103 protein-coding genes, 1 tRNA gene and 1 pseudogene (2 of these 105 only partly in view) are annotated in these 114038 nt (G+C 63.6%); 63 read left to right on the top strand and 42 right to left on the bottom strand.

The genetic code is table 11. The features are described 5' to 3' along the window. Positions 1-2594: the 3' portion of a two-component regulator propeller domain-containing protein gene (locus HBF26_RS05170; protein WP_167123767.1), read on the top strand. The gene continues 460 nt to the left of window position 1, outside the view; 2594 of the gene's 3054 nt are visible here — the last part of the coding sequence; its start codon lies beyond the left edge, outside the window; the stop codon is at positions 2592-2594. On the opposite strand, the gene HBF26_RS05165 is transcribed toward HBF26_RS05170, so the two are convergent. Beyond that, positions 2585-4387 carry a glycoside hydrolase family 97 protein gene (locus HBF26_RS05165; protein WP_167123765.1) on the bottom strand — a complete coding sequence of 601 codons (1803 nt, stop codon included), beginning with the start codon at positions 4385-4387 and terminating at the stop codon, positions 2585-2587. The two genes, HBF26_RS05170 and HBF26_RS05165, sit on opposite strands and share 10 nt — an antisense overlap. A gap of 46 nt (positions 4388-4433) precedes the next feature. Here HBF26_RS05165 and HBF26_RS05160 point away from each other — a divergent pair, with 46 nt between their 5' ends. Next, on the top strand, positions 4434-5276 hold the full coding sequence (locus HBF26_RS05160) for a class I SAM-dependent methyltransferase (RefSeq protein WP_167123763.1): 843 nt from the start codon (positions 4434-4436) through the stop codon (positions 5274-5276). On the opposite strand, the gene HBF26_RS05155 is transcribed toward HBF26_RS05160, so the two are convergent. The 3 genes from HBF26_RS05155 to HBF26_RS05145 form a co-directional block, all read right to left on the bottom strand. After that, positions 5202-6167, bottom strand: coding sequence for a hypothetical protein (locus HBF26_RS05155; RefSeq protein WP_167123761.1), 966 nt, complete (start codon positions 6165-6167; stop codon positions 5202-5204). The genes HBF26_RS05160 and HBF26_RS05155 overlap by 75 nt on opposite strands. Positions 6168-6271: 104 nt before the next feature. Then, positions 6272-6766, bottom strand: a complete 495-nt coding sequence (locus tag HBF26_RS05150; RefSeq protein ID WP_167123758.1) for a hypothetical protein — start codon at positions 6764-6766, stop codon at positions 6272-6274. Between the two features lie 109 nt (positions 6767-6875). Further along, positions 6876-7703, bottom strand: a complete 828-nt coding sequence (locus HBF26_RS05145) for a ParB N-terminal domain-containing protein (RefSeq protein ID WP_167123756.1) — start codon at positions 7701-7703, stop codon at positions 6876-6878. Positions 7704-7881: 178 nt separating this feature from the next. On the opposite strand from HBF26_RS05145, the gene HBF26_RS05140 reads away from it, so the two are divergent. Beyond that, positions 7882-9156 (top strand): Rid family hydrolase, encoded by a 1275-nt coding sequence (locus HBF26_RS05140; RefSeq protein WP_338039630.1) that lies wholly within the window; start codon positions 7882-7884, stop codon positions 9154-9156. Between the two features lie 75 nt (positions 9157-9231). Here HBF26_RS05140 and HBF26_RS05135 read toward each other — a convergent pair whose 3' ends face one another. After that, a complete protein-coding gene (locus HBF26_RS05135; RefSeq protein ID WP_167123752.1) occupies positions 9232-10224 on the bottom strand; it encodes a YVTN family beta-propeller repeat protein in 993 nt (330 codons plus the stop codon). Between the two features lie 199 nt (positions 10225-10423). On the opposite strand from HBF26_RS05135, the gene HBF26_RS05130 reads away from it, so the two are divergent. Next, positions 10424-10813 (top strand): DUF1801 domain-containing protein, encoded by a 390-nt coding sequence (locus HBF26_RS05130; RefSeq protein WP_167123750.1) that lies wholly within the window; start codon positions 10424-10426, stop codon positions 10811-10813. Between the two features lie 45 nt (positions 10814-10858). Here the strand turns inward: HBF26_RS05130 and HBF26_RS05125 are convergent, their stop codons facing one another. After that, positions 10859-11368 carry a lipocalin-like domain-containing protein gene (locus HBF26_RS05125; protein ID WP_167123748.1) on the bottom strand — a complete coding sequence of 170 codons (510 nt, stop codon included), beginning with the start codon at positions 11366-11368 and terminating at the stop codon, positions 10859-10861. Positions 11369-11461: 93 nt separating this feature from the next. Between HBF26_RS05125 and HBF26_RS05120 the strand changes: the two genes are divergently transcribed. The 10 genes from HBF26_RS05120 to HBF26_RS05075 all read left to right on the top strand — a co-directional run bounded on the left by HBF26_RS05120 (position 11462) and on the right by HBF26_RS05075 (position 20746). Further along, complete coding sequence (locus HBF26_RS05120; RefSeq protein WP_167123746.1) at positions 11462-12346, top strand: LysR substrate-binding domain-containing protein; 885 nt, start codon at positions 11462-11464, stop codon at positions 12344-12346. 94 nt (positions 12347-12440) lie between these two features. Next, positions 12441-13205: a hypothetical protein gene (locus tag HBF26_RS05115; protein WP_240151216.1), complete on the top strand. Its 765-nt coding sequence runs from the start codon at positions 12441-12443 to the stop codon at positions 13203-13205. A 239-nt stretch (positions 13206-13444) separates the two neighbouring features. Further along, positions 13445-14734: an EAL domain-containing protein gene (locus HBF26_RS05110; RefSeq protein WP_205287592.1), complete on the top strand. Its 1290-nt coding sequence runs from the start codon at positions 13445-13447 to the stop codon at positions 14732-14734. A gap of 71 nt (positions 14735-14805) precedes the next feature. Next, a complete protein-coding gene (gene relB, locus HBF26_RS05105) occupies positions 14806-15231 on the top strand; it encodes a type II toxin-antitoxin system RelB family anti-toxin (RefSeq protein ID WP_167123741.1) in 426 nt (141 codons plus the stop codon). Further along, on the top strand, positions 15228-16484 hold the full coding sequence (locus tag HBF26_RS19855; RefSeq protein WP_167123739.1) for a HipA domain-containing protein: 1257 nt from the start codon (positions 15228-15230) through the stop codon (positions 16482-16484). The genes relB and HBF26_RS19855 overlap by 4 nt, the downstream gene beginning before the upstream one ends. 155 nt (positions 16485-16639) lie before the next feature. Continuing rightward, a complete protein-coding gene (dusA, locus tag HBF26_RS05095; protein ID WP_167123737.1) occupies positions 16640-17620 on the top strand; it encodes a tRNA dihydrouridine(20/20a) synthase DusA in 981 nt (326 codons plus the stop codon). A 29-nt stretch (positions 17621-17649) separates the two neighbouring features. Continuing rightward, entirely contained in the window at positions 17650-18156 is a 507-nt protein-coding gene (locus HBF26_RS05090; protein WP_167123734.1) for a GNAT family N-acetyltransferase, read from the top strand. Positions 18157-18285: 129 nt separating this feature from the next. Beyond that, positions 18286-18615 carry a PepSY domain-containing protein gene (locus tag HBF26_RS05085; RefSeq protein WP_167123732.1) on the top strand — a complete coding sequence of 110 codons (330 nt, stop codon included), beginning with the start codon at positions 18286-18288 and terminating at the stop codon, positions 18613-18615. Then, positions 18615-19307: a response regulator transcription factor gene (locus tag HBF26_RS05080; RefSeq protein ID WP_167031704.1), complete on the top strand. Its 693-nt coding sequence runs from the start codon at positions 18615-18617 to the stop codon at positions 19305-19307. The genes HBF26_RS05085 and HBF26_RS05080 overlap by 1 nt, the downstream gene beginning before the upstream one ends. A 53-nt stretch (positions 19308-19360) precedes the next feature. Next, positions 19361-20746, top strand: a complete 1386-nt coding sequence (locus HBF26_RS05075; protein ID WP_167123730.1) for an ATP-binding protein — start codon at positions 19361-19363, stop codon at positions 20744-20746. 10 nt (positions 20747-20756) lie between these two features. Here the strand turns inward: HBF26_RS05075 and HBF26_RS05070 are convergent, their stop codons facing one another. Together HBF26_RS05070 and HBF26_RS05065 are read right to left on the bottom strand one after the other, a co-directional pair. Beyond that, complete coding sequence (locus HBF26_RS05070; RefSeq protein WP_167123728.1) at positions 20757-21527, bottom strand: zinc-dependent peptidase; 771 nt, start codon at positions 21525-21527, stop codon at positions 20757-20759. 20 nt (positions 21528-21547) lie between these two features. Then, positions 21548-21880 (bottom strand): hypothetical protein, encoded by a 333-nt coding sequence (locus tag HBF26_RS05065; RefSeq protein ID WP_167123726.1) that lies wholly within the window; start codon positions 21878-21880, stop codon positions 21548-21550. Positions 21881-22082: 202 nt separating this feature from the next. Between HBF26_RS05065 and HBF26_RS05060 the strand changes: the two genes are divergently transcribed. The 10 genes from HBF26_RS05060 (at position 22083) to HBF26_RS05015 (ending at position 30764) form a co-directional block, all read left to right on the top strand. Continuing rightward, positions 22083-23063 carry a biotin--[acetyl-CoA-carboxylase] ligase gene (locus tag HBF26_RS05060; protein WP_167123724.1) on the top strand — a complete coding sequence of 327 codons (981 nt, stop codon included), beginning with the start codon at positions 22083-22085 and terminating at the stop codon, positions 23061-23063. Beyond that, entirely contained in the window at positions 23060-23818 is a 759-nt protein-coding gene (locus HBF26_RS05055) for a type III pantothenate kinase (protein WP_167123722.1), read from the top strand. The genes HBF26_RS05060 and HBF26_RS05055 overlap by 4 nt, the downstream gene beginning before the upstream one ends. A 66-nt stretch (positions 23819-23884) precedes the next feature. Continuing rightward, on the top strand, positions 23885-24694 hold the full coding sequence (locus HBF26_RS05050) for an SPOR domain-containing protein (RefSeq protein WP_167123720.1): 810 nt from the start codon (positions 23885-23887) through the stop codon (positions 24692-24694). Between the two features lie 16 nt (positions 24695-24710). Continuing rightward, positions 24711-24786, top strand: a tRNA-Thr gene (locus tag HBF26_RS05045). Positions 24787-24959: 173 nt separating this feature from the next. Continuing rightward, positions 24960-25448, top strand: a complete 489-nt coding sequence (locus HBF26_RS05040; RefSeq protein ID WP_167123718.1) for a hypothetical protein — start codon at positions 24960-24962, stop codon at positions 25446-25448. Continuing rightward, complete coding sequence (locus HBF26_RS05035) at positions 25445-26137, top strand: hypothetical protein (protein ID WP_167123716.1); 693 nt, start codon at positions 25445-25447, stop codon at positions 26135-26137. The genes HBF26_RS05040 and HBF26_RS05035 overlap by 4 nt, the downstream gene beginning before the upstream one ends. Positions 26138-26512: 375 nt before the next feature. Continuing rightward, complete coding sequence (locus HBF26_RS05030) at positions 26513-26716, top strand: hypothetical protein (RefSeq protein ID WP_167123714.1); 204 nt, start codon at positions 26513-26515, stop codon at positions 26714-26716. Further along, complete coding sequence (locus HBF26_RS05025; RefSeq protein ID WP_167123711.1) at positions 26706-27530, top strand: hypothetical protein; 825 nt, start codon at positions 26706-26708, stop codon at positions 27528-27530. The genes HBF26_RS05030 and HBF26_RS05025 overlap by 11 nt, the downstream gene beginning before the upstream one ends. A 655-nt stretch (positions 27531-28185) precedes the next feature. Continuing rightward, complete coding sequence (locus HBF26_RS05020) at positions 28186-28839, top strand: hypothetical protein (protein ID WP_167123709.1); 654 nt, start codon at positions 28186-28188, stop codon at positions 28837-28839. 281 nt (positions 28840-29120) lie between these two features. Next, positions 29121-30764 (top strand): glucan 1,4-alpha-maltotetraohydrolase domain-containing protein, encoded by a 1644-nt coding sequence (locus HBF26_RS05015; protein ID WP_205287591.1) that lies wholly within the window; start codon positions 29121-29123, stop codon positions 30762-30764. A gap of 6 nt (positions 30765-30770) precedes the next feature. Here HBF26_RS05015 and HBF26_RS05010 read toward each other — a convergent pair whose 3' ends face one another. After that, positions 30771-31667: a LysR family transcriptional regulator gene (locus tag HBF26_RS05010; protein WP_167123707.1), complete on the bottom strand. Its 897-nt coding sequence runs from the start codon at positions 31665-31667 to the stop codon at positions 30771-30773. A gap of 137 nt (positions 31668-31804) precedes the next feature. On the opposite strand from HBF26_RS05010, the gene HBF26_RS05005 reads away from it, so the two are divergent. The 4 genes from HBF26_RS05005 to HBF26_RS04990 all read left to right on the top strand — a co-directional run bounded on the left by HBF26_RS05005 (position 31805) and on the right by HBF26_RS04990 (position 35073). After that, a complete protein-coding gene (locus HBF26_RS05005; RefSeq protein WP_167123705.1) occupies positions 31805-32197 on the top strand; it encodes a rhodanese-like domain-containing protein in 393 nt (130 codons plus the stop codon). 12 nt (positions 32198-32209) lie between these two features. Further along, a complete protein-coding gene (gene rocF, locus HBF26_RS05000; protein WP_167123703.1) occupies positions 32210-33130 on the top strand; it encodes an arginase in 921 nt (306 codons plus the stop codon). 199 nt (positions 33131-33329) lie between these two features. Next, entirely contained in the window at positions 33330-34745 is a 1416-nt protein-coding gene (locus HBF26_RS04995) for a tryptophan--tRNA ligase (RefSeq protein ID WP_167123700.1), read from the top strand. A 1-nt stretch (position 34746) separates the two neighbouring features. After that, positions 34747-35073, top strand: coding sequence for a hypothetical protein (locus HBF26_RS04990; protein ID WP_167123698.1), 327 nt, complete (start codon positions 34747-34749; stop codon positions 35071-35073). A gap of 113 nt (positions 35074-35186) precedes the next feature. On the opposite strand, the gene HBF26_RS04985 is transcribed toward HBF26_RS04990, so the two are convergent. The 5 genes from HBF26_RS04985 to pdhA all read right to left on the bottom strand — a co-directional run bounded on the left by HBF26_RS04985 (position 35187) and on the right by pdhA (position 39943). Further along, the gene (locus tag HBF26_RS04985; RefSeq protein WP_167123696.1) at positions 35187-35567 is read right to left on the bottom strand and encodes a VOC family protein; all 381 of its coding nucleotides are present in this window, start codon (positions 35565-35567) and stop codon (positions 35187-35189) included. 309 nt (positions 35568-35876) lie between these two features. Continuing rightward, positions 35877-36341: a YehS family protein gene (locus HBF26_RS04980; RefSeq protein ID WP_167124366.1), complete on the bottom strand. Its 465-nt coding sequence runs from the start codon at positions 36339-36341 to the stop codon at positions 35877-35879. A 135-nt stretch (positions 36342-36476) separates the two neighbouring features. Continuing rightward, positions 36477-37859, bottom strand: coding sequence for a dihydrolipoamide acetyltransferase family protein (locus HBF26_RS04975; protein WP_167123694.1), 1383 nt, complete (start codon positions 37857-37859; stop codon positions 36477-36479). 14 nt (positions 37860-37873) lie between these two features. Beyond that, on the bottom strand, positions 37874-38854 hold the full coding sequence (locus HBF26_RS04970) for an alpha-ketoacid dehydrogenase subunit beta (RefSeq protein ID WP_167031742.1): 981 nt from the start codon (positions 38852-38854) through the stop codon (positions 37874-37876). A gap of 12 nt (positions 38855-38866) precedes the next feature. After that, on the bottom strand, positions 38867-39943 hold the full coding sequence (gene pdhA / locus HBF26_RS04965; protein WP_167123692.1) for a pyruvate dehydrogenase (acetyl-transferring) E1 component subunit alpha: 1077 nt from the start codon (positions 39941-39943) through the stop codon (positions 38867-38869). A gap of 230 nt (positions 39944-40173) precedes the next feature. On the opposite strand from pdhA, the gene HBF26_RS04960 reads away from it, so the two are divergent. Then, positions 40174-41022, top strand: coding sequence for a tryptophan 2,3-dioxygenase (locus tag HBF26_RS04960; protein ID WP_167123690.1), 849 nt, complete (start codon positions 40174-40176; stop codon positions 41020-41022). Between the two features lie 152 nt (positions 41023-41174). Further along, positions 41175-42680 (top strand): peptide MFS transporter, encoded by a 1506-nt coding sequence (locus HBF26_RS04955; RefSeq protein ID WP_167123688.1) that lies wholly within the window; start codon positions 41175-41177, stop codon positions 42678-42680. A 127-nt stretch (positions 42681-42807) separates the two neighbouring features. Here HBF26_RS04955 and HBF26_RS04950 read toward each other — a convergent pair whose 3' ends face one another. Beyond that, positions 42808-43257: a MarR family winged helix-turn-helix transcriptional regulator gene (locus HBF26_RS04950; RefSeq protein WP_167123686.1), complete on the bottom strand. Its 450-nt coding sequence runs from the start codon at positions 43255-43257 to the stop codon at positions 42808-42810. A gap of 90 nt (positions 43258-43347) precedes the next feature. On the opposite strand from HBF26_RS04950, the gene hppD reads away from it, so the two are divergent. The 3 genes from hppD to HBF26_RS04935 are packed head-to-tail and all read left to right on the top strand — an operon-like array spanning position 43348 to position 46759. Further along, a complete protein-coding gene (gene hppD / locus HBF26_RS04945) occupies positions 43348-44436 on the top strand; it encodes a 4-hydroxyphenylpyruvate dioxygenase (RefSeq protein WP_167123684.1) in 1089 nt (362 codons plus the stop codon). Positions 44437-44451: 15 nt separating this feature from the next. Continuing rightward, positions 44452-45762 (top strand): homogentisate 1,2-dioxygenase, encoded by a 1311-nt coding sequence (gene hmgA / locus HBF26_RS04940; RefSeq protein WP_167123682.1) that lies wholly within the window; start codon positions 44452-44454, stop codon positions 45760-45762. Between the two features lie 16 nt (positions 45763-45778). After that, on the top strand, positions 45779-46759 hold the full coding sequence (locus HBF26_RS04935; protein ID WP_167123680.1) for a fumarylacetoacetate hydrolase family protein: 981 nt from the start codon (positions 45779-45781) through the stop codon (positions 46757-46759). A 16-nt stretch (positions 46760-46775) separates the two neighbouring features. Here HBF26_RS04935 and HBF26_RS04930 read toward each other — a convergent pair whose 3' ends face one another. Both HBF26_RS04930 and gap read right to left on the bottom strand, forming a co-directional pair. Beyond that, positions 46776-47321 carry an SEL1-like repeat protein gene (locus HBF26_RS04930; protein WP_167123678.1) on the bottom strand — a complete coding sequence of 182 codons (546 nt, stop codon included), beginning with the start codon at positions 47319-47321 and terminating at the stop codon, positions 46776-46778. Between the two features lie 82 nt (positions 47322-47403). Next, positions 47404-48420, bottom strand: a complete 1017-nt coding sequence (gene gap / locus HBF26_RS04925) for a type I glyceraldehyde-3-phosphate dehydrogenase (RefSeq protein WP_167123676.1) — start codon at positions 48418-48420, stop codon at positions 47404-47406. Between the two features lie 172 nt (positions 48421-48592). On the opposite strand from gap, the gene HBF26_RS04920 reads away from it, so the two are divergent. The 4 genes from HBF26_RS04920 (at position 48593) to HBF26_RS04905 (ending at position 52666) form a co-directional block, all read left to right on the top strand. Beyond that, positions 48593-49417, top strand: a complete 825-nt coding sequence (locus tag HBF26_RS04920; protein WP_167123674.1) for a S1/P1 nuclease — start codon at positions 48593-48595, stop codon at positions 49415-49417. 32 nt (positions 49418-49449) lie between these two features. After that, a complete protein-coding gene (gene pyk / locus HBF26_RS04915) occupies positions 49450-50919 on the top strand; it encodes a pyruvate kinase (RefSeq protein ID WP_167123672.1) in 1470 nt (489 codons plus the stop codon). Between the two features lie 150 nt (positions 50920-51069). Then, positions 51070-51537, top strand: coding sequence for an energy transducer TonB (locus HBF26_RS04910; RefSeq protein WP_240151215.1), 468 nt, complete (start codon positions 51070-51072; stop codon positions 51535-51537). Positions 51538-51643: 106 nt separating this feature from the next. Next, a complete protein-coding gene (locus HBF26_RS04905; protein ID WP_167123670.1) occupies positions 51644-52666 on the top strand; it encodes a class I fructose-bisphosphate aldolase in 1023 nt (340 codons plus the stop codon). 49 nt (positions 52667-52715) lie between these two features. Here the strand turns inward: HBF26_RS04905 and HBF26_RS04900 are convergent, their stop codons facing one another. Together HBF26_RS04900 and HBF26_RS04895 are read right to left on the bottom strand one after the other, a co-directional pair. Beyond that, a complete protein-coding gene (locus HBF26_RS04900) occupies positions 52716-53300 on the bottom strand; it encodes a porin family protein (protein ID WP_167123668.1) in 585 nt (194 codons plus the stop codon). A gap of 204 nt (positions 53301-53504) precedes the next feature. After that, positions 53505-54236 carry an outer membrane protein gene (locus HBF26_RS04895; RefSeq protein ID WP_167123666.1) on the bottom strand — a complete coding sequence of 244 codons (732 nt, stop codon included), beginning with the start codon at positions 54234-54236 and terminating at the stop codon, positions 53505-53507. Between the two features lie 226 nt (positions 54237-54462). Here HBF26_RS04895 and tkt point away from each other — a divergent pair, with 226 nt between their 5' ends. After that, positions 54463-56475 (top strand): transketolase, encoded by a 2013-nt coding sequence (gene tkt / locus HBF26_RS04890; RefSeq protein WP_167123664.1) that lies wholly within the window; start codon positions 54463-54465, stop codon positions 56473-56475. A 76-nt stretch (positions 56476-56551) separates the two neighbouring features. Here tkt and HBF26_RS04885 read toward each other — a convergent pair whose 3' ends face one another. From HBF26_RS04885 to HBF26_RS04875, 3 genes are all read right to left on the bottom strand, one after another. Further along, the gene (locus HBF26_RS04885) at positions 56552-57358 is read right to left on the bottom strand and encodes a hypothetical protein (RefSeq protein WP_167123662.1); all 807 of its coding nucleotides are present in this window, start codon (positions 57356-57358) and stop codon (positions 56552-56554) included. 712 nt (positions 57359-58070) lie between these two features. Beyond that, a complete protein-coding gene (locus HBF26_RS04880; protein WP_167123660.1) occupies positions 58071-58721 on the bottom strand; it encodes an HAD hydrolase-like protein in 651 nt (216 codons plus the stop codon). Next, complete coding sequence (locus HBF26_RS04875) at positions 58721-59902, bottom strand: phosphoglycerate kinase (RefSeq protein ID WP_167123658.1); 1182 nt, start codon at positions 59900-59902, stop codon at positions 58721-58723. The genes HBF26_RS04880 and HBF26_RS04875 overlap by 1 nt, the downstream gene beginning before the upstream one ends. A gap of 143 nt (positions 59903-60045) precedes the next feature. Here HBF26_RS04875 and maiA point away from each other — a divergent pair, with 143 nt between their 5' ends. Continuing rightward, the gene (gene maiA / locus HBF26_RS04870) at positions 60046-60693 is read left to right on the top strand and encodes a maleylacetoacetate isomerase (RefSeq protein ID WP_167123656.1); all 648 of its coding nucleotides are present in this window, start codon (positions 60046-60048) and stop codon (positions 60691-60693) included. 137 nt (positions 60694-60830) lie between these two features. Here maiA and HBF26_RS04865 read toward each other — a convergent pair whose 3' ends face one another. Then, the gene (locus tag HBF26_RS04865; protein ID WP_167031804.1) at positions 60831-61940 is read right to left on the bottom strand and encodes a PilT/PilU family type 4a pilus ATPase; all 1110 of its coding nucleotides are present in this window, start codon (positions 61938-61940) and stop codon (positions 60831-60833) included. A 93-nt stretch (positions 61941-62033) separates the two neighbouring features. On the opposite strand from HBF26_RS04865, the gene HBF26_RS04860 reads away from it, so the two are divergent. From HBF26_RS04860 to HBF26_RS19730, 6 genes and pseudogenes are all read left to right on the top strand, one after another. Further along, positions 62034-62558 (top strand): DUF4398 domain-containing protein, encoded by a 525-nt coding sequence (locus HBF26_RS04860; protein WP_167123654.1) that lies wholly within the window; start codon positions 62034-62036, stop codon positions 62556-62558. Continuing rightward, entirely contained in the window at positions 62558-63220 is a 663-nt protein-coding gene (locus HBF26_RS04855) for a DUF4398 domain-containing protein (RefSeq protein WP_167123652.1), read from the top strand. The genes HBF26_RS04860 and HBF26_RS04855 overlap by 1 nt, the downstream gene beginning before the upstream one ends. A 347-nt stretch (positions 63221-63567) precedes the next feature. Next, positions 63568-63852 (top strand): HP1242/YdcH family protein, encoded by a 285-nt coding sequence (locus HBF26_RS04850; RefSeq protein ID WP_338039629.1) that lies wholly within the window; start codon positions 63568-63570, stop codon positions 63850-63852. Positions 63853-64079: 227 nt separating this feature from the next. Then, positions 64080-65450, top strand: coding sequence for a pyridoxal-phosphate dependent enzyme (locus HBF26_RS04845; RefSeq protein WP_167031816.1), 1371 nt, complete (start codon positions 64080-64082; stop codon positions 65448-65450). 16 nt (positions 65451-65466) lie between these two features. Further along, positions 65467-67296 carry a glutamine--fructose-6-phosphate transaminase (isomerizing) gene (glmS, locus tag HBF26_RS04840; RefSeq protein ID WP_167123650.1) on the top strand — a complete coding sequence of 610 codons (1830 nt, stop codon included), beginning with the start codon at positions 65467-65469 and terminating at the stop codon, positions 67294-67296. Then, positions 67293-67754: pseudogene (locus HBF26_RS19730) on the top strand (acyltransferase); the annotation flags it as partial. The gene glmS and the pseudogene HBF26_RS19730, both read left to right, overlap by 4 nt. On the opposite strand, the gene rfbD reads toward HBF26_RS19730, so the two are convergent. From rfbD to rfbB, 4 genes are read right to left on the bottom strand one after another with little or no spacing between them, the layout of a single operon-like run. Then, complete coding sequence (rfbD, locus tag HBF26_RS04830) at positions 67751-68671, bottom strand: dTDP-4-dehydrorhamnose reductase (protein ID WP_167123646.1); 921 nt, start codon at positions 68669-68671, stop codon at positions 67751-67753. The pseudogene HBF26_RS19730 and the gene rfbD overlap by 4 nt on opposite strands. Next, a complete protein-coding gene (gene rfbC, locus HBF26_RS04825; protein WP_167123643.1) occupies positions 68668-69225 on the bottom strand; it encodes a dTDP-4-dehydrorhamnose 3,5-epimerase in 558 nt (185 codons plus the stop codon). The genes rfbD and rfbC overlap by 4 nt, the downstream gene beginning before the upstream one ends. Next, positions 69222-70109: a glucose-1-phosphate thymidylyltransferase RfbA gene (gene rfbA / locus HBF26_RS04820; protein ID WP_167123641.1), complete on the bottom strand. Its 888-nt coding sequence runs from the start codon at positions 70107-70109 to the stop codon at positions 69222-69224. Before rfbA ends, rfbC begins: the two co-directional genes overlap by 4 nt. Then, the gene (gene rfbB, locus HBF26_RS04815; protein WP_167123639.1) at positions 70106-71149 is read right to left on the bottom strand and encodes a dTDP-glucose 4,6-dehydratase; all 1044 of its coding nucleotides are present in this window, start codon (positions 71147-71149) and stop codon (positions 70106-70108) included. Before rfbB ends, rfbA begins: the two co-directional genes overlap by 4 nt. A gap of 200 nt (positions 71150-71349) precedes the next feature. Between rfbB and HBF26_RS04810 the strand changes: the two genes are divergently transcribed. The 8 genes from HBF26_RS04810 (at position 71350) to HBF26_RS04775 (ending at position 82750) form a co-directional block, all read left to right on the top strand. After that, entirely contained in the window at positions 71350-72519 is a 1170-nt protein-coding gene (locus HBF26_RS04810; protein ID WP_167124361.1) for a trans-sulfuration enzyme family protein, read from the top strand. 54 nt (positions 72520-72573) lie between these two features. Next, on the top strand, positions 72574-73368 hold the full coding sequence (locus HBF26_RS04805; protein ID WP_167123637.1) for an ABC transporter permease: 795 nt from the start codon (positions 72574-72576) through the stop codon (positions 73366-73368). Then, a complete protein-coding gene (locus HBF26_RS04800; RefSeq protein WP_167123635.1) occupies positions 73368-74594 on the top strand; it encodes an ABC transporter ATP-binding protein in 1227 nt (408 codons plus the stop codon). The genes HBF26_RS04805 and HBF26_RS04800 overlap by 1 nt, the downstream gene beginning before the upstream one ends. Next, a complete protein-coding gene (locus tag HBF26_RS04795; RefSeq protein WP_167123633.1) occupies positions 74591-75940 on the top strand; it encodes an FkbM family methyltransferase in 1350 nt (449 codons plus the stop codon). The genes HBF26_RS04800 and HBF26_RS04795 overlap by 4 nt, the downstream gene beginning before the upstream one ends. 31 nt (positions 75941-75971) lie before the next feature. Next, entirely contained in the window at positions 75972-79343 is a 3372-nt protein-coding gene (locus tag HBF26_RS04790; protein WP_167123631.1) for a glycosyltransferase family 4 protein, read from the top strand. 98 nt (positions 79344-79441) lie between these two features. After that, entirely contained in the window at positions 79442-80476 is a 1035-nt protein-coding gene (gmd, locus tag HBF26_RS04785) for a GDP-mannose 4,6-dehydratase (protein WP_167123629.1), read from the top strand. After that, the gene (locus tag HBF26_RS04780; RefSeq protein WP_167123626.1) at positions 80460-81377 is read left to right on the top strand and encodes an NAD-dependent epimerase/dehydratase family protein; all 918 of its coding nucleotides are present in this window, start codon (positions 80460-80462) and stop codon (positions 81375-81377) included. The genes gmd and HBF26_RS04780 overlap by 17 nt, the downstream gene beginning before the upstream one ends. 20 nt (positions 81378-81397) lie before the next feature. Beyond that, positions 81398-82750 (top strand): phosphohexomutase domain-containing protein, encoded by a 1353-nt coding sequence (locus HBF26_RS04775; protein WP_193569778.1) that lies wholly within the window; start codon positions 81398-81400, stop codon positions 82748-82750. 49 nt (positions 82751-82799) lie between these two features. Here the strand turns inward: HBF26_RS04775 and HBF26_RS04770 are convergent, their stop codons facing one another. Further along, the gene (locus HBF26_RS04770; RefSeq protein ID WP_167123624.1) at positions 82800-84212 is read right to left on the bottom strand and encodes a mannose-1-phosphate guanylyltransferase/mannose-6-phosphate isomerase; all 1413 of its coding nucleotides are present in this window, start codon (positions 84210-84212) and stop codon (positions 82800-82802) included. A gap of 79 nt (positions 84213-84291) precedes the next feature. Next, complete coding sequence (locus tag HBF26_RS04765; protein ID WP_167123622.1) at positions 84292-85176, bottom strand: class I SAM-dependent methyltransferase; 885 nt, start codon at positions 85174-85176, stop codon at positions 84292-84294. Positions 85177-85443: 267 nt separating this feature from the next. Between HBF26_RS04765 and HBF26_RS04760 the strand changes: the two genes are divergently transcribed. From HBF26_RS04760 to HBF26_RS04730, 7 genes are all read left to right on the top strand, one after another. Continuing rightward, a complete protein-coding gene (locus tag HBF26_RS04760) occupies positions 85444-86394 on the top strand; it encodes a UDP-glucuronic acid decarboxylase family protein (protein WP_167123620.1) in 951 nt (316 codons plus the stop codon). Beyond that, complete coding sequence (locus tag HBF26_RS04755; protein WP_167123618.1) at positions 86391-87344, top strand: glycosyltransferase; 954 nt, start codon at positions 86391-86393, stop codon at positions 87342-87344. Before HBF26_RS04760 ends, HBF26_RS04755 begins: the two co-directional genes overlap by 4 nt. Next, positions 87328-87726, top strand: coding sequence for a GtrA family protein (locus tag HBF26_RS04750; RefSeq protein WP_167123616.1), 399 nt, complete (start codon positions 87328-87330; stop codon positions 87724-87726). The genes HBF26_RS04755 and HBF26_RS04750 overlap by 17 nt, the downstream gene beginning before the upstream one ends. Beyond that, on the top strand, positions 87723-88322 hold the full coding sequence (locus HBF26_RS04745; RefSeq protein WP_167123614.1) for a hypothetical protein: 600 nt from the start codon (positions 87723-87725) through the stop codon (positions 88320-88322). The genes HBF26_RS04750 and HBF26_RS04745 overlap by 4 nt, the downstream gene beginning before the upstream one ends. A gap of 95 nt (positions 88323-88417) precedes the next feature. Continuing rightward, positions 88418-90394, top strand: a complete 1977-nt coding sequence (locus HBF26_RS04740; RefSeq protein ID WP_167123612.1) for a hypothetical protein — start codon at positions 88418-88420, stop codon at positions 90392-90394. A gap of 31 nt (positions 90395-90425) precedes the next feature. Further along, the gene (locus HBF26_RS04735) at positions 90426-91751 is read left to right on the top strand and encodes a hypothetical protein (protein WP_167123610.1); all 1326 of its coding nucleotides are present in this window, start codon (positions 90426-90428) and stop codon (positions 91749-91751) included. Positions 91752-91916: 165 nt separating this feature from the next. Next, positions 91917-93083 carry a nucleotide sugar dehydrogenase gene (locus HBF26_RS04730; RefSeq protein WP_167123608.1) on the top strand — a complete coding sequence of 389 codons (1167 nt, stop codon included), beginning with the start codon at positions 91917-91919 and terminating at the stop codon, positions 93081-93083. Between the two features lie 130 nt (positions 93084-93213). Here the strand turns inward: HBF26_RS04730 and HBF26_RS04725 are convergent, their stop codons facing one another. The 10 genes from HBF26_RS04725 to HBF26_RS04680 all read right to left on the bottom strand — a co-directional run bounded on the left by HBF26_RS04725 (position 93214) and on the right by HBF26_RS04680 (position 104306). After that, positions 93214-95172, bottom strand: a complete 1959-nt coding sequence (locus tag HBF26_RS04725; protein WP_167123606.1) for a hypothetical protein — start codon at positions 95170-95172, stop codon at positions 93214-93216. A gap of 2 nt (positions 95173-95174) precedes the next feature. Continuing rightward, entirely contained in the window at positions 95175-96509 is a 1335-nt protein-coding gene (locus tag HBF26_RS04720) for an NAD(P)/FAD-dependent oxidoreductase (protein ID WP_167123604.1), read from the bottom strand. After that, positions 96506-97567 (bottom strand): lysylphosphatidylglycerol synthase transmembrane domain-containing protein, encoded by a 1062-nt coding sequence (locus HBF26_RS04715; protein WP_167123602.1) that lies wholly within the window; start codon positions 97565-97567, stop codon positions 96506-96508. Before HBF26_RS04715 ends, HBF26_RS04720 begins: the two co-directional genes overlap by 4 nt. After that, positions 97564-98331 (bottom strand): glucose-1-phosphate cytidylyltransferase, encoded by a 768-nt coding sequence (gene rfbF / locus HBF26_RS04710; RefSeq protein ID WP_167123600.1) that lies wholly within the window; start codon positions 98329-98331, stop codon positions 97564-97566. The genes HBF26_RS04715 and rfbF overlap by 4 nt, the downstream gene beginning before the upstream one ends. Positions 98332-98342: 11 nt before the next feature. Then, positions 98343-99302: a glycosyltransferase family 2 protein gene (locus HBF26_RS04705; protein WP_167123598.1), complete on the bottom strand. Its 960-nt coding sequence runs from the start codon at positions 99300-99302 to the stop codon at positions 98343-98345. Continuing rightward, positions 99299-100240, bottom strand: a complete 942-nt coding sequence (locus tag HBF26_RS04700) for an NAD-dependent epimerase/dehydratase family protein (RefSeq protein WP_167123595.1) — start codon at positions 100238-100240, stop codon at positions 99299-99301. The genes HBF26_RS04705 and HBF26_RS04700 overlap by 4 nt, the downstream gene beginning before the upstream one ends. Then, positions 100237-101337 carry a CDP-glucose 4,6-dehydratase gene (gene rfbG / locus HBF26_RS04695; RefSeq protein WP_167123593.1) on the bottom strand — a complete coding sequence of 367 codons (1101 nt, stop codon included), beginning with the start codon at positions 101335-101337 and terminating at the stop codon, positions 100237-100239. The genes HBF26_RS04700 and rfbG overlap by 4 nt, the downstream gene beginning before the upstream one ends. Positions 101338-101472: 135 nt before the next feature. Beyond that, positions 101473-102420, bottom strand: coding sequence for an electron transfer flavoprotein subunit alpha/FixB family protein (locus HBF26_RS04690; RefSeq protein ID WP_167123591.1), 948 nt, complete (start codon positions 102418-102420; stop codon positions 101473-101475). Between the two features lie 22 nt (positions 102421-102442). Then, positions 102443-103189, bottom strand: coding sequence for an electron transfer flavoprotein subunit beta/FixA family protein (locus tag HBF26_RS04685; RefSeq protein WP_167123589.1), 747 nt, complete (start codon positions 103187-103189; stop codon positions 102443-102445). A gap of 109 nt (positions 103190-103298) precedes the next feature. Continuing rightward, positions 103299-104306: a glycosyltransferase gene (locus HBF26_RS04680; protein ID WP_167123587.1), complete on the bottom strand. Its 1008-nt coding sequence runs from the start codon at positions 104304-104306 to the stop codon at positions 103299-103301. A gap of 120 nt (positions 104307-104426) precedes the next feature. Between HBF26_RS04680 and HBF26_RS04675 the strand changes: the two genes are divergently transcribed. From HBF26_RS04675 to HBF26_RS04665, 3 genes are read left to right on the top strand one after another with little or no spacing between them, the layout of a single operon-like run. After that, positions 104427-105503: a glycosyltransferase family 4 protein gene (locus HBF26_RS04675; protein WP_167123585.1), complete on the top strand. Its 1077-nt coding sequence runs from the start codon at positions 104427-104429 to the stop codon at positions 105501-105503. After that, positions 105500-106477 carry a lysylphosphatidylglycerol synthase domain-containing protein gene (locus HBF26_RS04670; protein ID WP_167123583.1) on the top strand — a complete coding sequence of 326 codons (978 nt, stop codon included), beginning with the start codon at positions 105500-105502 and terminating at the stop codon, positions 106475-106477. The genes HBF26_RS04675 and HBF26_RS04670 overlap by 4 nt, the downstream gene beginning before the upstream one ends. Next, positions 106470-108773, top strand: a complete 2304-nt coding sequence (locus HBF26_RS04665) for a hypothetical protein (protein ID WP_167123580.1) — start codon at positions 106470-106472, stop codon at positions 108771-108773. The genes HBF26_RS04670 and HBF26_RS04665 overlap by 8 nt, the downstream gene beginning before the upstream one ends. Before the next feature lie 10 nt (positions 108774-108783). Here the strand turns inward: HBF26_RS04665 and HBF26_RS04660 are convergent, their stop codons facing one another. The 3 genes from HBF26_RS04660 to HBF26_RS04650 form a co-directional block, all read right to left on the bottom strand. Further along, positions 108784-111825 (bottom strand): glycosyltransferase family 4 protein, encoded by a 3042-nt coding sequence (locus HBF26_RS04660; RefSeq protein WP_167123578.1) that lies wholly within the window; start codon positions 111823-111825, stop codon positions 108784-108786. Beyond that, on the bottom strand, positions 111812-112870 hold the full coding sequence (locus tag HBF26_RS04655; RefSeq protein ID WP_167123576.1) for a glycosyltransferase: 1059 nt from the start codon (positions 112868-112870) through the stop codon (positions 111812-111814). The genes HBF26_RS04660 and HBF26_RS04655 overlap by 14 nt, the downstream gene beginning before the upstream one ends. 197 nt (positions 112871-113067) lie before the next feature. Continuing rightward, positions 113068-114038 carry the 3' portion of an electron transfer flavoprotein-ubiquinone oxidoreductase gene (locus HBF26_RS04650; RefSeq protein ID WP_167123574.1) on the bottom strand. 637 nt of this gene lie beyond the right edge of the window, so 971 of the gene's 1608 nt are visible here — the last part of the coding sequence; the start codon falls outside the window, past its right edge; its stop codon occupies positions 113068-113070.

Raw genomic sequence — 114038 nt, 5'->3', positions numbered from 1 at the left:
CCACCTTCAACGGGCTGGTGCAGTTCGAGCACGGAAGCTGGCGTCTCGTGCAACAGCCGATGGGCTTGCCGGGCACTCGCGCGCGCAATCTTTCCGTGGATCGCGAAGGCCGGCTGTGGGTCGCCACCGAAGACGCGCTCGCATGGCTGCCGCCGCAAGGAAAGCGCTTCGAGGTTGTCACCCGATCCGTCGGCAGGGTGAACCGCATCGCCGAGGCGCCGGACGGGTCGATCTGGGTGGCCGAAGCGGACGGCGGCGTTCGTCCGGCATGGACGGGGAAAGGAGACCCCGGAGCGGCCGGCCCGGTGTTGCGTCTCTCCTCCGCCGGGCTCTTGTTCGACCGGGACGGTGCACTGTGGATGCCGACCCTCGGCGACGGTATCCGGCGCGTGCCACGCGTGGACCGCTTCGCAGGCAGGGAGATTGGCGCGGAAGGCCACGAGGCCGAGCGCTTCCTGGAACGCGACGGGCTGAGTTCCGACTACGTCAGCGCCGTGATCCAGGACCGCGAAGGCAACATCTGGGTCGGCGGGAGCAGGGGACTCGACCGCTTCCGCGTGAGCCGCCTCCTGCCCGCGCTCACATTGCCGGGCGCCACCGATTTCGCGATGGTGGCGGCACGCGGCCACGGCGTCTGGGTGGGAACGAAGAACCGGCCGCTCACGCGGCTGGAGGCCACCGGCGAGACACTGGCGAGTCTGCGTCAACCGATCACCGCGGCAAGTCGCGACGGTGGCGGCACGTGGCTGGGCGGGCCGAACGGGTTGTGGCGCTTGCACGACGGGGTTCCCGAGCCGTTCGCGACGCTGCCGTACGCCGACTACTCCGGCGTGCAGGCGGTCGTCGGCGATGGCACCGGTGGCGTATGGGTTTCCATCAACCGGCCCGGGCTGTTCCATTTCACCGAGGGCGGCTGGGAGCACGATCCGCTCCCTGCGTTCCCCAACGATCCGTCGCCGCTGGTGCTTGCCCGAGATCGGCGCGGGCGCTTGTGGATGGGCTTCGCACGCAACGCCATCCTGATTCGCCAGGGCGATGTGGACACTCGCCTCGATGCCGCCCAGGGCTTGGCCGTGGGCAATGTCACGGCACTGCTCGAGGATGGAGAAAGGATGTGGGTGGGCGGCGAGTTGGGCCTCGGCGTGGTCAAGGGGGCACGGGTGCAGATGATCGGCACCCTTGGCGAACCGCTGCGTGGCGTGTCGGGACTCGTCCGCGACCGGCGTGGCGATGTCTGGGCAAATGCCGCCCAGGGCATCGCACACCTTCGCGCGAAGGACGTGGCCCGCGCGCTGGAAGACGCCTCGTATCGGCCGCCGGTGGAATGGTTCGACTCGCTCGACGGCCTGCCCGGCACACCGGCGCAGTTCCGGCCGCTGCCCACGGCCGTTCTAGCGGACGACGGCCGTCTCTGGTTCGCCACCACCAGTGGCATCGTGTCGCTCGATCCCGCGGACGTGCCGCGCAATCCGCTGCCGCCGCACGTCGCCATCCGCACGGTATCCACCGACATGGGAACCTGGCCCGCCGCCCCGACGATGCATCTGCCCGCAGGCACCGAACGCCTGCGCATCGCGTTCACGTCCACCAGTCTGACGATGCCCGAGCGCGTGCGCTTCCGTTACCGCATGGAGGGCCTGGACACGCGATGGCGCGATGCCGGCGAGGATCGTGAGGCGACCTACACGGATCCGCCGCCGGGTCGCTACGTATTCCACGTGACCGCGACGAACGAGGATGGTGTCGCCAACGATGTCGGCGCGTCGATCACGGTGGTCGTGGCGCGCGCTTTCTACCAGATGCCGTGGTTCTTCCTGGTGTGCCTCGCGCTTGTGGCCGTGCTGATCTGGGTCGCCTTCCTTCTCCGCCTGCGCAGGATCGCGTTGCAGATGCGCGCGCGCCTTCAGGAGCGCCACGCCGAGCGCGAGCGCATCGCCAGGGAGTTGCACGACACCTTGCTGCAAAGCATCCAGGGCCTGTCGATGCGCTTCCAGGCGATCGCCAACAAGGTGCCGCCGGGCGATCCTCTGCGCGATGCCATGGAGCGCGCGCTCGATCGCGCGGACGACGCACTGGTCGAAGCGCGCGATCGCGTACGCGATCTGCGCACACACGTGGGCGAATCCGCCCGCCTGGATACGGCGTTACGAGCCCTTGCCGCCGCGTTTGTGGCGGAGCACGCCGTGCCGGTGGTGGTGAATGTGGACATCGACGTGCGCGACCTCGATGCGCTGGTGCGCGACGAACTGTTCGGGATCGCGCGAGAGGCCGTGCACAATGCCATGGCCCATGCCGATGCCACGCGCATCGACATCGATCTCCGCATGGATCGCTGCGAGCTGGTGCTGGCCGTTCGCGACGACGGCCGAGGTATCGACGACGCCTCGTTGCGCGACGGCCGCGACGGCCATTGGGGCCTGCGCGGCATGCGCGAACGGGCGGCGGCGATGGGCGGTCATGTCACCATCGCCGCGCGCAGCGCGGGCGGCACCGAGGTGATGGCGCGCCTGCCCGTCGAGCGCGCGTTTCCGGGCCGCCACACGCACATCGGGCGCTGGTGGCGCCGGATCGTCGACGCCTTTCGTCAGCGGTAACACCCGTTGGCGAACTGCCCCTTTGCCAGCGGGCAAAGGATGGCCGCGAATCCGCCGTTCACCGGCACGTCGAAGGAAAGGGTCCCATCGGCGGTCACGTTCTGCGCCGAGCGCAGCACGTCGCCGCGGCCCGTGCCATCGCGCACGATGTCGGCATGCCACGGGCCCACGCCCAGCGAGGCGAGCGGAACGGTGAGGCGGCGCGCAGGCCCCGCGGCGATGGCGCCGATGAACCAGCGGTCGCCGCTGCGCCGGGCGAACACGGCTTCCTGGCCTGGCGTGCCTGCGATCAACTTCGTCTCGTCCCACACCGTGGGCACCTGGTCGATGAAGGCGAGCGCCTGCGGTCGCTTCTCGTACGCTTCCGGGCGGTCGGCAAGGTGGGTCCATCCGGATTCGAACACGATGGGCAGGGCCACTTCGTGCGCGATGGACGCCTCCTTGCGGCCGGCATCGAAGGCCACCGGCGTGTAGTCCATCGAGCCGACCACGTTTCGCGTGAAGGGCTGGATGGTGTTGCCGACCGCGGGCGGGTCGTTCTCGGCGCCACGCACGCCTTCCATGGTCATGAGGTGCGGCCACGTACGGGCCAGACCGTGCGGAATGGTGGCGCCGTGGAAATTCACCATGAGGTGCAGCAGCGCCGTGTCCGCGAGGGTGGCGTCGTACCAGCGGTACCGGGCTTGCGAATCCGATTCCATGAAATCGATCTTCACGCCTTTCACGCCCCAGCCCTTCACCTTCGTGAGTTCGGCCATGCGCTTGGCCGGTGTGTCGAGCTTCGACCAGTGGAACCAGAGCAGGATGTCGACGTGCTTCGCATTGGCGTAGCGCACGAGGTCGGGCACCCAGCTGTCGCTCCAGCCTTCGTCCACGAGCACATAAGGGATGCGGTTGCGCGACGCGAAATCGATGTACGCCTTCTGCCGTTCCGCGTTGGATGGACTCTGGTGTTCGCTCAGCCACGACCAGGCCACCTTGCCGGGCCGTACCCAGGATGTGTCCGCGAACCTGGCCGGATCGGCCAGGTCGTCGACTAGCGTGGACTCGGTGACCGTGGCCAGGTCGCCCGCGATCACCGTGCGCCAGGGTGTCACGCCCGTGCTCTCCACACGCGAGTCGGCGAGCGTGAGCGTGTAGGTGCCACTGTTCGCGGCATGCGTGAGCCGGCTGCCGTCGTAGCGGCCGTCGGCATTGGCTTCGGTCACGAGCACGTAGTTGTCGCCGACGCGAAACAGCGACGGGTAGCCAAAGTCGCCCGCCGCGGCGGCTCCCGCGGTGGTTTCGATACGCTCCTTCTCGTACTGCGGGTTGTAGGGAAGCAGCCACGCCTTCGCTGCGGCCGGCACGGTGAAGCTGGTGGCCTCACCGGTGACGGTGGCGCTCGACACGCCGGGCAATTCGTAGCGGAAGGCGACGCCGTCGTTGGCCACGCGCACCACGATGTCGAGTTTCTGGCCCTTGGCGTTCTGTAGCGCGTAGCGCGTTTCGGAAAGATTGGCGTTGCGGTCGAGCCGCTTGCCTACCGTCATGCGATAGCGCTCGGTGAGCTGGCGCTGGCTGGTGGCGACCAGCTTCAGGCCCTTGGTGAGATCGGCGTCGGTCGTGCGCAGCCCGAGCGTTTCATCCACGAGGGCAAGCCCGTGAGGGTCGGTGATGCTGAGCACGGGGCGCCCGCCGTCGCGGAACACCAGGGTGGCAAGGGGCGGCGTGGCGAGGGCGGGGACGCTCACGAACATCGCCACGGCGGCGGCGAGGCGGCAAGGAGCATGCGGAAGGCGTGCGGGTTTCATCCGGGGTTCCTGTCGACGGTGTTCCGACACGGTACCATCCGCGCCCATGGAATCGCTCGCCTCGATCGTGTCCTTCCTCGAGCAGGAGGAGGGCTGGCGCCAACCTTCCGCGTTCCTCTGGCGCGCGGACGCAGCCGATCGCCTCGACCTTCTCTTGCTCGGCGAGCATGACGCGGCGTTGCACGCGCGAGCCACCGACCTGCTCGACGCGATGGACGCACTCGATCGCGACGGCTTCGCTGCGATCCGTGACGCCGTCCGACGCGGTGAAGGCCGCGAGGCGCTCGCACCGTGGCTGGACGTGGGCGTCCCCACGGGGCAGCACTACGACGTGCTGGATCACCTGCTGGCGGGTGTTCTCGATCTGCGCGAACCGCATGTCGAGCGCCCGGTGCCGCCGCCCGAGATGGTCTTCTACCAGCCGACGCCTACGCGGCATATCGTGGACGGCGTGCGGCGTGCCCGCATATCGGCGGATGACGTGGTGCTCGATCTCGGCGCCGGCCTGGGCCACGTTCCCATTCTCGTGAACGTGCTCAGCGGTGCCCGAGCCATCGGCGTGGAGCGAGAGCCTGCCTACGTCGACAGCGCGATGGACGCCGTGCGTGCACTGGAGCTCGACGACGTGTCGATCGTTCAGGGCGACGCGCGCGATGCCGACCTGTCGATGGTCACGGTGTACTACCTGTTCACGCCCTTCGTCGGCACGATCCTGCGCGACGTAGCGGCAAAGATCGAGCAGGAAGCACGGCGGCGTGCCGTGCGCGTCGTCAGCCTGGGGCCGTGTTCGCGCACCTTCGCGCGGATGGACTGGTTACGCAGTGATGACCCCCTGCCCACGGCGGCCGATCGCATCGTCGTTTTCCGCTCCACGTTTGCCGGGCGGTAGTTTCGCGAGCAGCACGGTGCGGAAGATCACGGCCAACTCGTGAAAGCCCGCTTCGGTCGGATGCATCTCGTCGTGCCATTGCGCATCGGCGGTGAGGTTGCCGCGCAGGTCCACATAATCGAACATGCCGCCGAATCGCGCGTCCTCTTTCAGCGGGTGCAGCACGCGCTCGACGAATCCGTCGATGAGCAGGCGCGCGAATGCGCGCCATGCCTCGATACCACCGTCGATCACGTGCTCGATGTTCGGTCCGATCCAAGGCCCCATCGATTTTTTCAGCAAGGCGGCCACGCCGAGATTGCCGAGGCCCAACGCGGCCTCTGTGCCGATCAGGCGGGGGTAGTCGTAGGTATGCGCCAGGATCGGCACGCCTGGCCGCGCCTTGTGGAAGGCGCCCACGAAATAGGCATAGGCCTCGCGCACCTCGTCGTAGCGGCCAGTGGCCACGATCGCGTCGAAAGCCTGGCGTGCGTTCAGGTCTGTCCGGCCGGCCAGCGCGCGATGCAGCCATGTGTCCACGAAGTCGTTACCCCCGGCACTGAGCAGCACCGCGTCGAACGCGTAGCGTGTGAACCAGCCCAGCAGGTCGTCTACATTATTCTTCGTGAACATCGAGCGCCCGGGGCGCTCCGTCTGCGGCGCGGCCTGGTCGCCGCTGCGTTCCACGCGGAAAAACAGGCCGCCATTGCCGAACTGCGGGACCCCGCGCTCCTCGTCCTCCGGGGCGGGCGACACGATCCAGTCGAGCAGATTCATCGCCAGCGGTGTGGAAAACCACGAGTCGCCTTCGCACAGGATGACGGGCGTGCTCTCGAGCCGGTGTTGAGCCTTCAGCCCCATGTACATCTGGCGGAACTGGCCCCTTTGGGAAAGCGCGGAGGACTGCGGCATGAGGGATGCCTCGAGCGGGACGGCAGCCCGATGCTAACTCCCGCCTTTCCTTCTTACCGAGACTTCGTCGAGCATTCCCGGCTTCACAAACATGCGTGCCGGCGTTACCAGCGCCCGCGACCGAAGTGCCCCTGGGTGCCGCCGACCGAAATGCTGACGCCACCCGTGGGGTGCTCGCAGCTGCCGAAGGCCTGGCTCAGGCTGACCGCGCCGCCCTGGTAACTGCCGCTGCCGCCGTGGCTTGCGCTGACGACGCCGGTGGTCAGGCTGCCGTGCACCTGCGGCTTGTTATAGGTGGCGTCGTCGCACCGGGGCGTGTCGTCGGCCACCTCCACGTTTTCCATGCGGCCGCTGGTATCGCCGTAATAGGTGCCGGGCGGGTCTTTCGGGCGGGCAGGTGTGATGGCGACGCTTTCGCCGCTCTTGGTGACTACCGGCGCGGCTTGCTGCGTCGAGGCCCCGGCGGCGGGGGCGGGTGCCGCCGTGCTGGCCGGGGCGGGCACGTAGTTCGGCGGCAGGTTCAGGTTGAGGGGTTTTTCCTGCGCGACGGCGGCCGTGGCGACGAGGGAGGTGGCGACGAGGGCGAGCAAAGTCTTCATGGGGCGCTCCGGGTTCTGGCCTTCGAACGCTCGAGGGCGCGTCCGGTGTACCGGCCTTGGATCGCCGGAGGCCCTTCCGAGTTCCCGGCTGCTCAAAGCGCCCATTACCTTACTCCGCCAGGGCCTCGTCCGCGTCGTCCGGCGTAGCTTCGCCCAGGCGGGCGCGTAGGGCGTCGATCTCGCGGCGGAGATTGCGGTTCTCGGCCTCCAGTTCGGCCACCTGCTCGCGCAGGGCCTTCACTTCGTCCGTGGGCTTTTCGCGGGGCTTCCGCTTCGACTCGCGGACCCGCTTCGCCGCTTCCTTCAGCTCCGCGTCGCCGGCGCTGGCCGCGGCCTTCTGTTCCTCTTCCGGCAGGCTGGCGACCGCGGCGGCGGCGCTGATGGACAGGGTGCCGGACTTCACGGCGGCCACGACCTCGGGGGCGGCTTCCTTCCGGATCTTCTCGATCATGCCGACCTGGTTGCTGCTGATCCGGGCCTCGCGAGCGATTTCCTTGCGGGATTCCGTCGCGGCCGGACGCGCGGGCTTCGACGCCGCGGGCTGGGCGCCCGTGGTGTCGAACGGCACGTCCGGCGCTGCCTCGCCGCCTTCGGTCGCTGCCGCACGGGCGCGGCGCTCCGCGAGGATCTCGCGCTTGCGCAGCGCGAGCACCCCGCGCTGGAAGTCGGAGACGCTGCGCCGGCCCAGATGCTGCTCGATCATCCACAGGTGCACGTCGTCGAGCGACTGGAAGCGTTCGTTCTGCACCGTCTGGAAGGGGATGTCGTGCTTGCGGCAGATGCCGTAACGGTTGTGGCCGTCCACCAGCGTGTCGCCCCAGAGCACCAGGGCATCGCGACATCCTTCGGCGAGCAGGCTGCGCTCCAGCGCTTCGTATTCGTCCGGTGTGAGCGGATCGATGTAGGCCTTCAGTTCTTCGTTGACGACGATGTGCATTGCGGGGTGCCCTGGGGGCGTGACGGCGGCGGGGCGGGCATTCTAGTGCCTGCGCGCTGGCCGTGCAGGGCTTCCGGTATAGGCGGCCCCAGGCATCCCGTGCGAGGCTTGGGTGAGCGGCCGCGGTGGCCGCGAGCGGGGAGGGATAAATATGGTCCGCAAAAGGGGAGGGAGCACGGTGCGCTCCGTCGCGCTCGCTGTCGTTGTCCTGGCGCTGTCGCCGACCGCCTTTGGGCAACGAACGACGTTCATCGATCCTCCGGGTCTGGCGCGGCCCGCCGGTTACTCGCACGTGGTCGTGGCCCCGCCCGGTAACACGATCTATCTCTCGGGGCAGGTGGCGCTAGACAAGGACGGCAGACTCGTCGGCAAGGACGATTTCGCCGCGCAGGCGGCCCAGGTATTCGCCAACATCGACACGGCGCTCAAGGCGGCGCATGCGTCATTCCGCGACGTCGTCAAACTGACCTTCTACGTAAAGGACGCTGCCGAGGTGCCCGCGCTGCGGATCGTGCGCGACAGGTATGTGGACACCGCCCACCCGCCGGCCAGCACGTTGGTGGAGGTGCGGCGGTTGGTGCGCGACGAGTTCCTCCTCGAGGTGGACGCGGTCGCTGTGACGCCTGCAGCTCCTGCGGCGGTGAGCGGCGTAGTCGAGCCCTGGCGCCCGACGGGAATCTCCAGCGATCTGTTCGAATCGCATGCGGCGTTCGACCCAGACGGCGCCGACGTGTATTTCGTGCGCAGCGACCGAAGTTTTGCAGGGTGGCGCCTCCTCACGTCGCATTGCGAGGGTACTCACTGGTCGACCCCTCGCGTCCCTCCCTTTGCGGGCAAGGGACTGGAAGCGGATCCCTGGTTCACGCCGGATGGCGCTCACCTGTACTACATCTCGTCGCGAGCCACGGGTGGCATGGACAGCAAAGACCTGGACATCTGGCGCGTCGATCGGGATGCCAGCGGGCATTGGGCAGAACCCGTGCGGCTACCGGCGCCGGTCAACTCGGACGAGGCCGAGTGGTTTCCGCGTCTGGCTGCCGACGGATGGCTTTACTTTGGTTCCCATCGCGCAGGGGGGCTGGGGAAGAACGACATCTGGCGGGCGCGACAGGAGGCGTCGGGACAATGGACGGTCGAGAACGCCGGGGCCGCCTTGAACACGGCCGGAAACGAATACGAAGCGCTGCCGTCGCCCGATGGCTCGGTCATGGTGCTCGCGACCGATCGCGGCTACTTCGAGTCGCGCCGTACGGGTAGCGGCTGGTCGCCCCGCGTAAGGCTCGGGCCCGACGTCAATGTCAACGGTTCGGAAATAGGTGCCTTGTTTTCACCGTCGGGAAAGTCGGTGCTTTTCTCGCGTGACACCGGCGAACCGCTTTCGGGCGAGTTCTTCGTATGGCATCGCGACGGCAAGGAAGACTGGCCGCCGCGATGCGGCAGTGGCGCCCCGTGAGGGCAGTGCCTCCGTGGGCGCTATGGCGAATCGGGGGCGCTGGACGAAGCGGCCTCCGATTCGGGTGCAGCGACGTTATTCCGGCTGCGTTGCGATGGCGGTCGGGAAGTTGCCTACGTTGACCGTGGCGATCACCTTGTTGTTGAGCGGGTTGATCACGGAAACGGAGTTCGATCCGGAATTGGCCACGTAAACTCGGCCGAGCGTGAGGCTCACGTTCACGGCATCGGGCGCGATACCCACCGGCACCGTCGCGAGCACATTCTTGCGGATGGCATCGATGACCGACACCGTTCCATCGGCGAGGTTCGTCACATAGGCGCGCGAGCCCAGCAGGCTCGCCGCCACGGCATCGGAGCTGTTGCCGGTGGCGATCGTGTCGGTAACCTGGTTCGTGGATGCATCGATAACCGAGACGTTGCTCGAACCCTGGTTGGCCGCGTACACGCGGGCGCCAAACGGGCCGGCATCCACGCTCGTCGGCTGCACGCCCACGGGCACCGTGGCCACCGTCAGACCGGTACGGGTGTTGATCACCGAAACCGAGTTTTCGCCGAAGTTGGCGGTGTACAGGAACTTGCCGGTGGGGCTGGTCGTTACGGCAAAAGGCAGGCTGCCCGAAGGAAGCGAACCGGTGACGGTGTTGCTGTTCGTGTCGATCACCGAGATGGTGGAGTCGTTCGCATTGGCAACGTAAGCCGAAAGGCCGTCCGGAGCGACGACCACCGATGTGGGGAAACCACCGACCGGAATCGATGCGATCACCGAATTCGTGGCGCTCTTGATCACGGAGACCGTGTTATCGGCGGTATTGGTCACGTAGACCTTGCTGCCATCGCGGCTGACGGCCACGCCTTGCGGCGCATTGCCGACGGCGATGGTCGCGGTAACAGCGTTACGGAGCGTGTCGATGACCGAAACGGTATTGTCGAACTGGTTCACCACATAGGCATTCTTGTTGAACGCCGCGGCGGGCAGCGCCACGCCAGCCAGCATGAGGGGCAGGGCGCAGCGCACAGCCGATGCGAGCCAGCCGCGGGGTTTGGGCATCATGTGCTTGTTCGTCATGGCAAGACCTCAACGTGTGGAGTGTGGGCGGCAGTCGCCCGGCATGTGGAGGTCACCATAGGCTGGCGACATGACCGGCAGTTTCACCAGCGATTACGGCAGTTGTTGCACCCGGATGGCAGGTGTGGGTGCCTGCGCCTGGGGGTTGCTAAGATCGACGGAGGCGGGGTGTATTGACGATAGCAGGGGGGAAGAGGACATGAGCAGGTTGATCGAGATCGATCAGCGCATCGCCGGACTCGGCGACTGGCGCGGCGACACCCTCGCCAGGGTGCGCGAACTCATCCACGATGCCGTTCCGGACGTGGTCGAGGAACTGAAGTGGCGAGGCACCCCTGTGTGGACGCACGGCGGCATCATCTGCACCGGCGAAACGTACAAGGACAAGGTGAAACTCACCTTCGCGAAGGGCGCCTCGTTGAAGGACCCCGCGATGCTGTTCAATGCCAGCCTGGACGGCAACGTACGCCGCGCCATCGATATCGGCAAAGGGGAAGCCATCGACGCCAAGGCGTTCAAGGCGCTGGTTCGGGCGGCGGCGGACCTCAATGCGGCGCCGCGCAAGGCCTCCGTGAAGCGGGCGAAATAGAAGGTCGGGGCGACGGTCAAACGGAACGTCGGCGGCTATGCAGCATCATTGAACCGGCAGGCGCCGCCAGACGGAAACAGGCACGTCGCCGTTGGGACGGGGTGCCACCTTGTAGCTCAGCATGTCGCCCGTGAGTTCGTACGCGCGCTTCTGCACGGTGCCGTCCTGGTTCGGGAAAGAGGCGGCATCGATGCGGAAGGTGAGCGTGTGGTCGGTGGGGTCGATGCTCACCGTGCCAATATGGGTGCTCGTGCCGAGCACAGCGGCCGCATATTCCTCCGGCGTTCCCTTCGCACGGTCGCTCGAAGCGAAATGCTGCCTGTCGGTGCGGAAGATCTGCAACGAGTAGCGGCCCTGTGCGTCGATCATGAGCAGCCCCTTCGGCGCGGCACCGTAATCGGACTCCTTCCGGCCGTCGGCGTGTATCACGTCCGCGGCCTGGAGCGTCCAGGTGCCCGCCAGCGAGGCGAGTTCATGGCCCAGTGCCGGCGCGTTTCCAGCGATCGCCGCGTGGCAGGCAAGCGTACCGGCTATCAGTGCCCATAGTGATTTCATGAGGTTCTCCCAGTGGTCCCCCGCCTTTTTACGGCGTGAATCTACATAAGAAAATGTGGTAATTCTCACGAAACACTTTTGTGAAACTGAATCATGGCGCTTCCAAGCCTGGATCTGGACGTTCTGAGAACGCTCGTGGCGGCGCAGCGCCTGGGCGGTTTCGCCCGCGCGGCGGACTTCGTCGGCCGCTCGCAATCGGCGGTCAGCCTGCAGATTCGTCGGATCGAGGCACAGCTGGGCGTGCCGCTTTTCCGGAAGCAGGGCCGGGGACTGGTGCCTACCGAGGCGGGCGAGGTTCTGCTCGCTTACGGGACCCGCCTGCTGAGCCTCAACGAGGAAGCCGTGGCAGCCGTGCGAGGGTGCGCCATAGAAGGAAGCGTGCGCTTCGGTCTTCCCGGCGATTTCGCGGACGGCTGGCTGCCGTGGGCGCTCGGACAGTTCAAGCGGGCGCACCCCGGCGTTCGCATCGAGGTGGCCGTGGATCGAAATGGCCGTCTCCTCGAGCGGCTCGACGAGCAGGCGTTCGACCTGGTGCTGGCACTCGGCGCGGAGACGCGTGCCGACGCCCGCGTGCTGGCGCAGCTTCAGGATGTGTGGATCGGCGCCAGCGACGGCAGTTGGACTTGGGCGGAGGACGAGCCCGTTCCTCTCGCAGTGCTCGAGGCGCCTTGCATGTTCCGGCAGAGCGCCATTGCCGCGCTCGATCGTGCGGGCTTGCGCTGGCGCATCGCATTCGTTTCGCCAAGCCTCCATGGCCTGTGGGCTGCGGTGGAGGCGGGCCTGGGCGTCACGCTGCGCACCGCGGCCGGCCTGCCTCGCGGTTTGGGTGTGCTGGGTGTCGAGTCCGGCTTGCCAGCGCTACCCGACGCGCCTCGCCGTCTGTGTCTGCACGATGGCGGCCACCCGCCCGCACCTGCCGTGGCGCGGCTGGCGGCGATCATTGCCGAGACAGTTCCGCAGACGTTCCCTGGGACTTAGGAGCGCGAACGTGTCGAAAACGGTCCCGCTCGTTCGACGTCTGGTCAAGGCGGGCACTGCGCCCGCCCGACAACCCCTTTCAGGAGACGCCCCGATGGAACACTCGGCCCGCTCGACCATGATCGCCGTGCTCGCGCTGTTCGCGTTCGCTGTGCTGCTACACCCAGCCGCGGCGCAGGATGCGCCGAAGCCCGACGCCGCTTCGGCGTACCCGAAGATGGCCCCCGCCGAGCAATATTTGATGAAGAGCCGCGACGCAGAAATCGCCCTGGCGCGAAGTGCGGCACCGGCCTCCGTCTCGGGCGACGCCACCGTCCTCGTGCTGGGGCGCAAGGGGTATGAAACGGCGGTTGAGGGCAAGAATGGATTCGTCTGCGTCGTGGGCAGGAGCTGGACCGGACCTTTCGACTGGCCGGAATTCTGGAACCCCAAGATCCTGGCCGCGGACTGCATGAATCCACAGGCCGCCCGCGCCATCGTTCCGATCTTCCAGCTGCGCGCACGGCTGGCGATGGCCGGGCGCTCGAAGGAAGACATGCTGGCAGCCGTGAGGGAGGCTTACGCAAGGAAGCAATTGCCGCAGCCGGAGCCCGGCGCCATGGATTACATGATGTCGAAGTCGTCGTACCTGACCGACGAGGGCGAGCACAACATGCCTCACCTCATGTTCGACACTCTGGCCAGGAACCCCGGCGAATGGGGCGCCAACCTCGAGGGTTCCCCGGTGATGGCGAGCCCATACTGGTTCATGTTTGCCAAGGACCCCTCGCAGATGCGCGGCCTGCCGCCCATCCTCGTGTTCCTCGTGGGCACCTCGACATGGGCGGACGGTACGCCGGCGCAAGGGCACCAGCATTGATCCTGACCTGCCCCGGCTTCGCCGGGGCACGCTGCGTCCCTAACCGCTTCGGGGCACGGAGGCGCACAATGCACACGTTTGGATAATGGCTTTACGTTCGTGCAAGGCACGACCGATCCGATTCGTGGCAGGGGGCGCTTCAACGAATGATGAGACGGACAGGGGGTGCCGCGACGGCAGACTCGCATCCGCTTCGGATGCGATCGCAGAGTGGACGGCGAAGAGAGAAGGTGTCGGTCATGCTGAAGCTGACTGGCGTGGCCTGCATAGGGCTGGGGCTAGCGTGGACGCTCTGCTACATCTACTTCGGGCGCTACGAACTGTCGGTGGTCTTCGTCGGGCTGACGGCTGTTGGCGTGCTCGCCCTTCATCGCAGCAAGCGAAGCAACGGCTCATCGCTCCTTCTCGTTGCGCACGGCATTCTCGCCGTCATCTGTTCCATCGCGTGGATCGACGCACCCATCGCCTGGGTGCCACGATCGGTCCATCTGTTTCTGCTGCCGCTCGCCGCGGGTGCGGCTTTCACGTTCGAGCCGCGCGAGCGCTATGGCTCGTTGATCTTTCCGCTGGTTTGCCTTGGTGCTTTTACCGCCTTCGCGGTGGGCGCGCTGGATCCGTTTGCTCCCCACGCCTCGCCGCCGCTCGAGGTGCGCGCCTGGGGCGTGAGGTTGAATGCGGCGACGTCGATGCTTCTCCTGGCTGGGATATTCGCTATTTACCGCATCGATAGCGGAAAGCGCCTGCGGATGGAACGCGAATTGGGTCGGGCCGTTCGCAACGGGGAGATCGAGGTCCACTACCAGCCACAGGTACGCTACAGCGGCATCGTCAGTGGTGCGGAAGCGCTCATTCGCTGGCGGCGTCCGTCCGGCGAATTGTTGACCCCCGATGCCTTCATCGACCTGGCGGAGGAAAGCACCCTGATCAGCGAGATCGGCTTGGAGGTTCTTCGCCAAGCCTGTCAGACCCTGAAGCACTGGTCGTCCGACCCGCGGACACAGGCACTGCGCCTGGCGGTGAACATCAGTCCGGTGCAGCTGTTGGATGATTCGTTGGTCTCTTCGGTGTCTTCGATCATCCGTGAGGCAGGCATCGATCCGACCTTGCTCGAGTTCGAGCTCACGGAGTCCGCGCTGGCTGCCGGTACCGCGATGGTGATCGAGCGGATGGAAGCACTGGAATCCACCGGCGTTTCCTGGGCGCTCGACGACTTCGGAACGGGTTACTCCTCCCTGGCGACGCTGCGCACGCTTCCGGTTCGCAAGCTGAAGATCGATCGGCACTTCCTGATCGAGGCGACAAGGCAAGAGAGCGCGCAGCGGCTTCTCGGCAAGATCATCGAGATATCGCAGGTGATGGGCTTGAGCGCCCTGGCCGAAGGCGTGGAGACGCCCGACCAGCGCGAACTGCTGATCGGCCTCGGCTGCGACCACTTCCAGGGCTATCTGTTCGCGCAGCCAATGCCGCGCAGGGAACTGCATGCGTGGTTGGATATGCAGCCGCTGCCGCCGGCAGCGCCCACACGATAACCTGAACCGGAAAAGCCATAGAATCAAAAATTAACTTGCATTTCCGGCCAGAAAATGTAACTTAATTTTGTATGGCGAAACGGACTCCTCCGACCCACCCCCGCGTACAGCGCCAGATCGAGGCGCTGGGTCAGCGGCTGCGCGTTGCCCGGATGCGTCGCTCGATGACCCAGGAGGTGATGGCGGAGCGCGTGGGAGTCAGTGTCCCGACCATCGCCAAGCTTGAGAAAGGCGATCCGTCGACCAGTCTGGCAACCGTTCTGCGAGCGCTGACTGTGCTCGGCCTGGCCGGCGACATCGACCTGATAGCCGCGCAGGACACCCTCGGTCGCGAGCTGCAGGACAATGCACTCCGGCGCACCAATGCCTCGCCCCGCACGCGGACCACTTCCACGCCGCTGCCGCCGCCCGTCGCCCAGACGCCGCCGGTGGTCCCCTTGCTCCCCACGCCGTCGGTGCCGCCGAGGCCGCCACGACCGCGGAAGCCCAAGCCGTGAACCGTCTTGCAGTCTGGATCGACGATGAGTCTCTCGGCGGCTCTGCCTTTGTTGGGCACCTGTCAAAGACGGCAAGCAGGACGGGGGAGACGATCAGCTTCGAGTACGACCCCAAATGGCTGGCCGGTGCCGGGTCGGTGGCGGGGTTCCCTTTGGATCACGAACTCTACTTTGGCGCAGGTCCGCAGTATGCGCGGACTGGCGCCAGCGAACTGTCGGGTGCTTTTCAGGACTGCTCCCCTGATCGCTGGGGCAAGCGCCTGATGGATCGTCGCGAGGCAATCGAAGCACGTGAAGAGAGGCGCAAAGCACGCAACCTGCGTGCGTGGGACTACCTGGTGGGAGTCAATGACGAGTCTCGCATGGGAGCGCTGCGTCTGGTGGATCCGGAGTCCGCGCGTTACGTGGACGACCGCACACTCAGCGCCCCGCCGATCACCGAACTGCGCCAGCTCGAAGGTATCGCCGCGGAAGTGGAGCGCGGCGATGCCGACCTGTCCGACGAGATGGTCCGCTGGATAAAGCAGATCGTGGCGCCCGGCGCTTCACTCGGCGGCGCCCGGCCAAAAGCCAGTTTCCGCGACAAAGCTGGACAGCTGTGGCTCGCCAAGTTCCCGTCGAACGATGACCGCGTCGACGTGGGATTGTGGGAGTTTCTCACCTACCAGCTCTCACTCGACGCGGGCATCGACATGCCCGAGGCACGGCTGATGCGGCTCTCGGACCGAGGTCACACCTACGCAGTGCAGCGCTTCGATCGCACCCCGAACTCGCGCCGCATGTTCTCGTCGGCCATGACCCAACTGGACGCCACCGAGAGCGAGGGCCACAGCTACCTGGAGCTCGTGCAGATCATCGAGACGTGCGGCACCTCCACGCAGATTGCACGCGACCTTGAGCAGCTGTTCCGCCGAGTCCTTTTCAACATCTTGATAGGCAACCGCGACGATCACCTGCGTAATCACGGCTTCATGCGGGCGGGCGATGGCTGGCAACTGTCGCCGGCATTCGATGTGAACCCGAACTCCGACAAAGATCATCACGTGCTCGCGATCGACGACCGGGATCCTTCACCAGATTCGAGCCTGCTGCTGGCCACGGCCGACTACTACCGTCTCCCCAAGAAGGCCGTAGGCGCGGTGGCCGATCAGGTGCGCGCGGCGGTGCGCGGCTGGGAGAAACGCGCGCGGGCGCTGGGTGCACCTCTGAGCGAGACTATGTTGATGACGGCTGTCATCGACCCTGACCGGTGAGTCTGGATTAATAATGCCTGCGCATGCTGGTCGTAACGACTCGGCAGCTCCATCACTGTGCCCGGCGTCATGTGGCTTAACTTTTGGCGCCGGAGTATCGGTTGAAAGTCCTGATGCAGCGGGCGCAGCCTGGGTCGGATTGCTAAAATGCCCCTATGCAATCCATTGACCCCTCAGCCTTCCGCCTCACCGTCGCCCCCATGATGGACTGGACGGACCGTCACTGCCGGTATTTCCACCGGCTGCTGTCGCCCCATGCCCGGCTCTACACCGAAATGGTGACCAGCGCGGCGCTGGTGCGCGGCAGCCAGTTGCGGCTGCTGGAACATAGCCACGAGGAGCATCCCGTGGCCCTCCAGCTCGGGGGCAGCGATCCCGTCGAACTGTCGAAGGCGGCCGTGCTGGGGGCGCAGGCCGGTTACGACGAGATCAACCTCAATGTGGGCTGCCCCTCGGATCGGGTCCAGTCGGGCAAGTTCGGTGCGTGCCTCATGCGCGAGCCGGATCTGGTGGGCGAGTGCGTCCGCGCCATGGCGGATGCCGTCGAGGTGCCGGTGACCGTGAAATGCCGCATCGGCGTGGACGACCAGGACGAATACGCCGACCTGCAGCGATTCACCACCACGATGCTGGAAGCCGGTGTGCGTATCCTCGTGGTCCACGCGCGAAAGGCGTGGCTCGAGGGCTTGAGCCCGAAGGAAAACCGTGAGATCCCGCCGCTCGATTACCAGCGCGTGTACCGGCTGAAGCGCGAATTTCCCGAACTGACCGTCGTCATCAATGGCGGCATCACCACGGTCGACGCCGTGAGCGAACACCTCGCCCAGGTGGACGGGGTGATGCTGGGCAGGGCGGCGTATCACGATCCCTACGTGTTGGCGCGCATCGAAGCCGACCTCTACGGCACTCCGCTACCCGAGCGCGCCGACGTGCTCGAACGGATGCGTATCTACATCGACGCGGAACTGGCCCGCGGCACGCAGCTGAAGCACATCACCCGGCATATCCTCGGCCTTTACCAGGGCGAGCCCGGAGCGCGCGGCTTCCGCCGCCATCTCTCGGAAGGCGCCCATCTGCCGGGCGCGGACTGGCGCCTGATCGAGAGCGCATTGTCCGCCTTCCGCCACGCTGCCTGACCATCCCGTTCCAAGGAGCCAAGCACCGCATGATCGTGACCGAGCGCCTGATCCTCACCCCGAGCGCCATCTCGGACTTCGAAGATTGCCAGGCGATGAGAAGCGACCCGAAGGTCATGCACTTCATCGGTGGCGTCGCTTCGGAGGAAGACACCTGGATCCGGCTGCTGCGCAACGTGGGCCATTGGACGTCGTTCGGCTATGGGCTTTTCACGGTGCGGGAAAAGGAAGGCGGGCGCTTCGTGGGTGAAGGCGGGCTGGCGCAATTCCGCCGTGGGCTCGGTGCGCGCTTCGACGACTACCCGGAGGGTGCCTGGGCGCTGGCGAGCACGGCGCACGGCAAGGGCTACGGCACGGAGGCCTTGTCGGCCGCGCACGAATGGTTTTTCGGGCAGCGGGGCACGGGGCGGACCGTCTGCCTCATCGATCCCGAGAACGTCCCCTCGGTGCGCCTGGGTGAGCGGCTCGGCTATCGCCCGTTCGAACAGGTGACCTATCGGGACAAGCCGATGACGCTTTTCGAGCGAATGCCCTGATCGATCGGCCCCGATATGCCGGGGCGGAGCGCGTCCTGGCCTCCTGGCGAGGGTATTCGAGGCCCGGGCATCGGGCCCGACGGGCTCCGACCCGGGTTTCGTTCAGCTTCGGGCGGGGCGCCGCTGGGCATGATCGGCCGAATCGCTCGCCCCGGCTTCTCCGCGCCCCACATGAAAATCACGTTTCGTCCGCTATTTTTCGCCGCGCTCTGTCTCGCCCTGCCTGCGGCGGCTTCGGCCTATCAGTCGATGTCGCTCGAGCAGGCGGTGAGCAAGGTCCAGAAGGATACCGGGGGGAAAGTGCTGTCGGCGGACACGCGGCTCGTCGAGCGCGGCCGCATCACCGAATACCGGGTCAAGGTCCTCACCCTGGACGGTCACGTCAAGGTGGTGCCCATCCGAACCGAAACCGCCAAGCCCCTGGACGCCAGTGCCGGGGACAACAAGGAGAAACATTGATGCGAATCCTGCTCGTAGAGGACGAGGCCCCGCTGCGCGAGACCCTCGCCGCGCGCCTGAAGCGCGACGGTTTCGCCGTCGATGCCGCCCAGGATGGCGAAGAAGGCCTCTACCTGGGGCGCGAGGTGCCGTTCGACCTCGCGATCATCGACCTGGGCCTGCCCAAGCTGTCCGGCATGGACCTGGTGAAGGCGCTGCGCGAACACGGCCAGCGTTATCCCATCCTGATCCTGACCGCGCGCGGCAGCTGGCAGGACAAGGTCGAGGGCCTGAAATACGGCGCCGACGACTACCTGGTGAAGCCCTTCCACGTCGAAGAACTGCTGGCGCGCATCAACGCGCTGGTGCGTCGTGCCAGCGGCTGGTCGAAGCCGGTGCTGGCGTGCGGCCCCATCAAGCTCGACACCACGGCGCAGACGGTCACCGTGGAAGGCCGCCAGGTCGACCTCACCAGCTACGAGTACAAGGTGCTGGAATACTTGATGCTGCATGCGGGCGAGCTGGTCTCGAAGGCCGACCTCACCGAGCACATCTACCAGCAGGACTTCGACCGCGATTCGAATGTGCTGGAGGTCTTCATCGGGCGCCTGCGCCGCAAGCTCGATCCGGAAAGCACCTTGAAGCCCATCGAAACCGTGCGCGGCCGCGGCTATCGTTTCGCCATCCCGCGCAACGAAGCAGACGAAGACTGATTCCCGCGGGCGGCGTCGCCTTTGGGCGCGCCGTCCCGAGGTAAGCTCGAAGCATGGACAACGCTTCATCGATCCGACGCCGGCCCCTCTCGCTGGCCGCGCGTGCGGCCCTCGCGACGGGCTTCGCGCTGGCCGCTTTCCTCGGCCTGACCGGCCTCGCGCAGAACAAGGCGAACTACGCATCCGAGCTGTCGGCGATGCACGACCGGCTGCATAACTACGCCATCGCCTACATCACCGGTACCGACATCACGCGTGCCGGCAAGGTCACCACGCCGGACAGCCAGCCGAATCCCGATTTCTCGCGACCGGGTTCCGGCCTGTACGCCATCATCGTCGGCAACGACGGTTTTCGCTGGGAATCCTCTTCGGCACTGGGTCGCGACTTCGATTTCGTACGCATGCTGTCGCCGGGCGAAACGGCGTTCGAGCCGGTGGAGACACGTAGCGGCAAGCTGTATGTCTTCAGTTACGGCGTGTCGCTCGACAGCACGGAGAAGCGCAGCGTGCCGCTGACCTTCGCGGTGGCGCAAACCGAAGACCAGTTCGAGCGGCAGGTGGCCACCTACCGGCGCACGCAGTTCCTGTGGCTGGCGATGCTCGGCATGATGCTCATGCTGCTGCAGCTATTCCTGCTGCGTTGGAGTCTGCTGCCGCTACGCCGCGTGTCCAGCGACCTCGCACACATCGAGCGCGGCACGCGCGACCACCTCGACGGACCTTACCCGGTCGAGTTGACGGTGCTGACACGGCGGCTCAACGCCTTCATCGACAGCGAGCGCGAGCAGCGCACGCGCTACCGCGACACACTGGCCGATCTTGCGCACAGCCTGAAAACGCCACTGGCCGTAGTCCGCTCGCAGCTGGAGTCGGGGGGCGACGCCGAAAAACTGCGCGGCGACATCCTCGACCAGGTGCGCCGGATGGACGAGATCGTGGCCTACCAGCTCTCACGCGCTGCGACGTCGGGGCGCCGCACCATCGCTTCGGTGGAACCGATTGCCGGCCACGCGGAAGACTTGGTGCAGAGCCTGGAGAAGGTCTACGCGGCAAAGAACGTGCTGTGCGAATTCGAGATCGAGGACGGCGTCACCTTCCCCGGCGAGCAGGGCGACCTGCTCGAACTCATGGGTAACCTGGTGGAGAACGCCTTCAAGTGGGCGTCGCACCGCGTGTTGCTCTCCGCGCGCTCGCTCGGAAAGATGCGCGGCCGCAGTGGCCTGGAACTCGTGGTGGAAGACGATGGCCCCGGCATTCCCGACGACAAGATCGAGAAGATCCTTCAGCGCGGCGTGCGCGGCGACGAGCGCGTGCAAGGGCACGGCATCGGCCTCTCCATCGTCCAGGACATCATCAAGGCGTACCAGGGCGAACTGCATGTGGACCGCTCCGAGGAGCTTGGCGGCGCACGCTTCAGCGTGAAGCTGCCGCCACCCTGAGGCCGCGCTCCTACGAGTGGGACGCCGGCGAGGGCCCGTAAAACGCTTCCAGCAACGCCGCCACGTCCGGCTCCGCTTCGCGCAATAGCGCGGGCTGCGAAAAATGCAGTTCGCTCGTCACCGCGAAATACTCCTCCGGCGCTTCGCTGGCGTAAGGATCGATGGCCGTGCGACGGCCGCGATCGACGGCCTTCGACAGTCTGTCGAACCCGCGTTGCATGGTGTCGATCCACTGCCTGCGGTTCATCGACGGCGGGAGGGGCGGCACGCCGTTCGCCGGCCCTGACAGCATGTCGAGCTTGTGCGCCATCTCGTGCACGACCACGTTGAATCCGTCCCATGGCGCTTCGAGGTCGAGCGCCACATCGGCCAGGGAAAGGACCATGGGCCCGCGGTCCCAGGCCTCGCCGATCAGCGTGTCGTCGCTGTCGGTGACGACGCCGGTCGGGGCGTCATAGTGGCTGCGGCGCACATTGAACTCACCGGGATAGACGAGCACGTTCGTCCATCCCTTGAACGCCCTCGGTCCGCGCGGCAAGGCGGGAAGGCTGGCCTGCATCGCGATGGCGAGACGCCAGAAATCGTCGAGTTCGGTGCCACCCAGTGCCTGGAAGCGCTTCGTATGCAGAAACGTGGCGGCCAGCTGGCGCAGATAGTGCGCCCGCGGCGCGTCGAGCGCGCGCACCAGCGGCACGCGGGCGACGGCCTGTCGCCACAGCGTGTCGTCGATGGGAGGGACAGGAGCGCGGAAGCGCGCGATCAGCGACTGGAAGACACCCACGAAGTACGGCCGCGAGCGCTTTAGAGCATCGAGCCGGGAAGAAGCGACTGCCAGCTTGGCGCACCCGAGCGCAACGGCAGGGAATCGCCGCGCGTGCCGTCGTCGACATCGACCGGCGATGTGACCGGCGGAGGGGGCGTGCCCCGGCGCGTACTTTCACGCCGCGAAGGCAGGGTGTCGCCGCCAAGGTTGTCACGGCCGCCCTGGGACGACCGCGCGCTGCCTTCGAACGACGACGTACCGGCGGCGCTCGGAGCGAGCAGGCCAGTGGACGGGTCGATGTCGTAAGCGGCGGCGGTGCCGGCGGCACCGACGAGGCACAGACATCCGAAGATGTACGGTCTGGCGTTCATCGGTAAACCCTGGGCCCCTTCGGGACGTAAAGGGGGACAGCCGATCCTCGCAGAAATTTCACGGGCCTGCCAGTGCTGGACGTCCCCGGGGGCTGCCGCCGTGGCCGGAACGGGCGAAAACCCGGCCACTGCCCTAGAATCGCCGGATGTCCCCGGCTCTTCCCCACCTCGACAACGGCCGCCTGACGGCCGGACGGTAGCCATGCTCGCACGCGATCTTCTCGAAGCCCTTGCCGGCGGCGATGCCGTGTCCGGCGCGGCCCTGGCCCGCCGGGCCGGGGTCACGCGCGCGGCCGTCTGGAAGCAGATCGAGGCCCTGCGCCTCAAGGGCGTACCGGTGGAAGCCCGGGTCGGCGGTGGCTATCGCCTGCCGTGGCGCACCGAGCTGCTCGACGCCCAGGCCATCAAGGCGGGGCTGGCGCCAGGCACCGCGGCGCGCATCGGCATGCTCGAAGTGCATTGGGACATCGATTCCACGTCGAGCGAGCTGGCGCGACGCATCCCGGTGCTCGACGATCTCTCCTTCGTGCTCGCAGAGGCGCAATCGGCCGGTCGCGGCCGCCGGGGCCGTACCTGGCTCTCGCCGCCCGGCATGAACCTCTATCTGTCCGTGCTGAAGCGATTCGACGGCGGCTTCGCGTCCCTCTCGGGGCTTTCACTGGCGGTGGGCGTGATGCTGTTGCGCGCGCTGGCCGAACTGGGCATCCGCACCCCGGGCCTGAAATGGCCGAACGACGTGCTGGCCGGCAATGCGAAGCTTGCCGGCGTCCTCGTGGAGCTGTCGGGCGAGTACTCGGGGCCCTGCGCGGCGGTGATCGGGGTGGGCCTCAACATCCGCTTGCCGGACACCCTGCACGAGCGGGCGGGTCAGCCGATCACCGACCTTGCCTCCCTCATGGGCGGCGACCCGCCGAACCGCAATCGCATCGCTGCCGCGGTGATCACGGAACTCGCCGAAGGACTCGTGGCGTTCGAGCGTCACGGCTTCGCCGCGTTCGCGGACGACTACGCAGCGAACGACCTGCTTCGCGGCGAATCGCTGCGCATCATCGATCCGCGCGGCGAGTACGATGCCACGGGCGAGGGTGTGGACGAACGCGGCGCCCTTCGCGTGCGCCGGGCGAATGGCGAGGTGTCCATCGTCGACAGCGCGGAAGTCTCCGTTCGCAAGGCGGCACCATGATCCTCCTGCTCGACCTCGGCAACACCCGGCTCAAGTTCGCGCTGCTCGACGGCGACACGTTCGTTCGTCGCGGCGCGTTCGGTTGGGATGCCGACATCGCCCACGAACTCGCCACGCTATGGTGCGGCTGGCCCGCGCCGCAGCGAGTCGTCGGGGCATCGGTGGTGGATGCCGCGCGTGAAACGGCGGTGGCCGTGGCCGTAGGCAGTGCCTTCGATCTGGATACGACGTGGGTGCGCACGCCGGCCCAGGCCTGCGGCGTCACGAATGCCTATGCCGAACCGCATCGCCTGGGCGTGGACCGCTTCCTCGCCATGGTGGACGCGTTCGCCGCCGGCCGGGCGCCGTCCGTGCTGGCCAGTGTGGGCACCGCGCTCACGCTCGACGCGCTGGACGCCGAGGGCCGGCACCTCGGCGGCTGGATCGCCCCCGGGCCGCTGCTGATGCAGCAGTCGGTCCTCGGCGCGACGGCGCAGGTTCGCCCGGAGCGCCCGGGCGCGGTGCGCGACCTGGCCGACAACACCGCCGATGGACTCGCCTCGGGGTGCTGGCAGGCGTGTGCCGCGCTGGTGGACCGCTTTGTGGATCGGGTGGCGCTTCAGCTGGGGGGGGCGCCCACTGTCACGCTGGGTGGCGGCGATGCCGACATTCTCGCTCCCTTGCTTGTGCGCACGGTGGAGCTGGTTCCCGACGCGGTGCTGCGCGGGCTGGCGGTATGGGCCAGGACGCATGCTCCTGCGAGCGATATCGCCTAGAATCCGGGTGCTGCCGGTTCTTACAGGGGAACGCGAGCAAGCCCTACCGGATGACCCAAGGCCGTCATGCTTCTGCGTTTGCTCTTCGTTCTCTTGATCGCCCTGAACATCGCCGTGGCCGCCTGGCTGCTGCTGGGCGATTCGGGCACGCGCGCGGCGGATCCGAACGACGGCAACGTGCCCAAGCTGAAATTGCTCACAGAGCTGCCGGAGCCGCCGGCCGCCGGTGCATCGGCCCCAGCGTCCCCGGCAACGCCCGAGGCAAGCGCTTCGGCACCGCTGCCGCCCCCGGCCATGACGACGCCTGCCGCGCCCGCCACGGCGGCACCCTTGCCCAAGCCCGCTATTGCGCAGCCGAAGGTTCAGGCGGAGGCGCCCCCCGTATCGACGGCCACTGCCCCGACCAGTCCGCGCCGCAGCTATCGCTGCCTCGCGCTGGGACCGTTCCCGAACCAGGTGGACCTGCGCGCCGCCCGTACCGCGATCGCATCGCGCACCGTGCGCAGCAGGCAGCGCCAGGAGCAGACCAGCGAGTCGCGCGGATGGCGCGTCTTCCTGCCGGCCCAGGCCACGCGCGAACTGGCGCTGGCCCAGGCGAAGCGCCTGGAAGCGAAGGGCATCAAGGATTACTTCGTCGTCACCGCCGCAGGCGAACTGCAAAACTCGGTGGCGCTGGGCCTGTTCCACGACCCGGCGAACGCCCGCAAGCGCCGCGACGAAGTGGTCGCCGCCGGCTTCCCGGCCCGCATGAGCGAGCGCACGGAAACCACGCCGGTCTGGTGGCTCGACGTGGTGGTTCCGGATGAGGCCGGCGCCGACATTCGCCGAAGCATTCGCACCCCCGGGATAACGGCGCGAAGCACGGGCTGCTTCTGATAAACTCCCCGCTTTCGCCGGCATAGCTCAGTTGGTAGAGCAACCGCCTTGTAAGCGGTAGGTCCCCAGTTCGAATCCGGGTGCCGGCACCAAGAAAATCAAGGACCTGCCTTCGGGCAGGTTTTTTATTGAGTGGATGAGTTGACGCTCAGGCAACGATGACCTGAACGCTTTTACATCGTTCGAGATATAGACGTGCCCCCTGGAAGCATGCAATAACCACTTGTAATTCAAGCGAGTAACGCCAACTTCCGGGGGGTGGTGGGTGAATCAAGCCAAGGGACGGCGGGTGGCCGTTGAGTCGGAGCCTCCGACGCGGGATCAGCTACTCGCCGATAACGGCAGGCTTCGCGGGCAACTCGACGCTCTCAAAAACAGCCGACGCGATGCAGGTGTAACGTCGGTTATCAAGACCTTCTTGCGATGCGCGTGCGTGTTCGGTTCTGTCACGGCCATGTCCTACTACTTGGCTGGGCGGACGACGAACCTCACCGCGTACGTTGATGCGAAAGTATCGAGTTCGTCTCTTAAGGAAATTGCCGAGGCAATAACTCCTCCTTGGTGGATCCTGTTGGCACTTTTTATTGCGTTGGTGGTCTCAATTGGTGTGGCGATGAGGCTGTTCAGGACCACTAGGTCTCAGGCGACCCGAATCGGTGAACTGACGCAGCGTTACGAAACCCTCATTGATCCGGGTCGATCATCAAGCGGTATAGCAAAATCCGGCGCGACTCACGAAAAGGATAAAATATGAGCATGCTCGTTTTTATCGCACTCTTGTTTGTGCCAATGGCCCTCGTCTTCAGAGTGGTTTTTGTTGACCTGCCACGCTCGGCGGTACTCCAAGCGAGGAACAACCTTTTTGCCCTTCGAGCGGAGCTGTTCGAGTTGGCTCGGAGCGGCCACATAGGGTTCGACAGCCGCGCTTATCAAATGCGTCGCTCTCTTCTGAACGGGCTGATCCGCTACGCGGATGACATTAGCTTCACGCACTTTTATGTCACGCGGTTCTCTCAGACCAAACAGAGTGCGTCGGCTGCCCAGCGGTTACGTCGAACGCTTGACCGCTCCCTCAAGAACGTCAATCCAAATGTGGCGAATAAGCTCGAGAGCATCGAGAAGCGGGCCCATACAGAAATGTTGCTCCTGATGGCCGGGCGTTCTCTATTAGCTACGATGTTGTTCAGAGCAGTATGGGCGATAGCGGTGACGCGAAAGCTCCTTAGGTCGGCTGTTCGCTTGTGTGAAGCCCAGTGGACTGAGCGCCAGCAGAATCTTCGTAGACCGGCACTATCTGCAGGCGTGACGCGAATCTCGAAGCCTGGTGGGCTGAAATCCACAGAGACATTCAACATTCTCAGAAAGAAAATGAGCAGTCAGATTGACGGTAGCGCATGGAAGTACGTTACCGAGGAGCGCGACATCGAAGCGCTAGCTGCTTAGTATCGCGAAACACGAACGGAGACTGGTTCCGGGATTATCTGGCCCTGAAGTCTACCGCCATTCACTGCGATCTCGCCTTCGACGGCCATTGGCGCCACCGTCTCTACCGGGATGCATCGCGCTTCCCGTTGACGACCTCGACGCGCGGCCAGCGCGTTGGGTTGGGCGGCTACCCGCCGCCGAGATGAAGACCGCGCACATCGTGCCGCTTTTTCGCGAAACGGTCGCCGTGCTGGCCGAGCTCAGCCAGATCATCGCTTTTCCGACATGCGGCCTGGGCAATACCGCTTCCCGAGCATCCGGGGCGCGTCCGCGTTCATAAGCGAGAACACGGTCAATTCGGCACCGCGCAATCTCGGCCACGCGAAAGACGAAATGACCGACCACGGATTCCGCGCGCTGACGAGCACCGGGCTCAACGAGTTCGGCTGGGGGCCTGACGTCATCGAGCGTCAACTGTCGCATGTCGAGCGCAGTCGCGTGCGCACCGCCTACAATCGCGCATCGTACTTGACCGATCGACGGAAGACGATGCAGGCATGGGCAGACTACTTGGAGAAGCTGCGGCATGAAACGTAGAAACGCGACATGGACGCCATCGTCGAAGTTCGGCGGGAGAAGGCCATCGCTTTGGGGTGCTACAAAACCTTGGCTCGAAGGTCTCTCCTATGTTGCACAGCTCGCAGCGGTAGTTCTCGCTTGGTACGGCTATGTGCATACCGTTCTACCGGTCTTCCAGAAAGAGAGGCTCGAAGAAGAGATGGCGCGTCTGCAGTTGGATCAGGAGAAAGCCACCTCGGAACTTCTGGAGCTAAGGGGCTTGCAGGAGACCGCGGATGCTCGACTTCGATCAAGTTTGGATGCAGCCAAAGAGGCGCAAACGAGGGCCAATCAAGCAATCATCGACCGCGGGCGCGAAGCAACGAAGGCGGCACGCCTACGCGAGCAGAACGAGCGCTACGGAAAGGTCATTGCCAGCGCCAAAGAGAACATTCTCCGTCTCCAATGGCAGCAGTTCATCCAGCAGGTCGGAATGTCTATAGCCTTTTCATCCGAAAATGCATTCACCTATTACTGGATGATGCCTTATCTTCGTGATGCTCCGGCCGATCCCCCCGAGTGGCCTGACTCATTCGCACGATCCATGGCTTCAATCGACCGAATCGCCGCGGACTATCCGGAGGAAAATCGCTCCATCTTGTCAGCCAAGGCCAAGGCCTATGTTCGCCAGCACGCGGGTGAAATTGAGTGTCCGGCCCCACCGGGATTCGTTAAGCATGTCGTGAAGGAACGCGACGAAATGCTCTCGGCCGCAGCCAAGGTGTGCGAGACGAAATTGTCCGGTTTCGGTACAGGGCTAATGGGACTTAAGTTCGAATCGGCAGAGCCTTGATCGAATATCACTAGGTACCACGGCTAGGCCGGCCAGCGAGGGCGAGACACCTTGGTCCGTCGCCGTGGTTTCCTCGAAGGACGCAACGAAGGTGCGTGGATTAAGGTAAACAGTCCTGAATAACCAACGAGCCCGAGCATCGGCACCAGGATATCGATACGATGGAGTCCATGTTGGTGGCACATGAGGCCGGCGACATCGACACCATCGATCGCATATGGCGATCCGAGCTCTTCGATACGGCTCTTATGCACTGTTTTGTCGCTCGCACGAAGTAAGGGATGCCCGTCGAGGAATGGGTGGCGAAGGCCCTTGCAGAACGATTCGCGAGCCGACGATGTTGCCCGTTCCTAGACCGAACGTTTCCATAAATGCGCGCATCCACAATTGGCGGGACGAATCTGCGCGACCGGCCATCGCCGAGGGGCGGGCCACGTACCCAGGGGTTTGCGCGCAGATGCTCTATGGGGGGTGGCTGGCGGAAAAGTCTGCGCGCGTCGTGCACGGAAACCGACCGTTCCCGCACGCGTAGAAAATTTCCCCTGTTTGATTAACCCTGCCCGTTGATCTAAAACCCTTGGGAGAGAAGCTTCGTAGGCCGTAATTTAGAAATGGCCCGGGTTAGAAGTTAATTAGCTAAATCAAAGGGGAATCGATGGAAGTGTGGATCTGTCGCGTTGACTGGCCTGGCGCGATCTCGGTATTCAAGGATGTTGTCGTGGCGATCGCCGCAGGTGTGACAGCCGTGGTTGCCGCAAGGGGATTTTCCAGGTGGAGAGCCGAGGACCAAGGGAAGGCCGACTTTGACCTCGCTCGTCGCGCCCTAAAAGCCCTGTTTACCTACAAACTCGAGTTTGCGCGCGCTCGATCGCCCGTGTTGTGGGTAGCGGAGCTTATAGTGAGCCCAGGCGACGACGACCATGAAACCAAGGCAAAGGCTTTGGCTCGCGCCTACGGTCGCAGGCTCGAACCCCTGCGCGCTGCTGCGGTGAACCTAGAGACTATTCAAACGGAGGTGGAGGGCCTTTGGGGCGCAGAAGCTGGAAAAGCTGTGCAGCGCGTCCTGAGAACCTATGTCGTGCTGACTTCCTCCATCGATGCAGTGATCGCGAATGCCCGCAGTGGTGGGGAGGACTTCAGAGCGGACCGCGACTTCGGCAGGGAGATGCGGGAAAATGTGTCCGCGTCGGGCACTCCTGAACCTCGAAATCCGTCATCGGGAAGGCACAACAGCTCGCTGAGCCAAGAGATCGAAGATGCAGTTCACGGTTGCGCCATCGTGCTGAGGTCAAAGCTGCCACGACCATAGACTCGTAATGGTGGGTACGGATGTGGATACGCTCGACTATATCGAGGGCACTCATTGTGTGCCAGCGTGTTGGGGCATCAGACGGTGCCGAGTGTCGGCACCACTCATCTCGCTCCCTCCTCGCATCGGCACCATTCCACGCCATTTCAGGGCTTTCGGAATCGCGTGCCGGTTTCGCGTGGCATTTTCATGAGCAGCCTGTAGCCGCGCCCCCCGAATCGGCCCACGATGCCATCGTCGCGTCCGGCGCGGGCGCTCCTCTCCATGGAACGGAGGCGGTCATGAAGATCAGACATAGGGTACTCATCGTCGTCGCCATGCTGGCGGGCGCGGCTGCCGCACACGCCGACGATGCCGTGAAGACGGCCGGTGGTGTTCGCTACCACGGTGGCGACGAGATCCTCCTGCAAGGCTTCCATTGGAACTCGACGCGTGTGAAGCCCGGTGGGTGGTATGCGGAATTGAAGAGCCGCGCGGCGCAGATCGCCGCCGATGGGTTCACCTCGGTGTGGATGCCTCCGCCGTGGCGCGACACGTCGAGCTGGAAGGACGACGCGAAAGGCACCAGCGGTGGTGGTGAGGGTTACTTCTGGAAGGACTTCGACAAGAACAGCGGGTATGGCACCGACGCGGACCTCCGCGCGGCGGTGGCGGCGCTCAACGGTGCGCACGTGAAACCCGTGTTCGACATCGTGCTGAACCATCGCGACGCAAAGGCTGAAGGTTCGACGTTGAGTATTCCCGCGGGAAAGGGACGCTTGCGCACCGATAACTGCGACGGTCGTCCGTGCGACGACGGCGATCCTTTCATGGATGGGTCTTCCGATCTCAATCTTGCCAACGCCGAGAACGAAGCGATGTTTGCGGCGGAACTGAAATCGCTGCACGACACTTACGGCGCGGGCGGCTTCCGCTTCGACTTCGTTCGGGGTTACGCCGCACGCCATGTCGACGACCTGATGAAGAGCAGTGACGATGGTGGGTTCTGCGTGGGCGAATTCTGGAAGGGTCCAAGCGAATTTCCCGAGGGCGATCCCAACCGGTCGAAGTCGTGGCAGGACCTGCTCATGGCGTGGTCCGACGAGGCGAAATGCACGGTGTTCGATTTCGCGCTGAAGGAACGGATGCAGAACGGGTCGGTGCCCGACTGGCGATATGGGCTGAATGGGAATCCGCAACGAAGCTGGCGAGAGGTGGCGACCACGTTCGTGGACAATCACGACACGGGGTATTCGCCGGGTCCCTATGGCGGTCAGCACCACTGGGCGTTGCGTCCGGATCGCCTTCGCATGGCTTATGCCTTCATCCTCACCACGCCCGGTACGCCGACGGTCTACTGGCCGGACATGTACGAGGGCGCGACGCCGACGCCGCTGCACGATTATCTGCGCCGTCTGATAACGATCCGGCGCGATGCCGGCGTGCGCGCCGGTTCTGACGTGTCCTTCAACACCGACCAAGGCGGGCTCGTGGCCCGGGTGACCGGTACACGTCAGACGATTGTCGTGGCTCTCGACTCGCGGCTTACCGAGCCTCGGGTCATCAGCGACCAATCGTTCGTGCCTGCGCTGGAAGACGACGGCGGAAAGGTGCGGGTATGGGAAAGCGGCACGGTGACGCCGGTGGATGTGAATTTTCGCTGCGACAAGGGCGAAACGACCAAGGGCCGAAGTGTCTATGTCGTCGGTGGCAGCAAGGAGCTGGGTCTTTGGAAACTGGAGGACGCCGTAAAACTCGAACCCGCGACTTATCCCACGTGGAAGGGCACCATCTCCATGGCGCCTGCCTTCGCGACCGCATGGAAATGCGTGATTCGCGACGAAACGGGCACGCCGGATGCCCTGAAGGCGACGGCGGCCTGGGAGCCTGGCGACAACAATGAAGTGACGCCGGCCGCGGGGGCAAACACTGAGGGTTCGTTCTGAAGACGGCTATGCGACGACGCGGGCGAACCCTTCCCGCAGGAAGTCCCTGAGCCGTTGTACGGCAGGCGTCAATTGCGAGCGATGCGCGGTCACCAGATTGAGCGGGGCATGCTCGCCAAGGCTTGGCAGGAGGTCGATCAAACGCCCCGAGCGCAGATCGGCCTCGATGTCGGCTCGCGACTTGTAGATGATGCCGTGGCCGGCAAGGCCCCAGCGATGCGTCACCTCGCCGTCGTCACTGATGCGGTTGCCGGAAACCTTCACCGTGTGCAGCCCGCGCGGAAGGTCGAACAGCCAGCGGTCGTGCACCTGATCGCCCCAGACGAAGCAAAGGCAGTTGTGTTCCCGCAGTTCGTCCGGATGGGCAGGAGCACCGTGCCTGGCCACGTAGTCGGGGGAAGCGCAGACCACGCGGCGGTTGTCGGGCAGCAACGGCTGCGCCACCAGGGTGGAGTCGCGCAGCACACCGTAGCGCACGGCGGCGTCGATCGGATGGCGATGGAGATCGGTGGTGCGATCGCTGATCCGCAGCTGCAATGTCACGTCGGGATGCTCTGCCTGGAACGCATCGAGCCACGGCAGGAGCACATTCCGTCCGAGGTCGGACGGCACCGCGAGGCGCAGGGGGCCGGAGATCTCCCCACGGCCTTCCGCCAGCACGCGCGATCCGCTGGCCAGGGAGTCCAGCATGGCGCGAGCGTGCGGCAGGTAGCGCTCGCCATCGTCGGACAGGCGCATGCTCCGGGTGGAGCGTACGAACAGCCGTACGCCGAGTTCGCGTTCCAGGCGCTGGACGGCGTTGCTCACCATGGCCGGGGTACCGCCGGCCAGGCGGGCCGCCGCGGAGAAGCTGCCGGCGTCAACCGTTTGTACGAAGGCGGCTACGTCGTCCAGTCGGATCATCGAACGGTGCTTGCTGTCGGGGCAGCCATAGTGCCTGCTGGAGACGGGTGGCGGGAAGCCGGACCCGGTGCTTGCGCCGACGGCCAGGCTGCTGCACTGCAACCAGCCCGTTGCATGCCCCGGTGTAGACTTCGGGAATGACTGGCTTTCGCGCACCTCTTCTCTTCGCCACCCTGCTGCTTTGTCCTGCCGCGTGGGCGCAGGACGTTTCCCGGGAGGCGCTGGCCCGCCTCATGGCGTCGCACGCCGCTCCGTTGCTCCTCGACGTGCGCACACCGAAGGAATACGGCGATGGCCACCTCGCGGGCGCCCTGAACATTCCCGTGGACGACGTGGCGGCGCGCCATGGCGTGCTTGGCATTCCGCACGATCGGGAAGTCGTGGTCTATTGCAAGTCGGGCAAGCGCGCGTCGCGCGCCCGCGACACGTTGCAGTCGCTGGGATACAGCAACGTACGGCTGCTCGAGGGCAGTGCCGACGCTTGGCGTGCCGAAGCCCGCCCGCTGGTCCAGGAACATCCATCTCTCTGAGTCGTCCCGTTTATGAGTCCTATCACCCGTTCGGTCGCCCTCGTCGGCGTCCCCACTGATATCGGTGCCGGCCACCGCGGCAGTTCCATGGGGCCCGAAGCCCTTCGCGTGGCCCGCCTGGCGGAACGCCTGGCGAAGCGCGGCATGCATGTCGTGGATCGCGGCAACCTCTCCGGACCGCTGAACCCGTGGCAGCCGCCGACGGACGGCTATCGCCACCTGGACGCCGTCGTGGCATGGAACACCGCCGTGCACGAGGCGATCCACGCCGCGCTGGCGGAGGGCCACCTGCCGGTGATGCTGGGTGGCGACCATTGCCTCGCCATCGGGTCCATTTCCGCCGTGGCCCGCCATTGCCGGGAAACGGGGAAGAAGCTCCGCGTGCTCTGGCTCGACGCCCATGCGGACTTCAACACCAGCCAGATCACGCCGTCGGGCAACATCCACGGCATGCCCGTGGCCTGTCTTTGCGGCTACGGGCCCGATGCACTCACGCATATCGGCGGCACGGTGCCCGCCACCACCCCCGACGTGTTCCGCCAGATAGGCATTCGCTCCGTGGACGAGGGCGAAAAGCGCTTCGTGCACGAGGTGGGGCTCGATATCTACGACATGCGCTACATCGACGAGATCGGCATGAAAGCCGCGATGGAAGAGGCACTCGCCGGGGTCGATGAAGACACCCACCTGCACATCAGCTTCGATGTCGATTTCCTCGATCCGTCGATCGCCCCTGGCGTGGGTACCACCGTGCGCGGCGGTCCCAGCTATCGCGAAGCCCAGCTTTGCATGGAAATGATCGCGGACACCGGCCGCGTAGGCTCGCTGGACATCGTGGAGTTGAACCCCGCCTTCGACAAGCGCAACCAGACGGCGAAGCTGGCGGTGGATCTCGTGGAATCGCTGTTCGGCAAGTCCACCCTGATGCGCTGAGGCCTTGTGGGAGCCGGCTATGCCGGCGATCCCGCGGCAGCGGGCATCCTTGCGGCGAGCGCCCATCGCCGCTGAAGCAGCTCCCACAAAGACGCCTGCCTGCGGGGCGCGGCAACCTGCCACGCGGCAGGGTCGCCGCCCGGCGGCCACGCGGGCTACACTCGACCGGTTTCCGCCCGTTCGAGTATCAGGCTTCCCTATGCACACCCGCGTCCTCACCGGCATCACCACCACCGGCACGCCGCACCTCGGCAACTACGTCGGCGCCATCCGGCCGGCCATCCAGGCCAGCCGGGACCCGAACGTCGACGCGTTCTACTTCATGGCCGACTACCACGCCCTGATCAAGAGCGACGATGCCGACCGCGTGGAAGCCTCCCGCCTCATGATCACGGCCAGCTGGCTCGCCGCGGGGCTCGATCCGGAACGCACCACCTTCTACCGTCAGTCCGACGTGCCGGAAGTGCCCGAGCTGATGTGGCTGCTCACCTGTGTCACGTCGAAGGGCCTGCTGAATCGCGCCCATGCCTACAAGGCGGCCGTGGATCGCAACATCGAGAACCAGGAAGACGCCGATGCGGGTGTCACCGCCGGCCTCTACATGTATCCCGTGCTGATGGCGGCCGACATTCTCGCGTTCAACGCGAACAAGGTGCCGGTGGGGCGCGACCAGATCCAGCACATCGAGATGGCGCGCGACATCGCGCAGCGATTCAACCATACCTACGGCCGCGAGTTCTTCGTGATGCCCGAGGCGCTGATCGAGGAACAGGTGGCCACCCTGCCTGGTCTCGACGGGCGCAAGATGTCCAAGAGCTACGACAACACCATCCCGCTGTTCGAAGGTGGTCCGAAGGCGCTGCGCGAGGCGATCATGAAGATCGTCACCGACTCGCGCGCCCCCGGCGAGCCGAAAGACACCGAGGATTCCGCGCTGTTCACCATCTACAAGGCCTTCGCGTCGCCAGCGGAAACCGCGGCGTTCGCCGAGGCGCTGCATGGTGGCCTGGGCTGGGGCGAAGCCAAGCAGGTGCTTTTCGAGCGTGTGGACGCCGAGGTGGCACCGATGCGCGAGCGCTACGACGCGCTGATGGCCAGCCCCGGGCAGATGGAAGACATCCTGCTCGCCGGTGCCGCCAAGGCGCGTGCCATCGCCGGGCCGCTGGTGGAAACGCTTCGCGAGGCCGTGGGGCTGCGCAGCGCGCGTCACAAGCCGGTCGCGCATCAGGCAAGCGCCACGCCGGAGGCGCCGAAGGCGAAGCCGCCGCGCCTCGCCAGCTTCCGCGACAGCGACGGCACCTTCCGCTTCCGCCTGTTCGGCGCGGATGGCGAGGAGCTGCTGCTGTCGGTGCCGTTCACCGATCCGAAGGCCGCCGGTGCCTTGCGCCAGACGTTGTCGACGCTGGGTGGTGCGCAGGCGAACATCGCATCGGAAGGCGACCGCCTCGCATGGCTGGTGGATGGGAAAGTGGTGGCCACCGGTGACTCGTACCCGGACGCTGCCGCTCGCACCGGGGCTTCGGAGCGCCTGCGTGCGGCGCTCGACGCGCTCGCTTCCGCCACCGCCGAGGAGGCTGCCGCGAAGGCCGCGCAGGCCTCGGGGCAGAGGCCCTGACATGCGCTATCTCGCGATCCTGCTGCTCGCCCCCTGGCTGATCGTATTGGGCTGGGCGTATTGGGCTTATCCGAAGTCGCTGCCGAAGAACGCGACGCGTCGTGGTTTCGACGTGCTTGCCCTGCTCGCGGCGACCGTCGCCGCGTTCCAGGCAGCCTTGCTGGCGTACGATGGCGTCGAACTGCCGGCCGCCGACCAGTTCGGCCCCAAGAGCGGCGCGATCTGGCAACAGGTGGTGCCGGCGCTTTACGGCTACGGGGCGTTTGTCGCCGTGCTCGTGCTGGCGCTCATCGTTCGCCAGATGGTCTGGAAAAAGCGCGCACTGTAAATCGTTGCGAACCCATTGTGGGAGCCGCTTCAGCGGCGATCCCGCGGCAGCGGGCAAGCCGGACGGCGAACGCCCATCGCCGCATAAGCGGCTCCCACACAAGCCCGCAGGCATCAATCCCACCGGTTGAGGTGCGGCCCGAACTCCTCCGCCTGCTTGCGCACGATGCAGAAGCGATGGCCGGTCGGTGCCTCCATGACCCACCATCGTTTGACGAAGCCGATGCGCTTCGCCCCGAGCTTCTCGAGCCGGTCGGCCTCGGCGTCCTGATCGTCGGCCTCGATGTCCAGGTGCACCCGGCTTGGGTGGTCCACGCGTTGAAGGAGGATCTGCAGTTCGTCCTGCGCGGTCTCCAGCGTGGCGTACTTGCCGTCGCCTTCCTCGTCCGTGCTCTTGATGGGCTTGCCCAGCGCCTGGCTCCAGAACTCGGCGGCGCTGGCAAGGTCGCCGTCCTGGCAGTCGAGAACGAGTGCGCACAGTCTGCTGTGATGCATGGCGGGGCCTCCCTTGAAGGTCGGCGCATGCTAGCTCCGACCGCGGGGCGCCCGCGTGAGGGCTCCGTGCAGGTCGGTTAGGTACTTCCGTCTTTTCGCACCGCTCGTCATTCCCGCGAAAGCGGGAATCTAGCGCCTCACGGCACGATCGGGCGTAGCGTCCCTGGGTCCCTGCTTTCGCAGGGACGACGATCTTCCTCTCATTATTCCCACACCGCTCGTCATTCCCGCGAAAGCGGGAATCCAGCGCCTTGCGGCACGATCGGGCGTGGAGTCACTGGGCCCCTGCCTTCGCAGGGGCGACGGAGTTCACGCCCCGCGCAGCCGCTGCGTGAGCCCCTTCAGGAAGTTGCGCAGGAACTGGTCGCCGCACAGGCGGAAGTTACTGTGCTTGGGTTGGCGAAAGAGCGCGTTTATCTCGCCGCGGGACACGCGGAAGCCGGCCTCGGCCATGATGGCCAGGATGTCGTCTTCCTTGAGTTCGAAGGCTACGCGGAGCTTCTTCAGCACCACGTTGTTGTTGACGCGGGTTTCCACGGGGCGGGGCGGCTGGCTTTCGTCGCGGCCGCGACGATGCACGATGAGGCCGTCGAGGAAGTGCGCCATGGCGGCGTCTGGCATCTCGACGAAGCCCGGCTCGTCTTCCTTGCGAAGCCACGGTTCCACCTGTTCGCGCGTGGCGGGAAAGCCGGCGAGCTTCATGATCTCGACGACGTGGACCTCGCCGAGGTCGAGCATGTAGCGGATGCTGCGGAGGGTGTCGTTGTTGAGCATGGCGGGAAGGATACCGCGAGTTTCGCGGGAGTCGGGCGCCGTGGCAGGCGACACGCGAGCACCCATCGCCGCTGAAGCGGCTCCCACACAAAGCGAGTGGCGCTCTGTGTGGGAGCCGATTTATCGGCGATGCTTTTAGTTCGGCAGACCCAGGTCGTCGATCATCGCCTTCAGGAAGCGCGCGGCTTCCCCGCCCGTGGCGGCGCGGTGGTCGAAGGTGAGCGACAGCGGCATGCGGCGGTGCACCTCGATGCCGCCCATCACCGCCACGACGTCGTGGCTGAGCTTGCCGGCGCCAATGATGGCGACGGTCGGCGGAACGACCACCGGGGTGGCGTAGCGGCCGGCGAACATGCCGAAGTTCGACAGGCTGATGGTGTAGCCGGAGAGTTCCGATGCCGGAATGCTGCGGTCTTCCACCGAGCTGCGCAGGCGCTTGATCGCGGCGCGGATGCCGGCGCCGTCGAGTACGTCGGCGTTGCGCAGGGCCGGCACGAACAGGCCGTCTTCGGTGTCCACGGCAATGCCGATGTCCACGTGCGGATGCAGCGTGCGGCTCAGGTTCTTGCCGTCGAACCAGGCATTGAGCGCGGGCACGGCCTTGCAGGCCACGACGATGGCGCGGATCAGGCGGGCCGTGATGTCCTGCTTGCCGATCCATGCATGCAGGTCGGCGTCGTCGACGATGGTGGTCGGCACGACATTGGCGTGTGCCTCGGCCATCACGCGGGCCATGTTGCGACGGACGCCCTTGAGCTGCTCCGGCTGACCCATCGCGTCCTTGCCCGGGGGCGCGGTGCGAACGGCCTTGCCGGCCTGCGACACGGCGGTGCGCTGCGGTGCCGGACCCGGTTCGGGCAGGGTGGGGGCGAGGTGCTGGGCCGAGGCCGGGCGGGACGGAGCGGCGCCGAGGGCGGCGCTGCCGTTCGCGGCGGCGTTCTTCACGTCGGCCATGGTGATCACGCCGCCGGCACCGGTGGGCTGCACACGGGTGAGGTCGACCTTCAGCTTCTTGGCGGCCGCGCGCACGGCCGGCACGGCCTTCACACCACCGGCGCTGCTCACCTGTTCGGTGTGCACCGCGTTGCCGCTGATCATGGCGCCGACCACGGTGCCTTCGTCTTCGCGATCGCCGCCATTGCCGGACTCGATCTCGCCGCCGTCGTCCGAGGCGATGACCTTGCTGGCATCGTCGGGCGCCTGGCTGCCCACGCCCTTCTTCGGGCCATGGTGATGGCCGGTGGATTCGGCCTCGGCACGCTGGCGTGCGTTCGGGTCGATCTCGAAGTCGGCCAGCGCGGCGCCGGTTTCGATGATGTCGCCGGTGGCGCCGTGCAGCTTCTTCACGGTGCCGGAGTAGGGCGACGGCACATCGACGACGGCCTTCGCGGTTTCCATCGACACCAGCGGGGCGTCGAGCTTGATGGTGTCGCCTTCCTTCACGTGCCACTCGACGACGGTCGCGTCGGGCAGGCCCTCGCCGAGGTCCGGCAGGTAAAAGGTCTTGATGTCGGCCATGTCTTAAGGTTTCCTCAGGAGGCGGCGAGCGTGCGCTCGGCGGCTTCGACGATGCGTTCGACGCTGGGGAGGTACTTCATTTCCAGGCGGAACAGCGGAATGTGCGTATCGAAACCGGTGACGCGTTCCACCGGCGCGAGCAGGCTGTAGAGGCACTCCTCGGACAGGCGGGCGGCGATCTCGGCACCGAAGCCGGCGGTTTTCGGGGCTTCGTGCACGATGACGCAGCGACCGGTCTTGGTCACCGACTCGGCGATGGTGTCGAAGTCGAGCGGCGTGAGCGTGGCCACGTCGATCACTTCGGCGCTGATGCCCTTCTCGGCCAGTTCGTCGGCGGCCTCGAGGCATTCCTTCACCTGTGCGCCCCAGGTCACCAGGGTCACGTCGGTGCCGTCGCGCAGAACGAAACAGACGTCGAGCGGCAGGGCCTCACCGTCGTCGGGCACTTCTTCCTTGTACTGGCGGTAGATGCGCTTCGGCTCGAAGAAGATCACCGGATCCGGATCGCGGATGGCGGCGAGCAGCAGGCCGTAGGCACGGGCGGGCGACGACGGCATCACCACGCGCAGGCCGGGGATGTTGGTGAACAGGTGCTCGTTCGCTTCCGAGTGGTGCTCGGGAGCACGGATGCCGCCGCCCCACGGGGCGCGCCACACGGCCGGCACGGTGATGCGGCCGCGGGTGCGGTTGCGCATGCGCGCGGCGTGGCAGGCGATGTGCTCCATCATCGGATAGATGAAGCCTTCGAACTGCGCTTCCGCGACGGGCTTCATGCCCTGCGCGGCGAGGCCGACGGTGAGGCCGGCGATGGTGCCTTCGTCCAGCGGCGTGTCGATGACGCGCATTTCGCCGAACTGTTCCTGCAAGCCCTGCGTGGCGCGGAACACGCCGCCGTTCACGCCGACATCTTCGCCGAGCACCACGACGCTGTCGTCGTTGCGCATCTCGTAGGCGAGGGCCTGGGTCACCGCTTCGATGAGAGTGATTTGTGCCATGGGAAGGAATCCTTACTTGCGATCGAGGGAAGCAACGAGTTCACGCTGCTTTTCGAGGTCGGCGGGGAGTTCGGCGTACAGGTAATCGAACATGGCCGTCGCCGGCTGGTTCTTCGTTTCCAGGTACGCGTTGACCTCGTTGTCCATCCAGTCGTCGCATTCGGCCTTCCAGGCCTCTTCCTTCGCGTCGTCCCACTTGCCCTTGGCTTCGAGCCACTTGCGCAGGCGCGGCACCGGGTCGCGCTCCCAGGCATCTTTCACTTCCTGCTCACCGCGGTAGCGGCGGGCATCGTCGGCGGTGGTGTGGTCGCCGAGGCGGTAGGTGACGGCCTCGATCACGCTGCCGCCGTTGCCGGAGCGGGCGCGCTCCAGCGCGTCTTCCATCGCCTTGCGCACGGCGATGATGTCGTTGCCGTCCACCTGGATGCAGTACAGGCCGGCGGCGATGCCCTTCTGGGCCAGCGTGCCGGAACCGCTCTGGATGCGGCGCGGCACCGAAATGGCCCACTGGTTGTTCACGATCACGGCCACCAGCGGCAGCTGCTGCGCACCGGCCACGTTGATGGCGCCGTAGAAGTCGCCCTTGGACGAACCGCCGTCGCCGATCGTGCAGACCGCCACGCGCGGCTCGTTGCGGATCTTGAACGCGAGCGCCGAACCGGCGGCGTGCAGGCACTGCGTGCCGATGGGCACGCACCAGGCGAAGTCGTGCGCGGGCGCGTCGGCGAAGTCGTTGCCGCGCTCGTCGCCGCCCCAGTAGGTGTACACCTCGCGCGGCTTCACGCCGCGATACAGCTGCGCGCCGTATTCGCGATAGGAGACGGCCAGGGAGTCCTCGCGGCGCATGGCGCTGCCGATGCCGACGTGCGCGGCTTCGTGGCCCAGGCAGGAGGCGTAGGTGCCCAGCTTGCCGGTGCGCTGCAGCGCGATCGACTTGGCGTCGAACACGCGGGTGGACACCATGAGCTTGTAGAGCTCGACCATGTGGTCGAGGTCCTTGGCGAATTCGGGGAGTTCCTTACCGGTTTCCTTGCCGTCCTGGTCAAGGTATTGCAGGTATTCGATTTCGAACTTGGCGGCGATGGACACGACTCGCTCCCAGGGGATGGTTAGAAACGACACGCACGACGGGGGAAGCGGCCAGGCCCATCCAGCGGGGCGCGACACGGCTTTGTGTTCTTGCGAGCCGGACTAGATATCAGGGGTATTATCACCCGGCAAGGTACGGCGCAGCATGATTGCGGCCTCCATTGCCGCGCCAACGGCTCTGCGGCGCGGTTTTCCGGCCTTGTCAACCCCTCTCAATGTGAAAGCGTCCCATGGCCAATCCGCAGCGCGACCTCGAATCCGGCATCCGCACCGACCTCGACGGGCGCCTCACCTATGGGGAGTACCTGAAGCTCGACCAGGTGCTCTCGGCGCAACATCCGCGCAGCGAACCCGCGCACCACGACGAGATGCTGTTCATCATCCAGCACCAGACCTCCGAGCTGTGGCTGAAGCTGATGATCCACGAGCTGGAGGCCGCGCTGGTCCGCCTGCGGGCCGACGACGTGAACGGCACGCTGAAGATCCTTGCCCGCGTCAAGCAAGTGCAGCGCCAGCTTTACGAACAGTGGGGCGTGCTGGAAACGCTGACGCCGGCCGAGTACCTGCAATTCCGCGACGTGCTGGGGCCATCGTCGGGATTCCAGTCGCTGCAATACCGGATGGTGGAGTTCATCCTCGGCAACAAGCACGCCGACATGCTCCGCGTGTTCGAGCACGACCCCGTGGCCCACGATCGCCTGCGGGCCACGTTCGAGGCGCCGGGGCTGTACGACGAATTCCTGCGTTACCTGGCCCGGCGCGGCCATCCCGTGCCGGCGGACCTGATGGAGCGGGACGTGACGCAGCCCTGGGTCAGCCAGGCCGCCTTGCTGCCTGTGTTCAAGCGGATCTACGAAGACACCACGCAATACTGGCCGGAATACCACCTGAGCGAGGAACTCGTGGATATCGAGGAAGCCTTCCAGCTCTGGCGCTTTCGTCACATGAAGACGGTGGAGCGCATCATCGGCTTCCGCCAGGGCACCGGCGGATCGTCCGGCGTGGCCTTCCTGCGCAAGGCGCTGGAGCAGAGTTTCTTTCCCGAGTTGATCGAAGTGCGGACGATCTTGGGGACGTGACGTATCCCTGTGGGAGCCGGCTTTGCCGGCGATCCCGCGGCAGCGGGCAGCCTTGCCGCAAGCTCCCCATCGCCGCTGAAGCGGCTCCCACAATTTGACGCATCGGCTCGGTCCGGCTAAACAACCTGCACGAACCGTTCCCAAGGGAAGCCATGACACCGACCGCCCCAGCCGCCGCCCGGCCCGTGCCCGACTACCCGCAAACCATGGGTCACCCGCGTCCGCTCTGGATGCTGTTCATGACCGAATTCTGGGAGCGCTTTGCCTTTTACGGCATGCGCTGGGCCCTCACGCTGTACATCGTCGCCGAGTTCTTCCAGGGCGACGCATCGGGCCAGGGTTACGCCAGCCGTACCTACGGCGCCTATCTCGCGCTGGTCTATGCCTCGGCGATCTTCGGCGGCTGGGTGGCCGACCGCATCCTCGGTTACCAGCGTTCCATCCTGCTCGGCGCGCTGGTCATGGGCAGCGGGTTGTTCATGGTGATGGTGCCCAACCAGCAGGTGTTCCTCGCCGGCCTCGCCACTGTCATCGTGGGCAACGGTCTCTTCAAGCCGAACATCTCGTCCCTGGTGGGACAGATCTACCCCGTGGGTGACGACCGCCGCGACCGCGGTTTCACCATCTTCTACATGGGCATCAATCTGGGCGGATTCCTCGCGCCGCTGGTGACCGGCTGGCTTGCCTCGGTGATCACCGATACGCCGCTGCAGCAGAACTACAAGGTGGTTTTCGCCGCGACCGGCATCGGCATGGCCATCTGCTTCATCTGGTTCCTGCTGGGCAAGAAGCAGTTGCTCGGCGTGGGCGTGCCGCCGCCGGAGCGACACGAGGGCAAGAACCTCATCGCGGTGATCGTCGGTGTCCTCGTGGCCATTCCACTCGTGTACCTGCTGATGGCGCAGGCCGGCGCGGTATTCATCGCATGGCTGCTGGGTGTGCTGTTCATCGGCGTGGCGGTGATGCTGGTCGTCGAAGCCGTGCGGCACGACCGCATCCAGATCCATCGCGTTATCGCCATGCTGGTGCTTTTCGCGTTCAATGTGCTGTTCTGGATGTTCTTCGAACAGGCCGGCAGTTCGTTCAACTTCCTGGCGCAGAACATCGTCGATCGGCAGATGTTCGGTTGGGAATTCCCCACCGGCTGGTTCCAGTCGGTGAACTCGGCGGCGATCCTCGTCTTCGCGCCGGTGGTGGCGCTCGCATGGGGCTGGTCCGCGAAATTCCGCAAGGAACCCTCGATTCCGCGCAAGTTCGGTCTCGGCCTCATCTTCAACGCGCTGGGCTTCCTCGTGCTGATGTATGCGCTGAAGAGCCTCGTGGACGGGCAGGGGCTGATTCCGTTCTGGCCGCTGGCGGCGTGCTACGTGCTGCAGACCATCGGCGAGCTGTGCCTGTCGCCCATCGGCCTGTCGATGGTTACCAAGCTGGCGCCCATCCGCGTGGTGGGCCTGGCCATGGGCGGCTGGTTCCTTTCCACCGCCATCGGCAACAACCTGTCGGGTCTGCTTGCAGGCCACATCAGCGGCGAGACCGGCATGACGGTTGGCTCGGCGCTTTCTGGATTCACCTTCAGCTTCGAACTGCTGGTGGGTGCGGGCATCCTGCTGTTCCTGATCGCTCCGCTGATCAACCGGCTGATGCACGGGGTGAAGTAGGACCTTCAGTCCAGACGCCGGCCTTGTGTGGGAGCCGCTTCAGCGGCGATGGGTGCTCGCGGCAAGGTTGCCCGCTGCCGCGGGATCGCCGCTGAAGCGGCTCCCACAGTGGCTCTCCGCAGCGGTTTTAAGGGGCCAGCAGCTTATCCAGAATACGGTTCAGCTGCTCCCGCTCTGCCACGTCCAGGCGTGCCAGAAGTTCGCGCTCGTGTTCGCGGGCCAACGGCGCCACTTCGTCGTGGATGGCCCAGCCGGCCTCGGACAGCTTGAGCACCGACCGGCGCTTGTCGCCGTCGTGGATGCTGCGGTCCACCCGACCTGCCTCCACCAGCCGGGCAAGGGCCCGGCTCACCGCTACCTTGTCCATGCGGGTACGCTCGGCCACTTCGCGGGCCGAAAGATCGGCGAAACGGGCCAGCACCGCCATGACACGCCATTCCGTCATGCTGAGCTCGAAGCGGCCGGTGTATTCCTCCGCGATCGACTGGCTTACCGTATTCGACAGGATCGAGAGCCGGTAGGGCAGGAAGTTTTCCAGCTCCAGGGGGGCATGGGCGGGGACGGCGTCGGAGGTCATGCTGCACTGGTCCTTGCAAATGGTTACAGGTGAAACTATAAATCGGGACTATACGGCGTGAAGCCGCCCCCGTCGCCAGGAGTATCGCCCATGAGCGCCCAGCCCAATATCGGTATGCAGGTCACCACCTTCGAAAATCCCCAGGGAGTCGACGGTTTCGAGTTCGTGGAGTTCGCCGCGCCCGATCCGGCGATGCTCCACACGCTGTTTCCGAAGTTGGGCTTCACGGCGGTGGCGAAGCACAAAACGAAGAAGATCACGCTCTACCGCCAGGGCGACTGCAATTTCCTTGTGAACGAGGAGCCGGATTCGTTCGCGGCCGACTTCGTCGCCAAGCACGGCCCGTGCGCCTGCGGCTTTGCCATCCGCTTCAACCGTCCGGCTGCCGAGGTGCAGGCCACCGCGCTGTCGAATGGTGCGCAGAAGGTCGCCTTCCGGCCCGAGACGCTCGCGCTCGACGTTCCGACCATCGAAGGTATCGGTGGCGCGGCGCTTTACCTGATCGACACCTACGGCGCCAAGGGCGACGTCTACGATGCCGAGTTCGAATGGCTGCCGGGCGTCAATCGCCATCCGAAGGGTTTCGGCCTCACCTTCATCGACCACCTGACCCATAACCTGCACTTCGGCAACATGGAGAAGTGGTCGGATTACTACGAGCGCCTGTTCAACTTCCGAGAGATCCGCTACTTCGACATCAAGGGCGCGAAGACGGGTCTGGTGTCCAAAGCCATGACCGCGCCGGACGGCCTGGTGCGCATTCCGCTCAACGAGTCGTCCGACGAGAAATCGCAGATCAACGAATACCTGCGCGAGTACAACGGCGAGGGCATCCAGCACATCGCGCTGTTCACCGACAACATCTACGAATCGGTGGAAGCCATGCGTGCGCGGGACGTCGCCTTCCTCGACACGCCGGACACCTATTACGAAGTGATCGACGCGCGCGTGCCCGACCATGGGGAAGACGTGCCGCGCCTGCAGGCCAGCAAGATCCTCATCGACGCCGACGACGAAACCAAGAAGAAGCTGCTGTTGCAGATCTTCACGCAGAACAACATCGGCCCGATCTTCTTCGAGATCATCCAGCGCAAGGGCAACGAGGGCTTCGGCAACGGCAACTTCAAGGCGTTGTTCGAGTCGATCGAGCGCGACCAGATGCGCCGCGGCGTCCTCTGATAGCGGGCCGCCACGATGAGCCACACCGACGATACCCGCGGGTACCAGACCGGCTTCGGCAACGAGTTCGCTACCGAAGCCGTGGAAGGCGTGCTGCCCGTCGGGCAGAACTCGCCGCAGCGCGTGGCGAGGGGTCTTTATGCCGAGCAACTGTCGGGCAGCGCGTTCACCGCGCCGCGCCATCGCAACCGGCGCAGCTGGCTGTACCGCATTCGCCCGGCCGCGCAGCATTCGCCCTTCGCGGCCATGGACCATGCCACGTTCCATAACCGCTTCGACGAGGCGCCGGCCACGCCGAACCAGCTTCGCTGGAATCCGCTGCCCATACCCTCCGAACCGTGCGACTTCCTCGACGGACTGCTCACCATGGGTGGTAACGGCGGCGCGGCCGAGCAGGCCGGCGTAGGCATCCACCTGTATGTGGCGAACCGTTCGATGGAGGGGCGCTACTTCTACGACGCCGACGGCGAACTGCTGATCGTTCCGCAGCAGGGCCGGTTGCGCATCCGCACCGAACTGGGCGTGCTGGACGTGGCTCCGCTGGAAATCGCGGTGGTGCCGCGGGGCATTCGCTTCCTGGTGGAACTGCCCGATGGCGAGGCACGCGGTTACGTCGCCGAGAACTTCGGCGCGCCGCTGCACCTGCCGGATCTTGGTCCGATCGGTGCGAACGGGCTGGCGCATCCCCGCGACTTCCTCACGCCGGTGGCGGCCTATGAGGATGTCGATGGCGACTTCGCCCTCGTGGCCAAGTTCCAGGGCGCGCTCTGGAGCGCGCGCACCGATCACTCGCCGCTCGACGTCGTGGCCTGGCACGGCAACTACGCGCCGTACAAGTACGACCTGCGCCGATTCAACACCATCGGTTCGATCGCGGTCGATCACCCCGATCCGTCGATCTTCACCGTGCTCACCTCGGCCAGCGACACGCCGGGGGTGGCGAACATGGACTTCGTGATCTTCCCGCCGCGCTGGCTGGTGGCCGAACATACGTTCCGGCCGCCTTATTTTCATCGCAACGTGGCCAGCGAATTCATGGGGCTGATCGACGGGGCCTACGATGCCAAGGAGGGCGGGTTCGTGCCGGGCGGTTCCAGCTTGCACAATTGCATGAGCGGCCACGGGCCCGATGCGGCCAGCTTCGAGAAGGCGTCGGGCGCCGACACCTCGCGTCCGGACCATATTGTCGGCACCATGGCCTTCATGTTCGAAACCCGCAAGGTCATCCGGCCCAGCCGGCAGGCCCTCGAGTCGAAGGCGCTGCAAGGCGACTACTACGAATGCTGGCGCGGATTGAAAAAGCACTTCGATCCGTCGGCCCACTGAAAGACCAAGGAACCGCATGAAACTCGCGTCACTCAAGGAAGGCGGCCGCGACGGCACGCTCGTCGTCGTCAGCCGCGATCTCGCCCGCGCCGTGAAGGCAACCGGCATCGCTCCGACGCTGCAGGCCGCGCTCGACGACTGGCATGCGGTGGCGCCGCGCCTCAATGCATTGTCGGAAGCGTTGAACGGCGGCAGCGCGGACAACGCGTTCGATCTCGACGTGGCGAAGCTCGCGGCGCCGCTGCCGCGCGCCTACGAGTTCGTCGACGGCAGCGCCTACCTTCCCCATGTGGAGCGGGTGCGCCGGGCGCGTGGAGCCGAAGTGCCGGCGTCGTTCTACACCGACCCGCTGATGTACCAGGCCACCAGCGCCGGCTTCCTCGGGCCGCGCGATCCCGTGGTGGTGCCCAGCGAGGAATTCGGCATCGATCTCGAGGCCGAGGTGCTGGTGGTGACCGACGACGTGCCGATGGGTGTCACGCCCACACAGGCGGCCGGCCACATTCAGCTCGTGGGTCTGGTCAACGACGTTTCCCTGCGTGGCCTGATCCCGGCCGAGCTGGCCAAGGGGTTTGGCTTCCTCCAGTCCAAGCCCCGTTCCGCCTTGTCGCCGGTGTTTGTCACCCCCGACGAACTGGGCGATGCATGGCGCGACGAGAAACTGCACCTGCCCATGCGCACATGGATCAACGGGGCTTGGTTCGGCGAAGCGGAGTGCGGGGTCGACATGCAGTTCGACTTCGCGCAGCTGGTGGCCCATGTGGCGAAGACCCGTCCGCTTACGGCCGGCACCCTGGTGGGTTCCGGCACCATCGCCAACGAAGACACGGGGAAGGGCGCCTCGTGCCTGGCCGAGCAGCGCACGGTGGAAACGCTGCGCGACGGTAAGCCGTCCACGCCGTTCCTGTCGTTCGGCGACATCGTGCGCATCGACGTCACCGATGCGCACGGCCGATCGATCTTCGGCGCCATCGAACAGACGATCGCGAAGGCCTGATCGATTCGCCGGGCACTCAGTGCCCGGCCGGCGAGTCCGGGCCCAACCGCGCGCAAATGGCTTGAACCTTGAGGTTCACTTCCGCCTCGAACTGCATGTCCCGGCCGGTCATGCCAGTGCCTGGATGCGCGTCCGACGAGGCCACCCGGACACCCCCGAACAAGTCCTCCTCCACTCGGGACCAGAGGGCGGCCTCCCGCGCGTGCCCGTCCGCCAGTTCCAACGCCGCCAGCGCACGCATGGCCTGGCGCCGTCCGCTGTCCGCAGCCGCCGTCAGGAGGCGCCGCGCCCGGGGAATGTCGCGCGGCAGCACATTGCCCTGGCGCGAGCGCCCCTGCGAGTAAAGCGTGCCGGCGAGTTCCTGGCTCGCCGCGTGTCCCGCGAGCGCCGTGCAGAGCAGCGTGTCGGCAAGCCTCTGCCGCTGTTCGATAGGTACGGATGGATTCAGCAGTCCCTGCTGGACGAGATCGCCCTGCGTCACGCCGGATGTCGTGCAATGGGCCGCCGCCGAGATGGCCACCGGCCAGACCGTGCAGGCGACGAGGATGGTTCGACGAAGCATGTGCCTCCTCCAGGAAGCAAAAAGGGGGCCCGCATCGCTGCGGGCCCCCCGGTGGCCGTGCCTATTCGGTTGTCGCGACGGCTTACTTCGCCGTCATGAGCGCCTTGGCCATGTCGAGCATGCGGTTGGAGAAGCCCCATTCGTTGTCGTACCAGGACAGCACCTTCACCAGCGTGCCTTCCATGACGCGCGTCTGCGTGGCGTCGTAGATGGACGAATGCGGGTTGTGGTTGAAGTCGATGGACACCAGCGGCTGCGTGTTGACCGACAGGATGCCCTTGAGCGCGCCGTTCGCGGCTTCGTTGATGGCGGCGTCGATCTCTTCCTTCGTGGTGGCGCGCGCCGCCGTGAAGGTGAGGTCGACCACGGACACGTTGATCGTCGGCACGCGCATGGCGAAGCCGTCGAGCTTGCCGTTGAGTTCCGGCAGCACGAGGCCCACAGCGGCGGCGGCACCCGTCTTCGTCGGAATCTGGCTGTGCGTGGCGCTACGGGCGCGGCGCAGGTCCGAGTGGTAGACGTCGGTGAGCACCTGGTCGTTGGTGTAGGCGTGGATGGTGGTCATCAGGCCGTGCACGATGCCGATCTTTTCGTGCAGCACCTTGGCGAGCGGCGCGAGGCAGTTCGTGGTGCACGAGGCGTTCGAGATCACCTGGTGCGACGAGGTCAGCTTGTCGTGGTTCACGCCCATGACGAAGGTGCCGTCCACGTCCTTGTCGCCCGGGGCCGAGATGATGACCTTCTTGGCGCCGCCGGCGATGTGCGCACTGGCCTTCGCCTTCGAGGTGAAGAAGCCGGTGGATTCCATCACCACGTCCACGCCGTGGTCGCCCCAGGGGAGCTTCGACGGATCGCGCTCGGCGAACACCTTGATGCGGTCGCCGTTGACGATCAGGTCGCCGCCGTCAACCGACACTTCGCCCGGGAACCGGCCATGAGCGGTGTCGTACTGGGTGAGGTGGGCATTCGTCTCGGCGTTGCCGAGGTCGTTCACCGCGACGATCTGGATGTCCTGCCCGTTCTTCTTCGCTTCGTAGAGCGAGCGCAGGATGTTGCGACCGATACGACCGTAACCGTTGATGGCGACCTTGATGGTCATGGAAAGCCTCCGGAAGGGATGTGCTGACGAAATGGGGACGGGTGTCTCAAACGTCCATGGTAGCCGAAGCTCCCGGGGCCCGGCTTGCTGCGCCGCGGCGACGTGTCATCCGTGTCTCAGCCCGGCTGTGGCACACTTGAGCGTTCCACCGCCCGGAAACGTTTACTGTCCCATGAAATCCGTTTTGAAGCGCCGCAGCATCGCGGCCCTGCTGGCCCTGGCCATTCCCGCACTCGCCAGCACCGTCCAGGCTTGGGGCGATATCGGCCACCGGATCGTGGCCGATCTGGCCTGGCGGCAACTCGATCCGGCGGCGAAGGCCGAGGTGACGCGATTGCTTCGGGTAGACGGTTCCGACTCCCTTCCCGACATCGCGAGCTGGCCCGACCGCCTGCGCGACATGCCGGGCAAGGAGGCCCTGGGCAAGGCCACCGGGCCGCTGCATTACGTCAATATCCGCGATGACAAATGCCACTACGTGCCGCCGCGTGACTGCGCTGATGGCCGCTGCGTCGTCGGTGGCCTGGAGAAATACGTGGCCATCCTCCGTGACCGGCACAAGTCCGACGCGGAACGCGCCGAGGCACTGAAGTTCGTGGTGCATTTCGTGGGCGACGTGCACCAGCCGCTGCACGCCGGGAATCGCGACGACAAGGGCGGCAACGAATACCAGGTCCAGTTCGACGGCAAGGGCACCAACCTTCATCGCGTGTGGGACTCGCAGATGCTCTACACCCGCGACCTGAAATGGCCGGCCTACGCCGACCGTCTGGCCGCAGAGGGGAAGGTGACACTGCCGCGCCCCATCGCCCCGTTCGACAACCCGTACGCGCAGTGGGCCGAGGAATCCTGCAAGATCGTGGCCGGCCGTGGGTTCTATCCGGACGGGCACCGCATCGACGATGCCTATGTGGCGAAGAACCTCCCCGTCGCGGAAACGCGCCTGCGGGAGGCTGGCAAGCGCCTCGCCGACCTGCTCAATTCCACGCTGGACTGATCCGCGCCGCATTCCATACAAGGTAGACATCGATGACCGATATCCAGGTACGCCGCACCAAGATCGTCGCCACCCTCGGGCCCGCCACCGACGCGCCGGGCATGCTCGAGAAGATCCTCGAAGAGGGGGTGGACATCGTTCGCCTGAACCTTTCGCACGGTCAGCCCGACGATCACCGTGCCCGCGCCGCCGCGGTGCGAGCGGCCGCCGACGCCGTCGGCCGCGAGGTGGGCATCCTGGCCGATCTGCAGGGCCCGAAGATCCGCATCGAGAAATTCGCAGGCGGTCCGGTCGACCTGATGACCGGCGACAGCTTCGTGCTCGACTGCCGCCCCGATGCACCTCCGGGCAACCAGACGCGCGTGGGCGTGAGCTATTACGACCTGCCCAAGGACGTGTCGGCGGGCGACATCCTTCTCCTCGACGACGGCCTGGTGGCACTGTCCGTGGTGGAAGTGGTGGGCAGCGAGATCCGCTGTCGCGTCGCCATCGGCGGCCGCCTTTCCGACCGCAAGGGCCTCAATCGCCAGGGTGGCGGCCTGAGCGTGTCCGCGCTCTCCGACAAGGATCGGAACGACATCAAGCTGGCCGCCGAGATGGGCGCCGACTTCCTGGCCGTATCGTTCGTGCGGTCGGCCGCAGACCTCAATGAAGCACGGCGCCTGCTGCGCGAGGCCGGCGGCGACGCCGCCATCGTCTCCAAGATCGAGCGCGCCGACGCGATCCCCGTGCTTGGCGAGATCATCGACGCCTCGGACGTCGTGATGGTCGCCCGTGGCGACCTGGGCGTGGAAATCGGCGATGCCGAGCTGCCGGGCCTGCAGAAGAAGATCATCCGCGAGTCGGTCATGCGCAACCGCTCGGTGATCACGGCCACGCAGATGCTCCAGTCCATGGTGTCCGCGCCGATTCCCACCCGAGCCGAAGTGCTGGACGTGGCGAACGCCGTGATCGACGGCACCGACGCGGTGATGCTCTCCCAGGAAACCGCGGCGGGCGCGCACCCCGACAAGGCGGTGGCAGCCATGCGCCGCATCTGCCTGGGTGCGGAGCGCCAGTTCGAGCCGCGCGACGACCTTCGTCCCAACACGCATTCGCTCGACCGCTCGGACCAGGCGATCGCCCTGGCCGCCATGCTGCTCGCGGCCCAGGTGGGCGTCCGCGCCATCGTCGCGCTGACCGAATCCGGCGCCACGGCGCAGTGGCTTTCCCGCTATCGCTTCGCAGTGCCCATCTACGCGATGTCGCCGTCGGGCATGGCCCGCCGCCGCATGCTCGTACTGCGCGACGTGCAGCCCGTGGATTTCGAGCAGAGCAACCTCGACCCCGCGCATACGGCCCGCGCCGCGCTCCAGCACCTGTTCGCGCTGGGCAAGCTCACCAAGGGCGACCGCGTGATCCTCACGCACGGCGATCACATCGGCCGGGGCGGCGGCACCAATACGCTCAAGCTGCTGATGATCGGCGAGGACGGCATCGCCGAGAGCTTGCGGGATCTTTGAGGCGCGGAACCGATGCCCTGTGGGAGCCGGCTGCGCCGGCGATCCCGCGGCAGCGGGCAGGCTGCCGCGAGTGCCCATCGCCGCTGAAGCGGCTCCCACAGCCACCGCAGGATTTCACACGCGCCGCATCCCCCTGGCGGAGTAAACTCGATGCCCTCAACCATCCCTGAGGGCGTCATGATCCGCATCAGCCTCCGCTCCGGCGCCGTTGCCGCCATCCTCCTGCTCGCCGCCGGCAGTGCCGCGGCCCAGAATGTCCGCCGTGTCGACCCGGCCCGCCTGCCGAACTACTGGACCCTGACCAATACCTCTGTCAGCGCCGACGTTCCCAATACGGGGAAGAACCTCAACCAGCCCGGCTGTGTCGCCGTCACCTACATGATCGGCTCGAACGGCCTGCCGCAGAACGTCGTGGCGGCGAAGACGGTGCCCGAAGGCGATCTCGCCCAGGTGGGCGTCAGTGCGGTGAAGGACTTCCGTTACGCCCCTTCGGGCGTCAACCGCGCCGGTGAGCCCGTGAACACCTACTACGTAGTGGGGTTCAATCTGCCGGAAGATCCAGCGCGCAAGGCCGCCATCATGAAGCAGTGCGAACTGCCCGGTTACAAGACCACTTGATCGCGCCGCACAACGGGTTTCGCGGAGTATTCCCCTATACTCCGCCGGTTTTTGCATTCGCACCACGTTGCCTTATGGGGCATACCACTACTTCCACGGAGTTGTCATGAGCATCGAAAACCTCGAACAGATCGCGCAGGCGATGGTGGCCACGGGCAAGGGCATCATCGCCGTCGACGAATCGACCGGCACGATCAAGAAGCGCTTCGAAGCCGCCGGCGTCGAGAACACCGAGGAAAACCGTCGCGCCTATCGCGAACTGCTGCTCACCACCCCGAACCTTGGTGAGCACATCTCGGGCGCCATCCTGTTCGACGAGACGATCCGCCAGAAGACCAAGGACGGCGTGCCGCTGGTCGAGGCCATGAAGAAGGCCGGCATCATCCCGGGCATCAAGGTGGACAAGGGCCCGGTACCGCTTGCCGGCTTTCCGGGCGACGTGGTCACCGAAGGCCTCGACGGCCTGCGCGACCGTCTGAAGGAATATGCCCAGCTCGGCGCCCAGTTCGCCAAGTGGCGCGCGGTGATCAAGATCACCGAAGACAACCCCAGCTCGACGGCCATCGAGGCCAACATGCATGCCCTGGCGCGCTACGCGGCGCTGTGCCAGGAAGCCGGCCTGGTTCCGATGGTGGAGCCGGAAGTCCTCATGGACGATGCCGAGAGCAAGCACGACATCGACGTGAGCTACGAAGTACACGAAGCAGTGCTGCGCAGTCTGTTCAACGCGCTCTACGAACAGAACGTGATGCTCGAAGGCACCATCCTGAAGGTGAGCATGGTGATCCCGGGCAAGTACGCTCCGAAAGATGCTCAGGTCGGTCCCGAAGACGTCGCCGAGGCCACGGTGCGCGTGCTGAAGTCGTGCGTGCCCGCCACGCTGCCGGGCATCGTGTTCCTCTCCGGCGGCCAGAGCGACGAACAGGCTACCGAGCACCTGAACCTCATCAACCAGATGGGCCCGCATCCGTGGCCGGTCAGCTTCTCGTACGGTCGCGCCCTGGTGGCCGAGGCGCTGAAGATCTGGTCGAAGGATCAGCAGAAGAACTGGGCCGAAGCGCAGAAAGCGGTATACGCCCGCGCACAGGAAAACGGCGCCGCGGCGCTGGGCCAGTGGAAGAAGCGTTGATAAAAAAACGCCGGCGAAAGCCGGCGTTTCTTCTTGGGGCCGATGAAGCTTAGAAGCGGTATTCCGCCGAGACCGACGTCATGTTGGTCGACAGGTCGAGGCCGTTCTTCTTCGCGTCGTAGTGGTCGTAGTTGATGCCCAGGCTCCAGTTGTTGCTGAAGTCGTAGCCCACTCCCGCACCGGCGTACCAGCTGGTCTTGTCGAGATCGTGGCGATCGATGTCGTTGTTGCTGGTGCCGTGGCCCTTCCAGCCGTAAATGCCGGCGCGGCCGCTGATGTACCACTGCGGATCGATGTTGAAGTGGCCGTTCACACCGGCGGTCCAGCCGTGCAGTTCCGACTTCCTGCGGTCGACCACGCGGTCGCCGTTGAAGAAGTTCTTGGCGTGGATGTTGCCCAGATCGTTGTAACCGGCTTCCACGCCGAGCGCGGCCCACGGGCTGACCGTCCAGCGATAGCCGCCGTTGAGGGCGTATCCCGTGTCGTGTCCGTCGTAGCGGCCCTTGTCGATCGAGGTGCGACCGACGTTACCGTTGACGAACCAGCCACCCGCGCCATTGGCATCCTGCGCGAAAGCGGGCGCGGCAACGGCGCCGGCAGCGACAAGGGCGAGGGCGATAAGGGTCTTCTTCATGGTGGATCTCTCCTGCTTATTGTTCTTCGCGGCGTGTCCGGCCATGGGGGGATGCCGGTACACGCTGGCGCACGAGCGGGGGTGCCGTGCGTGACACATAGATTGGGCGGGGCCGCGAAGATTCAATACCGATTAGTTCAGTATTAAGAAACGATTAAGCCACGGCACGCGTCGTGCCGTGGCTCAACCGTTTTGTTTAACTACTCAGAAGCGGTATTCGCCTGCCAGCGAGACGATGCCCGTGGAGCGCTTCAGGCCGCGCGAGACCTCGCCGGTGGCGTTGTTGCGCACCTTGCCGGCATCCGCATGGAAGTAGTCGTACGACACGCCCACGCCGAAGTGCTCGTTCACGTCCCAACCGGTGCCGAGGCCGGCGTACCAGCTACCGCGATCCGCGCGGCCGCCGCTGGAGAAGCCGAGATCCTGGCCCACGCTGTTGTTGTAGTTCTGGTTGTTGTCGTTGGCACGGAAGTAACCGCCGTGTGCGCTGATGTACCACTGCGGCACGAGGTTGATCTTGCCGTTCACGCCAACCATCCAGCCGCGCAACGCGTTGCGCGTGGACTTCTGGTTCACGTCCTGGTCGGACTCGAAAACGTTCTTCACACGGTAATTGCCGAGGTCCGCATAGCCGGCCTCGACACCGAGGCCGAGGTCGGGACCGACCTTCCAGCGATAGCCGCCGAGCAGGCCGTAACCCGTACGGCGGCCCTTCTCGCCGTGCAGGAAGTTGAATCCATCGGTGTTGCTGCCGAAGCCGCCGGTGTCGCTGCCGTTGGTGCGGCCGACGTTGGCGCCGATGAACCAGTTGCCGCTACCGACAGCCTGGCTGGGCTGATAATTGCCGCTCACGGCGGGGTTGCTGTCCTGTGCGAAAGCCGGAATGGCCGAAAACGAGACGCAAGAAACTGCAAGGGCAAGAATTGCCTTTTTCATGGGAATATTCCTCTTTTTGTCGGGGCGGCCACCTACCGTTGAAGGGGAGGGGGAAGTCGGTGGCCGTGGTCGATTAGAGCCCCCGCAACCTGAAGAAATTCAAAAAACGGGGTCAAAAGATTAAGGCGGGGTTAACTTCAAGGCCGCGGTCGGTTCGTCCACGACAAGCAGGCAGACAATGCGCGACAATCGCGTTTTTTCCGCCGCCCCTTATTGGAGAACGCCGATGACGACACGCCGCGAACGCGCCAATGCGATCCGCGCCCTGGCCATGGATGGTGTGGAAGCCGCCAAATCAGGCCATCCGGGCATGCCGATGGGCATGGCCGACATCGCCGAGGTTCTCTGGGGCGACTTCCTGCATCACAACCCCTCGAATCCGCATTGGCCGAACCGCGACCGCTTCGTTCTCTCGAACGGCCATGGCTCGATGCTGCAGTACGCCCTGCTGCACCTCACCGGCTACGACCTCGGTATCGAAGACCTCAAGCATTTCCGTCAGCTCGGCTATCGCACGGCGGGCCATCCCGAGTACCACCACACGCCCGGCGTGGAGACTACCACCGGTCCGCTAGGCCAGGGTCTCGCGAACGCCGTGGGCTTCGCACTCGCCGAGCAGGTGCTTGCGGCGCGCTTCAACCGTCCGGGGCACGACATTATTGACCACCACACCTATGTGTTCGTGGGCGACGGTTGCCTGATGGAAGGCATCTCGCACGAAGTGGCCTCGCTGGCCGGCACGCTCAAGCTCGGCAAGCTCGTCGCCATCTACGACGACAACGGCATCTCGATCGACGGCGAAGTGCACGACTGGTTCACCGACGATACGCCGGCGCGCTTCCGCGCCTACGGCTGGAACGTGGTGCTGGGCGACGACGGCAAGCCGGTCGACGGTCACGACGCGGACGCCATCAAGAAGGCGATCGCGGCGGCCACGTCGCAGAGCGAAAAGCCTTCGCTGGTGATCTGCAAGACGGTGATCGGCTTCGGTGCGCCCAACAAGGAAGGCAAGGAGTCCTCGCACGGCGCGCCGCTCGGCGCCGACGAAGTGAAGGCCGCGCGCGAGAAGCTGGGCTGGAAGTACGGCCCGTTCGAGATTCCGCAGGAGATGTACGACTCCTGGAGTGCCAAGGAAAGCGGTGCGAAGGCGGAAAAGGCATGGAACGACAAGTTCGATGCCTATGCGAAGGCGCACCCCGAGCTTGCCGCCGAACTCAAGCGCCGCCTCAGCGGCGAACTGCCGGCAAACTGGAAGGACGGTGCCGATGCCTACATCAAGAAGATGCAGGCCGAAGGCCCGGTAGTCGCTTCGCGCAAGGCCTCGCAGATGGCGCTCGACGCGTTTGGCCCGCTGCTGCCCGAGCTGATCGGCGGTTCCGCCGACCTTGCGCCGTCGAACCTCACCATCTGGAAGGGCTCGAAGAACGTCGCTACCGCGGGCGCCGAAGGTAACTACATTCACTACGGTGTGCGCGAGTTCGGCATGAGCGCCATCTCCAACGGCCTTGCCCTGCACGGCGGATTCATTCCGTACGACGCCACGTTCCTGGTGTTCTCGGACTATGCCCGCAATGCCGTGCGCATGTCGGCGCTCATTCCTGCGCACGCCATCCACGTGTACACGCACGATTCGATCGGCCTTGGCGAAGACGGCCCCACCCATCAGCCCGTCGAACACCTGGGTTCGCTGCGCCTCATCCCGAACAACCGCGTCTGGCGCCCCGCTGATGCCGTGGAATCCGCGGTGTCGTGGAAGAAGGCCATCGAGCGCGCCGGTAACCCGTCCTGCCTCGTGTTCTCCCGCCAGAACCTGAAGCACAACCCGCGCACCGAGCAGCAGGTGGCGGACATCGAAAAGGGCGGCTACGTACTCTTCGAGCCGAGCGAGAAGTTCAAGGCGATCATCATTGCCACGGGCTCGGAAGTGGGCATCGCCGTGGAAGCCGCGCACGCACTGGGCGACCAGGGCGTTCCCGTCCGCGTGGTGTCCATGCCCTGCACCGAGGAATTCGATGCGCAGCCGGTGGAGTATCGCGAAGGCGTGCTTCCCTCCTGGTGCCGCGCACGCGTGGCCGTGGAAGCGGCCAGCGAGGACTTCTGGGCAAAGTACATCGGCCTGGACGGCAAGGCCGTGGGCATGACCACCTTCGGTGCGTCCGCACCGATCGACAAGCTTTACGAGCACTTCGGCATCACGACCACGGCTGTGGTGGATGCGGTGAAGAGTGTGATCAAGTAAGGCAGTCCGCGAGTGATAGAGGGGCCCCGTAGGGGGCCCCTCCTTTTGCCCACTGATGTCTCACCTGCCGACGCAATTACCGCCCTTCGTGCCAATCCTGGTGCGAGAACCAAACGGGCGCGGCGCGGTAGGCCACGACGTTTCCATCGGGAAAGACAGCGAACGAGCCGAGCGTTGTAAAAAGTCGTGTTCCCGGAACGTCACCATGATTTGCGGGATGGAATGCCTGAGCTTTTGATCGGGTGCTATACATCTCGCCCGTTGCGCCGGTTACGACGAGACCAAGATCGACCGAGGCGTGGGTTGCGCCATTTGTATAAGTGGCCCAGATCGGAACACCGTGCCGCCGAACGACGACATTACCGTCGATCTGAAAGCTGAAGCTGTACATACCCTCTGAATAAGTCTTTCCTTTTTCGAAAACGAATCCATATGGAAAGATGAGGGCATGTTCCTGGCGAAAGTTACGATTGGATGTGCCGCTAGTCCACCAGTCCCGCACGGTCAGTACCATGGCTTGGCCATGCTCCGTGACCGCGAACTTCCTGTAAGGGCCGTTGGTTTTCGTTCGCCACACAACATTGTTTGAAGCATCGAACAGAGCAAAATCACCGTGGTGCTCCATGGTGGCCCTCACGGCTCCCTTGTTAGCTGTGCGTGTCGACCACACCGCGCGCCGATGACCATAGTTCTGGTAGACCACGAAGTTGCCATCTGCTTGCAAGGTCGCATAGTAGCGGCCATCGTCCGACGGCAACGTCTGACCGACCAGAATGCTTTCGCCGGGATTGAGGACTCTCGACCAAGTGGCGTCTGCGAAAAGAAGAGCGCTTGTACCGAGCGCAAGGGCTGCCATGGCTTTCATCGATTGCACCATCGTCATATCTCCTCCCTGGAGTTCGTGGCGCGCTGCGAGTTGCGGCGCGCCACGAAGATATGTGCTTCAACAAATCGAGGAAGTAGGTCTCGGCCGTAATTCGGGTCGTCAGACTCTCTTTCCGACTTTTCCTTGTCGTCTAGACCCGAGCGATCGCTGCTTGGAATGGTTTCTTCGAATTCCTGCGGCAGGCAGCATCACTACTTGATTGACCCCTGTATCCCGCTGGAGAAAGGATCATTGCGTGTGCCTAGCGGAAGCTTTCCAATATCGCCCGTTGTATCGCGCCCAGCCCCTGAAACCCTGCCCGTGGCGCTCAGCGCGAATATCGCCACGTTGGTCAGTGTCTGTGCAAGGCGGCCTGGCTGCTGTGCAATCGGAGCGATGGGCGATGGCGAATTGGTGGCGTGACGTTCGCGGTCAACCTTGGAAACATCGCGAGCGAGAGGGGATTCCCACCTCGGATGCGAGTCCTCGCTTGTCGTTCCAGTGGCATTGAGAGAAATCACCACAAAGAGGGCGCCAAGAAGGGATCTCAGGGCTGTTGTCGAAGTGGGAAGCGGGGCCATGCGTTCTCCTGTCGTATGACGTTTCACTGAGCGGCGCTGACGCGCAGTCAACGAAGTTAGGCGACGTTGCGCGGCCGGGACATCAGTCAGCGCCGATCGAGCGCGTAGGTCAGCCGTGCAGTACCGACGGCAATCGCACAGGACGAGCACTACCCCGCGATCACTTCCCCCGCCAGCAGCACGATCTCCGCCGGCGTCTGCACTACCTTCCATGCACCGGCGCCTTCCAGTTCCTCCCGGTCGCCGAAGCCCCAGAGCACGCCGAGACCGCGCACGTCGTTGGCGACGGCCCCTTCCATGTCGAAGAGCCGGTCGCCGACCATCAGCGTGTCTTCGGCGGGATGGGCGAAGTCTGCCAGGGCGGCGGCGATCATTTCCGCTTTCTCGCTGTGCGCCGTGCTCGGCGGCGGCGCGTAGATGCGTTCGAAGAGGTGACCGAAGGGCAGGTGGGCAACGATCGGTTCGGCGTGCGAGCGTGTCTTGCTGGTGACGACCGCAAGGCGATGTCCAGCCTCCGCGAGCGCGGCGACCATGTCGCCGACGCCTTCGTAAACGGTGTGCTCGGACCAGCCTGTCTCTCGGAAACGCTGCGAGTAAGCTTCTACCGCGGCTTCCACGCGATCGCTGTCACCGTCAAGGACGGCGCCGAAGCTCACCCGCAGGGGCGGGCCTATCCACGAGCGCAGCACGCTGTCGTCGGGCGCTTCCGCGCCGACGCTCGCCAGCGAATGGCGCACGCCGGCGAGGATGCCAATTTCCGAATCGATCAGGGTGCCATCGAGATCGAACAGGATGAGCATTACTTCGCTTCCGCCCGCGCTTTCAGCGCGGCAACGGCCGGCAGTTCCTTGCCTTCGAGGAATTCGAGGAACGCACCGCCACCGGTGGAGATGTAGGAGACACCGTCCTCGATACCGTACTTGTCCACCGCGGCCAGGGTGTCGCCGCCGCCGGCGATGGAGAATGCCTTGGACGACGCGATGGCGCGCGCCAACGTTTCCGTGCCCTTGCCGAAGGCGTCGAACTCGAACACGCCCACGGGGCCGTTCCATACCACCGTGCCCGCCTTCGCGATCAGCTCGGCATAGCGCTTCGCCGTGTCCGGACCGATGTCGAGGATCATTTCGTCGTCGCCGACCTGGTCGACCGGCTTCACCGTGGCCTTCGCGGTGGCGGCGAATTCCGTGGCCACTACGACGTCGGTCGGCACAGGGACGTCGGCGCCGCGCGCCTTGGCATCGGCCATGATTTTCTTCGCCGTATCGAGCAGGTCGGCTTCCACCAGCGACTTGCCGACCTTGTGGCCTGCCGCGAGGATGAAGGTATTGGCGATGCCGCCGCCCACGATGAGCTGGTCGACGCGGTCGACGAGGTTCTGCAGCAGTTCGAGCTTGGTCGAGACCTTGGAGCCGGCGACGATGGCGAGCAGCGGATGGTCGGGGTTTTCCAGCGCCTTGCCCAGGGCGTCCAGTTCTTTCGCGAGCAGGGGGCCGGCCGCCGCGATGGGCGCGAAGCGGATCACGCCATGCGTGGACGCCTGAGCGCGATGGGCGGTGCCGAAGGCGTCCATGACGAAAACGTCGCAGAGCGCCGCATACTTCTTCGACAGGCCTTCGTCGTCCTTGCCTTCGCCGACGTTCATGCGGCAGTTTTCCAGCACCACCACCTCGCCATCGGCGACGTCCACGCCGTCGAGGTAATCGCGCACGAGGCGCACGGGCTTGCCGAGCCTGTCGCCCAACCATTCGGCCACCGGCTTCAACGAAGACGCTTCGTCGAACTGGCCTTCCTTCGGGCGGCCGAGGTGCGAGATGACCATGACCTTTGCACCGGCGTCGCGGGCCGCCACGATCGTGGGCAGGGAGGCGTCCAGTCGCTGGGTGGAGGTGATCTTTCCGTCCTCGACGGGAACGTTCAGGTCTTCGCGGATCAGCACGCGCTTGCCGCGCAGGTCGAGGTCTTGCATGCGGATGACGGACACGTTGGGCTCCAGCTCATGGACGGAAGGCCGCTATTGTCCGTGGCGGGACCGGACGGGCGCAAATCGGTCTCGCGCGGCAGCGCGGCAAGGCTTTCCACGCACGCGCCGCTAGAATTTCCCGTCGCTCTTCAGGAATGCCCCGCATGTCCCTCGCCCTGTACACCTATTGGCGCTCCAGCGCCGCCTACCGCGTTCGTATCGTGCTGAACCTCAAGGGGCTTGCATACGAAGCGCGGCCGGTACACCTGGTCAACGACGGCGGACAGCATCTGAAAGACGAGTACCGTCGCGTGTCGCCGCAGGCGCAGCTTCCCACTCTCGTCGACGGCGACACGGTGGTCCGGCAGTCGATGGCGATCATGGAGTACCTCGAAGAGACGCATCCGGAGCCGGCGTTGATGCCTCGCGACGCCAGGGGCAGGGCGAAAGTTCGAGAGCTCATGCAGGCGGTGGGCACGGACATCCATCCCCTGGGCAACCTGCGCGTGCTGAAGGCGCTCGAGAGCGAGTTCGGGGCCGACCAGGCGGCGAAGGAGGCCTGGTCGAGGCGCTGGATTCGGCACGGGTTCGATGGGCTCGAAGCGCTGCTGGCCGACGGCACGGCCGGGCGCTTCAGCTTTGGGGACGCGCCGGGCCTGGCGGACGCCTGCCTCGTGCCGCAGCACTACAACGCCTTGCGTTGGGGCGTGGACCTGGCGCCTTATCCGACCATTCGGCGCGTGGTAGAGGCTTGCCAGGCGCTGGAGGCATTCCGGAAGGCAGCCCCGGAGGCCCAGCCCGACGCGCCATAGCGGACCTTGTGGGAGCCGCTTCAGCGGCGATCTGGCCCGCTGCCGCGGGATCGCCGCTGAAGCGGCTCCCACAAGTCTTTCAGGCTCCCACAAGTCTTTCAGGCTCCCACAGTCTGTCGGGCCCTTAAAGGTCGCCGTCAGACCCCGATGCCGTACGGATCGCTCGAAGCGAACTCGCTTCCCGAAGCGCCTTCCGAAAGGCGGATCTTGAGCGCCAGGCCGTCGCGCGAGTCCGCCTTGTTCAGACACTCCTCGAGGGTGATCTGGCCTTCCTTGTAGAGTCGATACAGGGACTGGTCGAACGTCTGCATGCCTTCCTGGAGGCTGCGATCCATGGCGTCCTTCACCTCGTGGATCTGGCCGCGGCGGATCATGTCGCGGATCAGCGGGGTGTTGAGCAGGACTTCCGTGGCCGGCATGCGGCGCCCGTCCTTGCCGATGACCAGGCGCTGGCTGATTACCGCGCGCAGGTTGAGGGCCAGGTTCATCAGCACGTTCTTGTGTGCCGACTCCGGGAAGAAGTTGAGGATGCGCTCCAGCGTCTGGTCGGCGTTGTTCGAGTGCAGGGTGGCCAGGCAGAGATGGCCGGTTTCCGAGAACGAGATGGCGGCCTCCATGGTGTCGGTATCACGGATCTCGCCGATCATGATGACGTCCGGCGCCTCGCGCATCGCGTTCTTGAGGGCCTCGTGGTAGCTATGGGTGTCGAGACCCACTTCGCGCTGGTTCACGATGGACCGCTTGTGCCGGTGCAGGTACTCGATCGGGTCCTCGATGGTGAGGATGTGTCCCGAGCTGTTGTTGTTGCGGTGATCGAGCATGGCCGCGAGCGTTGTGGACTTGCCCGAGCCGGTGGCGCCCACCACGAGGATGAGGCCGCGGGGCTCCATGATCAGGTCGCGGAAGATGGCCGGCAGACGCAGCTCTTCGAGCGAGGGGATCTCGCTCTTGATGGCACGGATGACCATGCCGATCTCACCGCGCTGCTTGAACACGTTGATACGGAAGCGCCCGGCCTCTTTCACCGCCAGCGCCATGTTCAGTTCGAGGTCGCGCTCGAACTGGGGCACCTGGCCCTCGTCCATGAGCGAATAGGCGATTTTCTTGACCATGCCGCTGGGCAGGCCGGTGTTACCGAGCGGGTAAAGCTTGCCCTCCACCTTGATGTTCACAGGGGCGCCGGTCGTCAGGAACATGTCCGACGCGCCCTTGTCCACCATAAGTTTCAGGAAATAACCGATATCCACCTAAACCCCCGGGCGTTCGCATTACAATCGAGAAGACGGTCTCACTGACCTGTATATCGACAATATCTCGCAAATCTGTACGAGGAACGAGTGATGGTGCACATCTTGCCGCCGAAGGCCCTGTCCAGGGGTCGCCGGCTCCTCGGGCTGGCTTCCCTGGCCCTGGCTATCGCAACCCTCGCTGGCTGTGCCAGCGTGCCGCCGCCGGACGGCGCCATGAACCAGGCGCTGGCCCAGCTGCAGGCCGCTCGGGATGCGGGCGCCGCCGATTATGCACCGGTGGACCTGGACTATGCCCAGGCCAAGTTCCGCCAGGCGCAGGCCGCCATGGCCAGTCGCAAGTACGAAGAGGCCGCGCTGCTCGCCGACGAGTCCCGCGCCGACAGCGAACTGGCACGCGCCAAGGCTCGCCTGGGTGCGGCCCGGGCCCAGAACACGGCCAAGAGCAAGGAAAATTCCAAAATGCGCGTGGACATGATCGACAACCACGCCAATGACACCGTGCCCATTCCCAACAACGTGCAGGAATCGGAAACCGTCCTGCCCGAACCTGTCGACAACACCCCGCCGCCGGCCGGCGGCGAAACCCTGCCGCTGAACAACCAGGGAGGCCAGTGATGAAGCGCTCCACCACTCTCCTTTCGGCCCTGGTTCTTGCCGTTTCCGCGGGAACGGCCCTGGCCGCTACCGAAGACCTCGACGTCCGGCGGCTGAACTCCAGCCTCGACCAGCTCTCCGCCGATCCGGCCCTGGGCGGGTATGCACAGGCCGAGCAGGCGCGCGCGCGCGAGGCAATCGGCCAGATGGCGCAGTACAAGCCCAAGGACAAGCTGCACGGGCACTACCTCTACATCGCCGAGCGGCGGGTGGACATCGCCAAGGCCATGGCCCAGTACCAGGACGCCCAGGCGAAGAGCGCCCAGCTGGACCGGGAGCACGACGCCATCCTGCTCGAGGCCAGCCGGCTCGATGCCGAGATGGCGCGCCGCCAGCTCGAACAGCAGCGCTTGCAGAACCAGATGATCCAGGAAGAGGCCGCCCGCCTGCAGCAGCAGGGCGTGGAGTACTCCCAGGCGCTGGAGCAGGCCAAGGCCGAGGGGGAAAAGGCCCGGCAGGTCGCCGCCGCCCAGGCCCGCGTGGCCAACGCCGCGAAGAAGCAGGCCGCCCTTGCCGAAGCCGCCGCTCGCGCGATGCGTGACATGAATTCGTCCGACGGCGGGGCCCCGGCGTCGACGCCGGCCACGACCTCGCCCAAGAAGTCGAAGAAGGGCGGCCAGTAAGGCCGCCTCCGTAGGAGCGCGCCCTGCGCGCGACATGTTTTGAGGCCAGGCCCCGGAGCTGGCGAGCCAGCTAGGGCGCAGCCGCGAAAACATGTCGCGCGCAAGGCGCGCTCCTACAGCATGTCACCGCGCCACGCTGCGGCACCTGCCGCGTAAACCGTTGCGCCAGCAACTATTTTTTAGCGATTTTTGAGCAAAATCTCTCTTGCAGGGTTCCGGGGAGGGGAGTAGCTTCGATCCCCCGTCACGGAAAAAACACGTGGCGGCCCTGCCGGAGCATGCGTACGTCTACCCAGGCACATAGCATCGCTGTTTTCCCCGACCGTCGATGCGCGGATCGTGCCCGCATGGCTCCCCTCACGACCGGCCCCGCTACGGGCCGATCCCACCGCGAGGAGATCGATATGTTCGAAAACCAGCAGCGTGACGACGTCGAGAAGTTCATCCATGCCGATGCCGAGACTCGCCGTCTCTACTTCCGCCACAAGGAACTCGATTCCAAGCTCGAAGACGCCGGCAGGGGCTGCCTGGCGCTGGGCGACGAGGCCCTCACCCAGATGAAGCGGGAGAAGCTGCAGGCCAAGGTCCAACTGGAGCGAATGTGGGACCGGTGGCGACAGTCGCCGCACTGACGCCCAGCCGGGCCGAACATGAGGAAAACGGGCGCTCACGGCGCCCGTTTTTTATTGGGCCGGTCACGGCCGGGGCCCGGCGCAAGGAACCGACGCTTCCCGCCGGCGGGTCCATACACCGTTTTGGCTCGGCCGAGAAGCCGGGCGTCGGTTCAGTGGCGCACCCATTATCATGTGGGCCAACAGGCGCGGTCACCGGATCGCGCCGGATCAACCACGGAGTTCCAATGAGTGTTCACGACAGCATCCTCGAATTGATCGGTCGCACCCCGATGGTGCGCGCCCAACATCTGGATGCAGGCTGTTGCGAACTGTTCCTGAAGCTGGAAAGCGCCAATCCCGGCGGTTCGGTGAAGGACCGGATCGGCCGTTCGATGATCGAAGGCGCCGAGCGCGCAGGCAAGATCAAGCCGGGCGACACCCTGGTCGAGGGCACGGCGGGCAACACGGGCCTCGGCCTCGCCCTGGTCGCCCAGCAGAAGGGGTATCGCCTCGTTCTCGTGGTGCCGGACAAGATGAGCCGGGAGAAGATCTTCAACCTGAAGGCCATGGGCGCGGAGGTCGTGCTGACGCGCTCCGACGTGGCCAAGGGGCATCCGGAGTACTACCAGGACATGGCCGAGCGCATCGCGCGCGAAACCCCCGGCGCGTATTTCATCAACCAGTTCGGGAATCCCGACAACCCTCTGGCACATGTCCAGACCACCGGCCCTGAAATCCTCGAGCAGCTCGACGGCAAGGTGGATGCCATCGTCGTCGGCTGCGGCTCGTCGGGCACCATGAGCGGGCTGACGGCCTATCTTCGCGAGCATTCGCCGAACACGGAAATCGTCCTGGCCGACCCCGTCGGTTCGATCCTCGCGCAATACATCAACGAGGGCACCCTGTCGGAGAAGTCAGGCAGCTGGATGGTCGAAGGCATCGGCGAGGATTTCCTCCCCTCGATCAGCGACTTCTCGATGGTGAAGAAGGCCTACGCCATCAGCGACAAGGAGAGCTTCCTCGCGGCCCGCGAACTCCTGGCCAAGGAGGGCGTGCTCGGCGGCTCCTCCACCGGCACGTTGCTGGCCGCGGCGCTGAAGTATTGCCGCGAGCAGACCACGCCGAAGCGCGTCGTCACCCTCGTCTGCGATACCGGCAACAAATACCTGTCGAAGATGTACAACGACTATTGGATGCTGGACAACGGCTTCCTCGAACGCGAACAGCACGGCGACCTGCGCGATCTCATCCTGCGGCCTTATGCGCAGCGCGACACGGTCGTGGTCAAACCGCAGGATCTGCTGATCACCGCCTACAACCGCATGAAGCTGTACGACGTGTCGCAGCTGCCGGTGATGGAGGACGACCGGCTCGTCGGCATCCTCGACGAGTCGGACGTGTTGTTGCACGTGCATGCCGACAGCGCGAAGTTCCGCGATCCGGTGTCCACCGCCATGATCGCGTCCCCGGAAATGCTTCAGGTCACGGCACCCATTGAGGCGTTGTTGCCCGTATTCGAGAAGGGCCACGTCGCGATCGTGGTCGACGGGGAGCAGTTCCTCGGGTTGATCACGCGCATCGATCTTTTGAATTACCTGCGTCGCAAAGTGAATTAAGGAACGGGGAAGCATCATGTGTGGAATCGTCGCCGCTGTCGCGCAGCGTGATATCGCGCCCATCCTCATCGCCGGCCTGAAAGCCCTCGAGTACCGCGGATACGATTCCGCGGGTATGGCCATCGCCGATGGCGGCGAAATCCGCCGTGTGCGCGCCAAGGGCAAGGTTCGCGAGATGGAAGCCCTCTACGACGCGGACCCAGTGCCCGGCGGCACCGGCATCGCGCATACCCGCTGGGCCACGCACGGCGTCCCTAGCGAAAAGAACGCGCATCCGCATGTGCAGGGGCGCATCGCCATCGTGCACAACGGCATCATCGAAAACCATGCCTCCTTGCGCGAGTCGCTCAAGGCGAAGGGGCGCAGCTTTCTTTCCGAGACCGATACCGAGGTCATGGGCGCCGTCATCGACGAGCACGTGCAGGCCGGCAAGTCCCTGCGCCAGGCGGTGACGGCTGCGGTGCGCGAGCTGGAAGGGGCTTATGCCATCGCTGTGATGAGCCTGGACGAGCCCGAGCGCATCGTCGGGGCCCGGCGGGGATGCCCTCTCCTGGTGGGCATCGGCATCGGGGAACACTTCCTCGGTTCCGACGCGCAGGCGCTCATCAAGGTCACCAACCGCATGATGTACCTGGAAGAGGACGACGTCGTCGAGATCACCCGCGACAGCGTCGCCGTCTTCGGGCTCGACGGCAGTCCGGTCGATCGCACGGCCCACGAAAGTGAAATCAGCGCCGACTCGGTCGAGCGCGGCGAATACCGGCACTACATGCAAAAGGAGATCTTCGAGCAGCCGCGTGCGGTGGCCGACACGCTCGAAGGCCGCATCGGCCCGCACGGCGTGCTGCCGAACATCTTCGGCATCGATGCAGACCCCATCCTCGACAAGACCCGCGGCATCCATATCGTCGCGTGCGGCACCAGCTATCACGCCGGCATGGTGGCGAAGTACTGGATCGAGCACCTGGCACGCATCCCGGTGGTGGTCGAGGTAGCCAGCGAATACCGCTACCGCGACGTCGTGGTTCCCGAGGACACCCTGTTCGTGGCGGTGTCGCAGTCTGGCGAAACCGCCGACACGCTTGCGGCCATGCGCGAATCGCGACGCCGCGGCTATCTCGCCACGTTCGCCATCTGCAACGTGCCCGAGTCCTCTGTCGTGCGCGAGTCCGATCTGCGCCTGATGACCCGGGCCGGCCCGGAAATCGGCGTGGCCTCGACGAAGGCCTTCACCACCCAGTTGGCGGCGTTCGCATTGCTGGCGCTCGACCTCGGTCGCCGGCGCGGTCTGGACGATGCGGTTTACCTAGAACACTGCAAGGAATTGCAGTCGTTGCCGCGGTATATCGAGAACGCGCTGCAGACGGAGCCGGCCATCCTCGCGATCGCCGATCACTTCATCAACAAGCAGCACGCCCTGTTCCTCGGGCGCGGCGCGCAGTTCCCGGTGGCCTTGGAAGGCTCGCTGAAGCTCAAGGAGATCTCCTACATCCACGCCGAAGCCTACCCGGCAGGCGAGTTGAAGCATGGCCCCCTGGCGCTCGTGGACGAGAACATGCCCATCGTGGCGGTCGCGCCGAACGGCCCGCTGCTGGACAAGCTGAAGTCCAACCTGCAGGAAGTGCGCGCGCGCGGCGGCGAGCTGATCGTGTTCGCCGACGAGCGGGCGGAAATGGAAGACGGCACCGAGCACATCGCCATGGTTCGCGTGGACGGCGGCGGCGACCTGATCGCGCCGGCCGTGTTCACCGTGCCGATGCAGCTGCTGGCCTACCACGTGGCTGTGCAGCGTGGCACGGATGTCGACCAACCGCGCAACCTGGCGAAGTCGGTCACGGTCGAGTGAGCGACGAGCCGCTCGTTCATGCCCTCGCCGATGTGCAAAGCCTGCGCATCGGTGCCCGCACGCGGGTGTGGCAGTTCGTGGTGATCCTTCCGGGGGCCACCATTGGCGAGGACTGCAACATCTGCTCGCACTGCTTTGTCGAGAATGACGTGGTGGTGGGCGATCGGGTGACGGTGAAGAGCGGGGTGCAGCTGTGGGATGGCGTGCGGCTGGAAGAAGATGTTTTCGTTGGGCCGAACGTGACATTCACCAATGATCGGTTCCCGCGTTCGCGGGAGCGCCCGGAAGCGTTTCCCCAGACTCGCGTCCGCCGCGGTGCATCCATCGGCGGTGGAGCGACGATCCTGCCGGGTGTGGATATCGGCGAGCGTGCGATGGTGGGGGCGGGAGCGGTCGTGACGCGCGACGTGCCGCCTCGGGCGGTTGTCGTGGGTTCCCCGGCAAGGATCATCGGTCACACCGATGGATGAGTCTCGTAGCCACCCTTCATCATGACGCTCAGGTCGCTCCGCCAATCCGGCGGTGTCACGCCGAATGACGTGGCGATTTTCGTCGTATCGAGCACTGACCAGGCGGGGCGCTTCGCGGGCGTGGGGTAGCCAGCGGTAGCGATCGGCAGGACGATGGGCCGTTCTTGCAGTCTTCCCGTTGCGAGTGCTTCGTCGAAGATAGCATTTGCGAAGTCGAACCAGGTTGTCTCGCCTGCTGCAGTCAAGTGATAGACGCCGCGCCTCTCCCGGCGCGATTCGATGTCGTTCATCCACCTCCCCGCGACGGTGGCGGTCGCTGTTGCCAGGAATCCGGCACTCGTCGGCGTGCCGCGCTGATCGTTCACGACGCTAAGTTGCCTGCGCTCGACACCCAGCCGCAGCATGGTCGTGAGGAAATTCCGTCCATGCAGGCTGTGCACCCAGGCCGTACGCAGTATGAGGTGGTCTGTGTCCGCTTCGGTAAGGGCGTATTCGCCGGCCAACTTGCTGCGTCCGTAGACGCCAAGGGGGTTTGGGTTGTCGTCTTCGCAGTAAGGATGGCTCGCGGTTCCGTCGAAGACATAGTCGGTGGAATAGTGAATCACGGCACCGCCCCATTCGGATGACGTGGCTCCGATGACGCCAGGCAGCGTCGCGTTCACCAACATGGCTTGGCCTTCTTCACGTTCGGCCTGATCGACCGCCGTATAAGCGGCCGCGTTCACCACGAGGTCCGCGCGCTCCCGGCGCAGGAGGACTTCGACCGCCGCCGTGTCGGAGAGATCGCAGCGCAACGCATCATCTTTCGCAGCACGCGACGAAGCTCGAACGGTACCGATGGTGGCGAGCGTGCTGCGCAGGTACCCCCCTAATTGCCCGTCGGCACCGAGAAGGAGGATCTTCACGGCAAGTAGTCGGGGAGGCGCTCGCGCGGCACCTCGTCAAAGAAGGGGGCGTTTCGATCTTTCTTCGAAAGGTGTGGGTCGGAGACCGGCCAGTCCAGGGCGAAGCGCGCATCGTTCCAGCGAATGGCCGCATCGGCAGCGGGATCGTACAGGCTCGTGCACTGGTAGACGAACGTGGCTTTCTCCGACACGACGCAGAAGCCATGCGCATATCCGGGAGCTATCCACAGGTGTCGCTTGTTTTCGCTGGAAAGCATCACGGCGACGGACTTGCCGAAAGTCGGCGAACCAGGGCGAATATCTACAGCGACGTCGTAGACCTCGCCGTCGAGCACGCTTACCAGCTTTCCCTGTGGATTGGGCCACTGGTAGTGCAGTCCGCGCAAGACGCCGCGCTGCGATTGCGAAACGTTTGTCTGTACGAAGGTGGCGTCGATTCCGTTGGCGGCGAAGCGCGCCCGGTTGAAGCTTTCATAGAAGAAGCCCCGTTCGTCGCCATGCACCGTCGGCTCAACGATGACGACGCCTGGAAGCTCCGTGGCAATGCACTTCACGTGCGTCCATCCTGCTCGGCGAGGCGGAGAAGATACTGGCCATAACCGACTTTGGACAAGGGCTCCGCAAGGCGAACCAGTTGCGCGCGGTCGATCCAGCCGTTGACGAAGGCGATTTCCTCGGGGCAGCAGATCTTCAGCCCCTGCCGGTTCTCGATGGTCTGAATGTAGTTGCCGGCTTCCATCAAGGATTCGTGGGTGCCGGTGTCGAGCCATGCGTGCCCACGGCCCAGTTGCTCGAGATGGAGCTGGCCTTGCCGAAGGTAGCGACGATTGAGATCGGTTATCTCCAGTTCGCCACGCACGGAAGGCGGGAGTTCCGCCGCGTAGTCGGAGGCATGTCCGTCGTAGAAGTACAGGCCGGTCACCGCGTAGTTCGATTTGGGTTCGACAGGCTTCTCTTCGATGTCCTGGACTCTCCCGTCGGGTCCGATAGTGGCCACGCCGTATCGTTGGGGGTCCCGCACCCAATATCCGAAGACCGTGGCCCCCTCGTCGCGCGCGTCGGCGCGCCGCATGCGGTCGATCAGGCCCTCGCCGTAGAAAATGTTATCGCCCAGCACCAGACAGCTCGGTGCGCCAGCCAGGAAGTCGCGACCGATGAGGAAGGCCTGGGCGAGCCCTTCCGGGCGCGGCTGGACGGCGTAACTGATGGACAGGCCCCATTGCGAACCGTCGCCCAGCAGGCGCTGGAACATCGCCTGTTCGTGGGGAGTGTTGATGACCAGGATCTCGCGGATGCCCGCGAGCATCAACGTGCCCAGGGGGTAATAGATCATCGGTTTGTCGTACACCGGGAGCAACTGTTTGCTCACCCCCTGGGTGATCGGATACAGCCGGGTGCCCGACCCTCCCGCGAGAATGATCCCCTTTCGCTTCGTCATTGTCCTAGCCGTTCCATTCGATAGCTGCCGTCGAGAATGCCTGCCACCCACGCCTGGTTGGCGAGGTACCAGTCCACCGTACGTGCCAGGCCGGAGCGGAAGTCGTTGCATGGTGCCCAGCCCAATTCACGCTGGATCTTGCCGGCGTCAATGGCATAGCGGCGGTCGTGGCCAGGTCGATCGCGAACGAAGCGGATGAGCGATTCCCGCGGTGATGGGGTGGGCAACCGCTCGTCCAGCAATTCGCAGATCCTCCTCACGACGGCGATATTGGTTTGCTCGCTGTTTCCGCCGATGTTGTACGTTTCGCCTGCCGTGCCTTTTTCCAGCACCGTGGCGATGGCGTCGCAATGGTCTTCGACGAACAGCCAGTCACGCACGTTCATTCCGTCGCCGTACACCGGCAACTCCTCGCCAGCCAGCGCCTTCTGGATTACCAGAGGGATCAGTTTTTCCGGGAACTGGTATGGGCCGTAATTGTTCGAACAGTTCGTCGTGAGCGTCGGAAGGCCATAGGTGTGGTGAAACGCACGAACGAGATGGTCCGAAGCAGCCTTCGAAGCAGAGTAGGGTGAATTGGGAGCGTAAGGGGTACGCTCGGTGAATCGGCCTTCGGGCCCCAACGATCCATAGACCTCGTCGGTGGATACATGGAGGAAACGAAAGGCCGCCCCGTCCGCGTCGGAAAGGCTTCGCCAATGATTTCGAGTGGCTTCCAGCAAAGCCAGTGTCGCAGTCACATTGGTCTCGATAAAAGCTGCGGGGTGGTCGATCGAACGGTCTACGTGCGACTCCGCCGCGAAATTCACCACGGCGTCCGGGCGGTGCTGGGTCAACAGCGCTGAAACGAGCGTGTAATCGCCGATATCGCCGTGCACGAAACGGTGATCGGGGTGATCGCGCAAGGACGCGAGCGTCGCCAGATTGCCGGCGTAAGTCAGCTTGTCCAGGTTTATGACCCGGTGACCCGCGGCCACGACTCGATGGACGAAGTTACCGCCGATGAATCCGGCGCCGCCGGTAACCAGGAATGTGGACATGAACGACCTTGGCGTGAACCGGGCGGGGCCCGCGGACGATGTCGGCAATTATGGGCGATCCCATCGGCTCCGTCTCCTGCACATCCGGTAGATGAACGCGACTTCAGACTCCCGAGCCGGGAAATCGCCAAGACGGTAATATGGGTCGCTTTACCGCGGCGCACGGTGCGCGCTCGGATACAATTATCTTAGGTAGATCAATGGCTTCCAAGAAAGCGGCGAAAGCACTTGGCCTGGGCACGCGGGCAATTCACGCGGGTCAGCATCCCGATCCGTCGACGGGTGCCATCATGACGCCGATCTATGCGACGTCCACGTACGTGCAGTCCAGCCCGGGCAAGCACCAGGGGTACGAGTACTCCCGTACTCAGAACCCGACCCGCATGGCCTACGAACGTTGCGTGGCCGATCTGGAAGGCGGCGTCGCCGGATTCGCCTTCGGATCGGGCCTGGGCGGTGCTTCCACGGTGCTGGACATGCTCGATTCCGGCGACCACGTCATCGCCATGGACGACCTCTATGGTGGCACTTACCGTCTGTTCGAGCGCGTCCGCCGCCGCTCCGCCGGCCTGGATTTCAGTTTCGTCGACTTGAACGATCCTGCCGCCCTCAAGGCAGCACTGAAGCCGACCACGCGAATGATCTGGGCGGAAACGCCCACCAATCCCATGCTCAAGCTGGTGGACCTGGCCAGGCTGTCGGCTTTCGCGAAGAAGCACGGCCTGATTCTGGTCGTGGACAACACCTTCTGCTCGCCCATGCTCCAGCGGCCGATCGAATATGGGGCGGACCTGGTGCTGCATTCGGCCACCAAATACCTCAACGGTCACTCCGATATGGTGGGCGGCATCGTGGTCGCGGCCAGCGACGAGATGGCCGAGCGCATGGGCTTCCTGCAGAACTCGGTCGGCGCGGTGGCCGGGCCGTTCGACTCTTTCCTTGCGATGCGGGGCCTTAAAACCCTGCACCTGCGCATGAAGGCGCACTGCGAATCCGCTCTGGATATCGCCCGCTGGCTCGAAAAGCACCCGGCGATCGAACGGGTGATCTATCCCGGGCTGAAGTCGCATCCGCAGCACCCGCTCGCCCGTCGCCAGATGGACGGTTTCGGCGGGATCATCTCCGCCGAAGTGAAGGGCGGGCTCAAGGCCGCCCGAAAGATGCTGGAGCGCTGCGAGATTTTCGCGCTTGCCGAGTCGCTCGGCGGTGTCGAGAGTCTGATCGAGCATCCGGGCGTCATGACTCATGCGTCGATTCCTCCCGCTACCCGTAAGCGATTGGGAATCAGTGATGGGTTGATCCGGCTGTCGGTGGGTGTGGAGGACGTGGAAGATCTGCGGTCCGAGCTGGGCCGGGCCCTTGCCCGTTGATGCGTTCCCCTGTGGTTTGTCAGCCGTCCGCCGCCGCGAAAGAAGAATGACCCCATGAGCGAGTTGTTACGTGCCGTCTGGCGCTACCGCCACTTCATTCTTTCTTCGGTCAAGAACGATCTGAAGGCACGCTTTGCCCGTAGCCGGCTGGGTGCTGCCTGGATGATCCTGCAGCCGCTGGCGCAGGTTGCCATCTACTCGGTCGTTCTTTCCCGGGTGATGGGTGCGAAGCTTCCCGGCACGACCAATCAGTACGCGTATTCCATCTATCTGATGGCAGGTATGCTGGCCTGGTCGCTGTTCATCGAGGTGGTGACCCGGTCGCTGACGCTATTCGTCGACAACGGCAACCTGATGAAGAAGATCTACTTCCCGCGGGCGACGCTGCCGTTCATTGCCGTGGGATCGGCTCTGGTCAGCAATATTTTCCTGTTTGTAGCAACGATCCTCATTTTCACCATCGTAGGTCATGCGCCGACCTGGGCTTTCCTCTGGCTTCCGCTACTGATGGCAATCAATGTGGCGTTTTCATTGGGTCTGGGGTTGCTGCTCGGGGTCATCAACGTCTTCGTCCGCGACGTCGGTCAGGTGATGGCAGTGGTTCTGCAGTTGTGGTTCTGGATCACACCCATTGTCTACATGCCGACCATCCTGCCATCCGGCTTCGGTCGCATCATCGCGGCAAATCCGATGTACTACATTGTCTCGTCCTTCCAGAACGTATTGCTTTACGGACAATCGCCGGCACTCGCTCCGCTCGCCTGGACGGCTGCTGGCAGCGTGATCCTGCTGGCGATCGCATTCCTGATGTTCAGGCGCGCCGCGCCGGAAATGGTGGATGTGCTGTGATGTCGAACGTCCTCGAGGTAAAAGGGCTGGGCAAGGCGTTTCGAGACTACGGAAGCGAGTTCAAGCGCTTTGCGACGTGGTTCGGGGCGAGTGTGACACCGCGTAACGAACATTGGGTGCTTCGCGATATTTCCTTCTCCGTCGGGCGTGGCGAGGCGGTTGGCATCGTCGGTCAGAACGGTGCCGGCAAGAGCACCCTTCTCAAACTGATCACGCGCACCCTGATGCCTACCGAGGGCTCGGTCGCTGTGCACGGACGCATCGCCGCGATCCTCGAGCTGGGTATGGGCTTCAATGCGGACCTCACCGGCCGCCAGAACGTGTATCACGCCGCGGGGCTGATGGGCTTCTCGCGCGAACAGATCGATGCCGCCATGCCGGACATCGAGTCCTTCGCTGAGATCGGCGACTACTTCGACGAGCACGTGCGCACGTACTCAAGCGGCATGCAGATGCGGGTTGCCTTCAGCGTTGCTACGGCCTTTCGCCCGGATATCCTCATTGTTGACGAGGCGCTGTCTGTCGGAGACGCGTACTTCCAGCACAAGTGCTTCAAACGTATCAAGGAGTTCCGCGAAGAGGGAACGACTCTGCTGATCGTGTCGCACGACAGCGGTGCCGTCCAGAGCATGTGTGATCGCGCGATCCTGCTTCAGGGGGGGCGTGTTTTTCGCGACGGCGATCCCGTTGAAGTCATGGACGCCTATAACGCTCTCATTGCCGAGCGCGAAAACAGTACGATGAAGGTGGAGCGTTTGGAGACGGGGCAGGTGCAGACCACGTCTGGAACGCTCGAGGCCGTCGTCAAGGATATCCAGATCCACTCCATGGACGGAGAACGAATTGAATTCATCGATGTCGGGCAGGATGTCGAATTGCGGATTGATGTCGAAGCGAGAGCCGACATTCCGCGGTTGGTGTTGGGATACATGATCAAGGATCGGCTCGGGCAGCCGGTCTTTGGAACCAACACTTTTCACACCAAGCAAGTTGTCAACGACGTTGCTGCCGGTTGCACGCTGTCCTACGTGGCTCGGTTCAAGATGAACCTGGGCCCCGGTAGCTATTCGATTTCGACCGCGTTGGTGAGTACCGATACTCACTTGGTCGATAACTACGAGTGGCGGGACCTGGCTCTGATCTTCACGGTAGCCAACCATTCGCAGGCTCATTTCGTTGGCAGCGCCTGGATCCCTCCCCAGATCGACATCAAGTCCCTGCCATGACTTTTGTTACTTACGCTCAGAATTTCGAAGACGTCATGTTGCATCGTGTGCTCAAGCACGTGCGACATGGTGTTTATGTCGATATCGGGGCTCAGCACCCGGTTGACGACTCCGTCACCAAGGCATTTTCGCTGGAGGGGTGGCGCGGCATAAACATCGAGCCGGTAAAGCACTGGTTCGACATGCTCGAAGAAGACAGGCCTCATGACGTCAACCTCAATGTTGCGGTCGGCGATGGTGGCAATCTCTCTTTCTTCGAGGTGCAGGGCACCGGTCTTTCGACGACCGACCCGGCGCTCGCGGCCCGATACGCCGATGAAGGGCGAGATGTCATTGAGCGCACCGTGCGTGCCGTTCCTCTTGACGAGATCCTTGACGAGCACGCATTCGACGAGATCCATTTCCTGAAAGTGGACTGCGAAGGTGCCGAGCGCGCCGCGCTTGCGTCCTGCTCGTTCGAGAAGGTGCGCCCGTGGATCGTCGTGGTCGAGGCGACGGCGCCGAACAGTCAAGTGAGTACCGCCTGGCAGTGGGAGAGCCTGCTTACCGACCGTGGTTACCTCCGGGCCTACTACGACGGGCTGAATCTCTTTTTCGTTGCGAAGGAGCACGATGAGTTGCTTCCCGCCTTCAATGCGCCGCCAAACATATTCGACAACTTCGAGCGAGCGCGTGACCGGAAGGCGCGTGAACAGCGAGCGGAGTTCCATCTTCAGGCGCATAACCTCACGGAGCGCGTCCAGCATCTGGATGGCGAGGTCGGTTCATTGCGATCGATCGTGGCCGATCTGTCCCGCAGCCTGGGCCTGGCGACGGAGGAGTACACGCGCTTGCGGGCCCGTGCTGAAGAGGATGTTGCGGCTGCCGTGGCCCGGCGCGATGCGGTACATGAGGGCATGATTCGGGAACACACCCGTATGCTTCAGCAACATCACGAACTGACCCGCCAGGTTGCTTTGCTCCAGTCGGAAGTTTCGCGGCGCGAAGACATGATTCATGCCATGTTGCACAGCACGTCGTGGCGCATGACGGCGCCGATCCGGGTATTCAAGGTGCAGGCCCGGCGGGGCGCGCGCCTGATCTGGGGGGTCAGCCGCCCGGCCGTCGTACGTGCTGCCAGGGCGTCGAAGCCGCTGATGCGTCTTGCGTTGCGTATCCCGGGGCTTCGGGCCGCAGTGCGCGCCGTGGCCGGCCCGCAGACCCGGATCGGTCGGCGGGCACGGGCTTTCCTCTTCCCTCCCGTGGTAATGGGGGTGGGCGATAGCCCGCCTGTGGCCATGACGGAAAGCGCGGAAGCCATGGAGCGGCGGTTGCGTACTGCCATTGAGCGTAAATCGAGTCGTTGATCTGGCTTCTGTTGGGGAATTGGGGAATTTGATGCGTGTACTGATCGACCTGCAGGCGTGCCAGTCACCTGGCGGCCGCATTCGGGGGGTAGGGCGTTACTGCCTTGCTCTTGCCAAGGCCATGGCACTCGCACGCAGGGATCACGAGGTCTGGTTTCTCCTCAACGGAGCGATGGTCTCCTCCGCGGCGCTTCTACGCGACATCCTCCGCGATGTAGTGCCGGAGGACCGGGTGGTCTGCTGGCAGAGCATGCCTCCTACCGCGGCTGTCGATCCGGCCAATCATGTGCGTGGTCTGGTCGCTGAATGTCTTCGAGAACAGTTCATCGAGACTTTTCGCGCGGATGTCGTCCTGACCATGAGCATGGTAGATGGCTATGGCGACTCCGTGGTCACTTCGGTTCGATCTGGATCTTCCGCTATTCAAGTTGCGGTCGTATTCGATCTGATTCCACTGGTTCTGCCTGATGCGTACTTGGCCAATTCGCGCGTTGCCACCTGGTACATGCGCAAGCTTGAGCATCTTCGCCGTTGCGACCTCCTGCTGGGAATATCGGAGTACACGACGCAGGAAGCATACAGTCTTCTGGGCGTGCAGCCCGAGTCGGTGGTGAACATTTCCGCGGCCGTCGATCCCATTTTCGAGCCGTTGACTGGCCCGGCGAGCACGAGCGCCGTCGGTCGCAAGTACGGTGTCGTCAAGCCCTTCGTCATGTACGCAGGTGGGTACGACTCGCGAAAGAACCTCGTGCGGCTTATCGAGGCTTACGCGTCCCTGCCGGAGGCGGACCGGGAGGCGCATCAGCTTGTGTTCGTCGGGGGTATTGGCGATCCCGAACACGAAGACCTCAAGAATGCGCGTGACATGCACGGGCTTTCGGTCGATGAGCTTGTTTTCACGGGCTTCGTCAGTGACGACGAACTCGTGCGTTTCTACAATGCCTGTGCGCTGTACGCATTCCCATCGACTCACGAGGGATTCGGGCTGCCGGCTTTGGAGGCCATGTCGTGCGGAGCCGTTGTAATCGGCTCGAACACAACGAGTCTGCCCGAGGTCATCGGGTGTGATGAGGCCCTCTTCGATCCGTACGATGTGCCGTCGATAACAGGGGCGTTGCACCGGGGGCTCACGGACGAAAGTTTCCGTGCCCGAATGCGTCAGCACGGGCTTGAACAGGCGAAACGGTTTTCGTGGTCCGAATCCGCGCGGGTCGCATGGGACGCGATGGAGCGCCGCTTTGCCGCCGGGAAGGTCGTGCCGTCCCAGGCGCCGGGCTCTATTGAGCCCGTATCGCGAAAAGTCGCGTTGTTGAGCCGGGGCGGCTCTCTCGAGGCTGTGGCCAACCTGCCGGGTTCCGTGGATGTCTTTGGCGACCTTGGTCAGCAGGCATTCGCGAATGCGCGGCTTCCTGCCGCCTGGAAGAAACATTCGATTCACTCATTCGTCGCGTCGATGTTTGACGAGGTGTATGTCGCGATATGGAATGACGCCTCGTCCGCATGGTTGCTCGATGCAGTCAAGGACTGCGATGCAACCTTGTTGGCTTACGACGATACCTGCGACCAGGTTGCGCGGGCCTTGATTCGCGGCAATCCGGCTCTCCTGTCGGCAATGCTCTATGGATGGGGGGGGTATGCGGCTCTCGATCGCCGAGAGGTCGCCGATGGACTCACTGACTTGCCCATGGCGCTGCTGGGATTTGGCTCGCCACGTTGGCGTGTCGCAGAACCGTCGCTCTTGAAAGAGTCGAACCCCGCAACGTCGCATATCGACGAACTGGTTTCGATCCCCGGTGTTTCCTCGCTCGCAACGGACGATCTTGCCAGGCTGGCGGCTGCGCTGGCAGAGAACGCGTCAGCTCGTTTCACGCAGCGGGCTTTATATGTGGACATTTCGCAACTCGTTGTCACCGACGCAGGTACGGGCATTCAACGTGTTGTCAGGCACATCGTGGCGGAACTGCTCGGCGCCGTGCCGGAAGGCTTTCGGGTGGAGCCGGTCTATCTTCATGCGGGGGATGTCTTTCGTTATGCCCGCTCTTACGTAGGCAGACGGTTCCATAACACGACGACGCTTCCTGGCGACAGCCCCGTCGATTTTCGACAGGGGGACATCTTCCTGGGGCTCGACCTCGCGGCGCACCTGGTACCCGATCACAAGAACGCGTTCGTAAGGATGCGGAGCCTCGGCGTAAAGGTAACGTTCGTGGTGTACGACATGCTTCCGCTCGTCCGACCCGATTGTTTCGACCCCCCGGGGCTGCCGACATTTCGTGCATGGTACGAGACGATAGCGGAAGTGGCCGACGGTATCGTGGCTATTTCGCGCACCGTCGCTGAAGAGTTCAAGCGTTGGCTTCCTCAGGTGGCGCCAGCACGAGCCGCATCGCTGCAGCTCGGCTGGTTCCACTTGGGTGCCGACCTGGCCAAGGGTGTTTCGGAGGCCGCCAATCCGTCGGCACTGCCATCCGGGTTGGATTCTCAGCCGACCCTCTTGATGGTCGGTACCGTCGAGCCGCGGAAGGGACATGGTCAGGCGCTGGCGGCTTTCGAGGAACTCTGGCGTCGTGGCGTCCCGGTGAACCTGGTCATCGTCGGCAAGCAAGGTTGGCATGTCGAGAAGCTGGCGTCCCGGTTGCGGCATAGCCCTCAGCTTGGCAAGCGGCTGTTCTGGCTCGAGAAGGCCAGCGACAATGAGTTGATTGCGATGTATCACGCAGCTTCGGCGCTCCTGGCGGCGTCCGAAGGTGAAGGTTTCGGCCTGCCCCTGATCGAGGCGGCCCAGTACGGCCTCCCGATCGTCGCGCGGGACTTGCCGGTATTCCGGGAGGTTGCCGGTGACCACGCCTTTTATTTCAGCGGTTTCGATGCGGAGCCACTGGCCGACGCCATACAGCACTGGGTCGACCTTCATGCACAGGAGCGGGCGCCGGAATCCCAACGCATGCCGTGGCTGACATGGGAGCAGAGCGCCGCCCAGTTGGTCGAGGTCGTGGTCAACGATGGTTGGCAAGACAGTTGGAGGTCGGATGGCGATCGTCGGTTCCTTGCCAGCGACTATCGGGCAGAGGCGACGACAGGGCACCTGTCCAGGGAATGCCGTGCCACGACACGCTTGCCGGGACTGCTTTTCGGAACGCCGGCGTTCGAGCTCGCCGCTGGCCATTATTCCGTCCGGGTCCTTGGCGACTTCGTGGGCGAATCCGGAAACGCCTGGATGGACGTGGTCTCCCAGGCCGGACGCTGGCGGCTCGGCTCGTACCCGCTGCTTGCTGGAGCCGGAACTATCGGGGTGTTCAATCTCGTCCTGGAAGAGGACACAACGGACGTACAGGTACGGATCATGGTCGACGCTGGCGCGAGACTCCTTTTCCAGTGCCTGGAAATTGTTCCCGCTACCTAGGCAATGGTCTGAAAAGTGCGTTCGGACTTGAGTCGATCGGGCCCGTCATGGAAAATGGGCGGCGTAGCTAAATCAATTATTTACAGCGACGGAAACAGATGAAAACAGCATTGATCACCGGAATTTCGGGTCAGGATGGCGCCTACCTGGCGGAGTTGCTCCTCGAAAAGGGCTACCGCGTCTACGGAACCTATCGGCGCACGAGCTCGGTCAACTTCTGGCGCATCGAAGAGCTGGGCATCCAGAACCATCCGAACCTCGAGCTGGTCGAATTCGACCTGACCGACAGCGGTTCGGCGATCCGCCTGCTTCAGGTCACCGGGGCGACCGAGGTCTACAACCTCGCGGCACAGAGCTTCGTCGGTGTCTCCTTCGACCAGCCGGCGACCACGGCGGCCATCACCGGCGTTGGCGCTCTGCACATGCTCGAAGCCATTCGCATCGTCAATCCGAAGATCCGTTTCTATCAGGCGTCGACCTCGGAGATGTTCGGCAAGGTGCAAGCCGTGCCCCAGAAGGAAGACACGCCGTTCTATCCGCGTAGCCCTTATGGCGTGGCCAAACTTTATGCGCACTGGATCACGGTGAACTACCGCGAGTCATACGGCATCTTCGGTTCCAGTGGCATCCTGTTCAACCATGAGTCGCCACTGCGCGGCCGCGAGTTCGTCACCCGCAAGATCACGGACGCGGTTGCGAGGATCAAGCTTGGCAAGCTGGACGTGCTGGAGTTGGGCAACCTCGACGCGAAGCGTGACTGGGGCTTTGCCAAGGAATATGTCGAGGGCATGTGGCGCATGCTGCAGGCGGATGAGCCGGACACCTATGTACTCGCCACCAATCGCACGGAGACCGTGCGTGATTTCGTGACCCTCGCCTTTGCCGCCGTCGACATCGATATCGAGTGGAAGGGCAGCGAGGAAAATGAGACAGGCACCTGCCGCAAGACGGGCAAGGTCCTGGTAAAGATCAATCCGAAGTTCTACCGCCCGGCGGAAGTCGAACTCCTCATTGGCGACCCCTCCAAGGCCTTTGAAAAGCTGGGTTGGAAGCCCGAGACCACACTCGAGAACCTGTGCAAGATGATGGTTGAAGCCGACCTGCGCCGGAACGAACGTGACGCTTCGTTCTGAGGGTAAGCCCGGCAGGGTGCTCGTTACCGGCCATAAGGGTTTCACAGGCCGGTACGTGGCGACTGCCCTGCGTTCGGCGGGCTACGAGGTCCTGGGGCTGGCTGAACAGCCGGAGGACCTCGATTCGACCTCCGTCAACCTTCTTGACCGTGCAGGTGTGGCTCGCGCCATCAACACCGCGCGTCCCGACGCGGTGATCCATCTTGCCGCAATTGCGTTCGTGGCCCATGGCGACGTCGATGAAATGTATCGCACGAACGTCGTCGGTACACGACACCTTATGGAATCGCTGGCGGCGTTGCGAGAGCGTCCTCGTGCGGTGTTGCTGGCCAGTAGCGCCAACGTCTACGGCAATAGCGATGTTGAACTGTTGAGCGAGTCGGTCGCTCCATCGCCGGCGAATGACTATGCCGTCAGCAAGCTGGCCATGGAATATATGGCAAAGCTCTGGTCCGATCGGTTGCCTCTCATTTTTGCGCGGCCGTTCAACTACACGGGCGTCGGGCAAGCGGAGAACTTTCTTCTTCCGAAAATCGTCTCGCACTTCCAGCGTGGCGAACGCACGATCGAGCTGGGCAATATCGACGTCGCACGCGACTTCCAGGACGTGCGCTTCGTCGCCGATGCCTATGTTCGCCTGCTGTCGGCGAATGCCGCTGGGCAGACCGTCAACCTTTGCTCGGGAACGTCGGTCTCGTTGATGCAGGTTATTGCCATGATGCAGGAGATCGCCGGGTACGAGATCGAAGTGCGGGTAAATCCCGCCTTCATCCGCGGTAACGAGGTGGCTCGCCTCACGGGCGACAATCGCCGTCTACAGTCCTTGATTGGTCCCCTCGACATCATCCCGCTGCGCACGACACTCGAGTGGATGTTTGACAATCCTTTGCCGGCGCGCTGAGCGCGCCTCCAGGAATTCGTATGAAGTGCTTCAAGGCTTACGACATCCGTGGCCGGGTTCCGGATGAACTCAACGCAGATATCGCCTATCGCATTGGTCGCGCATTTGCGCGCACTGTAGGCGAGGGTGAGGTGGTCGTCGGATACGACATCCGTCTGGACAGCCCCACATTCGCTGTCGAAGTGGCCCGTGGACTTGCCGACGAAGGCCGCAGTGTGATCGACATCGGCCTGTGCGGTACGGAAGAAGTGTATTTCCAGACCGCGCATCGCGGGGTGGGTGGCGGCATCATGGTCACCGCGAGTCATAATCCGATCGACTACAACGGCATGAAGCTGGTGCGCGAAGGCGCGCGTCCGATCAGCGGCGACACCGGTCTTCGCGATATCGAACGTATGGTCGAGGAAAACGCGTTTGATGGACCGGTTCCGGCCCGCGGCGCTGTCCGCGCGGACCACGACAAGTCGGCCTATATCGCCCACCTGTTGAGCTATATCGACGTGACCGCCCTGCGCCCGCTGAAGATCGTGGTGAACGCAGGCAACGGCGGTGCCGGGGCGATCGTGGATCTGCTGGAGCCACACTTGCCCTTCACCTTCATTCGCGTGAACCACGAGCCCGACGGTACCTTTCCCAACGGTATTCCCAATCCGCTGCTTCCTGAGAATCGCGATGCGACGGCGAGGGCCGTGATCGCTGCTGGCGCCGATCTGGGCATAGCGTGGGACGGGGACTTCGATCGGTGCTTCCTGTTCGACGCACAGGGCGGTTTCATCGAAGGCTATTACATCGTGGGTCTGCTTGCTGCCCAACTGCTCGAGAAGCATCCGGGTTCGAAGATCATCCACGATCCCCGCCTCACCTGGAACACGGTCGACATGGTGGCCGCGGCGGGCGGCATCGCTGTCGAGAGCAAGACGGGTCACGCCTTCATCAAGGAGCGCATGCGCTCCGAAGATGCTGTCTACGGCGGCGAAATGAGCGCGCACCACTACTTCCGTGATTTCGCCTATTGCGACTCAGGGATGATTCCGTGGTTGCTCGTCGCAGAGCGGATCGGCAAGACCGGCACATCCCTGGCCGACATGCTGGCGGAGCGCATGGCCGCCTATCCATGCAGTGGTGAAATCAACTTCCGTGTGGATGACGCCCCTGCGACGGTTGCGCGTATCGTCGAGCACTATAAGGCCGCGGCCGAGAGCGTCGAGAATATCGATGGTGTCAGCATGTCGTTCGGAACCTGGCGTTTCAATCTTCGCTCGTCGAATACCGAGCCGTTGCTTCGCCTGAACGTCGAGGCGCGCGGCGATACGTCGCTGATGAAGGATAAGACGGCCGAGTTGCAAGGCCTGATCGGCGGGACGCCGGCATAAGAAAGGCGGGCCGATTGAATCGGTCCGCCTTTTCCCTGAGCCTTTGGCATCAAGCGCGGCCGTAAACGTCCTCGAAGCGGACGATATCATCCTCACCCAGGTAGCTACCTGACTGCACTTCGATTAGTTCGAGCGGCACCTTGCCGACGTTACGAAGGCGGTGCGTTACGCCTAGCGGAATGTACGTGCTCTGGTTCTCGGTCAGCAGGAACACCTTCTCGCCGCAGGTCACCTCGGCCGTGCCTGACACCACGATCCAGTGTTCGGCGCGGTGATGGTGCATCTGCAGGCTGAGGACGGAGCCCGGCTTGACAACGATGCGCTTGACCTGGAAGCGCTCGCCCATATCGATGGAGTCGTAGCTGCCCCACGGACGATAGACCTGGCGATGGGCCTGATGCTCACTGCGTCCTGCGCTGCTGAGCTGGTCGACGATCTTCTTGACGTCCTGGACCTTGTCGCGCGCGGCGACGAGCGTCGCATCGGGCGTGGCGACGATCACGACGTCGTCAAGGCCTATGGTCGCGACCATGTGCCTTTCGTAAGTGCGAACCAAAGTATTGTGGGTATCGAGTGCAATGACGTCGCCTTGCATTGCGTTTCCGTCAGCGTCCTTGTCGGCGGCCTCCCAAAGCGCGGACCAGGAGCCGATATCGCTCCAGCGGCAGCTTACCGGAACCACCGCGGCACGGTCGGTCTTTTCCATGACAGCATAGTCGATGGAGTCATCCGGGACCTCGATCATGCTGGCCTTGTCGAAGCGGACGAAGTCGAGGTCCGGTTGCGCGGTAGCGAACACCCTGGCGGTTGCGGTATAGATGGCCGGCGAATGTTTCTCGAGTTCTTCCAGATAGCGCGATGCCTTGAACAGGAACATTCCGGAGTTCCAATCGAAGTCGCCGCTCTGGACGTACTGGGCGGCGGCCTCCGCGTTGGGCTTCTCGACGAACTTGGCCACCTTGAAACCGCTGTCGGAAACGGCATCGGCGCGCTTGATGTAGCCAAAGCCGGTTTCAGGGGCCTCGGGGCGAATGCCAAATGTCACGAGCCAGTCCTGCGCCGCCAAAGGCGTGGCACGCTTCACCGCGTCCACGAAGCTCGTTTCGTCGCCGATCAGGTGGTCCGCCGGTAGCACCAGCAGGATGGCCTCCGGGTCGTTCTGACGGGCCTGCATGGCTGCCAGGGCGATGGCCGGAGCCGTATTGCGGGCGGCGGGCTCAAGCAGGATCGACGAGCCGCCGAGACCGAGCTCCTGGAGCTGCTCGGCGACGGTGAAGCGGTGATCCTCGCTGCAAACCACGATGGGCGAGCGGGCATCGCCCAGCTTCTGTGTGCGCTCGACGGTCTGCTGGAAGAGCGTGGTGTTGCCTACCAGGGCCAGAAATTGCTTGGGGCGGTTCTTCCGTGAAAGAGGCCAGAGACGGGTTCCGCTGCCGCCGCTGAGAATGACTGGGACAATCATGTGTTCCGCTCCAAAGGTACGTTAACCGGCCGATTATAGCGGGAGCCAGGCCCTCCGGCGGGGGCTCCAGAGCGTCCGTTCAGTCGCAGAGTTCGGTCTCGGCGTAGCTCCGGTACAGCCACCGCGGCTTACCTGGTTTGGCAGGGCGGTTGTTGCGAGCGCGGAGAAAGATATATTGGCCCAGATCGTGGATGCGGTTGGGTGTGGAACATATGTGTTCCGCGAGCCGCTCAGTCGAGTAGTAATTATCGGAAAGATTCTCGTGGACATCGGACGAGAACATCGTCTCGAGATCGAAGCCGAGATGGTCGAGCATGAGGAAGAGCTCGTGCTTGTTGTACTCGCGATTGTGTCGCCCATACACGCCGTACCCCGAGATCGGATCATAAATATTCGCGCCGGCCAGCATTCTGACGATGTTCTCAAGCCGGTTGACGTTAGGGGTGGTCAGTATCAGCGTCCCGCCGGGCGCCAGGCGTTCCTTGATACGACGGAGGGCGTTCAGTGGGTCGGACACGAGGTGCTCGATGACTTCACAGAACAGGATGACATCGAACGGTCCGGGGAAGGGGATGTCTTCGACATCGACGTTGTTATTCAGGTAGTCGATGGGGAACTCCTCGCCAGACGGGGTATGCACCACCCTCTGGCGGCCGCCGCCACCATTGACGCCGAAATAATTGCTGCAGTGGACGTCGTACTGGCGAAAGCGCTTGAGGAGGACGGTGGTGAAGTAGGGATTGGCACCGATCTCCAGAAGCCGCCCTGTCTTTTCGGGCACCAGCCCCAGTGTGTAAACAAATCGCCGGAAATCCTCGTCCAGGTAGTTGGCCAGTTCGGCCCGGGGGGCTCCGTCAAGGGAGAGTCCCTCGAGCCAGGTTCGAAGCGATGCCTCGTCCTGGCCAGGGGGCAGAGGCAGTGGTTGAACGATCCCAGGGAAGCGACTTTCAATGGCTGACGACATCCAAATCCTCCTGCTGGTTGGGCTCTTGAGTCTATTAGGCCGAATGCCCCAGGGCGATCATGCGGCCGGCCGTAGTATGGCCTGCGGCGCGCCGAGTAGTGATGAAGACTCAAGGCATTGAAATAACAAGACTTATTCGGTCGTTCTTGGCGCGTCGCGGCGGATTCGAACAAGTTCGCATACAATCGAAGGAATTTGGGGGGCTGGGTGGCACCAGGGCGTGCGCTCTGCGGCAATCACAGCAACCGTGGATCCCGAGGAATGGAAATGTCTGAACTTCAACAACGCGTTTTGGTGACCGGCGGGGCCGGGTTCCTTGGATCCCATCTGTGCGACCGCCTCGTGGAGGCCGGTCACGACGTGCTGTGCGTCGATAACTTCTACACAGGCAGCAAAGCCAATGTGGACGGGCTGCTGAAGCACCCGCGCTTCGAACTCATGCGCCACGACGTCACGTTTCCGCTGTACGTCGAAGTCGATCGCATCTTCAACCTGGCGTGCCCAGCATCACCGGTACACTATCAGCACGACCCGGTGCAGACTACCAAGACCAGCGTACACGGGGCGATCAACATGCTTGGACTGGCCAAGCGCGTCGGCGCCCGCATCCTCCAGGCGAGCACAAGTGAAGTCTATGGCGACCCGGAGATTCACCCGCAGGTCGAAGGCTACTGGGGACGCGTCAATCCGATCGGCATCCGCAGCTGCTACGACGAGGGCAAGCGTTGTGCCGAAACCCTGTTTTTCGACTACTGGCGTCAGCACAACCTCGAAGTCAAGGTCATGCGTATCTTCAATACGTATGGCCCCCGCATGCATCCCAACGATGGGCGCGTAGTCAGTAACTTCATCGTGCAGGCGCTCAAGGGCGAGCCAATTACCATTTATGGCGATGGCACGCAGACCCGCAGCTTCTGCTATGTCGACGATCTTATCGAAGGCATGCTCAGGCTAATGGATTCCCCGGCGGATTTCACCGGGCCGGTAAACATCGGCAACCCGGGCGAATTCACCATGCTCGAGCTGGCTGAAACCGTGGTCCGTCTCGTCGGTGGCACCTCGACCATCGTCTACCGGCCGCTCCCGTCGGACGACCCGAAGCAGCGTCAGCCCGACATCAGCCTGGCAAAGGCGACGTTTGGCTGGGAACCCAAGGTCAACCTCGAAGATGGCTTGAAGGAAACGATTGCATACTTCCGACACCGCCTGCAGGGATGAGCGCGATGGCGACAAGAAAGCTGGTGGTCATGCCGGTGTACGAGGATGTCGAGGCATCCACCCGGCTTTTCCGGGAATTGGCACGGACGCAGGGGGCCGATACGTACATCGTCGCCGTTGATGACGGTTCTGTTCGCCAGCCCCTCGACGTGGCTGCGATCGCGGCTGCGGGCCTTGACGGCGTTGTCGTGCGGCTGCGCCGCAACGTAGGGCATCAGCGCGCCATCGCCATTGGCCTTAGCTACGTCGTTGAGCACTTCGGCGACGACGCGATGGTGATCGTCATGGATTCCGATGGCGAGGACACACCGGAAAGTATTACAGAGCTCGTGGCGGGCCTGTCGTCTCCTGACATCGATGTCGTTGTGGGTGCGCGTAAGAGCCGCGTCGAGTCGGTCAAGTTCAAGGTGTTCTACGTCGTATACAAAACGCTTTTCTCACTGCTGAGCGGGCGCAAGATCAGCTTCGGCAACTTCATGGCGGCAAAAATGCCGGCCGTGCGCCGCTTGGCGTCGATGCAGGAACTGTGGACGCACGTAGCCGCCTGCGTGCTTGGGTCCAAGCTGCGTGTGCAGAGCTGCTCGCTTGATCGGGGCCCGCGTTACGCGGGAAAGAGCAAGATGAATTTCGTCGGTCTCGCGCTCCACGGATTTCGCGCTCTCATGGTCTTCGCGGAAGACGTGCTCGTTCGCGTGGGTATCGCCTGTACGCTCGTGGCCGCTCTGTCGGTGGTGGGCGGAATCACTGCGATGGTCCTCAAGACACTTGGCTTCGCGACGCCGGGCTGGTTTTCGCTGGCATTTGGCATTCTCTTGTTGGTGTTCCTGCAGACTGCGGCACTCACGCTGATCATCCTGATGCTGTCCGGCATGATGCGTGGTGGCGGCGTTCTGAGCCCCAGTGGTTACCGCGAGTTCGTCGCCGAGGTGCTGTATGCCCGCGAGCGCTAGTGCGGCGCTGGGTGGGCAGGTCGTCCGCTACATTATCAATGGCCTCTTCGCGACGGCGATCCATTTCGGCGTGCTGCGCTTCTGTATGGAGGTGCTGCATTTTCCCCTTGCCGGTGAAGCCAACGCCGTCGCAGCATGTTTCGGCATAACCGCCTCGTTCCTTGGTAGCCGCTACTTTGTCTTCCGTGGACAGGAAGGCAGCCTGGTGAGGCAGGGTTCGCTGTTCCTCGGCATCTATGCCGTCATCGCATTGCTGCATGCGACCGTGATGTACGTCTGGGCAGATCGCCTCGGTTTCGACTATCGCGTCGGGTTCGTCCTTGCGACATGCATGCAGATGGCTTTCAGCTTCGTCGCGAACAAGCTCCTGGTATTCAAATGAACAAGTATCTACGTGCTCTTATTCCCTCGGTGGTCTATGTCGTAGCGCTCCTGGCGATCTACTACATCCACATGCGGTACTTCCGTGTCAACGTGGTGTTCTATGCCACGATCCTGGATGCCGTGATTGGAGCGGTGTTGGTTATCGGCGCATTCGCCACGCTCCGTTGGTTTCGCGAATTCACAGGTCTGGAAGTTGCGCAGCTCGTCCTCATCTGGTTGCTCGGCGGCTATGCATTTGCCATTTCGGTGCCGACGGTTATCGATCGCTCGCTCTCGTTCTATATCCTGGAGAAGCTCGAGCAGCGTGGCGGCGGCATCCGTGAGGACGCATTCCGACAAGTCTTTACCGAAGAGTATGTGCGTGAGCACCATCTGGTCGAGGTGCGCCTTACCGAACAGCTTCAGTCGGGCACGATCGTAATCCAGAACGGCTGCGTGAAGCTGACGCCGTGGGGCGCGCGCCTTGCGACATTCAGCCGCTTCTACCGGAAGAACCTCTTGCCGACTCATCGTCTGTTGATGGGTCAATATACCGATGCGCTGACCGATCCTTTCCGCAACAGCGTGATGGCAACGGACTATCGCTGCCACTGACGGCGAAGGAATCGCAAATGCACCCTATCTCTCAGCTTCATTCTGCTCGTGGCTCGATGGCGAGTGGCCGGGTCTGGCGTTGGGCGGTGCCGTTCGTGGTGCTTCTCGTTGGCTTCTGGTTTGTGCCACTTGCGCAGACCTGCAATCTGAGTTGCCTGCCTGGTGACCTTGGTGATGCGCGCTTCAATAGCGTCGTGCTTGAACACTTCTATCGCTGGGTGACCGGTAGCGATCGCAGTCTCATGAGCCCGTCGTTCTTTTACCCAATGCCTGGCGCTCTGACGTTCTCTGATAACCATTGGGGTACGGCCTGGCTCTATGCGGTGATTCGCTCGCTGGGATGGGATCGTTACAACGCCTTCGATATCTGGTATCTGTCGGGGTACCTAAGCAACTTCATCGTATGTCACGTTGTGTTCCGCAAGCTGGGGCTCTCGCCCTTGGCAAGCGCGCTGGGTGCATTCGCCTTCACCTTCTCGTTGCCCGTCATAGCGACGCATGGGCACGCGCAGCTGACGTTTCGCTGCCTGATACCCGCGGGTCTGCTGCTGTGGCAGCGTTTTCGCGAGTCTAGCGAGTGGCAGTGGCTCGGCTGGCTCGCGTTCGCCACGACGGCGCAGTTTTACATCGCCATTTATCTTGGCTACTTCATGCTGCTGCTTATCGGCGCATGGGCAGTGGCTGGGTGGATGGTCGAGGGTTACGGGCCAAAGCATTGGTTCGGGCAGTGGCGCCGGTGGAAGGAGCCAGCGACGCGGCAGCAGCTGATTCGGGCTGTGATGATGATCGTCGTCGCTGCGCTTGCCCTGGCCTGGCTGATGCATCCGTATCTCCACTATTCGAAGGTTTACGGATTCCAGCGCGCTCCCGAAGAGATCGTGACGATGCTTCCGCGACTGCAGAGCTACCTCTTGGCGGATGCGTCCACCGTTTGGGGTGATCTGAGTCGCCGATTCGTTACCGCGGTACCGATGCGACCCGAGCAGCAAATGTTTTTCGGTGTCGGCATTCTGGGACTGGTAGCCGTTGCACTGATCCACTCGACGCTTCGCATGCGGTGGGTGGCACTGGTTTCCATCCTGCTGCTTGCGGTACTCACGTTGAGTGTGGGTGGCCACTCGCTGTACATGGTTATCGCGAGGCTGCCAGGGATTACATCGGTTCGGGCAGTCTCGCGCATCGTGGTGGTGATGACGCTGCCTGTCGCACTGTTGGTAGCTATCGGCGTGGATGCCGTGAGCTCCGCGAGAGGTAGATGGAAAGTCCTTGGTGTGGCACTCGTCATAATGATGATCGGCGAATCAGTCGCTACGACTACCATCAAGTTGGATATCGAACGAGCCCGGGGACGCATTGCGCAGCTTGCCAGTGAGCTTCCTTCGCCGATGCCCGTCCGGGCCGTCGTTTTCAATCCCCTGAAGTCGGACGTTGCATCCTACGATTCTGAGCTCGATGGCGTGATCCTGGCGCAGGAGAAGGGGCTGCCGACGTTGAATGGCTACTCGGGCAACATTCCGCCTGGCTACTATCCTCGCGCAGACGAAGGTCCCTGCCGGCAGGCGTGGTACCGGTTCGATTCAGCGAAGGGCTTCTTCGCCGAGCGACTCAAGAAGTCCTTGCCCAAGGGCGCAACTGGTCCGATAGTTGTTATCGGCCAGACGTCCTGTTCTCAGGGCGTTCTGAGCGAGATTCCCGTGAGCGAGATCCCCGGCATATCTCTGCGGATCGAGTCCCTGCAGCGAGAGGGTGGCTCATATCGCGTCACAGTGGCGATTGCCAATGGCTCGCTTCATGCATTGGCCACTAGGTCCGTGCCTAATCCGCTGCGTCTTTCTTGGCAGAAGGTCGCCGACCAAACCCCGATTGATCCTGACCGGTGGTTCCCTCGTGTGGACATCGGCGGCGAGTCGGAGATCATGCCGGCAGACACTCGCAGAGTGACTTTCACTGTGCCGGCGACTCCGGGTGAGCATGGACATTTGGTTGTAAGTGCGGTCCTTGAAGGGCGCTTGTGGCTGCACGACCGTGGGGTAGCCCCGGCCTCGGCGGAGCTACCTGCCCCACAACTCTGATACAGGCGAGGAACAATCGAAAGGAGGCGGTATGAAAGATGCAGTCAGGGCATGGGAATGGGCGCTCATATGCGCCGGCTTCATCGTGTTGGTTTTTACCTTGCATCCCACCGTTGATGGCGACGGAGCAGTGCGCTTCCAGACCATCCAGGCGTTCTTGGGCGATGGTGGGGCGTTCTCGAAGTTCTCCTTCGTGCAACCGATTCTGTCCATGCCCCTTGCATGGCTCGGGCGCTTCGCTGAAGCAGACGTCGTCAAGTTCGTCGCGTGGTTCAACTTCTCCGCATTCTCGGCATTAACCATCTTCATCTATCGCGAACTCGCCGCCCGGTACAAACCAGCTGTTGGCCGTGCCTGGTGGCTGCTGATGTTGTCAGCGTCGATGTTTCCACACCACCTGCAGTACTACTATGGCGAGGTGTTGACGTCTCTATTAGTGTTCCTGGCGGCGTTGCTAATCGACCGGCGACCCGTGGTATCCGCAGTGTTGTTTGCCTTGGGATGCGTGAACACGCCTGCGTTGCTCCCGTCGCTCGTTGGGCTTGCGGTGGTCTTGTTCCTCTTTTACAGGAGAATGGCCCCCCTTGCCGCTGTCCCCATTGCAGTCGCTCTCGTTCTGCTTGAGATGTGGTTCAAGCACGTTGGGCTCGGACAAGGATATTTTTCGGCTGACGAGCACGGCAACGTTACAGTCTTGCCGTATTCCGGAAGGCCAGGATTCAGTTATCCATTACTGTTTGGACTGATGGCTATCACTCTCTCCTTCGGAAAGGGCCTGGTGTTCTTCATGCCAGCTCTGCTGCTAGGCTTTTTCGGCGACATCAGGAGGGCCCTAGGTCTGGATCGGAAGGCCACCTTTGTGGCCTTCATTGCTCTTGCCTTGCCTGTCGTGACCTATGCGAAGTGGTGGGCCTGGTACGGGGGCTCGTTCTGGGGGCCTCGCTTCTTTCTATTCATGTCGGTACCGGCGTCGCTCCTGCTTGCTGTCGGCCTGCGATCGACGCGAGCTGAGCCGATACGCATCGCATTGACGTTGCTGGTTCTTCTGCTCTCGGCGTGGGTTTCGCTGGAGGGCTACTTGTTTGGCCAGCGGGAGACGGATGTCTGTTGGGCGGACAACTATGCACAAGAACATCTTTGCTGGTACGCCCCGGAATTCAGCGCGCTATGGCGGCCATTCGTGACGGGATCGGCGTGGAAGATAATGAGCAACGTCCGTTGGCCATATGCGGCGTGGCAACTGGTGGTGATCTTCTACCTGGCTGTTCGCCTCGCGGAACCGCTTGTCGAGATGACGCGGAGAAGGCTGAACGAGGTCCGAGCTTCCGATCCTGGAAGTCACCCAGGACAAGCATGACCTCGGGATGTGAAGCGATGGTCGGTAACTGACGCGCGCTCTCAATTGCCGGTATATCTTCCGTCGTCTGCCTCAGAAAGCGTGTGCCCGAGCCTTCGATGACCTGGTCGGCCACCGAGTCGATAAACGGATCACCTAACACTATCAGTTGGAATGAGCATTACTATGAAAATTGCCGTCGTTGGAACGGGTTACGTAGGCTTGTCAAACGGCGTCTTGCTTTCCAGGGCCAACGAAGTCGTCGCACTGGACATTGTGGAGAGCAAGGTTGCCATGCTGAACCAGAGGCGCTCCCCGATCGTCGATGCGGAGCTTGAAGCCGCGCTTTCGGAAGGCGGGTTGAATTTCCGTGCGACGCTCGATCCTAAAGATGCCTATGAGAATGCGTCGTTCGTCATCATTGCCACGCCGACCGATTACGATCCGGACACCAATTACTTCAACACCGGCTCGATCGAGGCCGTGGTCAGGCAGGTGATCGAGATCAACCCCCAGGCGACCATGATCATAAAGTCGACCATTCCGGTGGGTTACACGAAGAAGCTGCGCGAGAAGTTCGGCGTGGATAACATCATCTTCTCGCCAGAGTTCCTGCGGGAAGGCAAGGCGCTTTACGACAATCTCAACCCCTCGCGCATCATCGTAGGCGATCATTCGCAGCCGGCGAAAATTTTCGCCGGCTTGCTCGAGAAGGGTGCCGAGAAGGAGAACGTACCCGTGTTGTTCACGGACTCAACCGAGGCCGAGGCTATCAAGTTGTTCGCCAATACGTATCTTGCGATGCGCGTATCCTACTTCAATGAGCTGGACACTTACGCGGTAACGCACGGGCTCGATAGCCGGCACATTATCGAGGGCATTTCGCTGGATCCGCGTATAGGCGGCGGCTACAACAACCCGTCCTTTGGTTACGGCGGATACTGCCTCCCCAAAGATACCAAGCAGCTGCTCGCCAACTATCAGAGCGTTCCGCAGACACTGATCAAGGCCATCGTCGAGTCGAACACGACGCGCAAGGATTTCATCGCCGAAGATATTCTGCGCCGCAAGCCGAAGGTCGTCGGGATCTACCGGCTGATCATGAAGAGCGGATCGGACAACTTTCGTTCGTCGAGCATCCAGGGGATTATGAAGCGCATCAAGGCGAAAGGCGTTGAAGTCATCGTCTACGAACCGGTGCTCGAGTCGGATAGTTTTTTCCACTCGAAGGTCGTGAACGACCTTGCACGCTTCAAGCAGGAGGCGGACGTCATCGTCAGCAACCGCATGTCAGATTCGCTTGCCGACGTGGTGGACAAGGTCTACACAAGAGACCTGTTCGGCGACAACTGATTCGCCCTGCGGCAAATGGAAAAGGCCGGGAGCATGCTCCCGGCCTTTTTTTACACAGATGGGCTAGGCAAGTGACAAGCGGGCCGATCGTGAGCCGTGCCTCGGGCACCGGGCCGCCGCAGCGAAACCTTCATTGGAGGGTAAGCGTCTTCAGCATGAGCCCAAGTTTGCGGGCATCGGCGCTCAAGCCCGCTTCCTTAGGTGAGAGCGCGTTGGGAAGTGCGAATGACACCGTGAGCGCATGGGGATCGTTACGAGCTTCCTCAGGAAGGGGTACCTTCAGCGTGGTGGCATCGGTGAGCGAATACGTGCCTGCGGGAATGCCATTGATGGAAAGCTCGACGGTTTGCACGTGGCCATTCGGACTGAACGGTTGAACGTCGAGCTTGAGCTCCTTCCAATCGGGGCTCCCCTCCGCCTTGCGACACGTGACGGTCGCGCGATTCCCTTCAGTCCAGCGCCCGTCCACCTCGGCGTTGCTGAAGCCCGTCATCATGCTGGCGGGGAGAAAGCCCTTGAAGGAGAAGACGAGAGCCTCCCGGCAGGCGTCTGAAAACCTGGCGCGGATACATTGCCCGTCGCTAACGACAAATCCGCCCCCGAGCCGTGTCCGCACGCAGCCCTCATCCGACCAGAGACTGGGATTTTTCGTCGAACTGAATATGGCGCCCACGGCCTCGGGCGCCGGAAACTCACGATCGTATAGCGGGGCCATGCCGTTTTCGTCGCGTGGTGCGCCGAAAATGGCTTGCGACACAAGATAGTTGGCGACATTGCTCACGTCACCAAGGACAAGGCCGCGGGCGTAGGCTTGATGCGCTCCGTTGACGGCTCCAATGTCCTTGGCCACAGTCGCTGCATTTTCCAGGGCCAGGAACGACGGCGCATCCACGGCTGGACGGCTGCCGGAGAACGAAAAAAGCCATAAGGCGGCGACAACTATCGCTGGCTGCGACCATGCGAGAGGTGCGCGCGCGGAGCCTTGCGCAAAGCGTTTCGCGCCGAACACGGCCACCAGCAGTGCGATCTCCGTCAGCAGGATCGTGGAAAGTCCGAAGGCGTACTTTCGCACCGCGTATTCCGAGCCTAGGTGCATGGCCGCTGCGACCGCCTGCAGCATGCAGAGGAAAGCGATCGCGGCTCCCGCAGAACCGATGTGGCGGGCAATCGCGGCTACCCGTGGCACCTGGATACGTTGCCAGGGAAGTGAAATCCAGATCAGGCCCAGCGATGCGAGGCCGGTGGTCACGGCAAGCAATATCAGTCGCGGAAGTGTCGTGACCGCAGCCAGTGGCAGAAAGCCGTTGTTCTCACTGATGGAGCGGGACGCGGTGAATGCGGGGTGTAAGCACATGGCCGCCACCCCGATGCCTAAAGCGACAACAAGCACGGCAGATCGCGGCAGCCAGGCCCGCCTATCCGACAACGCGTGCGCAAAAAGCAGGACCAGTCCGTATCCGAGTCCTTCGATCGCTGGCACGAGATGGACGCCGGCCATGAGTACGGCCAGCACGATCACCACGAGCGGCAAGAGGATTCCAAATCCTCTGTCCGCCTCTGTACGCGCACAGAACGCTACGATGGCCAGAAAGCAGGCCTGCCCCGCCAATTGCGAGAAGAAATAGTTGACCACGATCTCGTGTCCAACGAGATCCAGGCCGATGGTCGCCCGGTTGAAAGCGAGAAGGGCAACGAAGGCACAGACGAATATCCACGATGCACGACCAGGCAGGACCTGCGACATCCAGGCGAGCGCTATCCAGCAGATAACGAGCGATGCCGTGGCAACGAGCTGCATCCCCAGGAACGCCGAGTGTGCTCCGGTGCCTAGAATGGCGGCCAGTATGTGTGCGTATCTCGGATAGATACTCATCTCGCCAAGGATCGGTGCAGCGTCCGTGGAGACGCCCCAGTGCTCCATCAGCCAGCGGATGAGGCCGTAATGATGGGCGAGATCCGGACTGGCGCTGAATCCATACGGGAGTACCCGGGCGAAAATGCATGCAGCCACCACGAGCGTGGCTGCCACCGACAGCGAGCGCCCCTCGCGCACGAAGTGAGAACCGATGCCTCCTTCTCCGTTACCCATGATCAGGCATCCTGCCTGGACAGTTCAGAGAGGCGCTCCGACATGCGCGAGCCTTCGCGGATGGCGTAGTTGGTTCCACGGTCTTCGGGATAGATTTGCGCCATGGTCGAGATCAGGGCATTTCGATAGGGAGTCTCTTCCGCCGGGACGTATTTCGAGTAACCGCGCTCGGTGACCGGTTGTGCGTAGTCGGCTCGCCAGATACGGAATTCTTTCACCCAGTCTCGCCGGAACTTGGGGAACATTCTCTCGAGGTGAGGTAGCGCGTACTGCAGGTACTCTTCATCGCTCATCGACCATGTCTCGTCCGACGTTGCGAGATAGCGTGAGAGGAAGACGATATGACGCCCGGCGTAGTGCGAACTGTCGTCGAGATTCGTGTGCTCGATGACGCCAACGAACGGGAAGCCAGGATCGTTGACGTTGATCCAGTAAGTATCCGACAGGCTATGCGTCAGTTCCATGACGAGGCAGACGTTGCCAAGATAGTTGACACGTTCGAGCGAATCGAGCCACGCCCTTGGCGCATCCTTCAGAATGTTTGCGATGATCTTGAAGGAGGGTGTGAAGAGGAAGGTCCTGGCGGCGACCTCGCCGTCGTTCGTCTGCAGCGCCTGGATCCGGTCGCCTTCCGTGATCGCACCGGTAACCGGTGCGTTGTAACGGATTTCACCACCGAGAGACACGATCCGGTCTGCGATGGCTTCCGCGAGCCGGCCGAAACCGCCACGGAAGTAGGCGAGCTGCTCGCCGCCTTTCGGATCGCGGGTGCTGCCACGAAGCACGAGCTTCTTCCAGAACCACACAGCGTTGATGTCTTCTGCGAACACCGAAAACTTCGAGCGAATGAGCGGCTCCCAGACAAGCTCAAACACCTTCTTCCCACAGAGCGGTTCGAGCCACTCGCGAATGGTTAGATGTTCGATTTCCTTCCAATCCTTGACTTTCCGCACCTGGAAAACCAGCCAGCCGAGGCGTATGCGGTCGATGAAAGGTAGCGGGCTGAAGCGAAGCACGTCGAGGGGCGTGGAAAGCTTCCACAGCCGGCCGTTGTAATACATGCCCGTTCTGGAAGGTAACGTCAGGATGAGATCGCTCAGGCCGAGTTCTTCAACGAGTTTCGGAACATAAGCATCGTTGTTGAACCAATGATGGTAAAACTTCTCGATGCGCACGCCGTCGTCGAAGTCGAAAGTCCCGGCGAGGCCGCCTGGGGACGAGTCAGATTCGAGCACGACGACTTTCTTGCCTGCCTGAGCGAGGCGTAGCGCGGCAACGAGGCCCGCGAAGCCTGCGCCCACAATGGCCGCGTCATAAATTGGGGCGGGATGGTTCATGTCGTATCTCCGGAGGCCGCAAGCGAGGCCTGATTGCGCGCCGCTTTGAACAGGTTGCGATTGAAAGCCATGACGATCGCGCCCGCGACCGTCGTAGGAAGCCACACGCCCAGATGGCACAGGATGGCCAGTGTCATGGCCTGTGTCGACGATCCACCCATCAGGTGCGCTGCAGTGAATGCGGCAAGGTGGTAAGGACCGACATACCCCGGCGAGGAAGGCACCAGCGTGGCGATCGTGGCCATCGACATCAACAGCAAACCACCGGGCAGGAAGAACGCCATGCCTGTGCCTTGCATGAGCGCGAGATAGAGGCCAAGTTCGCCTGCCCAGGCGACAAAGGATATGGCGAGTGCCGCGAAGACGGTGCGGATGCGTGAAATCGACTGCAGTGCTTCGACGAGATCGGCGATCGCCCGTACCAGGACCACCAGCTTCGCCGGCGCCTTCGGTTCGATCCGCGTGGCGAACCACCGGGTCAGTCGCACGATGGGACCCGTTAGAAGCATCAGGCCAAGCAAGGCGACACTGCCCATCACCGAGAGGGCAATGACGATATCGACGACCGAAGCGGGGAGTGCACGCTTCGGAAAGAAGGATGCTGCAACGGTGAGACAGACAAGCAATGTAAGCAGGTCAACAAGCCGCTCGAGCACGAGAGTGGCGGTGGCACCGGTCTTGGTCACACCCAAGGCAGTCGGAAAAACGAGTGCCCGGACAACGTCGCCCAGGCGGAACGGCAGGACATTGTTCAGGGCGATCGAAGCGAGGAAGGGACCGGCACATGCCGCCGTCGTAACCCTCGGGCCGCATGCCTCCAGTAGCATCTTCCAGCGGAAGATACGCGCCGAGTAACCGACGGCGAGGGAAAGCACGCCAACGATCAAATATGGCCAGTGGAACGTTGCGAGCGCGTGCTCGACGTCCTTGAGCCTGATGTTGCGGAATACAAAGTACAGGCACGCGACCGACAGGCCGCAGCCAATGACCAGACGAACGATGTTGTTCTTGCCTTTCCTCGGTGCGGTGAGGGGCGCGGGCTCATCCAGCATCGTCATGCCTTCCAGGGGGCACTGCCAGCGTCCCATAGCGCCTGCAGTTCACGCTTGTCGCGCAGCGTATCGCAAGGCTGCCAGAAACCATGGTGCTGAAATGCCATGAGCTGTCCATCCTTGGCGAGGTTTGCAAGGGGGGCGCGCTCGAAGGACGTGTCGTCGCCCTCGATATAGTCCAGCGCTGACGGCTCGAGGACAAAGAAGCCGCCATTGATCCAGCCGATTTCGTCCTGGGGCTTCTCTTCGAAGCTCGCCACGTTCGAGTCCTGGCCGAGGTTGAGGACGCCGAAGCGACCGGGGGGCTGTACCGCGGCAACGGTCGCCATCTTGCCGTGCTGGCGATGGAACGCTATTTCTCGCGAAATATCGATGTCGGACAGGCCGTCTCCATAGGTGAGGCAGAACGTTTCCTCACCGAGGTATTGGCGAACGCGCTTTACCCGGCCGCCGGTCATCGTGTCCTGGCCAGTGTCAATCAAGGTTATTGTCCAGTCCTCGGCTTGCGTATTCAGGACCGATGCCTCGCCTGTGCGGAGATTGATCTCGAGGTCCGCTGTGTGGCGGTAGTAGTTGAAGAAATACTCCTTGATTACGTAGCCCTTGTAGCCGAGACAGACCACGAAGTCCTTGATCCCGTGCTTTGAGTAGCTCTTCATGATGTGCCAGAGCAGCGGGCGCCCCCCGACCTCGACCATCGGCTTTGGCTTGTAATCGGACTCTTCCGCGATACGCGTTCCGAGGCCGCCTGCAAGGATGACTGCTTTCATGTTCTGGCTACTCAAAGTTTGATTTCGTCGGAATCCAGATTCAGCGAATCCTGGACGATGGCAATGGGCTCTCTGCGGAGAATCCGGTATATGCGTAGCAGATACTCTCCCAGGATGCCGAGCAGCAATGACTGGAAGCCGATTCCGAAAAGAATGAGGATGTGCAGACTCGCCAGACCTCGCGGAAAATCCGGGAAAAGCAGCTTCAGTACCAGGTAATACACCGTGCCGAGCGCGGACAGCGACAGGATGACGATGCCGGCCACGGTTGCAAGACGGAGCGGCACCAGCGAATGATTGAATACGCCTGTGAGGCCCAATCGCATCAACTGCGCCACGCCGAATTTGCTCGAGCCGGCGACGCGCGCGGAGCGGTCATAGGTCACGCCGATTTGCCGGAACCCCATGCCGGCGATGAGGCCGCGAAGATATGGCTCAGCCGAACGTTGTTTTTCCAGCGCCTGGATGACCTTGCGGTCGACAAGCCGGAAGTCGCCGGCATTGCGTGGAATGGGGTGTTCGCTGATGCGGTCGATGATCCAGTAACCGACCTTTCGGAATGTATGGATCACCTTACCTTCCGGGCGCGACCTGCGCACGCCGTATACGACATGATAGCCCTGCTTCCAGAGTGCGAGGAATTCCTTCAATAGCTCGGGTGGGTCCTGCAAGTCTGCGTCGATCTGAAGAACTGCATCGCCGCGCGTGTGCAGATAGTTCGCCATGATGGAGCGCTGGAAGCCGAAATTCTTCGAAAATCGAATGGCTCTGACGCGCTCGTCGGCCGCCGCCAGGGATTCGAGCATGCTCCACGTCGCATCGGTCGAACTGTTGTCGCTGAATACGAACTCCAGCCGGCATTCGTCCGCCAATGAGACGGAAAGTGCGTTGAGCCGGCTGTACAGGGCCGCGATGTTCCCTTCCTCGTTATAAACCGGAATGGCTATCGATATAAGCGGAAGTGAGGTCATGGCGGTCCGGCATGTTCGGCACGATGGGGGGCGGACAGCGTTTCAGCGATGCCCTCGGCAAGGGACAATCGCGGCCGCCATCCGGTATGCGATTTGAATGCGGATGGATCTCCGACGACTCGGGCTTGGTCGTCGGGGCGCATGGGGATCATGCCGAAGCGAAGCAGCGAAGGGGCGGCATTCAGGGCATCCGCCACGGCCAGGGCGAAGTTGCGTACGCTCGTGCCTTCACCGGTACACACGTTGTAATGGCCAGTGGGAAGAGTGCCGTTCATCACTCCGGAAAGCGATGCCATGAGCGCCGAGCAAGCGTCGTCGACGTGGATGAAGTCGCGAACCTGCTGGCCTTGCGACAGGGGGGCGTCTTCGCCGCGGAGAAGCGCCTTGCTGAGCGATGGAAGCAGGCGATGCGGAGCCTCACCGGGACCGTAAACGTTGAAAAGGCGCAGATTTGCGCTGGGCAATCCCAAAGCCGTGCCGGTCGCGAGCGCCATGAGCCCGCCCGCGGCCTTTGTTGCACCATATAGCTTCGTCGCCTCGAGCGGAGCGCTTTCTTCGATGCGGTCGCCGTCGAAACGGGCGTACTCCGAATTGCTCCCGGACATGATGAAACCCCTGGCTCCCCAGGCGTGTGCCAACTCGACGAGTTCACTCGGCAACAACCCGTTGATCATGCGCAGATTGCCAACGTCTCGGTCCCACGGATTCACGCCCGCGGCGGCCAGATGGACGACTGCGTCGATGGGCGTTTCTCCAACCGCTTGCTTCACCTCGTCCGCAGTAAGTCGCGAGACGACGCGGTGATCGGTGGTCGTTGCACAGCTATTGCTTCGCGCGCCCCGTCCGATCGAAACCACGTCGATATTCGCGGCCGCGAGATGCGAAAGGAATCTGCTCCCGATAAATCCGGATCCGCCAGTCAGTAGGATGCGAGTCATGCAGGGCGGTTTTCACGTTCAAGCAATGCGTCGCGCCAGGCAGAAATCTGAGCTGCCGTAATTGCCGACGCTCCCTTGCCCGCGTAAAAGTCGCGGTACCACGCAGCGGTGTGTTCGATGGTCTCCTCGACGTCCCAGGCGGGCGTCCAGCCAAGCACGTCTCGCGCAAGGGTGCTGTCGAGCGCCAGAAGCTGGGCCTCCTTCGCGGGGTTGTCCAGATACTCGAGATTCGGTCGAGCCCAGGTTTTCGAGAGACTTTCCAGAACGGCGCGCACTGTCAAGGCGCGCCCGTCGGCAGGTCCCAGGTTCCAGCTGCGAGCCGCGGCTTTCGGCGAATCGATAAGCTTTGCCGCAAGCATGAGATAGCCCTGGACGAGGGCAAGCACGTGTTGCCAGGGGCGCGTTGCGTCGGGATAGCGCAAGGTGATCGCCGATCCGTTCGCCACGGCCCTCACGAAATCGGGAACAAGTCGGTCTTCCGACCAGTCGCCCCCGCCGATGATGTTGCCGCCCCGCGCTGTGGCGATCGGGAGAGCGCGGCCGTCGGCCGTCTGAAACGCATACTGATAGCTCTGAATCACCATTTCAGTGGCGGATTTGGATGCGCTGTACGGATCCTTCCCGCCGAGAGCATCGTTCTCGCGATAGGGCCACGGCCATTCCCTGTTCTCGTACACCTTGTCCGTGGTGACGCAGACAATGGCTTCGAGGCCGGGAACACGGCGCGCAGCCTCCAGCACGTTGAGCGTGCCCATGACGTTCGTGTTGAACGTTTCATGGGGGTCGCGATAACTACGGCGGACCAACGGCTGTGCGGCAAGGTGAAGGATCACCTGCGGGGCGAACGTAAGGATGGCCGCGTCCAGGGCCTCGCGGTCGCAGATGTCGCCAATGATCGACCGCACGCTGCCCTGGAGGGCCAGTTCTTCCCACAGGTTTGGGGACGTCTCCGGAGCAAGTGAGAAACCGCAGATCTCGGCGCCGATCTGTGCCAGCCACGAGCAAGCCCAGCTCCCGGTGAAGCCCGTGTGGCCCGTCACGAAAACGCGCTTGTTACGGAGAGCGGCCTCAAAGGCAAGAAGTTCGGTGGCTTGCATTGTTACCCGTGTCCTTGTCAAACCGAGAATCGGAACGCCTGTACCGTTCCAATGGTGTCGATGGAGACGTCGATCCGGGGCAAGCGAGACGGTCTGGCGTCCCGTTTGCCCCGTTCCCCTCAATGCCGCCTGCCGTCACTGGCCGATGGCGGCTTCCAGTTCGGGCAGGATCTTGAAGAGGTCCCCGACCAGGCCGATGTCGGCAATTTCAAAGATCGGCGCTTCGCCATCCTTGTTGATCGCGACGATAGTGCCGGCGTCCTTGATACCGGTCAGATGCTGGATCGCACCTGAGATACCGATGGCCATATAAAGCTCCGGCGCAATGATCTTTCCGGTCTGGCCGACCTGCATCTCGTTAGGGCAGTACCCTGCGTCGACAGCGGCGCGCGAGGCGCCCACACCAGCGCCAATCTTGTCGGCGAACTTGTAGATGATCTCGAAGTTTTCCTTCGAGCCCACGCCACGGCCGCCGCTGACGACCTTTGCGGCACCCTGCAGGTCGGGCCGGTCGCTCTTGCCCTGCTGCAGGTCCACGAAGCGCGTGTGCGAGGGCAGGGTGACATCCAGGGTCAGCGCTTCCACCGACGCGGAGCTGTTCGTCGAAGCCGCCGCCGGCCAGGACGCCGTGCGGATCGTGGCGACGACGGTGGAGGCCGCATCAACTTCGACGGTGACGATGGCATTGCCGGCGTAGATCGGGCGCTTGAAGGTATGCGAGCCTTCCACGCTCATCACGTCGCTGACCTGGGACACACCGAGCAGGGCGGCCACCCTCGGGGCAAGGTCCTTGCCGAAAGTGGTCGAGGGGGCGAACACGTGAGAATAGCCGGCAGCGGCCTTGGCGATCTGCGGCGCGAGCACGGCAGCCAGGCCGTGCGCGTTCTCGGCACGGGCCACGGTCAGCACTTTGCTCACGCCTTCGATCTTGGCGGCTTCGGCAGCGATGGCCTCAGGCGCATCGGAAAGCACGATGACGTCAATGGATTCCGGCGTGGTGGCGACAGCGGCGCTGACGGCGCGCGCCGTGGCGCCATTGAGCTTCCCGTCGAGGTGTTCGGCGATAACGAGGATCTTGGTCATGTCGATTCTCCGGTCGGCTGCCTTACAGCAGACCCTTCTGCTTGAGGGCCGCGACGAGCTCGGCCGCGTCCTTCACCATCACCCCCTTGCTCCGCTTGGGCGGGGCAGCGTAGTGAGTGGTCTTGATGTGGTCTGCTACTTCGACCCCCAGCGAGCCCAGTTCGATCACGTCGATCGGCTTGGACTTGGCCTTCATGATGTCCGGTAGCTTGATGAAGCGCGGTTCATTGAGGCGAAGGTCGGTGGTGATGACTGCGGGGAGCTCGGCCTCAATGGTTTCCAGCCCGGCGTCTACCTCCCGGGTGACCGTGACTTTCCCGCCGGCGATTTCGACCTTGCTCGCGAAGGTGGCCTGCGGGCGATCCCACAAGGCAGCCAGCATTTGGCCAGTCTGATTCGCGTCGTCGTCGATGGCCTGCTTGCCCAGGATCACGAGGCTCGGCTGCTCTTTCTCGATCAGCTTCAGGAACGTACGGGCTGCTGCCAACGGCGAGACGGCATCGGTCGTCTGGACATGAATGGCCCGGTTGGCGCCCATGGCCAAACCATTGCGCAGGTGGGCCGTGAGGTCGGCGGGACCGATACCCACAATGACCACTTCCTCGGCCAGGCCCTTCTCGCGCAGACGTAAGGCCTCCTCGAGGGCGATGTCGTCGAAGGGATTGGCGGAGAGCTTCACGCCGTCCGTGACGACGCCGCTGCCGTCGGGCTTGACCTGAATCCGGACGTTGTAGTCCACGACGCGCTTATAGCCGACCAGAATCTTCATTTAGTGTCCCTTTAGCAGGCATTCGGACGCACCGACCCACCCGGACGGCGGGTATGCGAACCATGGAGTATACCGTGGCCCCCGCTCGAAGAATCCTGCGCTGCCGCAACTACGGCGTGAAAGTGGCTCGTGGGCGTTGCGAGGCCCCTGGGTGCCCTCGGGGGGCGTCCGGCGGGGACCGTTCGCGCTCAATACGCTGCAGACGGACGTCGATCCGCTCAAGGAGCTTCCGGTTTGTGGCGATCAGGTCGCCGACCAGGCCGATCATGGTGAGCATGAGGCCGACGATGATGCACAGCGCGCTGAAGATCACCGACTGGACATGGCCGGCCCCCGCTCCGCTCATGTAGAAAAACAGGAAGCGAAAACCGGCGACCAGGCCTGCGGCAAAAAACAAACCGCCCAGCCACGCGAAGAAAGCGAGTGGCCGGTAAACGACGAACATGCGCAGAATCGTGAGTAGTGAGCGCTTGACGTAGCTGGAGATGCTCTTGACCAATCGGGACGGACGCAGGTCCGCGTTTGTACGAACCGGGACGGAGATGACCCGCATGTTGCTTTGCCCCGCCTGGATGATCGTTTCCAGCGTGTAGGTGTATCCGTTGAATACGTGCAAACGCATAGCGGCTTCCCGAGACATTGCCCGGAATCCGCTGGGCGCATCGGCTACCTGCGTTTGACTGGCCATGCGGACGGCCCAGCTCCCCAGGTGCTGGAGCCTCTTCTTCAGCCAGGAGAAATGTTCGGTCTCGGCAATCGGTCGCGCGCCGATCACGATTTCGGCTTCGCCTGCAAGTAACGGGGCTATCAGCGCGGGGATATCGCCGGCATGGTATTGGTTGTCGGCATCGGTGTTGACGATGACGTCAGCACCGAGCCGCAGGCAGGCATCGATGCCTGACATGAAGGCTTCCGCCAGGCCGCGGTTTACCTGGTGACGAATGACATGGTCCGCGCCATGGCGGCGAGCTACCGCTGCGGTGTCGTCGGCGGATCCATCGTCGATGATCAACCATTCCACGGAATCGAAGCCGGGAACTTCGCGCGGCAACTCGGTCAGCGCGATGCCCAGCGTGTCAGCTTCGTTAAAACAAGGGACCTGGATGATCAGCTTCACGTTCTTTTCTCCCCGCCCCGTCGTGGGCTATCCCTTGCCATCGGGAGCTACGTAGACAAAGCTGTTTATAATCCATCGTGACAACAAATTGTAATGACCCTTTCACATGCAGGTTGCCCGATGCAGCGAGTCCTGTTCATCACGCGCAAGTGGCCCCCTGCCATCGGTGGCATGGAAACCTATGCGGTGAAGCTCGCCACACAGTTGGAGGCGCGTTGTGCACTGGAGACCCATGTATTGCCCGGCCGGATCGACGGCAGGCCTCCCGTCCCGTTTCGGCTAGCTCTGTTCTTACTGGGTTCGATGCGGTTTCTTGCGAGACGCCGAGCTGATGTTGTACACGTCGGTGATCTCGTGTTATGGCCGCTTGAGTGGTTCGCCCGCGTGGTAGGCGCGGCTCCACGTACTGTCATTACCGCCTACGGGCTGGACCTTGTCTACGGGTACCGGAAAGGGCTGCTCCCGTGGCTGTACCGGCATTACCTTGCGCTCGGCGTTCGTATGATCGGCAAGAATGCGCATGTGATCGCCATCTCGCGCCAGACAGCGATGCTTTGCGAGAGAGCGGGATTTTGCAATGTCACCGTGGTGACGCTGGGTGTCGACCCACCCACGCTTTGCCCGCCCGTTGATTCCCCGGCACGTCCGTTTGTGTTGTTCGTCGGCCGTTTGGTCAGGCGTAAAGGGGCCGCCTGGTTTGCCACGGAGGTTTTGCCACGGTTGCCTGCATCGGTGCGCATGGTCGTTGTCGGCAAGGCGTGGGATGAGAGCGAGATCGCCCTGCTCGGCGCGGCTCCAAGAGTCGATTACCGCAATGTCGTAACCGCCGCAGAACTACGCACGCTTCGGCGGGAGGCGATCGCGGTGGTCATGCCGAACATTCCTTCCGGCGGTACGGATGTCGAAGGATTCGGCCTTACCGCAGTCGAGGCAGGTGCCGACGGAGGCATTCTGTTGGCGAGTGGCATCGAAGGCATCGTCGATGCTGTGGTCGACGGAGTAACTGGCTATCTGCTTCCTGCAGGCGATGCAACAGCCTGGGCTGCCAAGATAGCGGAGTTGATATCGTGGCCGATGGAGAAAAGAAGGTCATTTATTCAGAACGCGCAAGCAACGATCGCATCCCGCTATAGCTGGTCAGTGGTGGCAGAACGCACCCTGGAAGCATATGCCGCCACGTCAAGGCAAATGACGTGAAGGGGCTCGCTCGCCATGTCTTAAGGCGGGTGGCAGGAGGGCTTGTTGCCGTCGTTGCCATCGGCTTCTTTGTGCAGCGGCTTGTTGTCAACTCATCCGGGTTGCCGCACGTCGCCTGGAGCCCGGCTAGTATCGGAGTATCCATAGCCTCGGTGTTGCTGGCGCTGGCTGCGATCTTGCTCGCGGGATCGGTCTGGCAGGTGCTTTTGAACGATCAACGGGTACGCCGCCCCTTTGCAAAGGTGCAGGCGCTGTTTCTGGTGTCTCAGTTCGGGAAGTACATCCCTGGGAATATCGGACAATTCGTGGGAAGGGTCGTTCTCGCCAGGGACATCGGCATACCTGTTCCCATCACTTTGGCGACGATGCTCACCGAGGTGCTCTGGAGTGTCGGCACGGCGCTCGGCATTTCAGCGCTTTCACTCTTTCTCTTCCTTGGCGGCCACATCTCGACATTCCCGCGATGGTTCGACGGCGCCGGGCTGCTCGTATGTTTTGCGGCCGTGATCACGGCTCCCTGGGCAGGTGTCACGCTTCTGAAGCGGATTTTTCCCGATTTCGTCGGGCGGTTTTTCGGAGGCAGCGAGCTGCGGCCTCCTGGCATGGCCGCAGCCTTGCGCGTGTCGATCCTTTACGTCTGCAGCTACGGCTGCATGGGCTTGATATTGCGCATGCAGTCGCAGGTGTATTTTGGCGCGCCCGCCGTACCACTTTTGGAGGTAAGTGGGTTCTTCGCCCTTGCCTGGCTGGCGGGCTATTTGTTGCCTGGCGCGCCGGCGGGGATAGGGGTCAGGGAGTCGGTGCTCCTGGTGCTGTTCACGCCGTTGTACGGGGAGTCTGCCGCCATCGCACTTGGCATCACGTTGCGCTTGGCCACCACGGTGGCCGATGCACTGGCATTTGCGACCGGCTGGGCATGGAGATACATGCAGGCGCGCATGGATTATCGAGGCCAAGGGGACATCAATGAATAATCAGGCGATGTCGCGGGTATGGGTAGCTGTGGCCATCCTCGCCAGTCTAGGCTGGGCGCTGGCTGTCAATGGCGCCGTTCCTGGCTTTGCTACGCCTACACTCGGCCAGGCAGCGTCCATGCTTGGATACGCACAGGCATTCGCAGATCAGCACTGGTACTCGCTGCATGCGCGATCGTTTGGCTATCCTGTCCCTACGTCCCTGGCGACCGGCCTTCCGCTGGCCTGGGTCGCCGGGCTATTCCTTCGTCTCGGTCTTGCAGGGCCGGATGCTTACTCCGCGGCAGTCGCCTGTTGGCTTGCGGCTGGATTCGCCGGGGCGTGGTCGCTTGCAGTTTTCTACGGTTTGCGATCTGTCACGGCGGCGCTGGCTGCCGGCGCCTGGATGAGTCTGCCCATCATCTGGGCTCATCAAGGCTATTCGTCGCTGGCCTTGGGCATGGCTTTGCTGCCGGCGTACTTGTTCCTGACGCTGTCGCTCTTCGTCCCGAACGGCAGTCGTCCATGGCCTCGCAATCTGGTGACCGGCGGACTTTTCTGCGCCGCATGCGTCCTCGCGTTATTCATGGACGGATACACATTCATGATGTTCGCCGTTGCCGCCGGAATCACGTGGCTATACAAGCTCGCAGATCCGTTATCGCGGCGGCGTGCCCTGACATTTGCGCTGCCGGTCTGCATCATGGGTTTCGGCGGTGCATATGTCCTTTACACGCGTTTCGTCGGGCGTTCGGCATTCGACCCCGCGCCGCTGGACGTGTTCAGAGGATGGGGCCTGGACCTGACTTTCCTCGTTAAGCCTTCCAGTGGCGAATTGTGGCTATGGGATGCCCTGCATTGGACGACCAGCCGTAGCGAAGCCATCTTTTACGGCGACGCTTCGGTCTGGACCACCACCTTCGCGCTCCCCTTGGTTATCGTCGGTCTGGCGTGTGTTGCTTCCCTCCGTGGAACCGATCGTCGTGCATGGCTTCTGTTGGCCATTGCGGCCTTCGGCTTGTATATGGCTCTTGGTCCGTCGCTGAAGGTCGATGCGGTGAAACCTGCTGGAGTAGTCGAACGAAGCATGACTGCGACGCCGGGAATATACCCTACCGGAAGTGCCTTGTTATCCGAGCACGTCCCCGGGTTCAGGATCATGCGCGCGTCGTATCGTTGGGAGGGTCTCTTCCTTCTCGGTATGTGGGGGCTCATCGCTTTGCGTGCGGCCCGCTCTAGAGGCTCGTTCGCATGGAACGCCGGCTACATCGCGCTTGTTGTCGCGGTCGCTCCGCACCTGGGGGCACAGTGGGGCGATTACCGTACGTTCCGGCGAGACTTCGGCAACATCGACCGCGAATTGGCCGAGCCGCTCGGCCGGCACCTGCGACCGGGCTCGCGCGTGCTGTTCATGCCGTACAACAACGACGTGATGGCTAATTACCTCAGCCCAAAACTGCACGTCGTGTCATACAACGTCGGCGGAGATAAACAGGTCGAAATTGCCCGGCCAGCGTGGCCCGACAGCATGAGCCAGTTCGTTATGAATCGGCTCGCCCCTGACGACGCAAGCGCTATCCGAGGTGTTCTCCTCGAGCAAGATGCCGACGCGATCGTGATTCCTTACTTCAACAGTCTTTATGCCGCTCACGTATGGCCCTGTCCCGAAGAGGCGAAAGGGTATTCGGCAGGGACACTGGCCTTGTTCGAGTCGCGCACCGATTTCTGGTGTCCCCAGAAGATTCGCGAGGCATATTCACCTGCTGTCGAGATGTTGCGTGGCGACCCCGTGCTCTCGGTTAAGGAGGAAGCGTTCTTTGCGGTCGTCGCACTTCGTCCTGAATACCAAAGCGAAGCCGGGCGTCAGAGGGCTTGGGCGCGCACCTTGGAAGGTGTTTCGCTGCCCCTGAATGTGATCGAGACCCCCGATGCGGCAGACCGGATCCTCGTTCGAGGATGGCATGCTCGTGAACCGGGCAACCGCTGGTCGGGAGCGCACGCCCGATTGCTGATCCCAATCTCACCATCGTGCCAAGAGACCTCGTGCGTGGTGCATCTGGGACTTGCGGCGTTCGCTGCCAGTGCGAATCGGCCCGTAACGGTGGCGCTGTCAGCAGGCGACCCCAATGCCTCGGTCAGCGCGACCATCACAGATACTTCCATCCATACAATGGCCGTCACGCTACCGACGGGGCGTGAGGTGGCCTTTATACAGGTGGATGTGCCGCAGGCGGCCTCACCCGCCATGCTGGATATGAACTCGGATAGTCGTGTGCTGGGTGTCTCGCTGTCGACCATCGAGATCTTACCCCGCTGAGGGCTAACCTTTACCGCGTCGATACTTCACCAATCCGCTCGGCAAGTACGGACGCCGCATCGTCCCACGTCGGCCAATCGCTGCGGGGGGCATGCAGGGGGCGTTCGGCGAGCCAGCGGGCGAGGTAGGTGGCGAGCACGGCGGGCGACGTGCCATCGAAGTACGACGGGTAGTCGCCAGCGATCTCGCGAAAGACCTTGAGTGACCGGGCTATGACCGGTTTGCCTCGCTGCGCGGCCTCGACGACGGGAAGGCCAAAGCCCTCGCCCAGCGAAGTCACCAGGAGCGCGGTGCTCGCACGGTAGAGCGCGTCCAGCGCGGCATCGGAACACCCTTCGAACCAGAAGAGCCGTCGCCCCCTTTCCCCATGTTGTTCAAGGCGCTGGATAAGCTCGCCGACCATCCAGCCCCGCTTCCCGACAATGACGAGGACCACATCGGCGTTCGATTCCCATAGCAGTTCGAAGGCGTCCAGTGCCTGTTCGTGGCCTTTTCGTGGTTCGATGGTGCCGACCATGAGGAAAGAAGGCCGTGTCGCGAGAGCTTTATCGGTGGTCGGGTCCAGCCGGGCGGACTCGAGTGCCGAAGGCACTTCGACCCCGAGAGGGAACGTCGATGTCGCGGGAGTCCTGCTCCGTCGTTCCATTCGCATCCATGTCGCCAGCTCATCCGCCGTGCTGCGTGAAACGCAGTGCAAGCCATCGGCGAGGTCCGTCGACAGGCGTAACCACCGATCGAACGCTTCGCGCGTCTGGGGATGGAACGCCTCTGGAAGCGTGATCGGGAGCAGGTCGTGAACGATGAAGTGCATCCCCACGCCGGTGCGCCTCCAGGCGTGTAACAGGTCCGCGCTAGCCGGCAGACTTTCCATGGCCCAATCCAGGCCAATGAATGTCTCGTTGCCCGTTATCGCGACGGTGTCTTCGACCAAACCGGGGGGCACCGGTATCTTGAGCAATGCCGCTGCATAACCGTGGGCATGTTGATACAGGCCATCGCGGAAGGCGACGGGCTCGATACGTATGCCCGCGGGGGGCGCGGTAAGCCAACGTTTGAGGACCGAGCGGACCACCCGCTGGATGCCCGTGCCGAGGTCGGCGCTGGCGACGTGCGTGACATCGACCAGCCACCGCGCGCTGCCGCTGGGCCGCAGGCGGTCAAGGGCATCCGCGACTCGTGCAAGGTCATCTTCGTCGAGCCGGTGCGCGATGTGCGCGGCGATGTCGTCCTCGACCATGCGCTGGCGAACGAGGGGGTGCGATGCATTGTCCCCGATCCATCGACGCCGTGCCTCGTGGTCCTGTCGTGCTTCCACCTGGCGCACGGCCACCGATTCGTGCGCGAGGACACGTGGCCAGTCGACGGCGTAAGGATCGAGAACCGCCTTCCAGCCGCCGGCGCGATAGCGCTCGAGTTCCGGCACAGCGGTCGTTGGAAATGGACCTTGCCACTCGGCCAGCCCCGGCCATGCGCGTAGCGCCGGCATGAGCTCAGCGACGTTGTCGTCATCCATGAGGTAAATAGGGATCTGGGCACTGGCACCGTCAACGGGGGCGGCGGCAGGAGAATAGTTCGGCGCAGGCGCGTTTCGGGGGCGGGTGAACGTAGCCCATGCCGCTTCCATGGCGTCGACGGCACGCGCCGCGACGCGGGGCCAGCTGAACTCGCGTGCGCGCCGGACACCGGCATCCCTCAGGGCGATGGCGCGGTTGGGGTCTTCCAGCACGCTGCGTATCGCCGTGGTGATCGACGAGGGTTCCGAGGCATCGAACATCGCCGACGGGTCATTCACGACCTCCGGCAGGCTGGTGGCATTGTTGACGATGACCGGCGCGCCGCATGCCATGGCCTCCAGGGGAGGCAGGCCGAAACCTTCCTGCGCGGAAGGAAACACGAAGAGCGCACATGCCTGGTATAGGCGGATCAACTCGTCGTCGGGCACATGGCCGGGGAAGACGGTTTCGCCGTCATCGAGTCCCGCGACGCGAGCGGCGCGCTCCAGGCGTTGTCGCGTCGGCGCGTCGAGGCGTCCGACCACGACCAACTGATGCTTGTCCCGTAGCGCTTTCGGCAGCGCCGAGAAGGCGGGGAAGAGCGCTTCCACGTTCTTTCGCTTGTCGGTGCCGCCGCTGTAAAGCAGGAAAGGACGGTCGATACCCATTCGATGAAGGAGCCGGGCATCAAGGTCTCCCTCCGACGCTGGCCGAAACCTTGCGTCGACTCCGGCACCGATGGTCACGATGCGGCTTTCGTCCAGTCCCAACCTCTGGATCGCGTCGTCGCGCACCCAGGAGGAAATCGCGAGCAACAGATCGCAGCGCCGAAGCATGTCGATCCTTCGCATGTACCACTCGCGCGCGCGGGACTGGCCAAGATCGCCCCCGGAACCTAGTGGGATCACGTCGTACAGCGTTGCGACGGTCAGCTGCCGGGGCAGGTCGCTCGGCATGACCGCATCGTCTTTGTAACCTTCGATCAGGCTGGTGAGCCAGACGACATCGGCGCCTCCGATATCTAGGGCATGACTGTAGACCCGTTCCGCGGCTTCGCGCCGCGCGTCGTTGCCCGGGTTGTCGAACGATGTTCCGCGCAACGGCCCGAACAGGGTCCGTGGCGGATGCAGGTTCTTTTCGGCGAAGTCGACAACGGCCTCGTCAATGCCGCCCAGGGCGGCGTTGAAGAGCAATCGTGCGTCGTGCCGTCCTTGGATGGCATGCAGGAATTCCACGGTCGTGGCGCGCGTGTAGCGGCCGATGCCCCGGTGACGGCTCTCTGTCTGGAGCCCCTGCATGTCGATATGGATCTTCACTGTCGCATCCTTGCCTTCATCCGCTCGAGACTGCGGCGGCTGCCCTCCGGCATTCGCTTGATATCGAGATCGAGCAGGGCTCTGTCGTGAGCGCTGCGGGCGGCCAGTTGCCGCAGGCGCATGTCGACCCACGGCAGGCGATAGACGAGGTCGACCAGTCCGCGCTTCAATCGCGGATGTCGCGCCATGATCGCCATCATGCGCCGCAGCAACATGCGGGTGATGTGCTTCATTTCCCGGCATCCAGAGCGCGGCGCAAGGCGTCCCGCGCGATGTCGACGGAGAAGTGCAGGCGGACGTTTTCCATGCTCGCGTCGGAGATTCGGGCCCACAACGTTTCGTCATGGCTCAGTCGGAGGATCGCCGCGATGAAAGCCTCCGGCGTGTCGGCGATCAATGCGTCCACGCCGTCCTTCAGGTGCATGCCCTCGGCGGCGACGTTTGTCAGCACCACGGGAACCCCGAAGCTCATGGCCTGATTGACCTTGCCTTTCACCCCCGCGCCGAAGCGCAGCGGTGCCACCGAGATCAGCACCTGCCCGAAAAGAGGAGCGATGTCGGCCAGGCGTCCGTGAATCTCGATACCTTCGCCCTCGATGCCCTTTCGCGAATGCTCGTCGATATCGCCGACCAGGTGCAATGTTGTGTCAGGTGCCACCGTGCGTACACCTGGAAGGATTTTTTCCACAAACCAGCGCACGCCATCCTCGTTGGGAGGATGGCCGAAGCCGCCTACAAACAACAGTCCGCTGCGGCCATGGAAGCCGCGTGCTGGCGCATGCACGTCGTGGATGTTGCTGACCAGTTCGACATGCGCGCGAGGCGCCTCTTGCTGGAGGACGTTTCGCTCATCCATGCTCACCACCAACGTGGTGTCGCAGCGTCCGACCATGGCGAGTTCATGGGTGCGCAGGCGTATCGCGCGCCGCATCATGGCGGGGGCACCCATCAATTCGGCGGCACGGCGTTCCCGTATGAAGTGCAGGTCGACGGTGTCGAAGACAACGCGGGCGTGCGGCGCATGGCGCCTGACCACGTCGATATATTGGTCCGCGACCGGAAGGCGGCATAGCATGACGGCGTGGAGCGCCACGCCTTCACGCCTTAGCCATTGCAGGGGCTGCTCGCGCACGATCCTCACGCCAAGGGCGCCGAGGCGAACGGCATCGGCGGAGGAGCTGTCGCCGTCGTCCGCAAGAAAGTCGATCTCCCATCCGTCGGCGTTCAGTAACGCGAAGATTCGGCACAGGCGAACCGAACCGGAATCGCGCGACGGATCCGGTGTCATGCTTTCGATAACGAGAATTCGGCGCGGAGGGTGGCCAGGGGCGGGACGCTGGACGAAGACCTCGCCCTGGACCGATTCAACGACTGCGCGAGGTCGACCAATACGGCGTAAGGTTCCACGCCAGCCGCGCATCGCGATGCTGCCCTTCAGTCGGCGAACCAGGTGCCGGATCCGCCGAAGCTTCCAACCGATGTCCATCAGAGACTCTGATAATTCGGCCCAGACCCACCCTCGGGCGTCACCCAGGTGATGATCTGGTACGGATCCTTGATATCGCACGTCTTGCAGTGCACGCAGTTGGCCGAGTTGATCTGCAACCGGCGCCCGGCGTCGTCCTGCACGATCTCGTAGACGCCTGCCGGGCAGAAGCGCTGGCAGGGATTGCCGTACTCCACAGTGCAGCGTTCGATGCAGATGTTCGTGTCGGCCACCTTCAGGTGCACCGGCTGGTCTTCGTCGTGTTCGGTGGCGGCGAAGTACACGCTGGCGAGTCGGTCGCGCGGCGCAAGGGTACGCTCGACATAGTCCTTCTTCGGTGCCTCGTACTTGTCGAGCTTGACGAGCGACGACCAGTCGGCGTGGTTCTTCAGCGTCCACGGCGAACGGCCGACGGTGAGCGTTTCCCACGCGGCGTTGGCAAGGCCGCGCCACAGGCCCTTGGCGAAGCCGGGGCGGATGTTCCGCACCTTCTTCAGCTCGCTCATGATCGCCGAGGCGCGCAGTTTGGCGTCCCAGCCAGACGGATCGAATTGCGTCGCCATGAGGTGCTCGGCGGCGAGCATGCCCGAGGCGATGGCCTGGTGCGTGCCCTTGATCTTCGGCACGTTGACCAGCCCGGCCGCGTCGCCGATGAGGATGGCTCCAGGCATTTCCACCTTTGGCAGCGACTGGTAGCCGCCTTCGATGATGGCGCGCGAGCCGGCGGACACGATGCTGCCGCCTTCGAGCAGGCCCTTCACGTTCGGGTGGTGCTTGAACTGCTGGAAGGCTTCGAATGGGGAGAAGTTCGGGTCCGGGTAGTCCAGGCCGACGACGAAGCCGACCGCCACGCGATCGTTGTCGAGGTGATACAGGAAACTGCCGCCGTACACGTCGCTGGGCAGGGGCCAGCCCACGGTGTGCACCACCTTGCCCGGCGTGCCGCGTCCCGGCGGCAGTTGCCAGAGTT

It is taken from the genome of Luteibacter jiangsuensis (assembly GCF_011742555.1).
In the GTDB taxonomy this organism is placed as follows: Bacteria; Pseudomonadota; Gammaproteobacteria; order Xanthomonadales; family Rhodanobacteraceae; genus Luteibacter; species Luteibacter jiangsuensis.
The sequence above is the reverse complement of the archived record's forward strand: the minus strand, read 5'-3'. Positions and strand labels throughout refer to the sequence as shown.

Bases quoted from the DNA above. Each gene is read 5' to 3' on its own strand.
- HBF26_RS05075 (WP_167123730.1), top strand. From the start codon at position 19,361: ATGGACAACGCTTCATCGATCCGACGCCGGCCCCTCTCGCTGGCCGCG.
- dusA (WP_167123737.1), top strand. From the start codon at position 16,640: ATGCAATCCATTGACCCCTCAGCCTTCCGCCTCACCGTCGCCCCCATG.
- HBF26_RS04850 (WP_338039629.1), top strand. From the start codon at position 63,568: ATGGCTCCCCTCACGACCGGCCCCGCTACGGGCCGATCCCACCGCGAG.
- HBF26_RS05085 (WP_167123732.1), top strand. From the start codon at position 18,286: ATGATCGGCCGAATCGCTCGCCCCGGCTTCTCCGCGCCCCACATGAAA.
- hppD (WP_167123684.1), top strand. From the start codon at position 43,348: ATGAGCGCCCAGCCCAATATCGGTATGCAGGTCACCACCTTCGAAAAT.
- HBF26_RS04860 (WP_167123654.1), top strand. From the start codon at position 62,034: ATGGTGCACATCTTGCCGCCGAAGGCCCTGTCCAGGGGTCGCCGGCTC.
- maiA (WP_167123656.1), top strand. From the start codon at position 60,046: ATGTCCCTCGCCCTGTACACCTATTGGCGCTCCAGCGCCGCCTACCGC.
- HBF26_RS05145 (WP_167123756.1), bottom strand. From the start codon at position 7,703: ATGCACATCGTCGTCAACGAAGAACTGAAGGCCTACATCGATCCGCTC.
- rfbG (WP_167123593.1), bottom strand. From the start codon at position 101,337: ATGCAAGCCACCGAACTTCTTGCCTTTGAGGCCGCTCTCCGTAACAAG.
- HBF26_RS04845 (WP_167031816.1), top strand. From the start codon at position 64,080: ATGAGTGTTCACGACAGCATCCTCGAATTGATCGGTCGCACCCCGATG.
- gmd (WP_167123629.1), top strand. From the start codon at position 79,442: ATGAAAACAGCATTGATCACCGGAATTTCGGGTCAGGATGGCGCCTAC.
- HBF26_RS04990 (WP_167123698.1), top strand. From the start codon at position 34,747: ATGCGCTATCTCGCGATCCTGCTGCTCGCCCCCTGGCTGATCGTATTG.
- HBF26_RS04775 (WP_193569778.1), top strand. From the start codon at position 81,398: ATGAAGTGCTTCAAGGCTTACGACATCCGTGGCCGGGTTCCGGATGAA.
- HBF26_RS05050 (WP_167123720.1), top strand. From the start codon at position 23,885: ATGCTTCTGCGTTTGCTCTTCGTTCTCTTGATCGCCCTGAACATCGCC.
- HBF26_RS04955 (WP_167123688.1), top strand. From the start codon at position 41,175: ATGACACCGACCGCCCCAGCCGCCGCCCGGCCCGTGCCCGACTACCCG.
- HBF26_RS05080 (WP_167031704.1), top strand. From the start codon at position 18,615: ATGCGAATCCTGCTCGTAGAGGACGAGGCCCCGCTGCGCGAGACCCTC.
- HBF26_RS04660 (WP_167123578.1), bottom strand. From the start codon at position 111,825: ATGCCGGGAAATGAAGCACATCACCCGCATGTTGCTGCGGCGCATGAT.
- pyk (WP_167123672.1), top strand. From the start codon at position 49,450: ATGACCGATATCCAGGTACGCCGCACCAAGATCGTCGCCACCCTCGGG.
- HBF26_RS04930 (WP_167123678.1), bottom strand. From the start codon at position 47,321: ATGCTTCGTCGAACCATCCTCGTCGCCTGCACGGTCTGGCCGGTGGCC.
- glmS (WP_167123650.1), top strand. From the start codon at position 65,467: ATGTGTGGAATCGTCGCCGCTGTCGCGCAGCGTGATATCGCGCCCATC.
- HBF26_RS04980 (WP_167124366.1), bottom strand. From the start codon at position 36,341: ATGCTCAACAACGACACCCTCCGCAGCATCCGCTACATGCTCGACCTC.
- HBF26_RS05030 (WP_167123714.1), top strand. From the start codon at position 26,513: ATGACCGACCACGGATTCCGCGCGCTGACGAGCACCGGGCTCAACGAG.
- HBF26_RS04720 (WP_167123604.1), bottom strand. From the start codon at position 96,509: ATGAACCATCCCGCCCCAATTTATGACGCGGCCATTGTGGGCGCAGGC.
- HBF26_RS04805 (WP_167123637.1), top strand. From the start codon at position 72,574: ATGAGCGAGTTGTTACGTGCCGTCTGGCGCTACCGCCACTTCATTCTT.
- HBF26_RS05010 (WP_167123707.1), bottom strand. From the start codon at position 31,667: ATGATCCGACTGGACGACGTAGCCGCCTTCGTACAAACGGTTGACGCC.
- HBF26_RS05015 (WP_205287591.1), top strand. From the start codon at position 29,121: ATGAAGATCAGACATAGGGTACTCATCGTCGTCGCCATGCTGGCGGGC.
- HBF26_RS04885 (WP_167123662.1), bottom strand. From the start codon at position 57,358: ATGACGATGGTGCAATCGATGAAAGCCATGGCAGCCCTTGCGCTCGGT.
- HBF26_RS05120 (WP_167123746.1), top strand. From the start codon at position 11,462: ATGGCGCTTCCAAGCCTGGATCTGGACGTTCTGAGAACGCTCGTGGCG.
- HBF26_RS05130 (WP_167123750.1), top strand. From the start codon at position 10,424: ATGAGCAGGTTGATCGAGATCGATCAGCGCATCGCCGGACTCGGCGAC.
- HBF26_RS04810 (WP_167124361.1), top strand. From the start codon at position 71,350: ATGGCTTCCAAGAAAGCGGCGAAAGCACTTGGCCTGGGCACGCGGGCA.
- gap (WP_167123676.1), bottom strand. From the start codon at position 48,420: ATGACCATCAAGGTCGCCATCAACGGTTACGGTCGTATCGGTCGCAAC.
- rfbB (WP_167123639.1), bottom strand. From the start codon at position 71,149: ATGTCCACATTCCTGGTTACCGGCGGCGCCGGATTCATCGGCGGTAAC.
- HBF26_RS04935 (WP_167123680.1), top strand. From the start codon at position 45,779: ATGAAACTCGCGTCACTCAAGGAAGGCGGCCGCGACGGCACGCTCGTC.
- HBF26_RS04975 (WP_167123694.1), bottom strand. From the start codon at position 37,859: ATGGCCGACATCAAGACCTTTTACCTGCCGGACCTCGGCGAGGGCCTG.
- rocF (WP_167123703.1), top strand. From the start codon at position 32,210: ATGAGTCCTATCACCCGTTCGGTCGCCCTCGTCGGCGTCCCCACTGAT.
- HBF26_RS04760 (WP_167123620.1), top strand. From the start codon at position 85,444: ATGTCTGAACTTCAACAACGCGTTTTGGTGACCGGCGGGGCCGGGTTC.
- HBF26_RS04910 (WP_240151215.1), top strand. From the start codon at position 51,070: ATGCCCTCAACCATCCCTGAGGGCGTCATGATCCGCATCAGCCTCCGC.
- HBF26_RS04675 (WP_167123585.1), top strand. From the start codon at position 104,427: ATGCAGCGAGTCCTGTTCATCACGCGCAAGTGGCCCCCTGCCATCGGT.
- HBF26_RS05125 (WP_167123748.1), bottom strand. From the start codon at position 11,368: ATGAAATCACTATGGGCACTGATAGCCGGTACGCTTGCCTGCCACGCG.
- HBF26_RS04950 (WP_167123686.1), bottom strand. From the start codon at position 43,257: ATGACCTCCGACGCCGTCCCCGCCCATGCCCCCCTGGAGCTGGAAAAC.
- HBF26_RS04700 (WP_167123595.1), bottom strand. From the start codon at position 100,240: ATGACTCGCATCCTACTGACTGGCGGATCCGGATTTATCGGGAGCAGA.
- tkt (WP_167123664.1), top strand. From the start codon at position 54,463: ATGACGACACGCCGCGAACGCGCCAATGCGATCCGCGCCCTGGCCATG.
- HBF26_RS04715 (WP_167123602.1), bottom strand. From the start codon at position 97,567: ATGACGATGCTGGATGAGCCCGCGCCCCTCACCGCACCGAGGAAAGGC.
- HBF26_RS05060 (WP_167123724.1), top strand. From the start codon at position 22,083: ATGCTCGCACGCGATCTTCTCGAAGCCCTTGCCGGCGGCGATGCCGTG.
- HBF26_RS05115 (WP_240151216.1), top strand. From the start codon at position 12,441: ATGGAACACTCGGCCCGCTCGACCATGATCGCCGTGCTCGCGCTGTTC.
- rfbA (WP_167123641.1), bottom strand. From the start codon at position 70,109: ATGACGAAGCGAAAGGGGATCATTCTCGCGGGAGGGTCGGGCACCCGG.
- HBF26_RS05025 (WP_167123711.1), top strand. From the start codon at position 26,706: ATGAAACGTAGAAACGCGACATGGACGCCATCGTCGAAGTTCGGCGGG.
- HBF26_RS05160 (WP_167123763.1), top strand. From the start codon at position 4,434: ATGGAATCGCTCGCCTCGATCGTGTCCTTCCTCGAGCAGGAGGAGGGC.
- HBF26_RS04770 (WP_167123624.1), bottom strand. From the start codon at position 84,212: ATGATTGTCCCAGTCATTCTCAGCGGCGGCAGCGGAACCCGTCTCTGG.
- HBF26_RS05035 (WP_167123716.1), top strand. From the start codon at position 25,445: ATGAGCATGCTCGTTTTTATCGCACTCTTGTTTGTGCCAATGGCCCTC.
- HBF26_RS04905 (WP_167123670.1), top strand. From the start codon at position 51,644: ATGAGCATCGAAAACCTCGAACAGATCGCGCAGGCGATGGTGGCCACG.
- HBF26_RS05155 (WP_167123761.1), bottom strand. From the start codon at position 6,167: ATGCCGCAGTCCTCCGCGCTTTCCCAAAGGGGCCAGTTCCGCCAGATG.
- HBF26_RS04985 (WP_167123696.1), bottom strand. From the start codon at position 35,567: ATGCATCACAGCAGACTGTGCGCACTCGTTCTCGACTGCCAGGACGGC.
- rfbF (WP_167123600.1), bottom strand. From the start codon at position 98,331: ATGAAAGCAGTCATCCTTGCAGGCGGCCTCGGAACGCGTATCGCGGAA.
- relB (WP_167123741.1), top strand. From the start codon at position 14,806: ATGGCGAAACGGACTCCTCCGACCCACCCCCGCGTACAGCGCCAGATC.
- HBF26_RS04765 (WP_167123622.1), bottom strand. From the start codon at position 85,176: ATGTCGTCAGCCATTGAAAGTCGCTTCCCTGGGATCGTTCAACCACTG.
- HBF26_RS04900 (WP_167123668.1), bottom strand. From the start codon at position 53,300: ATGAAGAAGACCCTTATCGCCCTCGCCCTTGTCGCTGCCGGCGCCGTT.
- HBF26_RS04880 (WP_167123660.1), bottom strand. From the start codon at position 58,721: ATGCTCATCCTGTTCGATCTCGATGGCACCCTGATCGATTCGGAAATT.
- HBF26_RS04655 (WP_167123576.1), bottom strand. From the start codon at position 112,870: ATGACACCGGATCCGTCGCGCGATTCCGGTTCGGTTCGCCTGTGCCGA.
- HBF26_RS04685 (WP_167123589.1), bottom strand. From the start codon at position 103,189: ATGAAGATTCTGGTCGGCTATAAGCGCGTCGTGGACTACAACGTCCGG.
- HBF26_RS04690 (WP_167123591.1), bottom strand. From the start codon at position 102,420: ATGACCAAGATCCTCGTTATCGCCGAACACCTCGACGGGAAGCTCAAT.
- HBF26_RS05150 (WP_167123758.1), bottom strand. From the start codon at position 6,766: ATGAAGACTTTGCTCGCCCTCGTCGCCACCTCCCTCGTCGCCACGGCC.
- hmgA (WP_167123682.1), top strand. From the start codon at position 44,452: ATGAGCCACACCGACGATACCCGCGGGTACCAGACCGGCTTCGGCAAC.
- HBF26_RS05110 (WP_205287592.1), top strand. From the start codon at position 13,445: ATGCTGAAGCTGACTGGCGTGGCCTGCATAGGGCTGGGGCTAGCGTGG.
- HBF26_RS05065 (WP_167123726.1), bottom strand. From the start codon at position 21,880: ATGAACGCCAGACCGTACATCTTCGGATGTCTGTGCCTCGTCGGTGCC.
- HBF26_RS04750 (WP_167123616.1), top strand. From the start codon at position 87,328: ATGCCCGCGAGCGCTAGTGCGGCGCTGGGTGGGCAGGTCGTCCGCTAC.
- HBF26_RS05135 (WP_167123752.1), bottom strand. From the start codon at position 10,224: ATGACGAACAAGCACATGATGCCCAAACCCCGCGGCTGGCTCGCATCG.
- HBF26_RS04895 (WP_167123666.1), bottom strand. From the start codon at position 54,236: ATGAAAAAGGCAATTCTTGCCCTTGCAGTTTCTTGCGTCTCGTTTTCG.
- HBF26_RS04920 (WP_167123674.1), top strand. From the start codon at position 48,593: ATGAAATCCGTTTTGAAGCGCCGCAGCATCGCGGCCCTGCTGGCCCTG.
- HBF26_RS04705 (WP_167123598.1), bottom strand. From the start codon at position 99,302: ATGACCTCACTTCCGCTTATATCGATAGCCATTCCGGTTTATAACGAG.
- HBF26_RS04995 (WP_167123700.1), top strand. From the start codon at position 33,330: ATGCACACCCGCGTCCTCACCGGCATCACCACCACCGGCACGCCGCAC.
- HBF26_RS05005 (WP_167123705.1), top strand. From the start codon at position 31,805: ATGACTGGCTTTCGCGCACCTCTTCTCTTCGCCACCCTGCTGCTTTGT.
- HBF26_RS04735 (WP_167123610.1), top strand. From the start codon at position 90,426: ATGAAAGATGCAGTCAGGGCATGGGAATGGGCGCTCATATGCGCCGGC.
- HBF26_RS05090 (WP_167123734.1), top strand. From the start codon at position 17,650: ATGATCGTGACCGAGCGCCTGATCCTCACCCCGAGCGCCATCTCGGAC.
- HBF26_RS05020 (WP_167123709.1), top strand. From the start codon at position 28,186: ATGGAAGTGTGGATCTGTCGCGTTGACTGGCCTGGCGCGATCTCGGTA.
- HBF26_RS04790 (WP_167123631.1), top strand. From the start codon at position 75,972: ATGCGTGTACTGATCGACCTGCAGGCGTGCCAGTCACCTGGCGGCCGC.
- HBF26_RS04960 (WP_167123690.1), top strand. From the start codon at position 40,174: ATGGCCAATCCGCAGCGCGACCTCGAATCCGGCATCCGCACCGACCTC.
- HBF26_RS04800 (WP_167123635.1), top strand. From the start codon at position 73,368: ATGTCGAACGTCCTCGAGGTAAAAGGGCTGGGCAAGGCGTTTCGAGAC.
- HBF26_RS04730 (WP_167123608.1), top strand. From the start codon at position 91,917: ATGAAAATTGCCGTCGTTGGAACGGGTTACGTAGGCTTGTCAAACGGC.
- HBF26_RS04665 (WP_167123580.1), top strand. From the start codon at position 106,470: ATGAATAATCAGGCGATGTCGCGGGTATGGGTAGCTGTGGCCATCCTC.
- HBF26_RS04725 (WP_167123606.1), bottom strand. From the start codon at position 95,172: ATGGGTAACGGAGAAGGAGGCATCGGTTCTCACTTCGTGCGCGAGGGG.
- HBF26_RS05165 (WP_167123765.1), bottom strand. From the start codon at position 4,387: ATGAAACCCGCACGCCTTCCGCATGCTCCTTGCCGCCTCGCCGCCGCC.
- HBF26_RS05055 (WP_167123722.1), top strand. From the start codon at position 23,060: ATGATCCTCCTGCTCGACCTCGGCAACACCCGGCTCAAGTTCGCGCTG.
- HBF26_RS04795 (WP_167123633.1), top strand. From the start codon at position 74,591: ATGACTTTTGTTACTTACGCTCAGAATTTCGAAGACGTCATGTTGCAT.
- HBF26_RS04970 (WP_167031742.1), bottom strand. From the start codon at position 38,854: ATGGCACAAATCACTCTCATCGAAGCGGTGACCCAGGCCCTCGCCTAC.
- HBF26_RS04745 (WP_167123614.1), top strand. From the start codon at position 87,723: ATGAACAAGTATCTACGTGCTCTTATTCCCTCGGTGGTCTATGTCGTA.
- HBF26_RS04855 (WP_167123652.1), top strand. From the start codon at position 62,558: ATGAAGCGCTCCACCACTCTCCTTTCGGCCCTGGTTCTTGCCGTTTCC.
- HBF26_RS04755 (WP_167123618.1), top strand. From the start codon at position 86,391: ATGAGCGCGATGGCGACAAGAAAGCTGGTGGTCATGCCGGTGTACGAG.